The 114476-nt window shown below is 54.3% G+C and carries 110 protein-coding genes, 7 pseudogenes and 1 other annotated feature (2 of these 118 only partly in view); of the genes and pseudogenes, 65 read left to right on the top strand and 52 right to left on the bottom strand.

Features of this window, described 5'->3' with window-relative positions:
- A protein-coding gene (gene leuE, locus SK62_RS09240) for a leucine efflux protein LeuE (protein ID WP_047719495.1) crosses the window boundary here: on the top strand, positions 1-415 show its 3' portion. Its footprint begins 221 nt before the window's first position; the window shows 415 of its 636 coding nt (coding positions 222-636); its start codon lies off the left edge, out of view; the stop codon is at positions 413-415.
- A gap of 33 nt (positions 416-448) precedes the next feature.
- On the opposite strand, the gene SK62_RS09245 is transcribed toward leuE, so the two are convergent.
- Positions 449-745, bottom strand: a complete 297-nt coding sequence (locus tag SK62_RS09245; protein ID WP_003856755.1) for a YciI family protein — start codon at positions 743-745, stop codon at positions 449-451.
- Between the two features lie 221 nt (positions 746-966).
- Between SK62_RS09245 and tonB the strand changes: the two genes are divergently transcribed.
- The gene (tonB, locus tag SK62_RS09250) at positions 967-1695 is read left to right on the top strand and encodes a TonB system transport protein TonB (RefSeq protein WP_017384230.1); all 729 of its coding nucleotides are present in this window, start codon (positions 967-969) and stop codon (positions 1693-1695) included.
- Between the two features lie 37 nt (positions 1696-1732).
- Here tonB and yciA read toward each other — a convergent pair whose 3' ends face one another.
- From yciA to SK62_RS09275, 5 genes and pseudogenes are all read right to left on the bottom strand, one after another.
- The gene (yciA, locus tag SK62_RS09255) at positions 1733-2128 is read right to left on the bottom strand and encodes an acyl-CoA thioester hydrolase YciA (protein ID WP_003856759.1); all 396 of its coding nucleotides are present in this window, start codon (positions 2126-2128) and stop codon (positions 1733-1735) included.
- Between the two features lie 98 nt (positions 2129-2226).
- Positions 2227-4413 carry a TonB-dependent siderophore receptor gene (locus SK62_RS09260; protein WP_047719496.1) on the bottom strand — a complete coding sequence of 729 codons (2187 nt, stop codon included), beginning with the start codon at positions 4411-4413 and terminating at the stop codon, positions 2227-2229.
- A gap of 180 nt (positions 4414-4593) precedes the next feature.
- Positions 4594-5133 (bottom strand): septation protein A, encoded by a 540-nt coding sequence (locus SK62_RS09265; protein WP_003856762.1) that lies wholly within the window; start codon positions 5131-5133, stop codon positions 4594-4596.
- 13 nt (positions 5134-5146) lie between these two features.
- A complete protein-coding gene (locus tag SK62_RS09270) occupies positions 5147-5890 on the bottom strand; it encodes a YciC family protein (RefSeq protein ID WP_045347760.1) in 744 nt (247 codons plus the stop codon).
- A 25-nt stretch (positions 5891-5915) separates the two neighbouring features.
- Positions 5916-6319, bottom strand: a pseudogene (locus SK62_RS09275) (YkgJ family cysteine cluster protein).
- Positions 6320-6601: 282 nt separating this feature from the next.
- Between SK62_RS09275 and ompW the strand changes: the two are divergent.
- Positions 6602-7234 carry an outer membrane protein OmpW gene (gene ompW, locus SK62_RS09280; RefSeq protein ID WP_045345089.1) on the top strand — a complete coding sequence of 211 codons (633 nt, stop codon included), beginning with the start codon at positions 6602-6604 and terminating at the stop codon, positions 7232-7234.
- 286 nt (positions 7235-7520) lie between these two features.
- Here ompW and yedF read toward each other — a convergent pair whose 3' ends face one another.
- The 8 genes from yedF to trpL all read right to left on the bottom strand — a co-directional run bounded on the left by yedF (position 7521) and on the right by trpL (position 15808).
- Positions 7521-7754, bottom strand: coding sequence for a sulfurtransferase-like selenium metabolism protein YedF (yedF, locus tag SK62_RS09285; protein WP_003856774.1), 234 nt, complete (start codon positions 7752-7754; stop codon positions 7521-7523).
- The gene (yedE, locus tag SK62_RS09290; protein WP_023296721.1) at positions 7751-8962 is read right to left on the bottom strand and encodes a selenium metabolism membrane protein YedE/FdhT; all 1212 of its coding nucleotides are present in this window, start codon (positions 8960-8962) and stop codon (positions 7751-7753) included. The genes yedF and yedE overlap by 4 nt, the downstream gene beginning before the upstream one ends.
- A gap of 174 nt (positions 8963-9136) precedes the next feature.
- On the bottom strand, positions 9137-9946 hold the full coding sequence (gene trpA, locus SK62_RS09295; protein WP_015570379.1) for a tryptophan synthase subunit alpha: 810 nt from the start codon (positions 9944-9946) through the stop codon (positions 9137-9139).
- A complete protein-coding gene (trpB, locus tag SK62_RS09300) occupies positions 9946-11139 on the bottom strand; it encodes a tryptophan synthase subunit beta (RefSeq protein ID WP_003856780.1) in 1194 nt (397 codons plus the stop codon). Before trpB ends, trpA begins: the two co-directional genes overlap by 1 nt.
- Before the next feature lie 10 nt (positions 11140-11149).
- Positions 11150-12508: a bifunctional indole-3-glycerol-phosphate synthase TrpC/phosphoribosylanthranilate isomerase TrpF gene (gene trpCF, locus SK62_RS09305; RefSeq protein ID WP_023296720.1), complete on the bottom strand. Its 1359-nt coding sequence runs from the start codon at positions 12506-12508 to the stop codon at positions 11150-11152.
- 3 nt (positions 12509-12511) lie between these two features.
- Positions 12512-14107 carry a bifunctional anthranilate synthase glutamate amidotransferase component TrpG/anthranilate phosphoribosyltransferase TrpD gene (gene trpD / locus SK62_RS09310; RefSeq protein WP_017384223.1) on the bottom strand — a complete coding sequence of 532 codons (1596 nt, stop codon included), beginning with the start codon at positions 14105-14107 and terminating at the stop codon, positions 12512-12514.
- Complete coding sequence (locus SK62_RS22660; RefSeq protein WP_015570383.1) at positions 14107-15669, bottom strand: anthranilate synthase component 1; 1563 nt, start codon at positions 15667-15669, stop codon at positions 14107-14109. Before SK62_RS22660 ends, trpD begins: the two co-directional genes overlap by 1 nt.
- A gap of 23 nt (positions 15670-15692) precedes the next feature.
- Positions 15693-15787: a sequence feature (Trp leader region), on the bottom strand.
- Complete coding sequence (gene trpL / locus SK62_RS22865) at positions 15764-15808, bottom strand: trp operon leader peptide (protein WP_071524153.1); 45 nt, start codon at positions 15806-15808, stop codon at positions 15764-15766. (Overlaps the previous feature by 24 nt.)
- Positions 15809-15947: 139 nt before the next feature.
- On the opposite strand from trpL, the gene rnm reads away from it, so the two are divergent.
- The 3 genes from rnm to rluB all read left to right on the top strand — a co-directional run bounded on the left by rnm (position 15948) and on the right by rluB (position 18419).
- Positions 15948-16829, top strand: a complete 882-nt coding sequence (rnm, locus tag SK62_RS09320; RefSeq protein ID WP_047719497.1) for an RNase RNM — start codon at positions 15948-15950, stop codon at positions 16827-16829.
- The gene (locus SK62_RS09325) at positions 16826-17446 is read left to right on the top strand and encodes an L-threonylcarbamoyladenylate synthase (RefSeq protein ID WP_003856793.1); all 621 of its coding nucleotides are present in this window, start codon (positions 16826-16828) and stop codon (positions 17444-17446) included. The genes rnm and SK62_RS09325 overlap by 4 nt, the downstream gene beginning before the upstream one ends.
- Before the next feature lie 97 nt (positions 17447-17543).
- On the top strand, positions 17544-18419 hold the full coding sequence (gene rluB, locus SK62_RS09330) for a 23S rRNA pseudouridine(2605) synthase RluB (protein ID WP_003856794.1): 876 nt from the start codon (positions 17544-17546) through the stop codon (positions 18417-18419).
- A 34-nt stretch (positions 18420-18453) separates the two neighbouring features.
- On the opposite strand, the gene cobO is transcribed toward rluB, so the two are convergent.
- Entirely contained in the window at positions 18454-19044 is a 591-nt protein-coding gene (gene cobO, locus SK62_RS09335; RefSeq protein ID WP_015570385.1) for a cob(I)yrinic acid a,c-diamide adenosyltransferase, read from the bottom strand.
- Positions 19041-19802 (bottom strand): YciK family oxidoreductase, encoded by a 762-nt coding sequence (locus tag SK62_RS09340; protein ID WP_017384219.1) that lies wholly within the window; start codon positions 19800-19802, stop codon positions 19041-19043. Before SK62_RS09340 ends, cobO begins: the two co-directional genes overlap by 4 nt.
- 252 nt (positions 19803-20054) lie before the next feature.
- On the opposite strand from SK62_RS09340, the gene sohB reads away from it, so the two are divergent.
- Entirely contained in the window at positions 20055-21101 is a 1047-nt protein-coding gene (sohB, locus tag SK62_RS09345) for a protease SohB (RefSeq protein ID WP_023296716.1), read from the top strand.
- A 35-nt stretch (positions 21102-21136) separates the two neighbouring features.
- On the opposite strand, the gene SK62_RS09350 is transcribed toward sohB, so the two are convergent.
- Positions 21137-21388, bottom strand: a complete 252-nt coding sequence (locus SK62_RS09350; RefSeq protein WP_003856804.1) for a YciN family protein — start codon at positions 21386-21388, stop codon at positions 21137-21139.
- A 398-nt stretch (positions 21389-21786) separates the two neighbouring features.
- On the opposite strand from SK62_RS09350, the gene topA reads away from it, so the two are divergent.
- From topA to acnA, 6 genes are all read left to right on the top strand, one after another.
- Positions 21787-24384: a type I DNA topoisomerase gene (topA, locus tag SK62_RS09355; RefSeq protein ID WP_017384217.1), complete on the top strand. Its 2598-nt coding sequence runs from the start codon at positions 21787-21789 to the stop codon at positions 24382-24384.
- Positions 24385-24570: 186 nt separating this feature from the next.
- Complete coding sequence (gene cysB, locus SK62_RS09360) at positions 24571-25545, top strand: HTH-type transcriptional regulator CysB (protein WP_006810844.1); 975 nt, start codon at positions 24571-24573, stop codon at positions 25543-25545.
- 336 nt (positions 25546-25881) lie between these two features.
- Positions 25882-26022, top strand: a complete 141-nt coding sequence (locus SK62_RS09365; protein WP_213083754.1) for a YmiA family putative membrane protein — start codon at positions 25882-25884, stop codon at positions 26020-26022.
- A gap of 8 nt (positions 26023-26030) precedes the next feature.
- Complete coding sequence (locus SK62_RS23050; RefSeq protein WP_162183706.1) at positions 26031-26195, top strand: hypothetical protein; 165 nt, start codon at positions 26031-26033, stop codon at positions 26193-26195.
- A gap of 137 nt (positions 26196-26332) precedes the next feature.
- Complete coding sequence (ymiC, locus tag SK62_RS23170; RefSeq protein ID WP_032103392.1) at positions 26333-26431, top strand: small membrane protein YmiC; 99 nt, start codon at positions 26333-26335, stop codon at positions 26429-26431.
- 165 nt (positions 26432-26596) lie between these two features.
- Positions 26597-29272 carry an aconitate hydratase AcnA gene (acnA, locus tag SK62_RS09380; RefSeq protein ID WP_017693321.1) on the top strand — a complete coding sequence of 892 codons (2676 nt, stop codon included), beginning with the start codon at positions 26597-26599 and terminating at the stop codon, positions 29270-29272.
- 37 nt (positions 29273-29309) lie between these two features.
- On the opposite strand, the gene ribA is transcribed toward acnA, so the two are convergent.
- Positions 29310-29900 (bottom strand): GTP cyclohydrolase II, encoded by a 591-nt coding sequence (gene ribA / locus SK62_RS09385; RefSeq protein WP_003856813.1) that lies wholly within the window; start codon positions 29898-29900, stop codon positions 29310-29312.
- A 197-nt stretch (positions 29901-30097) separates the two neighbouring features.
- Here ribA and pgpB point away from each other — a divergent pair.
- The 5 genes and pseudogenes from pgpB to yciH all read left to right on the top strand — a co-directional run bounded on the left by pgpB (position 30098) and on the right by yciH (position 33746).
- Positions 30098-30865: pseudogene (gene pgpB / locus SK62_RS09390) on the top strand (phosphatidylglycerophosphatase B).
- Between the two features lie 148 nt (positions 30866-31013).
- Positions 31014-31322, top strand: a complete 309-nt coding sequence (locus SK62_RS09395; RefSeq protein ID WP_003856817.1) for a LapA family protein — start codon at positions 31014-31016, stop codon at positions 31320-31322.
- A 6-nt stretch (positions 31323-31328) separates the two neighbouring features.
- Positions 31329-32498 (top strand): lipopolysaccharide assembly protein LapB, encoded by a 1170-nt coding sequence (gene lapB / locus SK62_RS09400; protein WP_003856819.1) that lies wholly within the window; start codon positions 31329-31331, stop codon positions 32496-32498.
- Between the two features lie 184 nt (positions 32499-32682).
- On the top strand, positions 32683-33420 hold the full coding sequence (gene pyrF / locus SK62_RS09405) for an orotidine-5'-phosphate decarboxylase (protein WP_047719498.1): 738 nt from the start codon (positions 32683-32685) through the stop codon (positions 33418-33420).
- Entirely contained in the window at positions 33420-33746 is a 327-nt protein-coding gene (gene yciH, locus SK62_RS09410) for a stress response translation initiation inhibitor YciH (RefSeq protein WP_003856822.1), read from the top strand. Before pyrF ends, yciH begins: the two co-directional genes overlap by 1 nt.
- A gap of 103 nt (positions 33747-33849) precedes the next feature.
- Here yciH and osmB read toward each other — a convergent pair whose 3' ends face one another.
- The 3 genes from osmB to SK62_RS09425 form a co-directional block, all read right to left on the bottom strand.
- Entirely contained in the window at positions 33850-34068 is a 219-nt protein-coding gene (osmB, locus tag SK62_RS09415) for an osmotically-inducible lipoprotein OsmB (RefSeq protein WP_017384212.1), read from the bottom strand.
- Between the two features lie 262 nt (positions 34069-34330).
- Positions 34331-35083, bottom strand: a complete 753-nt coding sequence (locus SK62_RS09420; protein ID WP_017384211.1) for a DNA-binding transcriptional regulator YciT — start codon at positions 35081-35083, stop codon at positions 34331-34333.
- Between the two features lie 37 nt (positions 35084-35120).
- Positions 35121-35303: a YciZ family protein gene (locus tag SK62_RS09425; protein ID WP_047719605.1), complete on the bottom strand. Its 183-nt coding sequence runs from the start codon at positions 35301-35303 to the stop codon at positions 35121-35123.
- A 191-nt stretch (positions 35304-35494) separates the two neighbouring features.
- On the opposite strand from SK62_RS09425, the gene SK62_RS09430 reads away from it, so the two are divergent.
- Complete coding sequence (locus tag SK62_RS09430; RefSeq protein ID WP_047719499.1) at positions 35495-36364, top strand: crotonase/enoyl-CoA hydratase family protein; 870 nt, start codon at positions 35495-35497, stop codon at positions 36362-36364.
- Here SK62_RS09430 and pdeR read toward each other — a convergent pair.
- The 4 genes from pdeR to fabI form a co-directional block, all read right to left on the bottom strand.
- Positions 36361-38352, bottom strand: a complete 1992-nt coding sequence (gene pdeR / locus SK62_RS09435) for a cyclic di-GMP phosphodiesterase (protein ID WP_032103394.1) — start codon at positions 38350-38352, stop codon at positions 36361-36363. The two genes, SK62_RS09430 and pdeR, sit on opposite strands and share 4 nt — an antisense overlap.
- A gap of 204 nt (positions 38353-38556) precedes the next feature.
- Complete coding sequence (locus SK62_RS09440) at positions 38557-40491, bottom strand: exoribonuclease II (RefSeq protein ID WP_048249494.1); 1935 nt, start codon at positions 40489-40491, stop codon at positions 38557-38559.
- Between the two features lie 88 nt (positions 40492-40579).
- Positions 40580-41566 (bottom strand): CMD domain-containing protein, encoded by a 987-nt coding sequence (locus SK62_RS09445; RefSeq protein WP_047719501.1) that lies wholly within the window; start codon positions 41564-41566, stop codon positions 40580-40582.
- A gap of 152 nt (positions 41567-41718) precedes the next feature.
- The gene (fabI, locus tag SK62_RS09450) at positions 41719-42507 is read right to left on the bottom strand and encodes an enoyl-ACP reductase FabI (protein WP_003856831.1); all 789 of its coding nucleotides are present in this window, start codon (positions 42505-42507) and stop codon (positions 41719-41721) included.
- Between the two features lie 393 nt (positions 42508-42900).
- Here fabI and SK62_RS09455 point away from each other — a divergent pair, with 393 nt between their 5' ends.
- A complete protein-coding gene (locus tag SK62_RS09455) occupies positions 42901-44247 on the top strand; it encodes a sensor domain-containing diguanylate cyclase (protein WP_045339886.1) in 1347 nt (448 codons plus the stop codon).
- Between the two features lie 2 nt (positions 44248-44249).
- Here SK62_RS09455 and SK62_RS09460 read toward each other — a convergent pair whose 3' ends face one another.
- Both SK62_RS09460 and SK62_RS09465 read right to left on the bottom strand, forming a co-directional pair.
- Positions 44250-45071 (bottom strand): helix-turn-helix transcriptional regulator, encoded by an 822-nt coding sequence (locus tag SK62_RS09460; RefSeq protein WP_045339885.1) that lies wholly within the window; start codon positions 45069-45071, stop codon positions 44250-44252.
- A 47-nt stretch (positions 45072-45118) separates the two neighbouring features.
- Positions 45119-45520: a RidA family protein gene (locus tag SK62_RS09465; protein WP_045339884.1), complete on the bottom strand. Its 402-nt coding sequence runs from the start codon at positions 45518-45520 to the stop codon at positions 45119-45121.
- 132 nt (positions 45521-45652) lie between these two features.
- Between SK62_RS09465 and SK62_RS09470 the strand changes: the two genes are divergently transcribed.
- Positions 45653-46243, top strand: coding sequence for a TetR/AcrR family transcriptional regulator (locus SK62_RS09470; protein WP_045339882.1), 591 nt, complete (start codon positions 45653-45655; stop codon positions 46241-46243).
- Here SK62_RS09470 and sapF read toward each other — a convergent pair.
- From sapF to pspF, 6 genes are all read right to left on the bottom strand, one after another.
- On the bottom strand, positions 46240-47046 hold the full coding sequence (gene sapF / locus SK62_RS09475) for a putrescine export ABC transporter ATP-binding protein SapF (protein WP_047719502.1): 807 nt from the start codon (positions 47044-47046) through the stop codon (positions 46240-46242). The two genes, SK62_RS09470 and sapF, sit on opposite strands and share 4 nt — an antisense overlap.
- Before the next feature lies 1 nt (position 47047).
- Entirely contained in the window at positions 47048-48040 is a 993-nt protein-coding gene (sapD, locus tag SK62_RS09480; protein WP_003856840.1) for a putrescine export ABC transporter ATP-binding protein SapD, read from the bottom strand.
- Positions 48040-48930: a putrescine export ABC transporter permease SapC gene (gene sapC / locus SK62_RS09485; protein WP_003856843.1), complete on the bottom strand. Its 891-nt coding sequence runs from the start codon at positions 48928-48930 to the stop codon at positions 48040-48042. Before sapC ends, sapD begins: the two co-directional genes overlap by 1 nt.
- Positions 48917-49882, bottom strand: a complete 966-nt coding sequence (gene sapB / locus SK62_RS09490) for a putrescine export ABC transporter permease SapB (RefSeq protein WP_017383081.1) — start codon at positions 49880-49882, stop codon at positions 48917-48919. The genes sapC and sapB overlap by 14 nt, the downstream gene beginning before the upstream one ends.
- The gene (sapA, locus tag SK62_RS09495; protein ID WP_047719503.1) at positions 49879-51519 is read right to left on the bottom strand and encodes an ABC transporter substrate-binding protein SapA; all 1641 of its coding nucleotides are present in this window, start codon (positions 51517-51519) and stop codon (positions 49879-49881) included. The genes sapB and sapA overlap by 4 nt, the downstream gene beginning before the upstream one ends.
- A gap of 88 nt (positions 51520-51607) precedes the next feature.
- Positions 51608-52600, bottom strand: a complete 993-nt coding sequence (gene pspF / locus SK62_RS09500) for a phage shock protein operon transcriptional activator (RefSeq protein ID WP_163358567.1) — start codon at positions 52598-52600, stop codon at positions 51608-51610.
- A 151-nt stretch (positions 52601-52751) separates the two neighbouring features.
- Here pspF and pspA point away from each other — a divergent pair, with 151 nt between their 5' ends.
- The 15 genes and pseudogenes from pspA to SK62_RS09575 all read left to right on the top strand — a co-directional run bounded on the left by pspA (position 52752) and on the right by SK62_RS09575 (position 67181).
- Complete coding sequence (gene pspA, locus SK62_RS09505; protein ID WP_015570399.1) at positions 52752-53420, top strand: phage shock protein PspA; 669 nt, start codon at positions 52752-52754, stop codon at positions 53418-53420.
- A gap of 49 nt (positions 53421-53469) precedes the next feature.
- The gene (pspB, locus tag SK62_RS09510) at positions 53470-53694 is read left to right on the top strand and encodes an envelope stress response membrane protein PspB (RefSeq protein WP_003856853.1); all 225 of its coding nucleotides are present in this window, start codon (positions 53470-53472) and stop codon (positions 53692-53694) included.
- Positions 53694-54053, top strand: coding sequence for an envelope stress response membrane protein PspC (gene pspC, locus SK62_RS09515; protein WP_047719504.1), 360 nt, complete (start codon positions 53694-53696; stop codon positions 54051-54053). The genes pspB and pspC overlap by 1 nt, the downstream gene beginning before the upstream one ends.
- A 12-nt stretch (positions 54054-54065) precedes the next feature.
- On the top strand, positions 54066-54290 hold the full coding sequence (gene pspD, locus SK62_RS09520) for a phage shock protein PspD (protein WP_003856857.1): 225 nt from the start codon (positions 54066-54068) through the stop codon (positions 54288-54290).
- A gap of 195 nt (positions 54291-54485) precedes the next feature.
- The gene (locus tag SK62_RS09525) at positions 54486-56183 is read left to right on the top strand and encodes a sugar phosphorylase (protein ID WP_047719505.1); all 1698 of its coding nucleotides are present in this window, start codon (positions 54486-54488) and stop codon (positions 56181-56183) included.
- Between the two features lie 13 nt (positions 56184-56196).
- Positions 56197-57488, top strand: a pseudogene (locus tag SK62_RS09530) (ABC transporter substrate-binding protein).
- 21 nt (positions 57489-57509) lie between these two features.
- Complete coding sequence (locus SK62_RS09535; RefSeq protein ID WP_048249497.1) at positions 57510-58391, top strand: carbohydrate ABC transporter permease; 882 nt, start codon at positions 57510-57512, stop codon at positions 58389-58391.
- Complete coding sequence (locus tag SK62_RS09540) at positions 58378-59220, top strand: carbohydrate ABC transporter permease (protein ID WP_047719506.1); 843 nt, start codon at positions 58378-58380, stop codon at positions 59218-59220. The genes SK62_RS09535 and SK62_RS09540 overlap by 14 nt, the downstream gene beginning before the upstream one ends.
- A gap of 28 nt (positions 59221-59248) precedes the next feature.
- The gene (locus SK62_RS09545; RefSeq protein WP_047719507.1) at positions 59249-60301 is read left to right on the top strand and encodes a zinc-dependent alcohol dehydrogenase; all 1053 of its coding nucleotides are present in this window, start codon (positions 59249-59251) and stop codon (positions 60299-60301) included.
- A gap of 17 nt (positions 60302-60318) precedes the next feature.
- Positions 60319-61107 carry a sugar phosphate isomerase/epimerase family protein gene (locus SK62_RS09550; RefSeq protein ID WP_032103388.1) on the top strand — a complete coding sequence of 263 codons (789 nt, stop codon included), beginning with the start codon at positions 60319-60321 and terminating at the stop codon, positions 61105-61107.
- An 11-nt stretch (positions 61108-61118) separates the two neighbouring features.
- Positions 61119-62177 (top strand): Gfo/Idh/MocA family protein, encoded by a 1059-nt coding sequence (locus tag SK62_RS09555; RefSeq protein ID WP_026080594.1) that lies wholly within the window; start codon positions 61119-61121, stop codon positions 62175-62177.
- Positions 62171-64450 carry a glycoside hydrolase family 65 protein gene (locus tag SK62_RS09560; RefSeq protein WP_047719508.1) on the top strand — a complete coding sequence of 760 codons (2280 nt, stop codon included), beginning with the start codon at positions 62171-62173 and terminating at the stop codon, positions 64448-64450. Before SK62_RS09555 ends, SK62_RS09560 begins: the two co-directional genes overlap by 7 nt.
- A complete protein-coding gene (gene pgmB / locus SK62_RS09565; protein WP_047719509.1) occupies positions 64440-65105 on the top strand; it encodes a beta-phosphoglucomutase in 666 nt (221 codons plus the stop codon). The genes SK62_RS09560 and pgmB overlap by 11 nt, the downstream gene beginning before the upstream one ends.
- Before the next feature lie 13 nt (positions 65106-65118).
- Positions 65119-66201: an ABC transporter ATP-binding protein gene (locus SK62_RS09570; RefSeq protein WP_045329947.1), complete on the top strand. Its 1083-nt coding sequence runs from the start codon at positions 65119-65121 to the stop codon at positions 66199-66201.
- Between the two features lie 65 nt (positions 66202-66266).
- Positions 66267-67181 (top strand): OmpG family monomeric porin, encoded by a 915-nt coding sequence (locus SK62_RS09575; protein ID WP_023303821.1) that lies wholly within the window; start codon positions 66267-66269, stop codon positions 67179-67181.
- A 33-nt stretch (positions 67182-67214) separates the two neighbouring features.
- On the opposite strand, the gene SK62_RS09580 is transcribed toward SK62_RS09575, so the two are convergent.
- The gene (locus SK62_RS09580; RefSeq protein ID WP_023303820.1) at positions 67215-68225 is read right to left on the bottom strand and encodes a LacI family DNA-binding transcriptional regulator; all 1011 of its coding nucleotides are present in this window, start codon (positions 68223-68225) and stop codon (positions 67215-67217) included.
- Positions 68226-68380: 155 nt separating this feature from the next.
- Between SK62_RS09580 and SK62_RS09585 the strand changes: the two genes are divergently transcribed.
- From SK62_RS09585 to tyrR, 3 genes are all read left to right on the top strand, one after another.
- A complete protein-coding gene (locus SK62_RS09585) occupies positions 68381-69778 on the top strand; it encodes a YcjX family GTP-binding protein (protein ID WP_047719510.1) in 1398 nt (465 codons plus the stop codon).
- Entirely contained in the window at positions 69775-70827 is a 1053-nt protein-coding gene (locus SK62_RS09590; protein ID WP_032669702.1) for a YcjF family protein, read from the top strand. Before SK62_RS09585 ends, SK62_RS09590 begins: the two co-directional genes overlap by 4 nt.
- Before the next feature lie 111 nt (positions 70828-70938).
- Positions 70939-72480 (top strand): transcriptional regulator TyrR, encoded by a 1542-nt coding sequence (gene tyrR / locus SK62_RS09595; RefSeq protein WP_047731562.1) that lies wholly within the window; start codon positions 70939-70941, stop codon positions 72478-72480.
- A 34-nt stretch (positions 72481-72514) separates the two neighbouring features.
- On the opposite strand, the gene tpx is transcribed toward tyrR, so the two are convergent.
- On the bottom strand, positions 72515-73021 hold the full coding sequence (tpx, locus tag SK62_RS09600; RefSeq protein ID WP_047719512.1) for a thiol peroxidase: 507 nt from the start codon (positions 73019-73021) through the stop codon (positions 72515-72517).
- A 106-nt stretch (positions 73022-73127) separates the two neighbouring features.
- On the opposite strand from tpx, the gene ycjG reads away from it, so the two are divergent.
- A complete protein-coding gene (gene ycjG, locus SK62_RS09605; RefSeq protein ID WP_047719513.1) occupies positions 73128-74093 on the top strand; it encodes an L-Ala-D/L-Glu epimerase in 966 nt (321 codons plus the stop codon).
- Here ycjG and mpaA read toward each other — a convergent pair.
- The gene (mpaA, locus tag SK62_RS09610) at positions 74084-74797 is read right to left on the bottom strand and encodes a murein tripeptide amidase MpaA (RefSeq protein ID WP_023303816.1); all 714 of its coding nucleotides are present in this window, start codon (positions 74795-74797) and stop codon (positions 74084-74086) included. The two genes, ycjG and mpaA, sit on opposite strands and share 10 nt — an antisense overlap.
- Before the next feature lie 183 nt (positions 74798-74980).
- Between mpaA and SK62_RS09615 the strand changes: the two genes are divergently transcribed.
- From SK62_RS09615 to dbpA, 11 genes and pseudogenes are all read left to right on the top strand, one after another.
- Complete coding sequence (locus tag SK62_RS09615; protein ID WP_033486876.1) at positions 74981-76597, top strand: peptide ABC transporter substrate-binding protein; 1617 nt, start codon at positions 74981-74983, stop codon at positions 76595-76597.
- Between the two features lie 614 nt (positions 76598-77211).
- Positions 77212-77703 (top strand): type VI secretion system contractile sheath small subunit, encoded by a 492-nt coding sequence (tssB, locus tag SK62_RS09620; RefSeq protein ID WP_003856899.1) that lies wholly within the window; start codon positions 77212-77214, stop codon positions 77701-77703.
- Between the two features lie 34 nt (positions 77704-77737).
- Positions 77738-78439 (top strand): annotated as a pseudogene (locus SK62_RS09625) (type VI secretion system contractile sheath domain-containing protein); the annotation flags it as partial.
- Positions 78436-78981, top strand: a pseudogene (locus SK62_RS22665) (AAA family ATPase); the annotation flags it as partial. The pseudogenes SK62_RS09625 and SK62_RS22665, both read left to right, overlap by 4 nt.
- A pseudogene (locus tag SK62_RS09630) lies at positions 78978-79763 on the top strand (type VI secretion system Vgr family protein); the annotation flags it as partial. The pseudogenes SK62_RS22665 and SK62_RS09630, both read left to right, overlap by 4 nt.
- A gap of 181 nt (positions 79764-79944) precedes the next feature.
- Positions 79945-80523 carry a VasL domain-containing protein gene (locus SK62_RS09635; RefSeq protein WP_181008178.1) on the top strand — a complete coding sequence of 193 codons (579 nt, stop codon included), beginning with the start codon at positions 79945-79947 and terminating at the stop codon, positions 80521-80523.
- 28 nt (positions 80524-80551) lie between these two features.
- Entirely contained in the window at positions 80552-81040 is a 489-nt protein-coding gene (locus SK62_RS09640; protein WP_039270655.1) for a hypothetical protein, read from the top strand.
- Positions 81041-81336: 296 nt separating this feature from the next.
- On the top strand, positions 81337-82467 hold the full coding sequence (locus tag SK62_RS09645) for a methyl-accepting chemotaxis protein (protein ID WP_080338043.1): 1131 nt from the start codon (positions 81337-81339) through the stop codon (positions 82465-82467).
- A 90-nt stretch (positions 82468-82557) separates the two neighbouring features.
- Positions 82558-83541 (top strand): zinc transporter ZntB, encoded by a 984-nt coding sequence (gene zntB / locus SK62_RS09650; protein ID WP_017382256.1) that lies wholly within the window; start codon positions 82558-82560, stop codon positions 83539-83541.
- A gap of 280 nt (positions 83542-83821) precedes the next feature.
- Positions 83822-83968, top strand: coding sequence for a proline-rich small protein YnaL (locus tag SK62_RS22870; RefSeq protein WP_275427718.1), 147 nt, complete (start codon positions 83822-83824; stop codon positions 83966-83968).
- 57 nt (positions 83969-84025) lie between these two features.
- A complete protein-coding gene (gene dbpA / locus SK62_RS09655) occupies positions 84026-85399 on the top strand; it encodes an ATP-dependent RNA helicase DbpA (RefSeq protein WP_017382257.1) in 1374 nt (457 codons plus the stop codon).
- Positions 85400-85442: 43 nt separating this feature from the next.
- On the opposite strand, the gene ttcA is transcribed toward dbpA, so the two are convergent.
- Entirely contained in the window at positions 85443-86378 is a 936-nt protein-coding gene (gene ttcA, locus SK62_RS09660) for a tRNA 2-thiocytidine(32) synthetase TtcA (RefSeq protein ID WP_001186974.1), read from the bottom strand.
- Positions 86379-86427: 49 nt separating this feature from the next.
- Positions 86428-86625, bottom strand: a pseudogene (locus SK62_RS22225) (tyrosine-type recombinase/integrase); the annotation flags it as partial.
- A 70-nt stretch (positions 86626-86695) separates the two neighbouring features.
- Between SK62_RS22225 and SK62_RS23175 the strand changes: the two are divergent.
- The 3 genes from SK62_RS23175 to SK62_RS09675 all read left to right on the top strand — a co-directional run bounded on the left by SK62_RS23175 (position 86696) and on the right by SK62_RS09675 (position 87669).
- Positions 86696-86827 (top strand): hypothetical protein, encoded by a 132-nt coding sequence (locus SK62_RS23175; protein ID WP_255248861.1) that lies wholly within the window; start codon positions 86696-86698, stop codon positions 86825-86827.
- 219 nt (positions 86828-87046) lie between these two features.
- Entirely contained in the window at positions 87047-87244 is a 198-nt protein-coding gene (locus SK62_RS09670) for a hypothetical protein (protein ID WP_000790642.1), read from the top strand.
- A gap of 2 nt (positions 87245-87246) precedes the next feature.
- Complete coding sequence (locus SK62_RS09675; RefSeq protein WP_032648425.1) at positions 87247-87669, top strand: GFA family protein; 423 nt, start codon at positions 87247-87249, stop codon at positions 87667-87669.
- 34 nt (positions 87670-87703) lie between these two features.
- Here the strand turns inward: SK62_RS09675 and ompC are convergent, their stop codons facing one another.
- Positions 87704-88819: a porin OmpC gene (gene ompC / locus SK62_RS09680; RefSeq protein WP_045339863.1), complete on the bottom strand. Its 1116-nt coding sequence runs from the start codon at positions 88817-88819 to the stop codon at positions 87704-87706.
- A gap of 385 nt (positions 88820-89204) precedes the next feature.
- Positions 89205-92729: a pyruvate:ferredoxin (flavodoxin) oxidoreductase gene (gene nifJ / locus SK62_RS09690; RefSeq protein WP_045339861.1), complete on the bottom strand. Its 3525-nt coding sequence runs from the start codon at positions 92727-92729 to the stop codon at positions 89205-89207.
- 270 nt (positions 92730-92999) lie between these two features.
- Here nifJ and SK62_RS09695 point away from each other — a divergent pair, with 270 nt between their 5' ends.
- On the top strand, positions 93000-93266 hold the full coding sequence (locus SK62_RS09695) for a putative hemolysin (protein WP_003856935.1): 267 nt from the start codon (positions 93000-93002) through the stop codon (positions 93264-93266).
- Between the two features lies 1 nt (position 93267).
- On the opposite strand, the gene hslJ is transcribed toward SK62_RS09695, so the two are convergent.
- From hslJ to SK62_RS09715, 4 genes are all read right to left on the bottom strand, one after another.
- Positions 93268-93705, bottom strand: coding sequence for a heat shock protein HslJ (gene hslJ / locus SK62_RS09700; RefSeq protein ID WP_045329918.1), 438 nt, complete (start codon positions 93703-93705; stop codon positions 93268-93270).
- A gap of 123 nt (positions 93706-93828) precedes the next feature.
- Positions 93829-93957, bottom strand: coding sequence for a DUF2474 domain-containing protein (locus SK62_RS09705; protein WP_017382264.1), 129 nt, complete (start codon positions 93955-93957; stop codon positions 93829-93831).
- Entirely contained in the window at positions 93957-94967 is a 1011-nt protein-coding gene (gene cydB, locus SK62_RS09710; RefSeq protein WP_045329916.1) for a cytochrome d ubiquinol oxidase subunit II, read from the bottom strand. The genes SK62_RS09705 and cydB overlap by 1 nt, the downstream gene beginning before the upstream one ends.
- A gap of 5 nt (positions 94968-94972) precedes the next feature.
- The gene (locus SK62_RS09715) at positions 94973-96367 is read right to left on the bottom strand and encodes a cytochrome ubiquinol oxidase subunit I (RefSeq protein WP_032103603.1); all 1395 of its coding nucleotides are present in this window, start codon (positions 96365-96367) and stop codon (positions 94973-94975) included.
- Positions 96368-96760: 393 nt separating this feature from the next.
- On the opposite strand from SK62_RS09715, the gene SK62_RS09720 reads away from it, so the two are divergent.
- From SK62_RS09720 to patD, 3 genes are all read left to right on the top strand, one after another.
- A complete protein-coding gene (locus SK62_RS09720) occupies positions 96761-96949 on the top strand; it encodes a cold shock small protein YmcF (RefSeq protein ID WP_017693360.1) in 189 nt (62 codons plus the stop codon).
- A gap of 82 nt (positions 96950-97031) precedes the next feature.
- Positions 97032-98456: an aminotransferase-like domain-containing protein gene (locus tag SK62_RS09725; protein ID WP_047719514.1), complete on the top strand. Its 1425-nt coding sequence runs from the start codon at positions 97032-97034 to the stop codon at positions 98454-98456.
- Positions 98457-98595: 139 nt separating this feature from the next.
- Positions 98596-100020, top strand: coding sequence for an aminobutyraldehyde dehydrogenase (patD, locus tag SK62_RS09730; RefSeq protein WP_047719515.1), 1425 nt, complete (start codon positions 98596-98598; stop codon positions 100018-100020).
- A 35-nt stretch (positions 100021-100055) separates the two neighbouring features.
- On the opposite strand, the gene SK62_RS09735 is transcribed toward patD, so the two are convergent.
- From SK62_RS09735 to SK62_RS09745, 3 genes are read right to left on the bottom strand one after another with little or no spacing between them, the layout of a single operon-like run.
- Positions 100056-100238, bottom strand: a complete 183-nt coding sequence (locus SK62_RS09735; RefSeq protein WP_003856955.1) for a DUF1869 domain-containing protein — start codon at positions 100236-100238, stop codon at positions 100056-100058.
- A 3-nt stretch (positions 100239-100241) separates the two neighbouring features.
- Positions 100242-100595, bottom strand: a complete 354-nt coding sequence (locus SK62_RS09740) for a TehB family protein (RefSeq protein WP_003856958.1) — start codon at positions 100593-100595, stop codon at positions 100242-100244.
- Between the two features lie 27 nt (positions 100596-100622).
- On the bottom strand, positions 100623-100949 hold the full coding sequence (locus tag SK62_RS09745; RefSeq protein WP_015570441.1) for a TehB family protein: 327 nt from the start codon (positions 100947-100949) through the stop codon (positions 100623-100625).
- A 243-nt stretch (positions 100950-101192) separates the two neighbouring features.
- On the opposite strand from SK62_RS09745, the gene SK62_RS09750 reads away from it, so the two are divergent.
- Positions 101193-101366: a GhoT/OrtT family toxin gene (locus tag SK62_RS09750; RefSeq protein WP_003856960.1), complete on the top strand. Its 174-nt coding sequence runs from the start codon at positions 101193-101195 to the stop codon at positions 101364-101366.
- A gap of 86 nt (positions 101367-101452) precedes the next feature.
- Positions 101453-102211, top strand: coding sequence for an alpha/beta fold hydrolase (locus SK62_RS09755; RefSeq protein ID WP_039270671.1), 759 nt, complete (start codon positions 101453-101455; stop codon positions 102209-102211).
- 33 nt (positions 102212-102244) lie between these two features.
- Here SK62_RS09755 and SK62_RS09760 read toward each other — a convergent pair whose 3' ends face one another.
- Genes SK62_RS09760 through SK62_RS09770 form a run of 3 tightly spaced genes read right to left on the bottom strand, consistent with a single transcriptional unit; the run spans position 102245 to position 108739 of the window.
- Complete coding sequence (locus SK62_RS09760; RefSeq protein WP_047719516.1) at positions 102245-104419, bottom strand: virulence factor SrfC family protein; 2175 nt, start codon at positions 104417-104419, stop codon at positions 102245-102247.
- Positions 104416-107397, bottom strand: a complete 2982-nt coding sequence (locus SK62_RS09765) for a virulence factor SrfB (protein WP_047719517.1) — start codon at positions 107395-107397, stop codon at positions 104416-104418. Before SK62_RS09765 ends, SK62_RS09760 begins: the two co-directional genes overlap by 4 nt.
- Before the next feature lie 4 nt (positions 107398-107401).
- Entirely contained in the window at positions 107402-108739 is a 1338-nt protein-coding gene (locus tag SK62_RS09770; protein WP_045911775.1) for an SrfA family protein, read from the bottom strand.
- A 282-nt stretch (positions 108740-109021) separates the two neighbouring features.
- Here SK62_RS09770 and SK62_RS09775 point away from each other — a divergent pair, with 282 nt between their 5' ends.
- Together SK62_RS09775 and SK62_RS09780 are read left to right on the top strand one after the other, a co-directional pair.
- Positions 109022-110620: an ABC transporter substrate-binding protein gene (locus SK62_RS09775; protein ID WP_017382274.1), complete on the top strand. Its 1599-nt coding sequence runs from the start codon at positions 109022-109024 to the stop codon at positions 110618-110620.
- Positions 110621-110721: 101 nt separating this feature from the next.
- Positions 110722-110955 (top strand): YdcY family protein, encoded by a 234-nt coding sequence (locus tag SK62_RS09780; protein WP_032669817.1) that lies wholly within the window; start codon positions 110722-110724, stop codon positions 110953-110955.
- Positions 110956-110958: 3 nt separating this feature from the next.
- On the opposite strand, the gene SK62_RS09785 is transcribed toward SK62_RS09780, so the two are convergent.
- Both SK62_RS09785 and SK62_RS09790 read right to left on the bottom strand, forming a co-directional pair.
- Positions 110959-111408 carry a DMT family transporter gene (locus tag SK62_RS09785; RefSeq protein WP_047717466.1) on the bottom strand — a complete coding sequence of 150 codons (450 nt, stop codon included), beginning with the start codon at positions 111406-111408 and terminating at the stop codon, positions 110959-110961.
- Complete coding sequence (locus tag SK62_RS09790; RefSeq protein WP_047719518.1) at positions 111405-111923, bottom strand: GNAT family N-acetyltransferase; 519 nt, start codon at positions 111921-111923, stop codon at positions 111405-111407. Before SK62_RS09790 ends, SK62_RS09785 begins: the two co-directional genes overlap by 4 nt.
- A 148-nt stretch (positions 111924-112071) precedes the next feature.
- Between SK62_RS09790 and SK62_RS09795 the strand changes: the two genes are divergently transcribed.
- The 3 genes from SK62_RS09795 to SK62_RS09805 form a co-directional block, all read left to right on the top strand.
- A complete protein-coding gene (locus tag SK62_RS09795) occupies positions 112072-112647 on the top strand; it encodes a helix-turn-helix domain-containing protein (protein ID WP_047719519.1) in 576 nt (191 codons plus the stop codon).
- A gap of 66 nt (positions 112648-112713) precedes the next feature.
- Positions 112714-113748, top strand: coding sequence for an NADP-dependent oxidoreductase (locus tag SK62_RS09800; RefSeq protein WP_032103593.1), 1035 nt, complete (start codon positions 112714-112716; stop codon positions 113746-113748).
- A 259-nt stretch (positions 113749-114007) separates the two neighbouring features.
- Positions 114008-114476, top strand: the 5' portion of a protein-coding gene (locus SK62_RS09805) for a GntR family transcriptional regulator (RefSeq protein WP_003856981.1). The gene runs 200 nt beyond the window's last position; the window shows 469 of its 669 coding nt (coding positions 1-469); it begins with the start codon at positions 114008-114010; the stop codon falls past the right edge of the window.

Genomic DNA, 114476 nt, shown 5'->3' on the forward strand with positions numbered 1-114476 from the left:
TTTATTTAATATTGTCCGCTATCTGGGCGCGTTTTATCTGCTGTGGCTGGGCGGAAAAATGCTCTGGTCCGTTATAACGCGTCACAAAAATGCGCACGAAAGTAGCGCCGAACCGGCAAGCGCAATCCTTAAGCGTTCGCTGGTGCTGAGCCTGACGAACCCGAAAGCGATTCTCTTTTACGTGTCGTTCTTCGTGCAGTTTATTGATGTCAATGCGAAGAATACCGGCACGTCGTTCCTGATCCTCGCCACAACGCTTGAGCTGATCAGCTTCATGTACATGAGCTTCCTGATTTTCTCAGGCGCGTTTGTCACGCGTTACCTCAAAACCAAAAAGAAACTGGCGAAGCTGGGGAACGGGCTGATAGGTCTGCTGTTTGTCGGATTTGCGGCGAGGCTGGCGTCGCTGCACTGAATGAAGAAAAGGCTCCCGAGGGAGCCTTTCGTTTCAGAATACTTTTTTATACGGACGAACCGTGACTTTTTCGTACACGCCGGCTGCGACGTACGGGTCTGCTTCTGCCCAGGCCTGCGCGGCTTCCAGAGATTCAAACTCGGCAATCACCGTGGAGCCGGTAAAACCCGCCGCGCCCGGATCGTTGCTGTCAACGGCAGGCATCGGGCCTGCGGTCAGCAACCGACCTTCATCCTGTAGCAACTGTAAACGCGCCAGATGAGCAGGGCGAACGGAAAGACGTTTTTCCAGAGAATCAGGTACATCTTCAGCGTAAATCACGTAAAGCACGGCAAAGCTCCTTAACCGGTAAAAGTGACAATTACGTTATGTGAAAGCACAAATGACTGCAATGTAAAGATAATAACAATGTTAAAACCCTGATCTGGATGCCCCTTTTTTGCCCTCATGTACGCTTAAATTGCGCCAGGACAAAGTGTCTTATTGAATATGATTGCTATTTGCATTTAAAATCGAGGTTCGGTTTTTTAACGTTGATGATTATGACTTCGATGACCCTTGATTTACCTCGCCGCTTTCCATGGCCGACGCTGCTTTCCGTCGTTATTCACGGTGCTGTCGTGGCGGGTCTGCTCTATACCTCGGTTCATCAGGTTATTGAAATGCCGGCGCCAGCGCAGCCAATTTCTGTGACCATGGTATCGCCTGCGGATCTTGAGCCGCCGCAGGTTGCGCCGCCGCCGCCACAGCCCGTTGTTGAACCCGAGCCGGAGCCAGAGCCCGAGCCGGTTCCTGAACCGCCGAAAGAAGCGCCGGTAGTGATCCATAAGCCGGAGCCGAAACCTAAGCCGAAGCCAAAACCCAAGCCGGTCAAAAAGGTGGAAGAGCGTCCGAAACGCGAAGTGCGTCCGGTTGAGCCACGCGCCACGCAGCCGGTTGAAAATGCCGCCCCATCACGTCCGCTGATGAATAACACCACGACCGCGACAAAACCGACGGTAACGGCGCCAGCAGGCCCGCGCGCGCTGAGCCGTAACCAGCCGCAGTACCCGGCACGTGCCCAGGCGTTACGTATTGAAGGGCGTGTACGGGTGAAATTCGACGTTACGGCCGATGGACGTGTCGATAACGTGGAAATCCTGTCCGCACAGCCGGCGAATATGTTTGAACGCGAAGTTAAATCGGCCATGCGCAGGTGGCGCTATGAAGCCGGTAAACCCGGCAATGGGTTGATTGTGAACATTGTCTTCCGCCTGAACGGCGGGGCACAGATGGAATAAAAGAAGCCTCCGCAAGGAGGCTTTTTTTACCTGAGGATCAGCTCCGTGGGAGCTGGCGGGGCTTACCGTCGCTATCCACCGCCACATAGATGAATAATGCCTCCGTCGCCTTATAGCGCTGACCAATCGGCTCAGAAGAGACTTTTTTCACCCATACTTCAATGTTGATGGAGACAGACGTATTGCCGCGTTTTACGCAGCGTGCGTAACAGCACACCACGTCCCCCACCGCGACAGGGCGCAGGAAGGTCATGCCATCGACCCGGACTGTCACCACGCGCCCGTGTGCAATCTCTTTTGCCAGGATTGCACCGCCCATATCCATCTGCGACATCAACCAGCCGCCAAAAATATCGCCATTGGCATTCGTATCCGCAGGCATTGCCAGTGTGCGTAAAACCAGTTCGCCCTGTGGGGCGTCATTTGTTGTCATTGTTTTTAAACTCTTAACTGAAGACTTCAGGCGGGATGCTACTATGATTTCTGGCTGGAGAGAATAGGGTTAGCGCCCGCAGAGCAGGCGCCAGCGGGTCAGAAGGACAGGGTCACGCCGGCGTAATACGCACGGCCTGGTTCGTTATAGGTCGATGCACCGTCATTTTCTCGGTAAATTTGCTTATCAAAGAGGTTGCTGATCCCGGCATTCAGGCGGAGATCTTTTGTCAGTTGATAGTTACTACCGATCCCAACGATGGAATAGGCGCCAATCTCTTTATCTGACATCGCATTCTGCTCTTTGCGGATTTCAGCATTTTCTCTTGGCTTCTGGCGGCCATACATCGTCCAGCTAAGGTTCGCTGAAAGTTTGCTGTTAACCTGCCAGTCGAGCATCGTGTTGACGGTATATTTTGGGATAATCGACAGAGGGTTGCCGGTGTCCTTACTTTCAGACTGAATCATATACGTCGCATTGGTACGCCAGGTTAGCGTGTCGCGAATAACCGGGACGGTGAGGTTGCCTTCCAGCCCCTCAACAACAGCCTTTCCTCCGTTCTGCCACTGAAGGATATTTGCGCCGCTGCTTGTCTGGCCCAGCACATCCGTTCCTGAAACAATCTTGTTTTTGTAATCGTTGCGGAACCAGGTTATGCCAGCCTCGTAGCCTTCCAGCGCGAAGGCCAGGCCAATCTCTTTGTTCACGCTGATTTCAGGATCCAGATCCGGATTACCTAACAGGTAACAGCTTCCTTCGGAAACGTTGTTCGGGCAGCCATTGCCGCGGGTGGAAAGCAGATAGCCTTCGCTGGATTGATACAGGTTTGGCGCTTTAAATACCCGAGCGATACCCGCTTTAACCTTGAACATGTCACCCAAATCCTGAGAGAGGTTCAGGCTAGGACTCCAGTTGCTGCCAAACTGATTGTGATAATCAAAGCGGAGCCCTGGGATCAGGTTGGTGCCCTGGCGCGCTTCAATATTGTCCTCAAGATAGATGCCAGTGAGGTCAGCGCTGTTTTTGCTGTTGCGCTCAGAAGCTGTACCGGGAACGCCGTTAATCACTTCTCCCGACACATTTGTCGCCTGCATTGAGGCCGGATCGTTCAGTTCATCACGGTTCCATTCTGCACCCACGGTTAGCGTCTGTTCGACCAGCCAGAAGAAAGGCATGTTCAGTTCACCCGTTGAACGGTATGACTCCAGCCGGCTGGTATCGTATTTATCGCTATTGATCATCCCCTCAACTTTGCCCGTAGAGCCTTCTTCCAGGCGGGTGTTGTTGGTCTTTTCATAATAAACACCGAACTTTGACTGACCCCAGTCCCAGATGCCGTTGTGCGTAATGCCATAAGACTGGCGGTACATTCGGTTCGTTTCGTGTCCATACAGGGACGACACCAGACCGTCAGGGCTGACGTTGCAGTTGCTGTATTGAGTATCACCCGCGTAGATATTGCCCTGGCGGCTGTAGCTGTAGTCGAAATCGATAATCTGCTGTGGCGTGAGTTTCCAGGAGAGCAGGGCATTAATGTCCTTGTTGCGCACGCCTTCACGTCCGGCGGCGTAAGAGCCGTTTTGCGCGGTGTTGATGTCCTGAGCATCTGCGTCAGTTTTGTTGATATTCCCGTACAGGCGCATCGTTAACGCATCGCCCGCAAGGGGGCCGCTCAGATCAAAATTAGCGCGTTTCGTCGCTCCCTCTTTATCATTTTCAGGCTGGTTAGTGTACAGGGAGAGCGAGCCGTGCCAGTCGTTAGTCGGGCGTTTGGTAATGATGTTGACGACGCCGCCGGCCGCCCCCGAACCATAGCGGGCGGCAGCAGGTCCCCGGAGCACTTCAATGCGCTCAACCATCTCTGGCGGAACCCAGTTGGTATCCCCGCGGGTGTCGCGCTCCCCGCGCCAGCTGTAGCGCACCGAGTTACGTGACGTCACCGGCACACCGTCAATCAGAATCAGCGTGTTCTCCGGCCCCATACCGCGGATGTCGATCTGGCGGTTGTTACCGCGGCTGCCTGTCGCGCTGTTTCCGGTGAGGTTAACCCCGGGCATTTTGCGAATAATTTCAGAAAGATCGTTAACCGGTGGATCCTTTTCTATGTCCTTTGCCGTGATGATGGAAACCCCCGGCTGTTGCTTCAGCGCCTCTTCAGCGGTGGCCTGAACAACCATTGTTTCACCATCGGCGAGAGGATCTTCCGCTGCGTGTGCGCTCTGGTATAACGTTGAAAGAATGGCGAGCGTAAGTGTAGCCGGGGCAAATCTTATTATGTTATTCATCAACTCATTTCCATTTGTTAAAAATGCGATGACGAATATTAATGATAGTCATTCTCATTACAATAAAGTGACAGCAATCTCCATAAAATCTTCATGATTCAGACATTTTCGCAGGGAGGATGTAGAGAAAAGAGAAGGCGGGATAAGAGGCCAGACCGCGTGGCGATCTGGCCAGAAGGATCAGTGCTTGTCATCCTGCGGCATGTGGCGATAAATATAAACGCCGCTGAGCAGGGTGAAGATAAGAGTCAGCGCCGTCAGACCAAACACCTTGAAGTTGACCCAGATATTCTGCGGCAGCCAGAATGCGATATAGATATTCGCCAGACCACACAGAATAAAAAATAGTGCCCAGGCGATATTCAGACGCCCCCACACAGCCTGCGGCAGGGTCAGTTCTTTCCCCAGCATGCGCTGGATCAGCGGCTTCTTCATCACCCACTGGCTGATGAGGAGTGCGCCCGCAAACAGGCCGTAAATCACCGTGACCTTCCATTTGATAAATTCATCATTGTGGAAGAACAACGTCAGACCTCCAAACACCGCCACCATCAGGAAGGTGATGAGCGCCATCTTTTCAACTTTGCGATAGCGAACCCAGCTGTAAATCAGCACCACAGCCGTTGCCACAATCAGCGCCAGCGTGCCGGCATAAATGTCGTACAGCTTATAAAAAGCGAAAAATACGATCAGCGGTAAAAAATCAAGAAACTGCTTCATTCTGCGATCCCAGTTACTGACGAATTAACATGTACAGGCGGAACAAATAGACCAGCAGCACGGCTGAAATCAGATTGCTCAGCGTATTGGCGACAACCGCTCCGACGTTTGGCGTTAACACCGCAAAATTCGGCGCAAACAGCAACAGCAGAGTTTTGGCCAGCAGCCAGCTGATAACGGCCGGGGCGACCAGTCGCATATTGGCCCATGCGAGCCTGATGCTGCTGCGCATGGCGGTGAAAATGCCCATTTTGTCCTGCACAACCATTACTGGCGCGAATGAAAGCACGATAGCCAGCAGCACGCCCGGAACGACAACCAACATTATCCCCATCTGGACCAGCAGCGTGGTAAGGAAGATGAGGATAAACAGTTTTGGCAGCACCGGAGCGCTGGCCCCGATTGCACGTAACGCGCTGACGCGTTGGCCGGCAGACACCAGCTGGATCATCAGCAACACGCCACCCGCCAGAATGGCGTTGCCAATCAGGCCCGAGAAGGTAGATGCCGCAGATGCGCGCAGCAAGATTTGCTGTTGCTCTGGCGTCATATTCTGTACAAGGTCAAACAACCCTGCGCTGCCTGCAAGATGATCCCCCTGGCTCAGCGTGGCAATCTGTTCATCACTGGGTGAGAACGCATGACCCAGCACCACCGTAATAAAGGCGCACAACAACGCGATCAGTAAAAAGGTAATGAACTGATTGCGGAAAAAATTTCCCGTGTCACGGTAGACAGACTTCGCCGTGATAGACATGCACTCTCCTTGAGTATTGCAGGTGTTAATTAGCCGGCAATTGTACACCGGATAACACGCTGGTGGCAGCATCAAGGCTTGTATGGAAAAGCATATCTTTGTAAAGCGGCGGTAATCCATAGCGGGCGCGGGCGCGATTGCATGCCTCATTGACCTGCCATCCTTTCCCGACATCGCGAAAGTGCGACACGGGCTGGGGCGATCCGCGTAAATGGAACAGCGGGTGGATACCCCAGGCTCACCTTGCAGTGCCACACAGCGGCTCTGTTTTTGGTTGGTGCCGCGCATACAGCGCAGAAAAGGGGTTAAGGGTTCCGTGAGATCAACCGGAACGGTGCCGCCGCCATCGCTGGCTTCAGCCCAGTAGAAAGAGACTCGAAAATACGCACAACAGGCTCCGCACGTCATGCACGGGTTATGATCACTCATGGCACACCTGCAAAAGTAGAACGCATCAAATCACATTGTGAGAGCGATAAATTATCCAGCCGCTACAGGAAGCGCAAGAGAGGGAAGACAGAAAATTTTGTAACCATGAAATGCCAAAAATTGACGCGGTAACAACTTATTGCTTTATGAGGCGTCACCAAAAATTAACCTAGATCAATGAATGTTAACTTACTGGTTTTAATGTGATCTGTGTTAGATCACTTATTACTCATTTGTGAGTATATTCTCCTCCGCAATTAAAACCACAACGATGGAGCGGATATGAAAAAATTAGCGGTGGCAGCCCTTATCTTAAGCAGTCTCTCTGGCGGCGCGTACGCGCATGAAGCAGGCGAATTCTTTATTCGTGCCGGTTCGGCAACGGTACGTCCAACGGAAGGGTCCGATAATGTACTGGGTATGGGCGGGTTTAACGTCAGCAATAACACCCAGTTAGGCCTGACGTTTACGTATATGGCAACGGATAACGTTGGCGTCGAGCTTTTAGCCGCCACGCCATTCCGTCACCGCGTCGGTTTAGGACCGACCGGGGACATTGCCACGGTTCACCATTTGCCACCAACGCTGATGGCGCAGTGGTACTTCGGCGATTCCAGCAGCAAGGTGCGCCCTTATATTGGTGCAGGCGTTAACTACACCACCTTCTTTGATGAGAAATTTAACGATACCGGTAAAGAGGCCGGGCTCTCCGATCTCAGCCTGAAAGACTCGTGGGGCATGGCGGGGCAGGTTGGTCTGGATTATCTGATTAACCGTGACTGGCTGATCAACGCCTCGGTCTGGTATATGGACATTGATACGGACGTGCGCTTTAAAGCTGACGGGCAGCAGCAAAGTATCAATACCCATCTGGATCCGTGGGTATTTATGTTCTCAGCAGGCTATCGTTTCTGACAGAAGATATATCCCCTGTCAGCCGGTGATTGCTGTAAGGTGGTTGTTCCATACACCTGGCTGGAGGGGATATCCCCAACATCAAATTTGAGTGTCCGGTTTGTGCAGGTAAACAGTTTCAGTTCACGACGTTCAGCCCAGCACATAGCCTACCTCACGGTGCTATCTGTTCCGTTTGCGGAACACGTCTCACCATTCATTCATGCCTGCCGAAGCTCAGACGACGACGGTGGCCAAAGCCAGTAAACTAGAAAAGGCCTCTGAGAGGCCTTTTTAGATCGTGAAGTCACTTCTGAATTAAATAACGAATGGTTGGTCCGTCCTGCTGGATATCCAGCACGGTATAGCCGTGATTTTTGGCATCAAGAGGAATGTTATTGATCGACTGGGGGCAATCGCTCACCACTTCCAGAATTTCACCTTTCTTTAGCTGCGGTAGCGCTTCAAGCGTGGCGACGGCCGGGTAAGGGCAAGGTTCACCCACCATATCGAGACGATAATCAGGCACGATCTCTTTCATGCGGCATTCTCCTGAGTTTCAGTTTTGGCGGTGGCGCGTCGGAAGAAGCGCTTCTCTTGTGCAACAACCAGTAAGAAGGCGATAAGCAGCAGGGCGTAGGTCACCAGGAGCCCCCCGAGTGGACCAAAGGTATTCAGCAGGTTGACCTTGTCCCAGTTTGTTGCCAGTACCGGAGAGACGTCATCCCAGTAGTAGGCCAGAATGGTAGAGCCAATCACGTTACCCAGACCCACCCACCAGTAATGCACCTGGCCTTCCACAGCGCGATACATCCAGCCGGTTTCACACCCGCCCGCCAGCACGATGCCAAAACCAAACAGCAGCCCGCCAATGACGGCATTTGGGCCCGCCCACATGATTTTCGGTTCCACGCCGAGCTGAACGTAGCTGAAGATGCCGATCGCGCTCACGGCCATACCGGCAATGATCGCCTTCGCCATCATGGTGCGTCCGGTGATCCACATATCGCGAAACGCGGAGGTAAAGCAGATCTGCGCGCGTTCAATCAGCAGACCAAAACCGACGCCGAACAGCATGGCCAGGCCAAGTTTTGGCTGATTCATCGCCGTGCAAATCGCCCAGGCAACCATGGCAAAAAAGACCAGCATACCGAGGCGGAAGCGACGACGCGCCTGATCGGGTTTTTGCGTTAACGGAGAGGCAGCGCTAACTTTCGTCATTTTCACCGGAATGCGGAACAGCGGCAGCAGGGTGAATTTAGCACCGAAGTAGGAGCCGATGGCGGTGGCGACGGCAAAGAACCAGGCATGCAGCGAGAACTGCGGAATACCGGTAAAGAACGCGGCCAGATTACAGCCCATCGCCAGGCGGGCGCCAAACCCGGCAATGATGCCGCCGACCACGGCCTGCATAATGCGGATGCGGCTTTTCGGCATGCGCAACTTAACGTTGTTGGCCCACAGCGCGGCCGCAAAACAACCGCCGAACATGCCAATGATCATCATCCCGTCGATGCGGGTCAGCGGTGTGCCCTCAAGATGGATCAGTTTGAAGTAGCCCCACTCTTCGGCATGGACGCCTGCCAGCTGTAATAGCTGCCCACCCCAGCGGGTAAACTCGCCCGTAACAGCCCAGAAGGTGCCGGTAATACCGAAATAATAAGTAGAGAGAATGCCTGCCGCGATAACGGCCGGAACAGGTGACCAGAACTTAACCAGGTAAGTCTGTTTGAAGGAATGCCATGACATGAATAACCTCTGAACTCAGAAGGGTAACGCTAAAAAGAGCCCAGATCATACGCTTACGCGAAAGTTTGGAAAGTCATTCACACCGAAAATATCGACAGGATCAATTTTGACCTGCTTCTTTCAGGAAGAGAGAAGGGAAAACCGCCTGACGCCGGGGCCAGACGGTGTTAACGGTTACGCCTTGCGCGTGGCCGCTTTCATGGATGTGACGAATGCGTGTAACTCAGCCAGCATCTGCTCTGGCTTATCCACGTTCTTCTCGATAATTTTCACGATAGCCGAACCGGAAATGGCTCCGGCGGCTTTCGCGTCAATTGCCGCAGTAACCTGATCCGGTGAGGAAATGCCAAAGCCCTGAAGCGGCGGTGCAGCATGGTATTCTGCCAGCTTCTCCACCAGATGATGCAGCGGCAGCGCGGCTTTGTTTTCCGCACCGGTGACGCCCGCACGGGAGAGCAGGTAGGTGTAACCTCGTCCGTAAGAGGCAATCTGGCGCAACAGATCGTCATCGGCATTCGGTGGACAGATGAAAATCGGCGCGACGTTGTGGCGCATTGCCGCCTGACGGAATGGCGCAGACTCTTCAACGGGCACGTCAGCCACCAGCACGGAGTCAACGCCCACGCGGGCGCACTCTGCGTAAAACGCATCAATACCGCGGCTGAACACCAGGTTGGCGTACATCAGCAGGCCGATCGGAATGGTCGGGTGCTTCTGACGGATCGCCGCCAGCATTTCAAAGCACTGGCTCGGCGTCACGCCCGCGGCAAACGCGCGTAGCGTTGCGTTCTGAATGGTCGGGCCATCCGCCAGCGGATCGGAGAACGGAATACCGAGCTCCAGCGCGTCGGCACCGGCATCAATCAGGGTGTCGATAATCTTCAGCGACTGCTCCGGGCCGGGGTCGCCCAGCGTCACGAAGGGAACGAAGGCGCCTTCCTGGCGAGCTTTCAGTTGTGCAAATGCGTTGTCGTAGCGTTCCATCAGATTTCCCCTCGTGCTTTCAGAATATCGTGAACGGTGAAGATATCTTTGTCACCGCGACCGGAAAGGTTTACCACCAGCAGCTGCTCTTTTTCCGGGTTTTCCTTCATCATTTTCAGCGCGTGCGCCAGCGCGTGGGAAGACTCCAGCGCCGGGATGATCCCTTCATTGCGGCACAGCGTTTTGAAGGCCTCCAGCGCTTCGTCATCGGTGATGGAGACATAATCCGCGCGGCCGGTGCTGTTCAGGAACGCGTGCTGCGGCCCTACGGACGGGAAATCCAGCCCGGCAGAGATTGAGTAAGACTCTTCAATCTGCCCTTCATCGGTCTGCATCATCGGGGCCTTCATGCCGAAGTAGATCCCCACGCGGCCATGCTTCAGCGGCGCACCATGCTCGCCCGTTTCAATACCGTGGCCGGCAGGCTCAACGCCAATCAGCCCAACGCTGGTTTCGTCGATAAAATCGGCAAACATGCCGATGGCGTTAGATCCGCCGCCAACGCAGGCGATCACCGCATCCGGCAGGCGACCCTCTTTTTCGAGGATCTGCGCTTTAGTCTCTTCGCCGATCATGCGCTGGAATTCCCGCACGATGGTCGGGAACGGGTGCGGGCCCGCGGCGGTACCGAGCATGTAATGGGCGGTTTCGTAGCTGCCAGACCAGTCGCGCAGCGCTTCATTACAGGCATCTTTCAGCGTGGCAGAACCGCTGTGCACCGGGATCACTTCCGCCCCCATCAGACGCATACGGAACACGTTTGGCGACTGGCGCTCAACGTCCTTCGCCCCCATGTAGATGCGGCATTTCAGGCCGAGCAGGGCGCTGGCGAGGGCGGATGCCACACCGTGCTGCCCCGCGCCGGTTTCGGCGATGATTTCGGTTTTACCCATCCGCTTCGCGAGCAGCGCCTGGCCAAGCACCTGGTTAGTTTTATGCGCGCCACCGTGCAGCAGATCTTCACGCTTAAGATACAGCGTAGTTTTAGTGCCTTCGGTCAGGTTGCGGCACTTTGTCAGCGCCGTCGGACGACCGGCGTAGTTTTTCAGCAGGTCGGTAAACTCCGCCTGAAACGCCGGATCTTTCTGTGCGCTCACGAACGCTTCTTCCAGCTGGCGCAGCGCGGGCATCAGGATTTGTGGGACATACATCCCACCGAACTCACCAAAATACGGGTTAAGTAATGTCGTCATCTTCTCTTCCTTAATATGCACGCAGAGTTTTAAATACCGATGCCAGCTTGCTGGCGTCTTTAATGCCCGGTTGGGACTCTACGCCTGAATTGAAATCGAGGCCTGCGCAGCCGGTTTTGGCCGCTTCCACACAGTTATCGGGGCTTAATCCCCCCGCCAGCAGGACATTGTCCAGCACTTCGCCACGCAGCAGTGACCAGTCAAAACGCTGCCCCGTGCCGCCCTGGCCGTTGTCGAGCACGTATTTATCAACATGCTTCAGGTTACGCGCGGGCAGGGTGGCGCCAACGCTTTGCGCTTTCCAGATCTGAACCTGAGGCGCCAGAACATGTCGCAGAGCATCGATGTACGCCTGATCTTCATCGCCGTGCAGCTGGACCGCGCTCAGGGATAACGCGTCCGCTTTTGCCGCAACGTCGTTAATATCCGCATTGCGGAACACGCCCACGTAGCTCAGAGGCGCAGCCGCCATCACCTTGTGCGCCTGTTCCTCATTAACGGCGCGAGGAGAGGACTCAACAAAGATCAGACCACCATAGATCGCGCCCGCTTCATATGCGGCCTGCGCATCCTGTTCACGGGTCAGGCCGCAGACTTTGTTCTCACCCAACAGCACGCGGCGCACGGCCGCATTAAGATCGTCGTGTTCCATCATCGCGGAGCCGATCAGGAAACCGTTGGCAAAGTGGCTGAGTTCGCGCACCTGAGCGTAGCTGTTAATCCCGGATTCGCTGATCACCGTGACGCCCGCGCCCAGACGCGGCGCAAGCTGGCGCGTACGGTTGAGGTCAATCGACAGGTCGCGCAGGTCGCGGTTGTTAATGCCGACCACTTTGGCTTCCAGCGCGATGGCGCGCTCCAGCTCCTCTTCGTTGCTCACTTCGGTCAGCACGCCCATATTCAGGCTGTGCGCGACGGCCGAGAGCTGGCGATACTGCTCGTCATTCAGCACGGAGAGCATCAGCAGGCAGGCATCTGCCTGGTAAAAGCGCGCCAGCCAGATCTGATACGGGTCGATAATAAAGTCTTTGCACAGTATCGGCTGCGGCGCGATGCCGCTGACTACGGGCAGAAAATCGAAGCTGCCCTGGAAATATTTCTCATCCGTCAGCACAGAAATGGCAGACGCATGATGCTTGTAGATACCGGCAATACGCGCCGGGTCGAAATCGTCGCGGATCACGCCTTTGGACGGAGACGCTTTTTTACACTCCAGAATAAACGCGGTACGCGCGCCCTGGAGCGCATCATAAAAACGACGGCTGCTCGGAACGACGTCATTCTGAAAACTGGCGAGCGGCTGCTGTTGCTTACGGGCTTCCACCCAGATGGCCTTATCGGCGACGATTTTCGCTAAAACGGTCTGCATTATTTACCCTCTTGCCGCAAGTGCGGTAACGCGATCGTAAGCTGCACCGGAGCGCAGTACGTCCAGAACTTTTTGGGCGTTGGCTTTCAGATCTTCCTCGCCATGTAAACGCATCAGCATGGCTACGTTGGCCGCCACGGCGGCCTCATGGGCGGCCTCACCTTTACCTTGTAATAAGCGCGTGAGAATGTCACGGTTTTCTTCCGGCGTGCCGCCCGCCAGGGCGTCCTGATGGTACGGGGTCAACCCGAAGTCAGCGGCCTCAAGCTGATAGTTCAGCACTTCGCCGTTATTCAGTTCCGCCACCAGCGTGGGCGCATGCAGGGAAACTTCATCCATCCCGCCGCTGTGTACCACGGCGGCGCGTTGGTAACCGAGGACGCGCAGCGTCTCCGCAATCGGCAGGACCAGTTCCGGGCTGTAAACGCCAATCAGCGCAAGCGGCGGGTGCGCCGGGTTAATGAGTGGACCGAGCACGTTAAACAGCGTGCGGGTTTTGAGCTGCTGGCGAACCGGCATCGCGTGGCGGAAACCGGTGTGATACTTCGGCGCGAACAGGAAACAGACGCCCAGGTCATCCAGCGCTTCACGGGAACGCTCGGCGTTCATGTCCAGGTTGATACCGAAAGCCGCCAGCAGGTCGGACGATCCTGAACGGCTGGACACGCTGCGGTTGCCGTGTTTCGCCACCTTCAGACCGCATGCCGCGGCCACAAAGGCGCTGGCGGTGGAAATATTGATACTGTTACTGCCGTCGCCACCGGTCCCGACAATATCGGCAAACGGATAGTCCGGGCGCGGGAACGGGGCGGCATTTTCCAGCAGCGCGGTTGCCGCGCCGGCGATCTCCTGCGGGCTTTCGCCACGTACCTTCATGCTCACCAGCGCAGCGGCCAGCTGCTCAGGCTTCAGCTCGCCGCGCACGACGGCGGAGAACAGCTGATGGCTCTCCTGCTGGCTCAGGGTCTGAGCCTGATACAGTTTTTCCAGAATCGGTTGCAGGGTGTTGGTCTGCTCCAGCTTTTGTAGCGCCCAGTCGAGCGTTTGCTCCAGCAGACGCGCGCCGTTGGACGTCAGGATAGATTCCGGGTGGAACTGCATCCCGCAGACGCGATCCGCATCGTGACGCACCGCCATCACCATCCCTTCAAACGAGGCGTTAATGGTCAGCCCGGCCGGAATATTGCTGCCGACCAGCGAGTGGTAACGGGCTACCGGAAGCGGGTTTGGCAGACCGGCAAACATCGCCTGACCGTCATGTTCAATACTTGACGCTTTGCCATGCAGGATCTCCCCCGCCTGACCCACGTAACCGCCGTAGGCTTCGACAATCGCCTGGTGGCCGAGGCAGATGCCGATAATCGGCAGCTTGCCGCGCATTCGGGTCAACAGCTCAGGCATACAGCCTGCTTCGCTCGGTGCGCCTGGGCCCGGGGAGAGCATCAGCACCGGGTTTTGCATGGTCGCCAGACGGTCAATCAGCGTCTGGGCCGGAACGTGGTTGCGATAGATAACGACGTTGTGACCATTCGCACGCAGCTGATCTGCCAGGTTGTAGGTAAAGGAGTCGATATTATCGAGCAGCAGAATGTCAGCCATCAGAAAATCTCCTGTGCATGGTGTGCGGTAGCAATGGCGCGCAGTACCGCGCGCGCTTTACTGCGGGTTTCGTCGGCTTCCGACTGCGGAACAGAATCCAGCACAATCCCGGCCCCGGCCTGGACGGTGGCAATGCCGTCCTCAACGTAGGCGGAGCGGATCACGATGCAGGTATCAAGGTCACCGTGAGCGGTGAAATAGCCCACGGCACCACCGTAGCTGCCGCGACGGCGTCCTTCCGCTTCGGCGATCAACTGCATAGCGCGGACTTTCGGCGCGCCGCTCAGGGTGCCCATGTTCATGCAGGCGCGGTAGGCGTGCAGAACGTCGAGGTCGTGGCGCAGTTCACCCACCACCCGGGAGACCAGGTGCATGACGAAGGAGTAGCGGTCGACTTTGGTCAGGTCCGCCACGTAGCGGCTGCCAGGCGTACAAATGCGTGCCAGATCGTTACGCGCCAGGTCAACCAGCATCAGGTGTTCGGAGAGCTCTTTATGGTCGGTACGCATTTCCAGTTCGATGCGGCTGTCGAGATCGCGGTCCAGGGAGCCATCGGCACGACGGCCGCGTGGACGGGTTCCCGCTATCGGGTAGATCTCAATCTGGCGGCTGGTGGCGTCGTACTTGAGGGAGCTTTCCGGCGACGCGCCAAACAGGGTGAAATCATTGTCCTGCATAAAGAACATGTACGGGCTTGGGTTGCTCTTTTTCAGCACATCGTAAGCCGCCAGCGGCGACGGGCAGGGCAGTGAAAAGCGACGGGACGGCACCACCTGGAAAATCTCCCCGGCACGAATCGCTTTTTGCATCTGACGCACCACCGCGCCGTACTGGTCGTCGGTCTGACTCACCTCGCAGGTCATCTTTTCAACACGCTGCACCGGGAGCGCGGGCGGTGCTTCTGACATCTGCTGTTGCAGTTGGGCGATGCGCTGCGCGAGGCGATTTTTCTCAGACTCAGACGGCGTGAAAAGGCTGGCCTGGATGCGGGTATATTTTTTCTGATGGTCGATCACCAGCAGGGTTTCGGCCAGGTAGAAACAGTAGTCCGGGCAGCGGTTTCCCTGCTCGGTTTCCGGTAAATCTTCAAAGCCAGCAACCAGGTCGTAAGCAAACAGCCCGCCAAAAAACATTGCTTCGCGCTCAACTTCCGGCACGGCCACCAGATTTTGCAGCAGGCGAAAGGCGTCAAAAACGGAGAGCGAGCAGAGGCGGGCATCCTCATCCAGCAGCTGGCTCACCGGCGGGAAATGCAGAATACGCAGGTCCGGGTGGCGTTCATTTTCAATGCCTGAAGGCAGCGCCGCATCCAGCAGCGGCAGGAGCGACGCGCCATTGTCAGACAACGCCCTGATAGTGACGGTGTCACCTAACGCGGTAATGCGCAGCGCGCTGTCAACCAGCAGCAGGCTTTTGAGGTCGTCCTTACTGTCGATATCAGCTGACTCCAGCAGCAGCGTCGCGGGACGTGCGCCGCACACCTGATGAAACAGCGCGGTAGGGTTATGGCGATAGGCCGCCTCGCAGGTCAGCAGTTCGAGATGAGGTTTGGCTGTTTGCATGTTGTTGTTCTCATATTCTGTTCAAAAAAAAGCCCGCTGGGTAGCGGGCCGGGTATCTGTTTGCATTTCGCAGACGCGTGACACTGCCCGAAGATCAGGAAGTACGCCACCAACCGTGCAGAGCGAAATGTGCTGTCATTTTCAGATACCTTTCTCGTGTGAACTTGCGTACTAGTTAACTAGTTCGATGGCGTGTTGTCAACCCCTGATTTCAGTATTTCACGGTTAGTCGGTATCATAGGGGCTTCGGATGTCTCCAACCTGTTATGGGAAGTGCTTTGAGCGATACCACCTACGCCGTAATTTATGATTTACATAGCCATACGCAGGCTTCAGATGGCCTGCTGACACCCGAAGCTCTGGTCCATCGCGCCGTTGAAATGCGTGTCGGCACGCTGGCAATAACCGATCACGATACCACTGACGGCATTCCCGCCGCGCGCGCCGAGATTGCCCGCAGCGGACTGGCGCTGGATCTGGTGGCCGGGGTTGAGATCTCGACGGTCTGGGAAAACCACGAAATTCATATCGTTGGCCTGAATATCGATACAGAACATCCGGCCATGCGTGCTTTTTTGCAAGAACAAAAAACACGCCGCAATCAACGCGCGGAGATGATTGGCGAACGTCTGGAAAAAGCACATATTCCCGGTGCGCTGGAAGGCGCGCGAAAGCTGGCGAACGGTGGGGCGGTGACGCGCGGCCATTTCGCCCGTTTTCTGGTGGACGCCGGTAAAGCGACGACCATGGCGAATGTCTTTAAAAAGTATCTGGCGCGCGGGAAAACCGGATACGTTCCCCCACAGTGGTGTACAATAAAACAAGCTATTGATGTGATTCATCATTCTGGCGGTAAGGCCGTGCTGGCCCATCCGGGGCGGTATAATCTTTCTGCTAAATGGCTGAAAAGACTGCTGGCACACTTTGCCGAATGCGGCGGTGAGGCGATGGAAGTTGCCCAGTGTCAGCAGGCACCCAATGAGCGTTCGCAGCTCGCGGCCTACGCCCGTCAGTTTGGTCTGCTTGGGTCACAGGGTTCAGATTTCCATCAGCCCTGCGCGTGGATTGAACTGGGGCGCAAGCTCTGGTTACCCGCGGGCGTTGAGCCTGTCTGGCAGCTCTGGGAACAGCCACAGCAAATTGAAGAGAGGGAAGTATGAGTCAGTTTTTCTATATCCATCCGGATAACCCCCAGCCACGTCTGATTAATCAGGCCGTGGAGATCGTCCGCAAAGGCGGCGTTATTGTCTACCCAACCGATTCTGGCTACGCGCTGGGCTGTAAAATTGAAGATAAAGGGGCGATGGAGCGCATCTGTCGCATCCGCCAGCTGCCGGATGGCCACAACTTCACCCTGATGTGTCGCGATCTCTCTGAGCTGTCGACCTATGCTTATGTTGATAACGTGGCCTTTCGTCTGATTAAAAACAACACGCCGGGTAACTACACCTTCATTCTGAAGGGGACAAAAGAGGTGCCGCGTCGTCTGTTGCAGGAAAAACGTAAAACCATCGGCATGCGCGTGCCGTCGAACCCGATTGCCCAGGCGCTACTGGAAACCCTCGGCGAGCCGATGCTCTCCACATCGCTGATGCTGCCGGGCAGTGAGTTTACCGAGTCCGACCCGGAAGAGATCAAAGATCGTCTGGAGAAGGTGGTGGAGCTGATTATTCATGGCGGTTATCTTGGTCAGCAGCCGACCACCGTGGTGGATCTCACCGAAGACGCGCCAGAAGTGATTCGTGAAGGCGTGGGCGATGTTAAGCCTTTCTTGTAAGGGTGTAAGCAGATATACTACGCGGCCATCAAAGCAGGGCGCCGCCCTGTTTTTGACCTGATTCGACGCCTGTGAAGGCGACACCTGAGGAAGCTCAATGAGCGAGAAGTTACAGAAAGTGCTGGCGCGCGCCGGCCACGGTTCGCGCCGTGAAATCGAAGCCATTATTGAAGCAGGCCGCGTGAGTGTGGACGGTAAAATCGCCACGCTCGGTGACCGCGTTGAAATCGTACCGGGGCTGAAGATCCGCATTGACGGCCATCTTATCTCCGTGAAAGAGTCTGCTGAACAGATCTGCCGCGTACTGGCTTACTACAAGCCGGAAGGCGAACTGTGTACCCGCAACGACCCGGAAGGTCGCCCGACGGTGTTTGACCGTCTGCCAAAATTGCGTGGCGCCCGCTGGATTGCCGTAGGGCGTCTGGACGTGAACACCTGCGGCCTGCTGCTGTTCACCACCGATGGTGAACTGGCAAACCGTCTGATGCACCCGAGTCGTGAAGTGGAACGTGAATACGCCGTTCGTGTTTTCGGCCAGGTTGATGAGAACAAACTGCGCGACCTGTCGCGTGGTGTTCAGCTGGAGGACGGCCCTGCGGCGTTCAAAACCATCAAGTTTACCGGTGGTGAAGGCATTAACCAGTGGTACAACGTTACCCTGACAGAGGGACGTAACCGCGAGGTGCGTCGACTGTGGGAAGCGGTCGGTGTCCAGGTGAGTCGCTTGATTCGCGTCCGCTATGGCGACATTCTGCTGCCGAAAGGCCTGCCACGTGGCGGCTATACCGAACTGGATCTGACGCAAACCAACTACCTGCGCGATCTGGTTGGCCTGACGCCAGAAACCACGTCGAAAGTGGCGGTAGAGAAAGATCGTCGTCGCATGAAGGCGAATCAAATCCGCCGTGCGGTGAAACGTCATAGCCAGGTCAGCAGCAATCGCCGCTCTGGCAGCCGTAATAACAACGGTTAATTGAAAAGCCCGGTGAATATACCGGGCTTTTTTTTCAGTAATCAATCCCAATTTGCGCTTTGATACCCGCATCGAACGCATGCTTAACCGGACGCAGCTCGCTGACGGTATCGGCCAGCTCCAGAATGTCCCGATGACACCCGCGCCCCGTGACGATCGCCGTCTGGTGTGCAGGGCGGTTCCTGAGGGCCTCCAGCACGGCTTCCAGCGGCAGGTAGTCATACGCCACCATATAGGTGATCTCATCCAGCAACACCATGTTCAGCGACGGGTCTGAAAGCATTCTTTTGGCATGCTCCCAGACGGCGAGGCAGGCTGCGGTATCGGTTTCCCGGTTCTGGGTATCCCAGGTAAAACCGGTTGCCATTACCTGAAACTCAACGCCATGCGGCTCGAGCAGATTACGCTCGCCGTTGGGCCATTCACCCTTGATAAACTGGATCACGCCCACTTTCTGCCCATGCCCGACTGCGCGGGTGGCGGTCCCAAATGCGGCGGTGGTTTTGCCTTTGCCGTTGCCGGTGAACACGATTAGGATACCGCGCTCGTCCTGAGCGGCCGCCACGCGTGCATCAACCTGTTCTTTCAGACGCTGCTGGCGCTGCTGATGACGATCATCACTCATTGCGATATCCCCGGTTTGCGGCCTGGCTGGGCATCGAAGGTCATTCCGGTTTTGCGACGGCTGTCGTCACCCATCAGCCACAGGTAAAGGGGCATGATATCGGCCGGGGTTTTAAGCTTCTGCGGATCTTCTGTCGGGAAGGCGCTGGCGCGCATTTTGGTGCGCGTACCGCCTGGATTAATACAGTTAACCCGCAGGTGGCGGCTTTGATACTCTTCGGCCAGCACCTGCATCATTCCTTCGGTGGCAAATTTTGAGACGGCGTAAGCCCCCCAGTTCGCACGCCCCTGACGCCCCACGCTGGAGGAGGTAAATACCAGCGAGCCGGAATCGGAGTTGAGTAATAAAGGAAGCAAGGCCTGGGTCAGGAAAAACGTCCCGTTGACGTTAACCTGCATCACCTGCTGCCAAATTTCCGGATCCTGTTCATCCATCGGGCGCACTTCGCCCAGTAACCCCGCGTTGTGCAGTACGCCGTCCAGACGCGGATAATGTGTGCTGATCCGCTGGGCAAGGGCCTGACATGACGCTGGCGTGCAGGTCAGCAGATCGAGCGTATACCAGGGCGTGGGGGTACCGCCGGCGTTTTCGATTTCACGGGCGACGGCCTTGAGCTTTTCTTCATTACGTCCCAGCAGAATAAGGCTCGCACCGTATTCAGAATAGGTCAGCGCCGCTTCGCGACCAATCCCGTCGCTGGCACCGGTAACCAGAATGATGCGGTTCTGTAGAAGGTTTTTTTGTGGCTGATAATGCACGGTGGCTCCTCAGGCGCATTGGGCGTGACTTGCACCTTTATTTATGACTTTTCGGCTTTATGCCCGAAACAGCGTCAGAATTCAATCAGTCTACAGGACAGAACGCTGGGAAATTAACAATTTGCAAAGATTTAAACCAGAAGCGGGGGATTCCTGAAGCCGCCTCGCAGAGGTAATGTCCAGAGCGAGACGCCTGCGCAGGGCTGTTGTACACTGGCGTGAAAGATTCGTGGTTAAATCAAGGTGGAACGCGTGGAATTACTTTCTCAGTATGGGTTGTTTTTGGCCAAAATCGCGACGGTGGTTATTGCTGTCGCGGTGATTGCCGTCCTGATTGTCAACCTGACGCAGCGTAAGCGTCAGCGTGGTGAGTTACGCATTACCCGCCTGAGCGAGCAGTATAAAGAGATGCAGGAGGAGATGTCTCTGGCGCTGCTTGACGATCATCAACAGAAGCTGTGGCTAAAAGCCCAGAAGAAAAAACATAAGCAGGACGCCAAAGCCGCGAAGGCGAAAGCTAAGCTCGCCACGCCACAGGCTGACGCAAAACCGCGCGTCTATGTGCTCGATTTTAAAGGTAGCATGGATGCGCATGAAGTCTCCTCTCTGCGTGAAGAAGTGACGGCGGTGCTGGCCGTGGCGACAGCCCAGGATCAGGTGGTGGTACGCCTTGAAAGCCCGGGCGGCGTAGTGCATGGGTATGGACTGGCGGCTTCGCAGTTACAACGTCTGCGGGATAAACAGATCCCACTCACCGTTGCGGTAGATAAGGTCGCGGCGAGTGGCGGCTATATGATGGCGTGCGTGGCGGATAAAATCGTCGCGGCACCGTTCTCCATTATCGGCTCGATTGGGGTGGTCGCGCAGATCCCTAACTTCAATCGTTTCCTGAAAAATAAAGAGATCGACATCGAACTGCATACGGCGGGTCAGTACAAACGTACGCTGACGCTGCTCGGCGAAAATACCGAAGAGGGACGGCAGAAATTCCGGGAAGATCTGAACGAAACCCACCATCTGTTCAAAGATTTCGTGCACCGCATGCGCCCAACGCTGGACATTGAGCAGGTGGCTACGGGCGAGCACTGGTACGGCACGCAGGCGCAGGAGAAAGGGCTGGTGGATGAAGTGGGTACCAGCGACGACCTCCTGCTCAACCTGATGGAAGGCCGTGAGCTGGTGGGGGTGCGCTTCACCCGACGCAAGCGCCTGCTCGACCGTTTTACCAATAGCGCGGCAGAAAGCGCGGATCGTCTGCTGCTACGCTGGTTGCAGCGCGGCCAAAAGCCGCTGCTGTAAAGAAAAACGCGAGGCAGATGCCTCGCGTTATCGTTTTAATCGACCAGGTGGTACTTCTCTGAGAGGGTATGCGCCAGGTATTTAAACATGTTAAACACGGCGGTGCTTTTCGGGGTGGGTAGCCCTTGTTCATCAAGGAAGTATTCACCGCTGAACACCAGCACGCCATTACGTTGTTCCACGCCAGTCGCTTCAATTCCCGCCAGGGTGTCTTCATGGTCGCGAATGAGTTTGTTTGCTTCGATAAGCAATGAAGCTCGGTCAATGGGTTGGGTCGTATTCTGCATATTCCACTCCTTAAACAGTGACAATAGTCTACGCCTGGGTCGCTTCGGGGGCAAATTTTCCCTGTTATCCGAGGGGATAAGAAACAGGGGCTGGCTGGCGGGATTTGCTTTTGCATGCTAATAAAGTTGCGTAACGAATTTTATCAGGTACAGTGTGCGCTTTCGTCATTCTGGCAACAGAATTGCTTGACATTCGACCGGGAATTCGTCACGAATGAACTTTGATGTGAGAAAAATACCCGAAAACTCAATGACCTGGATGTCGCCATTCTGACGTTCGGTAACACATAGGGGTTGATATCCCCTGACGATGTCGCAATATCAATGGCTCGTCGTCAGCGGAAGGGAAATCAACGTGCGGCGTATTCCTGGAAGAATTAAATTAGGTAAAGGTGAATATGGGTAAAGCTCTCGTCATCGTTGAGTCCCCGGCAAAAGCCAAAACGATCAATAAATATCTGGGCAATGACTACGTGGTTAAGTCCAGCGTTGGTCACATTCGCGATTTGCCGACCAGTGGCTCAGCCAGCAAAAAGAGCGCAGACTCTACCTCCACCAAAGGGGCTAAAAAGCCTAAAAAGGATGAACGTAGCGCGCTTGTCAACCGCATGGGTGTTAACCCATGGCACAACTGGGATGCACATTACGAAGTGCTGCCAGGCAAAGAAAAAGTCGTTAACGAGCTGAAACAGCTTGCTGAAAAAGCAGACCACATTTATCTCGCAACCGACCTTGACCGCGAAGGGGAGGCCATTGCATGGCACCTGCGGGAAGTGATCGGGGGTGATGACAAACGCTACAGCCGTGTAGTGTTCAACGAAATTACAAAGAATGCGATTCGTCAGGCGTTTGAAAAGCCGGGTGAACTGAATATCGACCGTGTTAACGCTCAGCAGGCGCGTCGCTTTATGGACCGCGTTGTAGGCTACATGGTCTCGCCGTTGCTGTGGAAAAAGGTCGCTCGCGGCCTGTCTGCGGGGCGTGTGCAGTCTGTGGCTGTTCGTCTTGTTGTTGAGCGTGAACGCGAGATCAAAGCGTTCGTCCCGGAAGAGTTCTGGGAAGTGGATGCGAATGTCACCACGCCGGGCGGCGATGCGCTGCCGTTGCAGGTGAGCCATCACAACGACAAACCGTTCCGTCCTGAAAATCGCGATCAGACCATGGCCGCCGTGGCGCTGCTGGAAAAAGCGCGTTATCAGGTTCTGGATCGTGAAGATAAACCAACCAGCAGTAAGCCTGGCGCACCGTTTATCACGTCAACTCTCCAGCAGGCGGCAAGTACCCGTCTGGGTTACGGCGTGAAGAAAACCATGATGATGGCCCAGCGCTTGTATGAAGCGGGTTACATCACCTACATGCGTACTGACTCCACCAACCTGAGTCAGGACGCTGTCAACATGGTGCGTGGCTATATCGAGGACAACTTCGGTAAGAAATACCTGCCGGACGGGCCTAATCAGTACGCCAGCAAAGAGAATTCTCAGGAAGCGCACGAAGCGATTCGTCCTTCTGACGTTTCTGTTCTGGCTGAATCGCTGAAAGATATGGAAGCGGACGCCCAGAAGCTGTATCAGCTGATCTGGCGCCAGTTCGTAGCCTGCCAGATGACGCCAGCGAAATACGACTCCACCACGCTGACGGTCGGCGCGGGTGATTTCCGCCTGAAAGCGCGCGGCCGCATTCTGCGCTTCGACGGCTGGACAAAAGTGATGCCAGCGTTACGTAAAGGTGATGAAGACAGAACGCTGCCTTCAGTCAACAAAGGTGACGAGCTGTCGCTGGTTGATCTGGTCCCGGCTCAGCACTTCACCAAGCCACCTGCGCGCTTCAGCGAAGCATCGCTGGTGAAAGAGCTGGAAAAACGCGGCATCGGTCGCCCGTCCACCTATGCGTCAATCATTTCGACCATTCAGGATCGTGGATACGTTCGCGTCGAGAACCGTCGTTTCTATGCTGAAAAAATGGGTGAGATTGTCACCGACCGTCTGGAAGCGAACTTCCGTGAGTTGATGAACTATGACTTCACCGCGCAGATGGAAGACAGCCTCGATGAGGTTGCCAGCCATAAGGCAGAATGGAAGAAAGTTCTCGACAGCTTCTTCAGCGATTTTACCAATCAGCTTGAGAAAGCCGAGAAAGATCCTGAAGAGGGCGGCATGCTGCCTAACCAGATGGTACTGACGAGCATCGACTGCCCAACCTGCGGCCGTAAAATGGGGATCCGTACCGCGACCACGGGCGTGTTCCTCGGTTGCTCTGGCTATGCACTGTCGCCGAAAGAGCGTTGCAAAACCACCATCAACCTCGTGCCGGAGAACGAAGTTCTCAACGTGCTGGAAGGTGACGATGCGGAGACCAACGCACTGCGCGCTAAACGCCGCTGTAAGAAATGCGGCACGGCGATGGACAGCTACCTGATCGATCCCAAACGCAAACTGCACGTTTGTGGCAATAACCCGACCTGCGATGGTTATGAGATCGAAGAAGGTGAGTTCCGTATTAAGGGCTATGACGGTCCAATCGTTGAGTGTGAGAAATGTGGTTCCGAAATGCACCTGAAAATGGGACGCTTCGGTAAGTACATGGCATGCACCAACGACGACTGTAAAAACACGCGTAAGATCCTGCGTAACGGTGAAGTTGCGCCGCCAAAGGAAGATCCGGTTCCGCTTCCTGAGCTGCCGTGCGAGAAGTCAGACGCGTATTTCGTGCTGCGTGACGGTGCTGCTGGGGTATTCCTGGCGGCCAACACCTTCCCGAAATCGCGCGAAACCCGTGCGCCGCTGGTAGAAGAGCTGTACCGCTTCCGCGACCGTCTGCCGGAGAAACTGCGTTACCTGGCCGATGCGCCACAGCAGGATCCGGAAGGCAACAAAACCGTGGTGCGCTTCAGCCGTAAAACGAAGCAGCAGTACGTGGCGGCAGAGAAAGAGGGCAAAGCGACCGGATGGTCAGCCTTCTTTGTCGACGGGAAATGGGTTGAAGGCAAGAAATAATCTTCCCTTACCGTAACTTACCTGTAAAAGGGCCGGACTTCCGGCCCTTTTTTATTACGTAGTTATTATTTTTTGTTCCGTACTATACAGCCTGGCTATAAATGATATAGTGGTTATAGTTAACCCGTTTCTTATTATCAAATCGTCTTAAGCGATTGACGCATGCGCTAAATCGGATGGTCTGGCATGAAATTACAGCAGCTTCGCTATATCGTTGAGGTCGTCAATCATAACCTCAATGTCTCTTCCACCGCAGAAGGTCTTTATACCTCTCAGCCCGGCATCAGTAAGCAGGTGCGTATGCTGGAGGATGAGTTAGGTATTCAGATATTTGCCCGCAGCGGTAAGCACCTGACTCAGGTCACCCCGGCAGGACAGGAAATCATACGCATCGCACGGGAAGTGCTCTCCAAAGTCGACGCCATTAAATCCGTCGCCGGGGAACATACCTGGCCGGATAAAGGCTCTCTGTATATTGCCACCACGCATACACAGGCGCGTTATGCGCTTCCCGGGGTGATCAAAGGCTTCATAGAACGCTATCCCCGCGTTTCCCTGCATATGCATCAGGGCTCACCGACGCAAATCGCAGAGGCCGTGTCTAAAGGCAATGCAGACTTCGCTATCGCGACGGAAGCGCTCCATCTGTACGATGATCTGGTCATGCTCCCGTGCTACCACTGGAACCGCTCTATTGTCGTGACCCCGGATCACCCGCTGGCGGGGAAGGGCGAAGTGACAATCGAAGAACTGGCGCAATACCCGCTGGTGACCTATACGTTCGGCTTTACGGGCCGGTCTGAACTGGACACCGCGTTTAACCGCGCCGGATTAACGCCACGGATTGTCTTTACGGCGACGGATGCGGACGTCATAAAAACGTATGTGCGTCTGGGCCTGGGCGTTGGGGTTATTGCCAGCATGGCGGTGGATCCTGTCTCAGACCCGGATCTGGTGCGTCTGGATGCGCATGATATTTTCAGTCACAGCACCACCAAGATAGGTTTTCGTCGCAGCACGTTCCTGCGCAGCTATATGTATGATTTTATTCAACGCTTTGCGCCACATTTAACGCGCGATGTGGTGGATACAGCTGTGGCGTTACGCTCCAATGAAGACATCGAAGAGATGTTTAAAGACATTAAACTTCCCGCCAAATAATCACTCCCGGTATCTTTCTCCTGCGGAAAGATACCGTCATTCCGCTTTAAACCTGAATTAGAATTATCATCATCTACGCCCACTGACATATATCGTCATAACCCATTTGATGACTATGGTTTTACTGTCGCAAATTTGCGACAAAAGTAGAAACTAATTTACAGCTGTGCAAATTATTCTTTTCAATTATTTATTTCGGGTCAAAAGATTGAATTTTCCCGGGCTCGGATACGTAAATTCACTGGCTTTTCGGCTAAAGTTTCTTTAGGATTTATCTCATCAGATGATTACTTGTGCCAATTGTTTGGTCTCTAAATGATAAGCGATATCGATTGTATGAGGTTAGCAATGCCGTCAGGAAGTGAAGAACCGCAAAGGGATCCCGCGCTTAAGCGTAAAGCCTGGCTGGCGGTCTTTCTTGGCTCTGCCCTGTTCTGGGTGGTGGTTGCTCTTCTTGTCTGGAATTACTGGGGTTGATTATGGTCATGACGGTGCGTACAGAAGCGAGAAAAGAGATGTGTCAGCTTCGTGACAATGCTCACAAAGCCCGTAAGGCGCCAGCAACCAGCGTGCCAGCTTCCTGGAAACTGACGCCGCAGCAGCAGGCCTTTATTGATGTGTTCGCGGAAGACGAACCCAAAAAACAATAATTTTGATTTTTGCGTAATGATGCAAATAGTCTGAATATAGACCGTGCACTTTTGTACTCCTTAATAAATACACATCAGCAATATAGAACGAGGGCAGACCTCGCAACCTTAAATAATTAAAGTCTGGTGTCCCTATGATGAATAACATGACAACCGTAAAATACTGGTCATGGCTCGGCGTATTCTCAGCGTCGATCCTCTTCTGGTGTCAGCTCCTCTGGCTGGCCTTGCACTAAATCGTAAAACCTCGCCACGGCGGGGCTTTTTGTTTTATCCCTCGCGTTAGACCATTCCTAAATTTATCAATTTGGGTTGTTATCAAAACGTTACGACATCTTTGTGTTATCTTTAATTACAGCCCTGATGATTGTCAGGACATCCCTGTTTTTAAGGAGGAGCTTATGTCGTTAACCCTACGCGAAGCCAGTAAGGACACATTACAGGCGGAAAATAAAACCTGGCGCTACTACAGCTTACCGCTGGCTGCCAGAACGCTTGGGGACATTTCGCGGTTACCCAAGTCGTTGAAAGTTTTACTGGAAAACCTCTTGCGCTGGCAGGATGGCGACTCGGTTACCGAGGAGGATATCCAGGCTCTGGCAGGGTGGCTGAAAAATGCTCATGCAGACAGAGAAATTGCCTATCGCCCGGCCAGGGTGCTGATGCAGGATTTCACCGGCGTGCCAGCGGTGGTGGATTTGGCAGCTATGCGTGAAGCCGTTAAGCGTCTCGGGGGCGATACAGCTAAGGTTAACCCCTTGTCCCCGGTAGACCTCGTCATTGACCACTCCGTCACCGTCGATCACTTTGGTGACGACGATGCTTTCGGCGAAAACGTCCGTCTGGAGATGGAACGTAACCATGAACGCTACGTATTTCTGAAATGGGGTCAGCAGGCTTTCAGCCGCTTCAGCGTTGTTCCACCGGGCACTGGCATTTGTCACCAGGTCAACCTGGAATATCTTGGCAAAGCCGTCTGGAGTGAATTGCAGGATAAAGAGTGGGTGGCTTACCCTGATACGCTGGTGGGCACCGATTCACACACCACCATGATTAACGGCCTTGGCGTTCTGGGCTGGGGCGTCGGTGGTATTGAAGCGGAAGCGGCCATGCTCGGCCAGCCGGTATCAATGCTCATTCCCGATGTGGTGGGCTTTAAGCTGACCGGTAAATTGTCCGAAGGCATTACCGCCACGGATCTGGTTCTGACGGTCACCCAGATGCTGCGTAAGCATGGCGTGGTGGGCAAATTCGTTGAATTTTATGGCGATGGTCTGGATTCACTGCCGCTGGCGGACCGGGCCACCATCGCCAACATGGCGCCGGAATATGGCGCGACCTGCGGCTTTTTCCCGATTGATAGCGTTACGCTGGAGTATATGCGCCTCAGTGGTCGCAGCGAGGAGCAGGTGGCTCTCGTTGAGGCCTACACCAAAGCGCAGGGCATGTGGCGTAACCCGGGTGACGAGCCGGTATTTACCAGTACGCTGGAGCTGGATATGGGCACCGTTGAGGCAAGCCTCGCAGGGCCAAAACGTCCGCAGGACCGCGTCGCCCTGAGCAACGTTCCGAAAGCCTTTGCCGCCAGCAATGAGCTGGAAGTTAACGCCGCACAAAAAGATCACCGTCCGGTGGACTATGTTCTGAACGGGCATCAGTATCAGCTCCCTGACGGCGCCGTGGTGATCGCCGCTATCACTTCCTGTACCAACACATCCAACCCGAGTGTGTTAATGGCTGCCGGGCTGCTGGCAAAAAAAGCGGTAGAGCTGGGGCTCAAGCCACAGCCTTGGGTTAAAGCCTCCCTGGCGCCTGGTTCGAAAGTGGTATCCGATTACCTGGCACAGGCCAGACTCACGCCTTACCTCGACGAGCTGGGCTTTAACCTGGTGGGCTACGGCTGTACGACCTGCATCGGTAACTCTGGTCCACTGCCTGAACCTATTGAAATGGCGATCAAGCAGGGGGATTTGACCGTTGGCGCGGTACTTTCCGGTAACCGAAACTTTGAAGGGCGTATTCATCCGCTGGTGAAAACCAACTGGCTGGCCTCGCCGCCGCTGGTTGTAGCCTATGCGCTGGCCGGAAACATGAACATTAACCTGGCGACCGATCCGATTGGTCACGATCGCAAAAATGAACCGGTCTATCTGAAAGACATCTGGCCATCATCGCGCGAAATTGCGCGCGCGGTAGAGAAAGTTTCCACCGAGATGTTCCGCAAAGAGTATGCGGAAGTGTTCGAAGGCACAGCGGAATGGAAAGCGATCGACGTGGTGGGTTCCGATACCTATGACTGGCAGGATGATTCCACCTATATTCGCCTGTCGCCATTCTTCGACGAAATGCTGGCGGAGCCTGCACCGCTGAAAGATATTCACGGCGCGCGCATTCTGGCGATGCTGGGCGATTCCGTCACCACCGACCATATCTCCCCTGCGGGTAGCATCAAGGCGGACAGTCCGGCAGGTCGGTATCTGCAAAGTCGTGGCGTGGAACGTCGCGATTTCAACTCCTACGGTTCGCGCCGCGGTAACCACGAAGTGATGATGCGCGGGACCTTTGCCAACATCCGCATTCGCAATGAAATGGTCCCAGGCGTGGAAGGGGGTATGACGCGCCACCTGCCGGATACAGAGGTCATTTCAATTTATGACGCAGCCATGAAGTATCAGCAGCAGGGTACGCCGCTGGCCGTTATTGCCGGTAAAGAGTACGGCTCCGGTTCCAGTCGCGACTGGGCGGCAAAAGGTCCGCGTCTGCTCGGGGTTCGCGTGGTGATTGCCGAATCCTTTGAACGTATCCACCGCTCAAACCTGATCGGGATGGGGATCCTGCCGCTGGAGTTCCCGCAGGGCGTAACGCGTAAAACGCTGGGTTTGACCGGGGAAGAGCAGATTGATATCAGCGGTCTGCAAAATCTGCAACCGGGTAAAACCGTTCCGGTGAAGTTAACGCGCGCAGATGGAACGACAGAAGTGCTGGATTGCCGGTGTCGTATTGATACGGCAACAGAGCTGACCTATTACCAGAACGACGGCATTTTACATTATGTGATTCGTAAGATGCTGGACTGATAAAACTCGCCCGGCACATGTGCCGGGCGTTTTGCGTTTACTCGCTCAGCAGATGCCCCATTTTGGCAGCTTTGGTATCGAGGTAGTGCGCGTTTTTCGGGTTGCGGCCGACAATCAGCGGTACGCGTTCCACAATATTGATGCCCGCTTCAGTGAGGATTTCCACTTTTTTCGGGTTATTGGTCAACAGACGCACCTCGTCCACGCCCAGCAGCTTGAACATATCCGCGCACAGGGTGAAATCGCGCTCGTCAGCAGCAAAGCCGAGCTGATGGTTCGCTTCGACGGTATCGTAGCCCTGATCCTGCAACGCGTAGGCGCGGATTTTATTCAGCAGGCCAATATTGCGACCTTCCTGACGGTGATACAGCAGAACGCCACGTCCTTCCTCTGCGATATGAGAAAGGGCGGCTTCAAGCTGAAAACCGCAGTCGCAGCGCAGGCTGAACAGCGCGTCACCGGTCAGACACTCTGAATGAACGCGGGACAGCACCGGCGTTTGCCCCGAAATGTCGCCGAACACCAGGGCGACGTGATCTTGCCCGGTTGCCAGTTCTTCAAAACCCACCATCAGGAAATCGCCCCATGGGGTTGGCAGTTTGGCTTCTGCCACACGTTTAAGCTGCATGTGATTCTCCAGACCAGGCTGACACGTTTCGTGCCTTTGCCCCATTATGCTTTCTGTATCGGACTATTTTGCCACAAGCCCGGCAACTTCACCTAATCACCACCACGCTTTACAAACGTTAAACGCACAATCCGACATATCCACCAGAATGATGAAATTCAGTTATGATTGTGGTGCTTAGTGAAAAAGGAGAGGACATGCTTTCAATTGCCAGACGAACGGCCGCAGGAGCCGCCGTATTGCTCGTTATACCACTGGTCGTTTGGTTCTCCGGCTGGATGTGGCAGCCCGGACAAAACGAGACGTGGCTGAAAGCCTTATACTGGATAACCGAGACGGTCACCCAGCCGTGGGGGATTATTACGCACGTGCTGCTCTGTGGCTGGTTCCTGTGGTGCCTGCGCTTTCGCCTTCGCGCGGCGCTGGTACTGTTCGCTATTCTCGGCGGCGCCATACTTATCGGGCAGGGGGTGAAGTCGTGGGTCAAGGATCGCGTGCAGGAACCCCGTCCTTTCGTCGTCTGGCTGGAAAAAACGCATCATGTTCCGGTGGATGAGTTCTACAATTTAAAGCGTAAAGATCGCGGTGCGTTGGTAAAGGAGCAGCTTGCAGAATAGCAGAATATCCCGACCTTTTTACGCAAACACTGGCAAAAAGAGACCGGCTTTGCGTTTCCTTCCGGGCATACGATGTTTGCTGCCAGCTGGGCGCTACTTGGCGTGGGACTGCTGTGGCCGCGTCGGCGTACCCTCACGATTGCGATTTTGCTGGTCTGGGCGACAGGCGTAATGGGCAGCCGGATGCTGCTGGGGATGCACTGGCCGCGTGATTTGGTGGTGGCAACGCTGATCTCGTGGGTACTGGTGACGCTGGCGACCTGGCTTGCACAACGTTTTTGTGGACCATTGACGCCGCCGCCGGAAGAGAAGGAAGAAATAGCCGAAAGGGAGTCTGGCGGAACCTGAAGGTTGATATTCCGCATTTTGACCATAAATCCATGTAGGGCGCGTTACTTTTTCCATTTCGCGCCCGCCACTAAAATGGTAGCTTATAAGGCTGATTGCAGTGAGTTGAACACGCTTTATACGCTCGAACCACATAACGGGAAGTCATGTGAAATATTTACTCATTTTCTTACTGGTGTTGGCGATTTTTGTCATTTCAGTCACATTGGGCGCGCAAAACGATCAACAGGTAAGTTTTAACTATCTGCTGGCGCAGGGCGAGTACCGGGTGTCGAGCCTGCTGGCGGTGTTATTCGCGGCGGGTTTTGTCATCGGCTGGCTTGTATGCGGCCTGTTCTGGCTTAAGGTTCGTGTTTCTCTTGTTCGCGCTGAACGTAAAATTAAACGACTTGAACATCAACTTACGCCTGCGTCTGACATTCCGGCGAGCTCTGGTGTGCCGGTAGTCAAGGAATAATCGAATATGCTGGAGTTGTTGTTTCTGCTTTTGCCTGTCGCCGCAGCCTATGGCTGGTATATGGGCCGCAGAAGCGCGCAACAAACAAAACAGGATGAAGCAAACCGACTCTCCCGTGACTACGTAGCGGGGGTGAACTTCCTGCTGAGCAATCAGCAGGATAAAGCGGTGGATCTGTTCCTCGACATGCTTAAAGAGGATACCGGCACCGTTGAGGCGCATCTCACCCTGGGAAACCTGTTCCGCTCGCGCGGAGAGGTTGACCGTGCCATTCGTATCCACCAGACCCTGATGGAAAGCGCTTCGTTGACCTATGAGCAACGGTTGCTGGCCGTGCAGCAACTTGGGCGGGATTACATGGCCGCGGGGCTTTACGATCGCGCCGAGGATATGTTCTCTCAGCTGGTGGATGAGACGGACTTCCGTATCGGTGCGCTTCAGCAGCTTCTGCAAATCTACCAGGCCACCAGCGACTGGCAAAAAGCGATTGATACCGCCGAACGGCTGGTCAAACTCGGTAAAGACAAACAACGCGTCGAAATTGCCCACTTCTATTGCGAGCTGGCTCTCCAGCAGATGGGTAGCGATGACATGGATAAAGCCATGGCATTGTTAAAGAAAGGCGCTGCGGCCGATCGCAACAGCGCGCGCATCTCGATCATGATGGGGCGGGTCTTTATGGCTAACGGTGATTACGCCAAAGCCGTGGAGAGCCTGCTTCGCGTTATCGATCAGGACAAAGAGCTGGTCAGCGAAACGCTGGAAATGCTGCAAACCTGCTATCAGCAGTTAGGTAAGCAGGACGAGTGGGTTGCGTTTCTGCGTCGCTGCGTTGAAGAAAACACCGGTGCCACAGCCGAACTGATGCTGTCAGATGTCGTCGAAGAGCACGAAGGGAGTGATACTGCCCAGGTATACATTACCCGTCAGTTGCAGCGTCATCCTACCATGCGGGTATTCCATAAGCTGATGGATTACCACCTTAATGACGCAGAAGAAGGGCGCGCTAAAGAGAGCCTGATGGTGCTGCGAGACATGGTGGGTGAACAGGTGCGGAGCAAACCGCGCTATCGCTGCCAGAAATGCGGTTTCACCGCCTATTCGCTTTACTGGCATTGCCCTTCCTGCCGGGCGTGGTCCACCATTAAGCCAATCCGAGGTCTGGACGGGCAGTGATTTTTTAAAACGCCTCATTTTAGTTACAACATACTAATGGTTGTAGTAATTTCATCAGCACCGAGCGGTCTGGGGTTCGGCAGGAAAAGCATTCGATTCTGTTCATTTACCCCGAGGGCAGGTAGAATGCACGCCGTTTATCTGTTCCGCGCCGCTGCGCGCCCATAGACGAAAAGGGCTGGTCATGACGTCTGTTACATCCTCCACTTCCCGCGTAGTTACCGATTCTCCCGTAGTTGTTGCTCTGGATTACAATAACCGTGACGCCGCACTGGCCTTTGTTGATGGCATTGATCCCCGCGATTGCCGTCTGAAAGTAGGCAAAGAGATGTTTACGCTGTTCGGCCCGTCAATCGTCCGCGATCTGCACCAGCGTGGCTTCGACGTTTTCCTCGACCTGAAATTCCATGATATTCCAAATACCACTGCGCACGCCGTAGCTGCGGCGGCTGAACTGGGCGTGTGGATGGTTAACGTTCATGCATCCGGCGGGGCACGCATGATGACGGCTGCGCGCGAAGCGCTGGTGCCGTTTGGCAATGACGCTCCGCTTCTGATCGCCGTCACCGTGCTGACCAGTATGGATAAATCCGACCTGCGCGATCTGGGTGTGACGTTGTCACCTGCCGAACACGCGGAGCGTCTGGCGCGCCTCACGCAACAGTGTGGTCTCGATGGCGTGGTCTGTTCGGCTCAGGAGGCGGTTCGCTTCAAATCTGTGCTAGGCCGCGACTTTAAACTGGTAACGCCGGGCATCCGTCCGGCAGGCACCGAGTCTGGGGATCAGCGACGCATCATGACGCCAGAGCAGGCGCTGAGCGCGGGTGTAGACTATATGGTGATTGGTCGCCCGGTGACGCAATCCGCTCATCCGGCAGAGACCCTGAAAGCGATTAATGCATCACTGAAAAAGGGGGCATAATGCGTGACGCCAACAGTCGTCTGGTCTATTCAACGGATACCGGGCGCATTGAAGAGCCAAAAGAGAAAGCTGAACGTCCGAAAGGCGATGGTATCGTGCGAATTCAGCGCCAGACCAGCGGCAGGAAAGGTAAAGGGGTTTGCCTTGTCACTGGCATTGATCTGGATGATGCAGACCTGGTAAAGCTCGCCGCTGAACTTAAAAAGAAGTGCGGATGCGGTGGGGCAGTAAAAGACGGCATTATTGAGATTCAGGGTGATAAACGGGATTTAATTAAAACGCTGCTGGAAGCCAAAGGAATGAAAGTTAAACTGGCGGGCGGCTAAAATAAATGAGCCACGGACATTGCCGTGGCTCTTTTTTTACGTGCGTAAGTCAGACCTGAAAATACAAAATATATTATTATACCGGTGAGAGCCGTTATGGTGATTATTTGCCCACCTGGTGACCGATAACACCACCTACGGCAGCACCACCTAATGTACCCAGCGTACTACCATCCGTTAATACTGCACCACCAAGCGCACCAGCACCGGCACCAATCGCGGTGTTACGGTCACGTTTAGACCAGTTAGAGCAAGCGCTCAGGGACATTGCTACAGTGATTGCCAGAACAGCGGCGGCTAATTTTTTGCTGGTAAAGGTCATAATACTTTCTCCTGAATTATCGATTCACGGAAAGGAATGCACTTTAAGTATAGACAATATCCATACTTAAATTCTGTTCCCGTGAAAGCTGGTCGCGCAGGCGTTTCATCATCACGCAGGTGATAGTCACTTCCTGTTATATCGCTAATATTAATTTTACGTGTTTAGAACGGTTTCAACAGGTAAAAACTCTTAAAGGCAGGGTCGGAATACTCTCAGAGAAAGGTTTAAGTGCGCCCATTATTCGGGCGCAGCAGGATAATCAGGCCGTTTTTTTCACAATATCGACAGTCAGGCCGTCTTGTTCTAATTGCTGGCGATATTCATCGCGCAAACGCTCATCCGTAATCACACGGCTGAAGCGTGAAGCCGGACCCATCGTATAAGGGTGTACGGCGCCAAACTTAGAGCTGTCGGTCAGCACTATCGCTTCACACTCTTTGGCGAGCACTGCGTTAACCACGTCTGAACGCATCATGTCGCGACCGGTAAAGCCGGTGTCGGGCTGCCAGCCGTCAATACCAATGAATGCTTTACTGAAGTGAACCTGCTGAACATATTGACGCGTTAATGGCCCCACCATGCTTTCGCTTTTCTTCTGATAAATGCCGCCCAGCAGTATCACCTCGCACTGAGTTTCCTTCAACAGATGGGCGATATAGCTGCTTACGGTGATGATGGTAACGTCTTTTTGATCGGCGAGCGTGCGCGCCAGAAGAGCGTTACTGCTGCCATTTTCAATAAAGACGGTCTCACCGTTATTCACTAAGGATGCAGCAAACTCCGCCAGCTCCCGCTTGAGCGCATAATTGTTCATCATGCGGGTTTCGACGTCGTCGCTGTCCAGTGGAACGGCATATCCGTGCGCACGCCGCAGGTAGCTCTGTTTTTCCAGCAGATTCAGATCCTGACGAATGGTGACTTCAGAAACGCCGGTGGCTTTAGCGAGATCGACCACGCTTACGCGTCCCTGATCGATCACCATCTGCAAAATGATTTGTTGTCGGGAATTCATAGCATCCATTTAAAAGGCAAGGGCGGAAACGACGTGGCTACACTTCCCACGGGGCTTTAGGTTGAGTGGATTCTGGAGCGTTATCAGCGCCGTTATCAGCCAGCAGTTCAGACTTGAGGATTTCAAGGTTACGGATAGCAGAGTGATAATCGCCTGCGACAAGAATATCCAGCACAGTATCAATACGCTGTGCCACGGCTGTTGCATCAATGTTAGACATAAGCTCACCCTGAAGCGAAAAGTTAATATTATCAATGATGCAGAAAATTGATTCAAAAGAGAAGGTAAAAAATGCAATAACCAAAGTTCATAAATGAAAGTGATAAATTTGGCCCCCGTATGCTGCGGGTTGTAGGGGTGGATTAGTCTAAAACTGCGCGCAACGCGCTTTTTTATAAGAGGAATTCGACTATGACAGTTATCAACCAGACAACCTGCACATTGTTTACTGATGCTGAACGATTCACTCAACTGGCGGCTTATTATGAGGCCGAACGGCGTACGGTGTGGATGATGTTACGTGCCACGCCACGGCCTTGCTTCAATCATGCGCTGATCGAGGAGATCATGAATCTCTCCTGGCTGGTTCGACAGTCCGGATTTGTCGTTGATTTTTGGGTCACCGGATCGCTGGTCCCCGACATCTACAATACCGGCGGTGATTTACAGTTCTTCGTTGAGTGCATCAAAAACAACCGACGCGAAGCGTTACGCGCCTATGCCCGGGCCTGTGTGGACTGCGTTCATGCCGCCTCGCGAGGGTTTGATACCGGAGCTGTCACGCTGGCTATGGTGGAAGGAAGCGCGTTAGGGGGCGGGTTTGAAGCCGCGCTGGCGCATCATTTCATTCTGGCCCAGCGCGATGCCCGATTAGGCTTTCCGGAAATCGCGTTCAATCTGTTCCCGGGCATGGGCGGCTATTCACTGGTGGCGCGTCGTGCCGGCATGAAAATGGCGGAGGCGCTGATCTACAAAGGTGAGACGCATACGGCGGAATGGTATGAGCAGCATGGTCTTGTGGATCTCTTATTCGAGCCGTTACAGAGCTATGTTTCGGTGCGGACGTTTATCGACACGCTACAGCCGAAGCTCAACGGCGTAAGGGCCATGCTGCGTGCGCGTACGCGCGTGCTGCCACTTCCGCGAAGCGAGCTGATGGACATTACCGAGGATTGGGTTGATACCGCCTTCTGCCTTGAACCGAAGGATATCGCCTACATGGAGCGGCTGGTTATGCTGCAAAATCGCCATCAGGCGACGGGCTTACGCAAAGCCAGCTAACGGACATTTCTGGCCTGATAGCGCTTTAGCCATCGCTCGAATGCGGCAGCGGGCATGGGCTTAGCAAAAAGATAACCCTGCCGTTCGTTGACGCCATTCTTCGTCAGAAAGGCGTCTTCTTTTGCACTTTCCACCCCTTCAGCAATGACCTGCAAATTTAACGCCTGCGCCACGGCGACTATCGCACGCACCAGCGACTGTGAAATGGACTGCTTATGGATGTCCCGCACGAAAGCCTGGTCAAGCTTAATGGCATCGATAGGGAAGCGCGCCAGCTGCGACAGGGAAGAGTACCCCGTACCAAAGTCATCCAGGTGAATTTGCGCTCCCAGGCGGCTAAACTGCTGGATCACTGACAGGGCCAGCTCTTCATTTTCAATGAGACAGCTTTCGGTCAATTCCACGTCAATCGGGCAGTATTCAAAACTCAGGTCTTTCAGCGCCTGCTTCAGGTCGCTGAAGATGGTCTGGTCCGCCAGCTGACGGGCGGAGACGTTGACCGCGACGCGAAGGTTGATCCCCTTGTCGCGCCATTTCGCCACCTGGCGCACCACATCAAGCATAACCCAGCGGCCCAGGGGCACAATCAGCCCTGACTCCTCAGCATAGGAGATAAATTCCATCGGCGGGATCAGGCCACGCTCTGGCGACTGCCAGCGCACCAGCGCCTCCAGACTTCTGACTTCGCCGCGCCAGGTTATTTTGGGTTGGTAGTGGATTAACAGCTGATCGTTATCCAGCGCTTTACGCAGGTTGGTATCCAGCCACAGGTATTCAAATACGCGCTGGTTCATCTCTGGCGAGAAGACGCAGAATTTGCCCCGGCCATTTTCTTTGGCGGTGTACATGGCGGTGTCGGCATTACGAATGACGCTTTCGCGATCGTTACCGTGCTGGGGCGCAAGCGCGATGCCCAGCGAGCAGCCGGTGTAAACCTCTATCAGCCCGATGCGGAAAGGCTGACGAAGTCGGGTCAGTATGCGCGATGCCATGGCTTCCAGCGCGCCCTGCGAGGTATCGGTGGCCAGCACGATAAACTCATCCCCACCCAGGCGCGCCAGGGTTTGTCCTTCGTCCAGGCAGCTCAGGATCGCCAGCGCAACGGCCTGTAGCAGCTGGTCGCCAAACATATGCCCATAGGCATCGTTCACTTTTTTAAAGTTATCCAGATCGAGATAAACCACGCCTACCTGGGTGTCACCCCGAGCGGTGATGGCATCAGAGATCAGCTCATGGATGGCGTTTCGGTTAGGCAAACCGGTAATCGTATCCGTATTGGCGAGTACGCGCAGGCGCTCCTGGGCCCGACGCTCTTCGGTTATGTCGGTACCTGAACAGATGAGGAAAATTTCATTTTTCCCGCTGCCGCTGTGAACAAATTTATTTCTGAAGAGAAACAGGCGCTGCCCTTTGCGGGTCTTGATCCAGCGTTCAACTTCGTACGAGCTGCCGTTACGAAAAAAACCGGTGATGTTGCGTTTGGAGGCTGCGGCTTCGCTACGACTCATAAACAGTTTGAACACGTTTTGCCCGATAACTTCCTGTTCCTTCAGGCCCGTATATTCTTCACTTAAACGGTTGAAGCGCTGAATATTCCCGTTCTGGTCGAGGATCACAATCACGGAGTTAGCCTCGGACACTACCTGTTCGGCGAAGGAGAGCCCCTGCGCCAGGTCCCGCGCCACGGAAGGGGTATCGTTCCAGGCTGATGCCGTTCCTGCCCACTCATTTTTGTTAATTTTACGGCCGACAAGATGAACGGGAACGTCCACACCGTACAAGGGCAGGGTCATGGCAATGCTGGAGGTTATCACGGTGAGCTGGCGGATCAGCGCGGCCTGCTCATCATCCAGCGCCACCACCTGAATGATGTCAGCGCTTTCACTGGCAGCAAGATGCAGAGCATTGCTGTCTGCTGTCAGTCGCCACCAAGGGCTATGCGTACCCATGTAACGAAACAGCAAATTCTGCTCCAGATCGTCCATCACGTTTTCTCCCGCGGCTGCTGAGTAGCGCACAAATTATTCATTTGCAGTCGACAATGACGGCTCTCTTTTACTGTAGATAATTCTGGCGAAATGTGGCGATGGGAAACAGAAAAGTGTGAGAATAAACGATGATTTTGCGGGAGATAATACAGAAGAGAACTCCCGGCCATCCCTTAACGGAACGGCCGGAAGTTTACGCGGTTATCAGGCGACAGGGCGCGCGATAATACTGCGGGTTTCCATGCGCACTTCAGCGATGGTGACATCAATCACGTCAGTGACCTTGTAAACCGTTTCGCCTTTAATTTGCACGGTCCCGTTTTCCTGGCTACAAACCAGTTCGTCGCGAACGGCATGCAGGAACGGGGCAGGAATAAAGGCAACGGCGCCATTATCCACCAGACGAACGCGCATACCGCCGCGGCTGATGTCAATGATTTCAGCCGGGAAACGGGTGTCAGTCCCTGCCTTATCATTCAGGAAGCGCGCGTATAACCAGTCGCCGACATCACGCTCCGCCATACGGTTGAGACGGCGACGTTCTGCCATCTGCAACGTCGTATCATCCTGTGGGCGGGCAACAGATTCCCCTTTGATGATCGCTTTCAGCAGACGATGGTTAACCATATCGCCGTACTTACGGATCGGGGAGGTCCAGGTCGCGTAAGCCTCAAGGCCAAGGCCGAAGTGCGGGCCTGGCTCGGTGCTGATTTCCGCAAAGGACTGGAAGCGGCGAATACGGCTGTCAAGGAACCCTGAAGGCTGCGCGTCCAGCTCGCGGCGCAGTTTGCAGAAACCTTGCAGGGTCAGCACTTCCTCAGGATCGACGTGTACGTCATGGGTTTTCAGCAGGGCAGCCAGCGCTTCGGTGTTCGCCGGATCAAACCCGGTGTGCACGTTGTAAATGCCAAAGCCTAATTTGTCGCGCAGCACGCGGGCGGCACAAATGTTGGCGGAAATCATCGCTTCTTCAACGATGCGGTTGGCAATACGGCGCGGCTCAGCGATGATATTCAGCACTTCACCTTTTTCACCCAGCACAAAACGGTAGTCCGGACGATCTTTGAAGACCAGCGCGTGAGTTTGACGCCATTCGCTGCGGCTCAGGCAGACGCGGTGCAGCAGACGAATTTGTGCGGCAATGTTGTCGGACTCGGGTTTCCAGCTGCCCGTGTTCTCCAGCCAGTTGGACACGTCGTCATAGGCCAGCTTGGCTTTGGATTCGATGGTGGCGGCGAAGAATTCAATATCTTCTTCAATGGTACCATCAGCCGCAATGGTCATCCGACAGGCCAGCACCGGACGTACTTCGTGCGCACGCAGCGAGCAAAGATCGTCGGAGAGTTCACGCGGCAGCATCGGAATGTTAAAGCCCGGCAGGTAGTTGGTGAACGAGCGCACTTTGGCCATCTCGTCCAGCTTGCTGCCTTCGACAATCCATGCGGTAGGGTCGGCAATGGCGACGGTCAGATGCAGTTTGCCATCGGCTGTCTCTTCGGCATACAACGCATCGTCCATATCCTCGGTGCTGGCGCTGTCGATGGTGACAAAGTCCGGCGCCGTCAGATCGCGACGTTCCAGACCTTCGTCCTGCATTTCAGTCGCCACGCCCTCAGGCGCTTCTTTTTCGAGGTTGTGGCGCGCCAGCGTCACCCACCATGGGACGAAATGGTCGTCGCCGAAGGTAATGTATTGGGTAAGCTCGGCGTAAAAACCGCGATCGCCTTTTAAAGGATGACGGCGCATCTCAGCAACCGCCCAGTCACCCTCAACAAAATCATGCTCAACGCCACGCGCGGCGCGGCACGGAATAGCATCTTTCAGGAGAGGATGATCCGGCACGACAGAAAGACGATCGTCTTTTTTATGCACTTTCCCGACAAAGCGGGTCAGGAAAGGTTCGATCAGTGCTTCCGGCTCGGCAGACTCTCGTTCCTTTTCGGTATGAATAACGGCCGAAATGCGGTCGCCATGCATCACTTTCTTCATCTGAGGAGGCGGAATGAAGTAGCTCTTCTGCCCGTCAACTTCAAGAAAGCCAAAGCCCTTTTCCGTGGCTTTTACGACCCCTTCTGCACGCGGCGTCTGGGAATGCAGTTGCTGTTTAAGCTGCGCTAGCAGCGGGTTGTCCTGAAACATAATGTTCTATTTTCGTAGCCATTGAGCGGCTGACAGTTTTACGCGAATCTCACTGCTACAGCAAGCGCTCTTTAGGTAAAGGGTATGGTTATTCCTCTTTGCCGAGCGCCACGCGCAGACGGTCCAGCCAGCCATAAAATGCATCTCGGGTAAGCAGGTTGATGGCCTTCTCTGGCGAGAGACCTGACCCGGTCAGGGGCGTTAACTGGGCGGCGCTAAAGCGATCCGGAGAGGCGACAAGCAGCGCACGAGCGGCCGAGATCATCGAAGACGCGGGACCTTCACTTCGCGGATGGTTAAGCAGAATTTCGCCCGTCAGATCAAGCAGCATCGGCTCATGACACAGCACAGGAGTAAGCGCTTCAAGCGCCGGTTCCGCCTGCCAGCGTGAGAGCGCCTCAAGCTGAAGCGCACTGGCATATTTTAGCTCAACCGGGGGTAGCGTGGCGGTCCATCTGCTGAAGCTGACCGGCAGCGTATGGGGCTGAATGTGATGCCCGGGCAGCCAGCGTACCGGATGGCCAAGCAATGCCTGAAATACCGCGACCACTCGCGCCTGAAAACCGACAAAGCCGATGATCTGGTTGATGAGCACAATGTCATACGTTGTGAGTCCAACCTCATCAAGCTGGTTTTGGGCTTTATCATCGATGACATCGGGTGAGCTGGCTAACTGGCGGGCATACTGGGTAATTTCTGCAAGGCGTCGATTGCTTTCCCGGGAGGAGTCCGGCCCCGGAAGAGGGGCGAGCAGAGCAGCGTAGTGGTTACAGAGCCGCTGAACGCCACACGCCTGGGCAACCGTTAATGCCGTGCTCAGCCTGTCGTAGGCGCTGAGCGTATGCAGACGGTTCACGGGAGTATCAAGTGGGAACAAAAGATGACAGAGGGTTCGGGCATGCGTAAGCCAACCAGCACAGCTTGCGAGAATGTCATCGGGCAGGGCTAGATCGAGCAAAAAACGGTCGTCGACGTTAGCGGCTTCGGGCACCAGCGGCAGAACGTCCGTCTGCGAATGATTCGACTGGGTTTCATGATACCAGTGGCCTTTGCCGGAAAAACGGCGTTGTTCCATGGGCGTTCCTTGATCTCAAAATGGCGATCAATATCCTGGCGTAAGGCGGATGAGGGGAAAAATATTGTTAGGTGATAACAAATAGCTGAACGGAATAACGAGGGGCGGGGCGGAAGGAAACTCTCTTCCCTGGCGGGAAGAGAGTGACAAGCTTATTTGATTTCCAGCTCGTTCATTGCAGCGATGTTGAAGCCGCCGTCAACGTGAACCACTTCGCCGGAGATGCCCGCGGAAAGGTCAGAGCACAGGAATGCCGCAGAGTTACCCACATCTTCGATGGTAACGGTACGACGAATCGGGGTAACCGCTTCGCAGTGTGCCAGCATTTTACGGAAATCTTTGATACCGGAAGCGGCCAGGGTACGGATTGGACCCGCAGAAATAGCGTTAACACGCACGCCTTCAGGACCCATCGCGTTCGCCATGTAGCGCACGTTGGCTTCCAGAGACGCTTTCGCCAGACCCATAACGTTGTAGTTAGGGATAGCACGTTCTGCCCCGAGGTAGGACAGAGTCAGCAGGGCTGCGCCCGGATTCAGCATCGCGCGGCAGGATTTTGCCATTGCAACGAAGCTGTAGGAGCTGATGTCGTGGGCGATTTTGAAGCCATCACGGGTAACCGCGTTCACGTAGTCGCCGTCCAGCTGGTCGCCAGGAGCGAAGCCGATGGAGTGAACAAAACCGTCGAATTTCGGCCATGCTTTTGCCAGTTCAGCAAACATGCCATCAATGCTTTCGTCTTGTGCAACGTCACATTCCAGAACAATGCTGGAACCCAGCTGCGCGGCAAATTCTTCAACACGGCCTTTCAGCTTGTCGTTCTGGTAGGTGAACGCCAGCTCAGCGCCTTCGCGATGCATTGCCTGTGCGATGCCGTATGCGATGGACAGTTTGCTGGCAACGCCAGTCACCAGAATGCGCTTACCGGAAAGAAAACCCATAGCTTTAATCCTTATATTCATTGCTTATTTTGCCTTGTAATTCATAGCGTTACAGGCAGTATTTCAAAATCATTCGAAATTAGCTCGAAATTATAGCCCACTCACAGCCCCTTGTGTCACGATATTTCTCGCTCCTGCACCGTGAATGGGCTCACGGAAGAGGTCGAACTGTCTCTTCATCAGGCTGTTTCGTGTGTATCCCAGCAGTATATCACCGCACGCGGGGTTCGCCTCATCCAACCAGCGGGCACCGTGACGCCGCCCTCATGCTGATGTGTCCAGCGCCTTTTGCGCAAAATGATCCGTTTAGCCCTTTAAACGCTTTAAAATTGCGCGAGGGTTGATAACGGCTATGCCATTTTGCGTCTTTATCTGTGTGCGGTAAGAAGGAAGATGAAAAATATTACGTTGGCCGAAAAACTGATCATGCTGTCAGGTGCGGTGCTTTTCGCACTAATGATCGCGGTGAACTCCTTTTGCGTGAATGATAATCCTGGTTTCAGGGTGCCTATGACCACCTATTTGATCGTCATGATTGCGCTGTTCTTTCTGGATACCATTATCTTTATTTTTATCCAGATGCTGTATGCCTCCGACCGAACGCGTTTTTCATTATTCATTCTGAGCCTGGCATTTCTTAGTGGGCTGGTTTATTTTATTGAGACGATCATTGTTATTCAGCTTCCGGAGCATGCTGGTTTTACCCAGGCGGCAAAAACCAACGATACGGCGGTATTCTATTTTTTCCGGCAGCTGAGCTTTATCGTATTACTGGCGCTGGCGGTCCGTGTGGAGAAAATCACGAGACGATCGGCGCTCAGATTCCGAAATAAGATCAGCATGACGTTAGCATTAATGATGTCATTGGTTATATTTCCGATGCTGGCCCATTATCTCAGCAGCTACCATCCGGCCTGGACATTAACGATTGCAGCATACGAAGATGAACATCATCATCCTGTCTGGGATATCAGGTACGTAAACGTTCTGATCCTGCTCTGGTCGGTTTTACTTTGTTATATGATTTCAGTGACACGCCTGGCGTCCGGGATCTGGAACAGTATTATTGTGGTCTGCCTTTCCGCCATCGTTTACAATTTTTTCCTCTTACTGCTTGATACCTACAATCTGTCGCTCTGGTATATCAGCCGGGCAGTAGAGGTCCTCAGTAAATTATTTGTAATTTGTACCTTAATGTTCCATGTCTTTAACCTGTTGAAAATTTTTGGCGATCGGGTTGATCGCGATCCGCTTACTCAGATCTACAACCGTAAATATTTTTATGAGGCACTTCCGCGGGTCCGCTCGCTCAGGACAGAAAAGGGGGCCAGCATTATGATGCTGGACATCGACAACTTTAAGTCGATAAACGATAACTGGGGGCATCTTGTGGGGGATCGCGTGATTCTGGCGGTCGTGGATATTATCAAAGACAGCATTCGCGATAACGACATCTTTGCCCGACTGGGAGGTGAGGAATTTGGTCTTCTGCTGCCGGATACCGACGGTAAGCAGGCTATTGCCGTCGCGGAGCGTATTCGCCAGAACGTTCAACAGCGCACCGGGCCGGGCTATCATTATGCTCTCCCGGTAAAGGTCACATTAAGTATCGGCGTGTGCTCAGCCATTCAGAATAACGTCAACAGCTATGATATTATGCGTGACGCGGACGAGGCGTTGTATGAGGCTAAGCACAACGGTAAAAACAGAATCGTTACCAGACAGGCTGAATGCAGCTGAGGTTACTGGATGGGGATGAACACATCAAAATCGACACGCTCATCGCTGTACGCATTAATTTTCATCAGGTAATTACCGTCGCGCAACATCAGGCGTTTATTTACCATCGCCTTAACGAAGCCAATCTTGTTAAACGCGCTGTAGCTTTCCCAGCTTCCGCTAAAGGGCATTCTTGCGTATCTCCCCCGCACAATGCAGGATTTTTTATTTGTCACGGTGTCGCTTTGTAAAGCGTACGATATTAATACCTCTACCAGATACGATCGGCTTTTGCCTAACTCGGGGCGGCGGGGCATCAGAATAATTTTATCGATATCATGGCGGTTTTCTGTCAGGAGCTTTTTGATTTTTTTAGTAATATCATGTACCGAGGAATCAAAAAGATGATCGTGCTCGATAATTTCATGCGTATAGACAAACGTTTCATCCAGAAAGCAGACCTCAAGCTCAGGCGTTTCCAGTTCGCTTAATAAAAAAGAGGGCTGTAAGATGTCAAAATTCCACCCTCTGGCACATCTGTACTCAGAGGGTGTCAGCCCCATCATTTTTTTAAAGGCTCTGGAAAATCCCTGGCTGCTCTGGTAATGGAATAAATACGCAATATCCGTCACCGGAATCGACGTCATTCTCAGCATAATGGCGGCACGGCTTAACCTCCTTCGGAGAATATACTGACCTAAAGAGAGCCGATACTTCTCTTTAAACCATGTTTCGATGGTTCTTCTGCTGTATCCAATATCTGCAACCAAATCATCAATGTGTAAAATAGTAAAGTTATTTTCTTCTACCCAGGAGAGAATATAGTTACTGATGCTGTCTTTCATTTGTGCGTCAGTGATAGCTTAACGGTAAATCAGTTTGCTGCCTTATGTTAATTCGCGGGCGTAGGGATCCTGGCGATAACCTTAATTTCGAAATCAAAACCCGCAAGCCAGTTAACGCCTATTGCTGTCCAGTTTGGGTAAGGAGCGTGCGGAAATGCCAGTTTTTTCGCCTCCATGATGACGGGAAACTGGTTTTCAGGATCGGTATGAAACGTCGTGACATCGATCAGATCGTCAAAAGTACATCCTGCGGCTGCCAGCGTCGCCCGTAAATTATCGAACGCCAACTGCACCTGAGCGGGGAAGTCGGGTTCAGGTGTGCCATCGCTGCGGCTGCCAACCTGACCGGAAACAAATAACAGATCGCCAGAGCGGATTGCAGCTGAATAGCCATGCTCTTCATAGAGGGCATGGCGATTAGCCGGAAAGACGGGGTCACGTGGATGCATGGTTTTTCCTTTTCTGTCAGGGGTATTGTTGTGGTTGCGCAGTAGAAGTAACATACGCGATGTATGTCAAAAATGTAATCCACATACGCCGCGTATGTCAAATTATAATTACCGCTTAATGAAGGAAGTCCCATGGCTACAAAACGTCGCGCTGAAACGGCCCAGGAAAATCGCGAGAAAATGATTCAGGCGGCGCGGAAGGCGTTTGCTGAAAAAGGCTATGCCGCAGCGTCAATGGATGAACTCACGGCAAGCGTGGGGTTAACACGCGGCGCGCTATATCATAATTTCAACGACAAGAAGGGATTACTGGCAGCTGTGGTCGCGCAGATAGACAGCGAAATGGCAGCAAACGCAAAAGCGATTGCCGCCGCCGCCGAAGATGACTGGGAGCGACTGCTGGCGGAGGGCATCGCCTATATCAAAATGGCGCTCGTTCCGGAAGTTCAGCGTATCGTCCTTCTTGACGGTCCGGCTGTTCTGGGCGACCCGGCGCAATGGCCCAGCCAGAACAGCTGCCTTGAGTCGACCCGTCAGACCATCGAAAAAATGATGGAGTGCAACGTAATCAAAAAGATGGATGCCCGAGTCGCAGCCCATCTGCTGAATGGCGCTGCGCTGAATGCGGCTCTGCTGATTGCCGCGAGCGATGAACCGCAGAAGACACTTCCGCATGCCATAGAGGTGTTTACTCTGCTGGCAAGCGGGTTACGCAACGGCTAACGATCTTTACGCCACGCGTCCGCCGTCAATGCTTCACCAAAGTGTCCGGCAATCAGGCGTTTTGTCAGGTCGTGGAGCGGGGAGGCCAGTACGTCAGCGGTACTGCCGCGCTCAACCACTTCTCCCTGGTGCATCACCAGCACCTGATCGCTGATGTGCTTCATCATGCCCAGGTGCTGAGTCACGTAAATATACGAGATCCCCTGCTTTTCCTGTAATTCCAGCATCAGGTTAATGAGCTGCGAACGCATCGACATATCCAGCGACGCCAGCGCTTCGTCGGCGATGATGACCTTCGGGCGCAGGATCAGCGCGCGGGCCAGACCGAGACGCTGTTTTTGGCCAGGGGCCAGCATGTGCGGGTAATAGCTGACATGGTCGGGCAGGAGGCCTACCAGACGCAGGGTTTCGACAATCCGTTTGCGACGCGCTTCCGGCTCCAGGTCGGTATTCAACCGCAGCGGGAAATCCAGGATCTGGGAAATACGCTGACGCGGGTTCAGGGACGTCGACGGATCCTGAAAAATCATCCGGATGCGCTGACTGCGAAAAGAGTAGTCCCCAAATTCCAGAGGATGATCGTCAATCAGTATTTCACCGCCGCTCGGCTCGACCATACCCGCGAGCATTTTTGCCAGGGTCGATTTGCCCGAGCCGTTTTCACCGATAATCGCCAGCGTCTGCTTTTCGCGCAGCGTAAAGCTCAGCGGTTTAACAGCCTCGACGGTCTGACGGTAAAACAGGCCGGTGCGATAGCGAAAGGTCTTACTCAGGTTACGTACTTCCAGTAAGGTTTCGACCATTTCACTCTCTCTCCATGTTCAGCGGGAAATGACAGGCAAACAGATGGTTTTTCGGCCCTGTCAGGCGCGGTGTTTCAATGCATTTGCGCTGAGCATACGGGCAACGCGGACCCAGACGGCAGCCAATGGGCAGCGATTCCAGCAGCGGTATCGCGCCAGGCAGTGTATTCAGCCGGCTTTTGTGCGGCATCGCGCTGCCAAAGTCCGGGATCGCCCTGATCAGCGCCTGCGTGTAGGGATGATGCGGCGTCGTCACCAGGTCTTCGCTTGGCGCGGTTTCTACCGTCTGGCCGCAATACATTACATCAATTTTATCCGCCCATTTGCTCAGCATTTGCAGGTCGTGGCTGATCAACAAAATGGTGGTGTTGTTATTCTGGTTCAGACGCGTGAGCAGGCGGAAAATCTGGGCCTGGGTGGTTGGCTCCATCGCGTTCGTTGGTTCGTCCGCAATCAGCAGACGCGGCTGATTCGCCAGGGCGATGGCAATCATCACTTTCTGGCATTCACCGTCGGTCAGTTCGTAGGGGAAACTGCGCATCGCGTCTTTATGGTCTTTGATCCCGACACGGTGCAACAGCTCAATGGCACGGCGTTTACGCCAGCCGAAACGCTGCCACCAGCGGCCTTTATAGGTCCACCCGGGGATGTTCTGCATCAGCTGTTTCCCGACGCGCTCGGACGGGTCGAGACAGGATTGCGGCTCCTGGAAAATCATCGAGACGTTATGGCCCACCAGTTTACGGCGTTCGCGCGGGGAGAGACGCAACAGATCGATGTCGTCGAAGCGCATACGATCGGCGGTCACCCGCCAGTTGTCCTTCGCCACGCCGCAAATGGCCTTGGCGATCAGACTTTTCCCCGAACCCGATTCGCCCACCAGCCCGCGGATTTCGCCCTCTGCGAGCGTAATACTGATGCGATCCACGGCCTTGACCCAGCCTTCGCCCGTTTTAATTTCGATCGTGAGGTTGCGGATATCGAGTAACGGCATTATTGCACCCCCGCATTGATTGCGCGGCGGATCCCGTCGCCCAGCAGGTTAACGAGCAGCACGCTCACCATGATGGCCGCGCCCGGCAGCATGACCGTCCACGGCGCAACGTAAATCAGCTCCAGCGCATCGCCAAGCATAGCGCCCCATTCCGGGGAGGGGAGCTGCGCGCCCAGGTCCAGGAAGCCCAGCGCTGCGATATCCAGAATCGCCATCGACAGGGCGCGGGTGATCTCCGTCACCAGCCCGGCGGCAATGTTAGGCAGCACGGCAAACCACAAAATATTAAACGTGGTGGCGCCATCCAGACGGGCGGCGACGACATACTCTTTCTCCAGCTCGTCGTGAACCAGGCTGTAAACCGAGCGCACCATGCGCGGCAGAATGGCCAGCCAGACGGCGAACATCGCATGGGTGAGGTGCGGCCCCGCGAAGGCCACGACGATAATCGCCAGCAGCAGCGAAGGAATAGAGAGCAGGGTATCCAGAATATGGTTAAGCACGGCCGACCGCAGCCCGTGGGTTGAGCCGGCAAAAATGCCCAGCGCCAGGCCGCAAATCGCAGCGGCCAGGGTGACCACGAACGCGCCGCCTACCGTCGGTGCGGCGCCGCTCAGTAAACGACTTAGCACGTCGCGTCCGAGATCGTCAGTCCCCAGGAAGAACGAAACCTCCCCGTAACGCGACCACGACGGCGGTAAAAGCTGATAACCCAGGAACTGCTGATCGATGCCATACGGTGCAAACCACGAACCCAAAACGCACAGCAACACGAGGCCAATGCAGCCGTAAAAGCCGATCATCGCCGTGGTGTCGCCGTAAAAATTACGCCACACGGTGCGTAGCGCACCGGGCGTGCGCTTTTCGCTGTAGACGTTATCGTAAGGCATACCATTCCTTATGCTTCAATGGGTTGGCCATGGCACCCAAAATATCGGAAATAACGTTAACAATAATGACCAGCGAGCCAATCACCATTACGCCGGCGGAGATCGCCGCGTAATCCTGCTGGCGAATGGCGTTGATCATCCAGCGCCCAAGGCCCGGCCAGCTGAAAACCATCTCGGTGATCATTGCCAGCGTCAGCATGGTTGAGAATTGCAGCCCAAGACGTGGGATTACGGGGGGCAACGCATTGTGCAGCACATGGCGACGTAAAATCGTCAGGCGAGACAGTCCGCGCGTGGCGGCGGCTTTCACATAGTTTTGATCGAAGACGTCGATAGTGCTGATGCGCATCAGGCGGATCACTTCGGTCGTCGGCGCGACGGCCAGCGTAAGCACCGGCAGCACCATGTGGCGCAGCGCGCTCACGATCATTTCGTCGCGCCAGACTGAATCAGAAAGCCAGGCGTCAACGATCGCGAAGCCGCTCACCGTTTGCACGTTATACAGCAGGTCAAAACGGCCAGATACCGGCAGCCAGCCTAACGTCAGTGAGAAGAAGAGGGTAAGCAGCAGCGCCAACCAGAAAACAGGGATGGAAAAGCCAATTAAGGCAAGCGCGCTAATAAATTTATCCTGCCATTTATTACGATAAATTCCCGCCAGCATTCCCACCGGGATCCCCACCATGAGGGCAAAGCCAAAGGCGAGTATACACAGCTCCATGGTGGCCGGGAAAACCACTTTCAGCTGTTCGGAGATGAGCTGTCCGTTGATGCTGGACACGCCAAAATCCCAGTGCAGCAGGCCATTAAACCAGAACAGCCAGGCGTCCCAGAGAGATGAGCCCTGAAGCGGGGCGTGCGGCGTAAAGTAGCTCAGGCTAAAGCCGACAAAGGTCAGGAAGAACAGGGTCACCAGCAGTAACAGTAGCCGACGCAAGGTAAATATAATCATGGTTTCTTCACCTCTTGTTCTTTCTCACGGGTCACGCCCGCGAAGGAGGCGTTACCAAACGGGCTGAGTACCAGCCCTTTAATATCGTAACGGTAGGCCTGGAGGCGCAGGGAAGAGGCAAGCGGCAACACGGGAAGTTCTCTGGCCAGAATATTTTGCGCTTCATCGTAGGCCTCAATGCGTGAGGCAAGCTGTTGAGACGCCAGCGCTTTTTGCAGCACGGCATCAAATTCCCGGTTACACCAGTGGGCGTAGTTGGTCTGGGAGTTGATTGCCGCACAGCTCAGCAGCGGACGGAAGAAGCTGTCCGGGTCGTTACTGTCGGTGGACCAGCCAGCCAGCGTTAAGTCGTGATTCATGTCCATCAGACGCGCCTCCTGGAAACGGCCTTCGACAGGCACGATGATCACCTTAATGCCCACCTGCGCCATATCAGCCTGCAACAGCTCCGCCGTTTTCAGCGGGCTGGGGTTCCACGCCTGAGAGCTGGTGGGCACCCACAGCTGTAGCGTCAGGTTTTCTGCCCCCAGCGCTTTAAGCTGTTCGCGCGCTTTCGCCGGATTATATTCCGTAATCTTCGCCTCGCCGTCATAGGCCCAGGAGGCGCGCGGAAGAATAGAGGCGGCGGTTTCCGCGGTACCGTAGTAAATCGACTGCATCAGACGCTGGTTGTTGATCGCTAACGCCAGCGCATGGCGCACGGCCGGATTATTCAGCGGCGGCTTATCGGTGTTAAACGCCAGATAAGCGATGTTCATGCCCGGGCGCAGGGTCAGGCGCAGGCGTGGGTCGTCGCGCAAAATGGTCAACTGGCTGGCCGCAGGCCAGGCAAGCACGTCGCACTCGCCGGTCAGCAGTTTGGAGAGTCGGCCTGTTCCACCTGAACCCAGATCAACAATAACCTGCGGCATCAGCGGCTTGCCGCGCCAGAAACGATCGTGGCGTTGCAGGCGAATGTATTGTCCGGCGCGGTACTCTGCTAACTGGAACGGACCGGTGCCTACAGGCTCACGATCGAGACGTTCCTGACGATCCTTTTTCGTCAGCTGATCCGCGTATTCGGCTGACATGACCGAGGCGTAGTGCGTCGCCAGATGCCAGAGGAAGGAGGCATCCGGGCGATTCAGACGAAACTCAACCGTACGGTTATCCAGTTTGCGAACGCTTTTGACCGAGTCCGCGAATTGCAGACTGTCGAAATAGGGGAAGTTCCCGCCATTAACGTTATGCCACGGATGATTGCGGTTGAATATGCGCTGGAAGGTGAAAACCACGTCATCCGCGTTGAGCTTACGGGTTGGGGTAAACCACGGGGTGTGCTGAAAAGCGACGTCATCGCGTAAACGGAAGCGGTATGTGGCGCCGTTATCCATCACTTCCCAGCTCTCGGCAAGTTCCGGGACCAGCCGATAGGTGTAAGGATCGACATCAAGCAGGCGATCGTAAAGCTGCGCGGCCAGCGTATCAACAATCAGGCCGCTCCCCGCCTTTTGCGGATTAAAGGTATCAACTTGCCCGCTGACGCAGTAGACGAAACCACTATCACGGATATCAGGGGGCACAGCGCGATCGGGCGCAGCAAAGGCCAGATTGCTGAACAGACCGAGTGCAAACAGGGACGATAAAACCAGGCGCATAGTTTTTAAGGTTTTTAGATTCGATCTGCAAAGTGTATCGCACTTACGCCTGCTTCGTAAAAATGTCTGGGGGTAAGTGCTGATAATGTCAGCGCATTTGATGTTTTTTGAGCAATGCCCTTAACTGATGGTAGGTCAGACCCAGCAGTTCAGCTGCCCGTTTCTGGTTATATTTCGCCTCTTTCAGGCTCTGCTCAAGCAGCTGTTGCTCCTGCTGATGCTGGAACTGGCGTAAATCGAGCGGCAACGCCGGAGCCTGCTGGCGCGTCGCCGGAGCAGGGAGCTGTTTATCCTCGCGCCGAAACGGATCGAGAATAATGTTGTCCAGTTCGGTCTCGCTGCTGCCATGCCGGTAAACGGACCGTTCCACCACGTTTTTCAGTTCACGAATATTGCCCGGCCAGTGGTAACCGAGCAGGGTCCCGGTGGCCCGTTCGCTGAAGCCCGGAAAGAGAGGCAGACCCAGTTCCCGGCACATCTGAATGGCAAATTGATCGGCCAGCAGCATGATATCGCTGCGCCGCTCCCGCAGCGGCGGCAGCTGTACAACATCGAAAGCCAGCCTGTCCAGCAGGTCGGCGCGGAATTTGTCCTCAGCCACCATCGCGGGCAGGTCGGCGTTGGTGGCGCACACCAGGCGAACGTTGACCTGGAGGGGCTGACTGCCGCCAACGCGTTCCAGTTCACCGTACTCAATGACGCGCAGCAGTTTTTCCTGCACCAGCATCGGCGCGGTCGCCAGCTCGTCGAGAAAGAGCGTTCCGCCATCGGCGCGCTCAAAGCGTCCGGGATGGCGTTTTTGTGCGCCGGTGAAGGCGCCAGCTTCATGACCAAACAGCTCGGTGTCGAGCAGGTTTTCATTCAGCGCCGCGCAGTTAAGCGAAATAAAAGGGCCGTCCCAGCGGCCAGACAGAAAGTGCAGGCGGTTAGCGATAAGTTCTTTACCTGTTCCGCGCTCACCAATAATCAGCACCGGTTTATTCAGTGGCGCGAGGCGCGATACCTGTTCAAGCACTTCCAGGAAGCTGTTGGCCTCGCCAAGCAAATTATCTTTATATTCAGCCATGATGAAATTAACCACTCCTTAGTGATATTCACCAGGTGAGAATAGCCGCTGGCTGGATAAATATCAATCACACTCAGTAAAATCAATAAGATAAAAAGTTGGCATGGGATTTGTATTAACTACTCAGCAGGGCATCGCCCGATAACAGAACTATGAGGATTGAATTATGGGTATTTTTTCTCGTTTTGCCGACATCGTGAACGCCAACATCAACTCGCTGCTGGAGAAAGCGGAAGATCCGCAGAAGCTGGTGCGCCTGATGATTCAGGAGATGGAAGACACGCTGGTTGAAGTACGCTCCACCTCCGCCCGCGCGCTGGCAGAGAAAAAGCAGTTAACGCGTCGTATCGAGCAGGCAACTGCCCAGCTTAACGAATGGCAGGAAAAAGCGGAACTGGCGCTGCGTAAAGATAAAGAAGATCTGGCTCGCGCTGCGCTGATTGAGAAGCAGAAGCTGACCGACATGGTTGCCACGCTGGAACACGAAGTGACGCTGGTGGATGATACTCTGGCGCGTATGAAGAAAGAGATTGGTGAGCTTGAAAACAAACTCAGCGAAACCCGTGCACGTCAACAGGCGCTGGCGCTGCGCCACCAGGCTGCAAGCTCGTCTCGCGACGTGCGTCGCCAGCTGGACAGCGGCAAGCTGGATGAAGCGATGGCCCGTTTCGAATCGTTTGAACGTCGTATCGACCACATGGAAGCTGAAGCCGAGAGCCACAGCATCGGTAAACAGAAAACCCTCGATCAGCAGTTTGCTGACCTGAAGGCCGATGATGAAATTAGCGAGCAACTGGCTGCGCTGAAAGCCAAAATGAAACAAGACAACCAATAATAATTCCTGCGGCACCTGAGCGTGCCGCATCGTAAGACAAGGAGTACACATGAGCGCGCTTTTTCTGGCTATACCCCTGACCATTTTCGTGCTGTTTGTTCTGCCCATCTGGTTATGGCTGCACTACAGCAACCGCTCTTCACGCGGTGAGCTGTCGCAGAGTGAACAACAGCGGCTGGCGCAGCTCTCTGCCGAGGCAAATAAAATGCGCGAACGTATTCAGGCGCTGGAAGCGATCCTGGACGCGGAACACCCGAACTGGAGGGAACGGTAATGGCTGGACTGAATCTGAATAAAAAACTGTGGCGGATCCCACAGCAGGGCATGGTTCGGGGCGTTTGCGCCGGGCTGGCGCACTATCTGGATGTTCCGGTAAAACTGGTGCGTGTGGTCACCGTATTGTCGATTTTCTTCGGCCTGGCCTTTATTACACTGGTGGCATACATCATCCTGTCGTTTGTACTCGATCCTATGCCGGAAGGTGAGCTGGATGCGGAGAACACGCCAACCAGCAGCGAGCTCCTGAACGCGGTGGATGAACAGCTGAGCGCAGGGGAGAAGCGATTGCGCGAGATGGAACGTTATGTCACCTCCGATACCTTTACGCTGAGAAGTCGTTTTCGTCAGCTTTAAGAGAGAACTTACATGAAACAAAACTGGCAACAGGCCGGTCAGAAGGTAAAACCCGGCCTGAAAATCGCAGGTAAACTGGTTCTGATGACGGCGTTACGTTATGGCCCGGCCGGTGTGGCGGGTTGGGCGATCAAGTCTGTTGCCCGCAAGCCGGTCAGAATGATGCTGGCGGTCGCTCTGGAGCCGCTGTTACAGAAGCTGGCAAAACGCGTTTCCCGGCGCTACCTGTCACGCTAGTTCCTCCCGCATAAGCCCTTTCTCGCCCAGAGAAGGGGCATGACTTTCCCTTCTGCGTTTCTTCTGCTTTTCTGCTTTCTTTGCGGCAGCTCACAATAATGCGTTGCGCTGCGCTGAGATTGCTGCTTTCTGCCCCCGGGTCCGTTGACAGATATTTTACATGGGAGTAGATTGCCAATCCGTGGGACCGCTACCATGGAAAATAATGTGAACGCAAAAATTAAAAAACTTATCAATCATATTTACGGTGAATCATTTTCAGATGCACACCTTAACGTGTTATTAACTAAGCTTGAAAAGGCGGCGGTTAATATTACGGAAAAGCGTAAGTCAGGCTGGGATGAAAAAGACGTTGTGCTGATTACCTATGCCGATCAGTTTTCCGCGAAAGGGGAGAAAGCGTTGCCGGTATTTACCCGTTTCTATAATGAATGGCTTTCTCGCACGTTTTCTCATGTCCATCTGTTACCGTTTTATCCGTGGTCGTCGGATGATGGATTTTCCGTTATTGATTATCACGAAGTTGCACCTGAAACCGGAACCTGGCGAGATGTCGCGGAATTAAAACAGTCTGCCAGCTTAATGTTTGACTTCGTTTGCAACCATATGTCAGCGAAAAGCGAATGGTTTGCTAATTATCTGGCGCAGAAGCCGGGCTACGAAGATTTCTTTATTTCTGTCGATCCCGAAACCGATTTATCGGCGGTGACGCGTCCCCGCGCATTACCGCTGCTGACGCCGTTTACGCTTAATGATGGCAGCGTTCGTCATCTGTGGACCACATTCAGCGATGACCAGATCGATCTCAATTTCGCCTCGCCGCAGGTGCTGATTGCCATGGTTGACGTTCTGCTCCATTACCTCATGGAAGGGGCGCGTTATATCCGTCTGGATGCGGTCGGGTTTATGTGGAAGATCCCGGGAACCACCTGTATCCATCTGGAACAAACCCATTGCCTTATCCAGCTGTTCCGCGCCATTATGGACGCCGTGGCGCCTGGAACGGTGATCATCACTGAGACAAATGTTCCCCACAAAGACAATATCTCTTACTTCGGTGATGGTGAAAATGAAGCCCAGATGGTCTATCAGTTTTCCTTACCGCCGCTGGTGCTGCACGCCGTTCATCGTCAGGATGTTAAAGCCTTGTGCCAGTGGGCGGGCTCGCTGGCGCTGCCTTCAACTTACACCACTTGGTTTAATTTCCTGGCTTCACATGATGGTATCGGATTGAACCCGTTACGCGGCATCCTTCCGGAATCAGAGATCCTCTCGCTGGTCGAAAAGCTTCAGCAGGAAGGCGCGCTGGTCAACTGGAAAAATAATCCTGACGGAACGCGAAGCCCCTATGAAATTAATGTCACCTATCTTGATGCGTTGAGTTTGCGAGACAGCTCAGATGATGAGCGCATTGCGCGGTTCATCCTGGCGCATGCTGTGTTGTTAAGTTTTCCTGGCGTACCGGCTGTATATATTCAAAGCATTCTTGGTTCGCGTAACGATTATGAAGGTGTCGAACGTCTCGGATATAATCGCGCGATAAACAGGAAGAAATACACCGCAGGTCAGGTTGATCGGGAGCTTAATAATAATAAGAGTATACGTTATCAGATTTATTCTCGTTTGAGTGAGCTTATTGCTATTCGTCGCGGCGAGCGTGCGTTCCATCCGGATAGTCAGGCTATTTTTGACGCAATCGGTGAACATATTCTTAAAATTGTTCGTGTTGCTGAAAATGGCGAGCGAATGACAGCATTATTTAATTTTAGCAATAAAATGCAGACCGTTTATGGACAAACGCTCTTTGGTAGGGAATTACTCTCAGGACAAGATATTAGCGGTACGGAACTGACCCTCAATCCATGGCAGGTAATGTGGATTAAAGAAAACTAAAAAGGACCCTAAAATGAAAATGCCCAAAATTGTGCTGTTATCAGCACTGGTTTCGTGCGCCCTGTTATCAGGCTGTAAGGACGATAAAGCATCTCAGGTCACCATTGAGTTTATGCACTCGTCGGTAGAACAGGAGCGTCAGGCAGTTATTACGAAACTGATCGAAAAATTCGAGAAAGAAAACCCGACTATTACGGTGAAACAGGTCCCCGTTGAGGAAGATGCCTATAACACCAAGGTCATTACGTTGGCCCGTACCGGCGCGCTGCCGGAAGTGATTGAAGTCAGCCATGACTACGCCAAAGTCATGGATAAAGAGCAACTGCTGGACCGTGACGCGATCGGCAACGCGATTAAAGCCGTCGGTGAAGATACCTTTTACGACGGTATTTTACGCGTTGTTCGCACCGAAGACGGCAAGGCATGGACGGGGGTGCCGGTTAGCGCGTGGCTGTCCGGCGTCTGGTATCACAAAGATGCGCTCGCGGCAGCGGGAATCGAAGAACCGCACAACTGGGAGCAACTGCTGAAAGCCAGTCAGGCGCTCAACGAACCGGCGAAAAAACATTACGGTATCGCGCTTCCAACCGCAGAAAGCGTCATGACGGAGCAGGCCTTCTCGCAGTTTGCGTTGTCAGGCGGAGCCAACGTCTTTGATGCAAACGGCAACGTGAAAATCGATACCCCTGAAATGTCGAAAGCGCTGGCGTTTATCGGGCAATGGCCGCGAACACCATGCCGGGCTCCAATGATGTCATGGAGATCAAAGACGCCTTCATGAACGGCTCTGCGCCTATGGCCGTTTACTCCACCTATATCCTGCCCGCGGTCTACAAAGATGGCAATCCGGCCAACCTGGGGTTCGTGGTCCCGACGGAAAAATCATCAGCCGTGTACGGCATGATCACCTCGTTGACGATCACGACCGGCCAGACCGAAGAGGAAACGCAGGCGGCAGAAAAGTTTGTGACCTGGATGGAGCAGGCTCAAAACGCGTCTGACTGGGTGATGATGTCCCCTGGTGCGGCGCTGCCGGTGAACAAACTCGTGGTGGGCACTGAGAGCTGGAAAAACAACGACGTGATCAAAGCCTTTGGTCAGCTGCCTTACGAGCTGATTGCGCAGTTCCCGAACGTCCAGGTATTTGGCGCCGTAGGCGACAAAAACTTTACCCGCATGGGAGATGTTACCGGGTCCGGCATTATCAGTTCCATGGTGCATAACGTGACGGTGGGACAAAAAGATCTCAGTGCGACGTTAAGCAACAGCCAGAAGAAACTGACTGACCTGATATCACAACGATAGGAGCGCTTTGCGAAGGGAATTATGAAGACGTTGTTTTCTGGTCGTTCAGATATGCCTTTCGCCATGCTGCTGTTGGCCCCCAGCCTGATTTTGCTGGGGGGCCTGGTGGCCTGGCCAATGATTTCCAACATTGAAATCAGTTTTTTACGTTTACCGCTGAACCCGAGTATTGATGCGGTGTTTGTCGGCCTTGATAACTACATTCGCATTCTGGGCGATGCTGCGTTCTGGCACTCCCTGTGGATGACGTTCTGGTATACGGCGCTGGTCGTGCTCGGCAGCACCGGGCTGGGACTGGCCGTAGCGATCTTCTTTAACCGTGAATTCCGCATGCGGAAAACGGCTCGTTCACTGGTGATCCTGTCCTACGTGACGCCGTCTATTTCACTGGTATTTGCCTGGAAATACATGTTCAACAACGGCTACGGGATTGTGAACTATCTGGGCGTTGATCTGCTGCATCTCTACGATCAGGCGCCGCTGTGGTTCGATAATCCTGGCAGCAGTTTTGTGCTGGTTGTGCTGTTCGCCATCTGGCGTTACTTCCCGTACGCCTTTATCTCGTTCCTCGCGATTTTACAGACCATTGATAAATCATTGTACGAAGCGGCAGAGATGGACGGAGCAAATGCCTGGCAGCGTTTTCGTATCGTGACGTTGCCCGCCATCATGCCGGTGCTGGCCACGGTGGTCACGTTGCGAACCATCTGGATGTTCTACATGTTTGCGGATGTGTATCTGCTCACCACCAAGGTCGACATTCTGGGCGTATATCTCTACAAAACCGCCTTTGCGTTCAATGACCTGGGTAAAGCAGCCGCCATTTCCGTTGTGCTGTTTGTGATCATCTTCGCGGTCATTCTGCTGACCAGAAAAAGGGTAAACCTCAATGGCAACAAATAAACGCGCTCTGGGCCGTATCGGTTTTTATCTGGGACTGGCGCTATTTCTGATTATCACGCTGTTTCCGTTTTTCGTGATGTTGATGACGTCGTTCAAAAGCGCGAAAGAGGCGATCTCGCTGCACCCGACCATTCTGCCGCAGGAGTGGACGCTACAGCACTACATCGACATTTTTAACCCGCTGATTTTCCCGTTTGTGGATTACTTCCGTAACAGCATGGTGGTGTCGCTGACCTCCTCGGTCATTGCGGTGTTTCTCGGCACGCTGGGCGCGTATGCGTTATCCAAACTGCGCTTTAAAGGGCGCACGACGATCAATGCAAGCTTCTACACCGTCTATATGTTCTCCGGGATCCTGCTGGTGGTGCCGCTGTTCAAAATCATCACCGCGCTCGGCATTTATGACACCGAACTGGCGCTGATCATCACCATGGTGACGCAGACGTTGCCTACCGCGGTCTTTATGCTGCGCAGCTATTTCGACACCATCCCGGACGAAATCGAAAAAGCCGCGATGATGGACGGCCTGAACCGCCTGCAAATCATCTTTCGCATCACCGTGCCGCTGGCGATCTCGGGTCTGGTGTCGGTCTTTGTCTACTGCTTCATGGTGGCGTGGAATGACTATCTGTTCGCCTCCATTTTCCTGTCCAGCGCCAGCAACTTCACGTTGCCGGTCGGGCTGAACACGCTCTTCAGTACGCCAGATTACATCTGGGGTCGCATGATGGCTGCATCGCTGGTAACGGCACTTCCGGTCGTCATTATGTATGCCCTGTCTGAACGTTTCATTAAAAGTGGTTTGACCGCCGGCGGCGTGAAGGGCTGAGGCGGCCGATTTTAACAAGGAGTCAGTCATGAAAAAATTAGTTGCAACAGCGCCTCGTGTAGCGGCGCTGGTGGAATACGAAGATCGTCCTGTTGCAGCACACGAGGTGAAGATTCGTGCCCGTTATGGCGCCCCGAAACACGGCACCGAAGTCGTGGATTTCCGCGCGGCAAGCCCGTTCATCGATGAAGAGTTCAACGCTGAGTGGCAAATGTTTACCCCGCGTGAAGAAAGTGCAGCGCGCGGCATCGAATTTGGAAAATTCCAGCTGGGGAACATGATCGTCGGCGACATCATCGAATGTGGTGCGGACGTGACGGAATACCACATCGGCGACAGCGTCTGCTGCTACGGCCCGTTGCAGGAAACGGTCATCGTTAACGCGGTGAACAACTATAAGCTGCGCAAAATGCCGCAGGGCGCATCCTGGAAAAACGCCGTTTGTTACGATCCGGCGCAATTCGCCATGAGCGGCGTGCGTGATGCTAACGTCCGCGTAGGGGATTTCGTCGTGGTTGTGGGGCTGGGCGCGATTGGTCAGATTGCGATTCAGCTGGCGAAAAAAGCCGGCGCGTCAGTGGTTATTGGTGTCGATCCTATCGAACATCGCTGTGAGATCGCCCGCCGTCACGGTGCAGACCACTGCCTGAACCCAATCGGTACCGATGTCGGTCTGGAAATTAAGAAACTGACCGGTAAGCAGGGCGCAGATGTGATCATCGAAACCAGCGGATTCGCAGATGCGCTGCAATCTGCGCTGCGCGGTCTCGCCTACGGCGGCACCATCTCCTATGTGGCTTTCGCCAAGCCGTTCGCGGCGGGCTTCAACCTTGGTCGCGAAGCACACTTCAATAACGCCAAAATTGTCTTCTCCCGCGCATGCAGTGAACCCAACCCGGATTATCCGCGCTGGAGCCGCAAGCGTATTGAAGAGACCTGCTGGGAATTGCTGATGAACGGTTATCTCAGTTGCGAAGATCTGATCGACCCGGTCGTCACCTTCACCACCAGCCCGGAAAGCTATATGAAGTATGTCGATCAGCACCCGGAACTCAGTATCAAAATGGGCGTCACTTTTTAAGCTAAGGACAGCAAATCATGAATATCGCAACACAAAACCAGGCCTTTTTCCCGACCGCTATCATGGAAAAATTCGAATACATCAAAGCGATGGGATTTGATGGCTACGAAATCGATGGCCGACTGCTGGTGGAAAACCTCGACGAAGTAAAAGCGGCTATCAAAGCCACCGGCCTGCCAGTCACGACGGCCTGTGGCGGTTACGATGGCTGGATCGGGGATTTCATCGAAGAACGCCGCCTGAACGGTCTACAGCAGATTGAACGCATCCTGGAAGCGCTGGCAGAAGTGGGCGGTAAGGGGATTATCGTCCCGGCTGCCTGGGGGATGTTTACCTTCCGTCTGCCGCCAATGACTTCGCCACGTAGTCTGGACGGCGATCGCAAAGCGGTCAGCGCTTCTCTGCGCTGGCTGGATGAGGTTGCAGCGCGCACCGGTACTACCGTCTACCTGGAGCCGCTGAACCGCTATCAGGATCATATGATCAACACTCTGGCCGACGCGCGTCGTTATATCGAAGAGAATGGCCTGAAGCACGTGCAGATCATCGGTGATTTCTACCACATGAATATTGAAGAAGACTCCCTGACGGAAGCGCTGCATCAGAACCGCGACCTGCTGGGTCATGTGCACATTGCTGATAACCACCGCTATCAGCCGGGCAGCGGCAGCCTCGATTTCGCCAGCCTGTTCGATCAGCTGCGTGCCGATAACTATCAGGGTTACGTCGTGTACGAGTGCCGGGTGCGTGCCGACGATCCGGCTCAGGCCTATAAGGACTCTCTCACTTACTTGCGTGAATGCTAAGGATGACTAGCGTGATGAGTGCTTCTACACCTTTGCCTCTGCGCGTCGCCATCATTGGCGCCGGGCAGGTTGCGGACAAAGTGCATGCCTCGTATTACGCCACGCGCAGTGATGTTCAAATGGTGGCTGTCATGGACAGCCGCCTTGAGCAGGCACAGGCGTTCGCGGAACGTTATGCTATTCCATCGGCATGGCAGGACGCTCACGAGATGTTGCAGGAAGTAAAACCGGATGTGGTGAGCGTCTGTTCGCCTAACCGGTTCCATTTTGAACATGTGATGGCGGCTCTCGAAGCAGGCTGTCATGTGATGTGTGAAAAGCCGCCGGCGATGACGCCGCACCAGGCGGATGAGATGCGTCTCGCGGCGCGCAAGGCTGGAAAAGTCCTCGCGTACGATTTTCACCATCGCTTTGCCCTGGATACCCAGCTCCTGCGCGATGCGGTTATGAACGGAACGCTCGGTGAAATTTACTTCACCTCCGCGCAGGCGCTGCGTCGTTGCGGTGTGCCGGGGTGGGGCGTGTTCACCAATAAATCGCTTCAGGGCGGCGGGCCGCTGATCGATATCGGCATTCATATGCTGGATGCCGCGATGTATGTGCTGGGCTTCCCGGCCGTGAAGCGGGTAACCGCGCACAGCTTCCAGAGACTGGGGAACCGGAAACACACCGGCCAGTTTGGCGAATGGGATCCTGCGCAGTTTACCGTGGAAGATGCCCTGTTTGGCACGATTGAGTTCTGCAACGGTGGCATTCTGCGTCTGGACACCTCTTTTGCGCTTAATATCTGCGAGCAGTCGATCATGAACGTCTCTTTCTGCGGTGAGAAGGCGGGTGCAACGCTGTTCCCGGCACACATTTATAACGACGAAGCCGGTGTTTTGCAGACGCTGACCCAGCGTGAAGAAGCTGACGATCGGAGACATCTGCGCAGTATGGACGCGTTTGTTCGCCACGTAATGGGCGAGCCGGTCATGATTGCCGATGCGGAGCAGGGGCTGGTGATCCAGCAATTAGTCGCGGCGTTATATGAAGCCGCGGAAACAGGGGAAAGCGTGACGTTATGCTGAACCAGTCTGTATTAACCGATCCGGGCTTTTGCCCGCATAGCCTGAATAAGTACGCGTCCATTATGGCCTGCGGCAATGGCTACATGGGCATGCGCGCCACGCATGAAGAAGATTACACCCAGCAGACCAGAGGCATGTACCTTGCGGGGCTGTATCATCGCGCGGGACGCAACGAAACCACTGAGCTGATCAATCTGCCGGATGTCACCGGGATTGATATTGAGCTGGACGGCGTCAATTTCACGCTCCTTTCAGGCGAAATTCTTGAGTGGCAACGCGAGCTGGCCTTTGCTAACGGCGAACTGCATCGTAACGTTGTCTGGCGTTCGCCGGACGGAAAACGCTATCACCTCGAGAGCCGTCGTTTTGTTTCGCTGGACCAGTTGCCCTTAGTGGCTATGCAGCTCTCGATCACACCGCTTGATGGCGCCGCTCAGGTCGTGCTGAAAACCGGCATAGATGCGACACAAACAAACAGCGGCAGGCAGCATCTGGATGAAATCTCGGTAAGGGTCTTTGACCAGCACTACATGCAGGGTGTGTATGAAACGCAGGACCGGGCGTCTGAAGTTGTTGTTTCGGCGTTTTGTCAGCTCTCCGCTAAGAGCGATAGCTGTTTCACTGCCAAAAATCGTCGCCTCAGCGTTCATCATTCTCTGACTATCTTGCAAGGTGACACTGTCACGCTTGAAAAAATCGTCTGGCTGACGCATCGCTGCGATAAATCGCTCTCGCAGGAGTCTTTCGCCCGCAACGCGCTGGCCGATCTCAAAGTCTGCGCGGCAAGAGGCTACGATGCGTTGCTTGAAAGCTCAGCGTACGCCTGGGAAGCGGTCTGGCGTGATGCTCGGGTGGAAGTGACGTGTGCAGAACAGCAGGATCAGCTGGCGCTGGATTACGCCGTCTGGCATCTGACGACAATGACGCCTGCTCATGATGAGCGAAGCAGTATTGCGGCGAAAGGGCTGACGGGTGAGGGGTATAAGGGACACGTCTTCTGGGATACCGAAATTTTCCTGCTGCCGTTCCATCTGTTTACCCGTCCACAGATTGCCCGCAGTCTGCTGCGCTATCGCTGGCTCAATCTTTCGGGCGCGCGTGAAAAAGCACGCCGTAACGGTTGGCCGGGCGCGTTGTTCCCGTGGGAAAGCGCCGCCAGCGGACAGGAAGAGACGCCAGAATTCGCGGCCATTAACATCCGCACCGGGGTTCGCCAGAAGATCGCCTCCGCACTCGCTGAACACCACATCGTGGCAGATATTGCCTGGGCCGTTGTCGCTTACTGGCAGGCAACACACGACGATGCCTTTATGCGCAATGAGGGCCTGACGCTGCTGATGGAAACCGCTTCGTTCTGGATGGGACGCGCGACGGAAATTAATGGTCGTCTTGAGATCCATGACGTGATCGGACCGGATGAATACACCGAGCATGTCAACAACAACGCCTACACCAACTATCTGGCCTGGCACAACGTTGCCTGCGCGCGTCAGTTTATGGCGATGTTTGGGCGTGAAGATGCGCGTTTTACGGAGAATGCCGGGACGTTTCTGGCGCGCCTGTGGCTGCCAGAGGCCGACGCAGAGGGTGTGATCCCGCAGGATGATACCTTCATGGCAAAACCTGCCATCGATCTGAGCCGCTATAAAGCCAAAGCGGGTAAGCAAACCATTCTGCTTGATTACTCTCGCGCGGAAGTGAACGAGATGCAGATCCTGAAGCAGGCCGACGTGGTGATGCTTAACTACCTGCTGCCGGAACGGTTTACGCCGCAGCAATGTGCCGCCAATCTGGCGTTCTACGAGCCACGCACGATCCATGATTCATCCCTGAGTAAAGCCATTCACGGCATTGTGCTCGCACGCTGCGGTGACACTGACGGGGCGTATGCCTTCTGGCGCGATGGTATCGCCATTGACCTGGGAGACGACCCGCACAGCAGTGATGATGGTATTCATGCCGCCGCCACCGGTGCGATCTGGTTGGGCGCCATTCAGGGATTTGCTGGCCTGCACATTAGCGAAGGGGAGCTGCATCTTGCGCCGAAGCTGCCTGCTCACTGGCAGAAACTCGCCTTCCCGCTGCGGTGGCGGAACGCAACGATGCACATTACCTGTGAAGATGACCAGTTAACCATTGAAACTACCGCACCTGTCACGTTGACGCTGTGGGGTAAAGCGCTGCACGTATCAGGGCGAAAGGTCTGTGCGCGTAAGGACTTTCTTGCATCTGTTAATGGGACCGCTACCACGGAGGGGCGCCATGACGCTTAACGCTGTTGTATTCGATCTGGACGGGGTGATCACCGATACCGCGCATCTTCACTTTCTGGCCTGGCGCGCCGTGGCGGAGGAGATTGGTATCACCTTCGACGAAGTATTTAACGAACAGCTGAAGGGAATAAGCCGTATGGACTCCCTACAGCGCATTCTGATACATGGCGGGAAAGAGGGGATGTTCAGTGACGAGCAGCGCCTGGCGCTGGCGACGAAAAAAAACGCGCTTTACGTCCAGTCGCTGGCATCACTGACGCAGGATTCGCTGCTGCCGGGTATTCGCGACGTGCTGGCGGATATTCGCGCCGCGAAGGTCAAAATTGGCCTGGCATCCGTATCGCTTAATGCTCCTGGGATTTTGCACGCGTTGGGTATTCATCAGGCTTTCGATTTTTGCGCCGATGCTTCGCGCATTTGCCGCTCAAAGCCGGACCCGGAAATCTTCCTTGCGGCCTGTAAAGGACTGAACGTGCGTCCTGAAGAGGCCATTGGTATCGAAGATGCCGCCGCAGGAGTAGATGCGATTAACGCCGCAGGAATGCTGTCGGTCGGGATTGGGCCTGGCCTGAACCATGCGGGATTACAACTTCATTCAACGCAGGAACTGACCTGGGAACACCTGACGGCGTTCTGGGCATCCCGGGCGTATTGATAAGGAATTAATAATGGCTCAACTGTCTCTGAAACACATTCAGAAAATCTATGATAACCAAGTCCACGTGGTGAAGGATTTCAACCTCGAAATTGAAGACAAAGAATTTATTGTCTTCGTCGGTCCATCGGGCTGTGGGAAATCCACGACGCTGCGAATGATTGCCGGCCTTGAGGAGATCAGCGCGGGTGAACTGATTATTGACGGGGTTTGCATGAATGATGTTCCCGCAAAGTCCCGTGATATCGCGATGGTCTTCCAGAACTATGCGCTCTATCCGCATATGACGGTCTACGACAACATGGCGTTTGGCCTGAAAATGCAAAAAATTGCGCCCTCCGTCATTGAAGAACGCGTTAGCTGGGCGGCACAGATCCTGGGCTTGCGCGACTATCTCCAGCGTAAACCTGGCGCGTTGTCCGGCGGTCAGCGCCAGCGCGTGGCGTTAGGCAGGGCGATAGTGCGCGAAGCGGGGGTCTTCCTGATGGATGAGCCTTTATCCAACCTCGATGCCAAACTTCGTGTGCAGATGCGCGCTGAAATCAGCAAGCTGCACCAGAAGCTTAACACCACCATGATTTACGTGACGCACGATCAGACGGAAGCCATGACGATGGCGACCCGCATCGTGATTTTAAAGGACGGCATCATTCAGCAGGTGGGCGCGCCGAAGCAGGTCTACAACGAGCCGGCGAATATGTTCGTTGCAGGGTTTATTGGTTCGCCTGCGATGAACTTCATTCGTGGCGCGATCGACGACCGCTACTTTGTGACGGAAACGCTGCGCCTGGAGATCCCGGAGGACAAGCTGGCCGTACTGAATGCGCAAGGTTACCAGCGTAAAGCGGTTGTCTTTGGGATCCGTCCGGAAGACATTCTCACCGCACAGCGAAGCGGTGAAAACATCACGGCGAAGATCAGCGTTGCTGAGCTGACCGGGGCTGAATTTATGCTTTATGCCACCGTGGGTGGGCATGAACTGGTTGTCCGTGCGGGAGCGGCGGATGATTATGTTGCCGGAGAGAATATCGGCATCCAGTTCGATATGAATAAGTGCCATTTCTTCGACGCTGATACTGAAACAGCTATTAGATAAGAAAGGTGTTCGCCGGAAATGAAAGTTTCCGGTTTTTTGTGTGTTAATTATAAAGGAATATTTTAATGAGTACTCTACTAAGAAGTGCTGCGCTCGTTCTGTGCGCAGGGGTGAGCTGCGCGCAAGCAACAGAATCAGCCAAACAGTGGGAATTTAATATTGGCGCCATGTATGAAATTGAAAACGTCGAAGGTCAGGCTGACGATAAAGATGGATTATATGAACCCTCCGTGTGGTTTAATGCCACATGGGATGCCTGGACCATTTCGCTGGCTATGTATCAGGAAGGGCCGGTCGATTACAGTAGCATGACGCGCGGCACCTATTTCGATCGTCCTGAAGTAGAATTACGCTATCGTTTTATCGGCACCGATGATTTTACGTTCGGCCTGACCGGTGGCTTCCGTAATTATGGCTATCACTTTAAGGATGAGCATGGTGCTAAAGACGGTAGTGCTAATATGCAGCGCTATAAAGTTCAGCCTGACTGGGATATTAAACTAACCGACGACTGGCGTTTTGGCGGCTGGTTTGCCATGTATCAGTTTGCCAACGATCTGGAAAAAACCGGCTATTCTGACAGCCGCGTCGAGACCGAAACCGGTTTTACCTGGACAATTAACGAAACGGTCTCGGCAAAAGTTAATTACTATTTAGAGCGCGGTTTTAATATGGACGGCTCACGAAATAACGGTGAATTCTCCACTCAGGAAATTCGCGCCTATCTGCCGATTTCATTGGGTCAGACGACGCTAACGCCTTATACCCGTCTGGGACTCGATCGCTGGTCAAACTGGGACTGGCAAGACGATCCTGAGCGTGAAGGACATGATTTCAACCGTTTGGGTATGCTGTACGCCTATGATTTTAACAATGGTTTATCCATGACGCTGGAATATGCCTACGAATGGGAAAACCATGACGAAGGGGAAAGTGACCGCTTCCACTATGCCGGTATCGGCGTGAATTACGCGTTTTGATAACACTTCACCAGGGGCGTTTGCCCCTGGTTTTTAGCGTAATGAAGCCGCATCTGAAAAATGCGTTTCAACCAATATCTTATGCGGGGCAGGTTTACCCGCTATGCACCTGAACAACACATCGCAGCTCTCTTCGCCCAGCTTTCTGGTGGGGATATCAAAGCCGCCAGGCGCAGGGGTTAAAATGAGAGATAGCATTGGGTCGCTGTATCCTGCCATTGCGACCTGTTCCGGGATCGTCAGGTTTAGCGCATCCGCGGCACGATAAAGACTCAGCAATTTCATACTGTCTGTCGCAAAAACCGCATCGGGCGGGTTGTCTGAAGAGAGTAGCTGACAGGCCGCCTGAAGCGCGCTTTCATGGGTGTATCCGCCATCAATAACCCAGTCCGGGTTAATTGCAATACCCTGCTTCTCAAGGCTCGATTTATAGCCCGCCAGGCGATCGATAGAAACGTGATAATCGAGCGGGGCATGCAGGCAGGCAATTTTAGTGCGACCATGATTGATAAATGAGTCGGTTAATATGGCGCTGTCACGGAAATTATCCGTGTCGACAGAATAGATATTCTGGTAATTACCTTCCACTTTACCAATAACAACCACGGGCACGCCATATTCGTCCAGCGTCGCGAAAAAAGACTCGTTCGCCGGCGAGCTTAGCATGATGATCCCCTTGATCATCTTCTGCTTTATTTTACCCACGCATTTTTGCAGATCATCTTCGCTGCTTTTGGACGTTTGTAAAATAACATCAAAACCTTCTTCTTCTGCTTTTGCCGTTATGGCATGCAGTACATCAGAGAAAAACGGATTTCCTGCGGTGGTTTTGGTTGAACGGGTCGAAATAACCATAATGGCGTCGAAGCCAGAAGAGGTGAGTGCGCGGGCAAGTTTATTCGGTTGATAATTTAATTCTTCTATCGCCTTCAACACCTTTTCGCGCGCTTCAGGAGAAATATTCGTTTGTTTATTCAGAACGCGCGACACGGTTGATTTCGAAACGCCAGCAACGCGGGCAATATCATAGATGGTGGGTGACATACACCTTACTCACTCCAGACGGACAGCAATTGCGCCCATCTTACTGGAGAGAAAACGGCAATAGCAATAATTAAGAATTGATAATCAACGATCTGCCCCAATTTACTGTATTCTGAAGTGACTTTTTTCAGGGTTCCAGGCAATGAAGGACTGCGATGAAGCGACTTAAAAACGAATTCAATTCTCTGGTGAACCGTGGCGTTGATCGCCATCTGCGTCTTGCCGTGACGGGGCTGAGCCGCAGCGGTAAGACAGCATTCATTACGGCGATGGTCAATCAGCTGTTGAACCTGCATGCAGGGGCGCGCCTGCCACTGCTTAGCGCGGTGCGCGAGGAGCGGTTGCTGGGGGTAAAACGCGTACCGCAACGTGATTTTGGCATCCCCCGTTTCACCTATGATGAAGGTCTGGCGCAGTTATACGGGGAGCCTCCCGCCTGGCCCACCCCGACGCGTGGCGTGAGCGAAATCCGGCTTGCGCTTCGTTTCCGCTCGAATGAATCCCTGATGCGTCACTTCAAAGAAACGTCCACGCTCTATCTCGAAATTGTGGATTATCCGGGCGAATGGTTGCTCGATTTACCGATGCTGGCGCAGGATTACCTGAGCTGGTCCCGACAGATGACCGGTCTGTTGCAGGGGCAGCGGGCAGCGTGGTCGACCAAATGGCGCCAGCTTTGCGAAGGGCTGGACCCGCTGGCACCGGCGGATGAAAACCGTCTGGCCGTCATAGCTGAAGCCTGGACGGATTACCTGCATCAATGCAAGCAGGAGGGGTTGCATTTTATTCAGCCGGGCCGTTTTGTTCTGCCGGGCGATTTAGCCGGCGCTCCCGCGCTTCAGTTTTTCCCGTGGCCGGACGTTGACAGCATCGGCGAATCGAAACTGGCGCAGGCGGACAAGACCACCAACGCCGGTATGCTCCGCGAGCGATACAATTATTACTGTGAAAAGGTGGTTAAGGGCTTTTATAAAAATCACTTTTTACGCTTTGACCGCCAGATCGTGCTGGTGGACTGCCTGCAACCGCTTAACAGCGGGCCGCAGGCGTTTAATGATATGCGGCTGGCGCTTACGCAGCTGATGCAAAGCTTTCATTATGGCCAGCGTACGCTGTTTCGCCGTTTGTTCTCGCCGGTCATCGACAAGCTGCTGTTTGCCGCCACAAAAGCTGACCATGTGACGGTCGATCAGCACGCCAACATGGTATCCCTGCTGCAACAGCTGGTGCAGGATGCCTGGCAGAATGCGGCCTTCGAAGGGATCAGCATGGACTGTCTGGGGCTGGCGTCCGTACAGGCAACGCAGAGTGGGTTGATTGACCTGAATGGCGAGAAAATTCCGGCCCTGCGGGGCAACCGTCTCAGCGACGGGGAGCCGCTCACGGTCTATCCGGGGGAAGTTCCGGCGCGTCTGCCGGGCCAGGCTTTCTGGCAAAGCCAGGGTTTTCAGTTCGAAGCCTTCCGTCCGCAGAGCATGAACGTTGACCAGCCATTGCCGCATATCCGTCTGGATGCCGCGCTGGAGTTTTTAATTGGAGATAAATTGCGATGACGGAACCGTTAAAACCACGCATTGATTTTACCGGCCAGCTTGAGCAGTCCCCGCATGAGGCGTTTAAAACGGCGCAAACCTTCAGCGGGCCGCAGGCCGACAACTTTGCTCCCGTGCTGGCAGACGAACCGATGGTTGAAGAGGGGCAGGCGGAAGCGGTTGTTGATGCGGCACTGCGCCCGAAACGCAGCCTGTGGCGCAAGATGGTGACCGCCGGGTTAGCCCTTTTTGGTGTGAGCGTAATCGGTCAGGGCGTGCAGTGGGGCGTCAATGCCTGGCAAACGCAGGACTGGGTGGCGCTGGGGGGATGCGCCGCCGGGGCGTTGATTGTTGGTGCGGGCGTTGGCTCAGTCGTCACCGAGTGGCGTCGCCTATGGCGTTTGCGTCAGCGTGCCCACGAACGCGATGAAGCGCGGGATCTGCTGCACAGTCACGGCACAGGAAAAGGGCGTGCTTTTTGTGAAAAGCTTGCGGCTCAGGCCGGGATTGATCACTCTCACCCGGCGCTTCAGCGCTGGTATGCGGCGATCCACGAAACCCAGAATGACCAGGAAGTGGTCACGCTCTATGCCCACATTGTTCAGCCGGTGCTGGATGCGCAGGCTCGTCGTGAGATCAGCCGCTCGGCGGCGGAATCTACCCTGATGATCGCCGTCAGTCCGCTGGCGATGGTGGACATGGCCTTTATCGCCTGGCGCAACCTGCGCCTGATCAACCGCATCGCCAGACTGTATGGCATTGAGCTTGGCTATTACAGTCGGCTGCGCCTGTTCAAACTGGTATTGCTGAATATCGCCTTCGCCGGGGCAAGCGAACTGGTACGGGAGGTCGGGATGGACTGGATGTCGCAGGATCTTGCGGCCCGTCTCTCTGCCCGGGCGGCGCAGGGGATTGGTGCCGGTCTGCTGACGGCACGCCTGGGCATCAAAGCGATGGAAGTTTGTCGTCCACTCCCCTGGATCGATGGCGATAAGCCGCGGCTGGGGGATTTCCGTCGCGAATTGATTGGCCAGCTTAAAGAGACGCTCAATAAAAAACCTGCTCAGTGAGGTTTTGTTTACTAATCGTGCGGGCTGTCAATATTTGTTGACAGCCACCTTCCCGAATACCGTTATCTGACATATCATTTTATTGTTATTGGCTTAAACGGTGAATTTCCCATGCGTCTGGAAGTCTTTTGTGAGGACCGTCTCGGTCTGACCCGCGAGTTACTCGATCTTCTTGTTTTACGTAGCATTGATTTACGTGGCATAGAGATCGACCCTGTCGGGCGAATTTACCTCAATTTTGCCGAAATTGAATTTAATACCTTCAGTAGCCTGATGGCGGAAATCCGCCGTATCGCTGGCGTTACGGATGTACGCACCATCCCCTGGATGCCGTCCGAGCGGGAACATCTTGCGCTGAGCGCGCTGCTGGAAGCAATGCCGGAGCCGTTTCTCTCTCTCGATCTGAAAAATAAAGTCGAGCGCGTTAACCAGGCCAGCTGCCAGCTGTTTGCGCAGACTCAGGAAAAACTTATCGGGCACCACGCCACGCAACTGATTACCGGTTTTAATTTCCAGCGCTGGCTGGACAGCAACCCGCAAAATACCCATAGCGAGCATGTCGTTATCAACGGACAGAATTTCCTGATGGAGATCACGCCGGTCTACCTGAAAGGGGAAAATGCCGCGCGGGTGCTCACCGGCGCGGTGATCATGCTGCGCTCCACGGTGCGCATGGGACGCCAGTTACAGAATCTTTCCAGCCAGGACGTCGGCGCATTCAGCCAGATTATTGCGGTGAGCCCGAAGATGCGTCATGTAATCGACCAGGCGCGCAAGCTGGCAAATCTTACGGCGCCGCTGCTGATTACCGGGGATACCGGTACGGGGAAAGATCTGCTGGCGCATGCTGTGCACATGGCCAGCCCGCGTGCGGCAAAACCGTATCTGGCGCTGAACTGCGCGTCTATTCCTGAAGATGCGGTGGAAAGTGAACTGTTCGGGCATGCGCCGGAAGGCAAAAAAGGCTTCTTTGAACAGGCGAATGGCGGCTCGGTGCTGCTGGACGAGATTGGCGAAATGTCGCCACGCATGCAGGCGAAACTGCTGCGTTTTCTCAATGACGGCACGTTCCGCCGTGTGGGGGAAGATCATGAAGTACACGTGGATGTGCGCGTCATCTGCGCCACCCAGAAAAACCTGGTGGAGCTGGTGCAGAAAGGGGTATTCCGCGAAGATCTCTACTATCGTCTCAACGTTCTGACGCTCAATATTCCGCCGCTGCGCGATTGTCCGCAGGACATCATGCCGTTGACAGAACTGTTCGTGGCCCGTTTTGCCGACGAGCAGGGCGTGCCGCGTCCGAAGCTCTCTGCCGACCTGGGCACCGTGCTGACGCGTTACGGCTGGCCGGGCAATATTCGTCAGCTTAAAAATGCGGTCTATCGCGCATTAACTCAGCATGAAGGGTATGAACTGCGTCCTCAGGATATTCTGTTGCCGGATTACGATGCCGGGACGGTCTCGGTAGGGGAAGAGGCAATGGAAGGCTCGCTGGATGACATCACCAGCCGTTTCGAGCGTTCGGTGTTAACGCAGCTTTATCGCAGCTATCCGAGCACGCGCAAGCTGGCTAAACGTCTTGGAGTGTCTCATACCGCGATTGCGAATAAGCTGCGCGAGTATGGGTTAAATCAGAAGAAGGGTGACGAATAAATAAAAAAGCCTCTTTGCAGAGGCTTTTTTACGTTTAGGCTTTAAGCGCCTCAAGTGCAGCGGTGTAATCCGGTTCAGTAGTGATTTCGTTAACCAGCTCACTGAAAACAACGTTGTCGTTTTCGTCGATCACCAGCACCGCACGAGCAGCCAGACCTTTCAGCGCGCCTTCGGAAATGGCAACACCGTATTTTTCCAGGAAATCCGGGCTGCGCAGAGTGGAAAGGGTGATGACATTGCTCAGGCCTTCAGCGCCGCAGAAGCGGGACTGGGCAAACGGCAGGTCAGCAGAAATGCACAGCACTACGGTGTTGTCCATTTCGGTCGCCAGCTGGTTGAATTTACGCACTGATGCAGCACAAACGCCAGTATCGATGCTTGGGAAAATGTTCAGGACTTTACGTTTGCCAGCAAACTGGCTCAGCGTGACGTCAGACAGATCTTTAGCCACCAGAGTAAAAGTCTGTGCTTTGCTGCCAGACTGTGGGATGGAACCTGCAACAGCAACCGGGTTGCCCTGGAAATGAACGAGTTGTGACATAGATATCTTCCTGTTTACAAATAGTTAACGTCGTGGCTAGTGTATGTCATCCGCAGTTAGCACGGCAAACCAATTTTCTGCCTTTCCGGCCTGCAAGGAGTCAGTGATGAGAAGCGTTAAGGTCTATGAAGAAGCCTGGCCATTGCACACCCCGTTTGTGATCTCGCGCGGCAGCCGTAATGAGGTCTGTGTGGTCGTGGTTGAATGTGAAGAGGACGGCGTAAAAGGCGTGGGGGAATGTACCCCTTATCCTCGCTACGGAGAAAGCCTGGCGTCAGTCATGGCGCAAATTATGACGGTGGTGCCCGAGTTGCAGGCGGGTCTGACGCGCGAGGCTCTTCAGCTTCGGTTGCCGGCCGGCGCGGCACGCAACGCGATTGACTGCGCACTCTGGAGTCTGGAAGCGGCGAAACAACAAAAACCGCTGCCTGCGCTGCTGGACGTTACGCTGCCGCAATCGATCGTCACCGCGCAAACGGTGGTCATCGGTGAACCAGAGCAAATGGCCGCCAGCGCTCAGGCGTTGTATGCCACCGGTGCAACATTATTAAAGGTGAAGCTCGACGATCGTCTGATTAGCGAACGCATGGTCGCCATTCGTGCGGCGGTGCCTGATGCCACTCTTATCGTCGATGCGAACGAATCATGGCATAGCGAAGGGCTGGCAGCCCGTTGTCAGCTGCTTGCCGATCTGGGCGTCGCCATGCTGGAGCAACCCCTCCCGGCAGAAGACGATGCCGCCCTGGCGAATTTTATTCATCCGCTTCCCGTCTGTGCAGATGAAAGCTGTCATACCCTTGAGAGCCTGTCAGCTCTCAAGGGACGCTACGAAATGGTGAACATTAAGCTGGATAAAACAGGTGGATTAACCGAAGCCCTGGCACTGGCACAAGATGCCCAGGCGCAAGGCTTTGTTCTGATGCTGGGCTGCATGTTGTGCACGTCAAGAGCGATCGGCGCTGCGCTCCCGCTGGTGAACAGCGTGCGTTTTGCCGATCTTGACGGCCCAACCTGGCTGGCGGTTGACGTATCACCCGCCCTGAATTTTACCTCCGGTGTACTTCATCTTTGAGGCTGCCAGCGCAGGAGATCTGTCATCGCCCGCAGGTATTTTTCGCTCGCTTCATCCGAGGAGATGGGCGGAAACTCAGCGGTGATACAGTGAAGGCTGAGGTCCGCGCACCAGCTGCCAAACGACCCGGGTGTTTCATAGCCAACGCTGCTCACCAGAGGTAGAGCAAACGCATCCGCCAGCCACTGTCCGAGCGCCGTATGACGAGGATCTTCAATACAGGCGAGGGGATCGTGGAAAGAGATAACCCAGGCCGGGTGGATCTTATGAATAAGCTGGCACAATGCCTGAGTCTCCGGTTCGGAACCGGGTTTGTCTCCCGTGAGCAGGACAACATCTCGCTCCTGCGCCGAACTGTTCCAGCGATACACCGTTTCACCGGCGCGCCAGTTTGCCGCCGGGAAGTTCCTGTTCAGGTCAACGCCGCGTGCATTCGCCCGTAATCCAAGCTGACAACCGTCCGGATTGACGGTCAAAATCACATGATGACGTCGTAAATCGGGGGCCAGCGTACGTAGCGCGCACGAGAGCGTCACGACAGACGAGTTTTCATCGCCATGCGTGCCCGCAATGATTAAGCCGCTATTGCGATCGGCCTCGGGTGCCGGAAACCAGATCAGCGGCGCGCCTAAAAACGAGCGTCCATAATGTTCAGTCCCGGGCGGGAAGGCGCCGCGTTCCGTTCTTGGTCGGGTAGTTGCCATAGTAAACCCTGATCATAAAGTCACTTCTGGCAGTGTTGTGCAAAAGCCGCGCTTAATCAAATAGTTTCCGTGTGTGTGGAAAATTGCCTGACATCAACTTTCCGGAGGAAGCATTTGCATTTCTCCGTTTCGAAACAAATAATTACGCATCTGCCTGTTACCTGACATCATTAAGGGGATCGTATGAAGCATCCTGTTTCGCTTCTTTGTACTGCGCTGTGGCTGTGCGGGCTTTCTTCACTTTCATATGCCGCGGAGGTTCCCGAAGGAACGGTTCTGGCGCAAAAGCAGGAGCTGGTTCGACATATTAAAGATGAGCCCGCTTCGCTCGATCCGGCAAAAGCGGTGGGGTTGCCCGAGATACAGGTGATCCGCGACCTCTATGAAGGGCTGGTAAATCAGAACGAAAAAGGGGAGTTAGTTCCCGGCGTGGCGACGCGCTGGCAGAGCAATGACAACCGCGTCTGGACGTTCACGTTGCGGGATAACGCTAAGTGGTCTGACGGAACCCCGGTGACGGCACAAGATTTTGTCTATAGCTGGCGTCGTCTGGTTGATCCTAAAACAACGTCACCTTTCGCCTGGTTTGCGGCGCTGGCGGGCATTAACAATGCCCAGGCCATTATCGACGGCAAAGCTGCTCCGGATACCCTCGGCGTGACGGCGGTGGATGCTAAAACGCTGCGCGTGCAGCTGGACAAACCGCTGCCCTGGTTCAGCAATCTGACGGCTAATTTCGCGTTTTATCCTGTTCAAAAGGCCAATGTGGAAAGCGGTAAGGAATGGACGCGCCCTGGCGCGCTCATTGGCAACGGTGCGTATGTGCTGAAAGATCGCGTGGTGAATGAAAAACTGGTGGTTGAGCCGAACTCTCATTACTGGGATAACGCCAGGACGGTGCTTAAAAAAGTCACCTTTGTGCCGATCAACCAGGAGTCCTCAGCGACCAAACGCTATCTGGCGGGCGATATCGATATTACAGAATCGTTTCCGAAAAACATGTACCAGAAGCTGCTTAAAGATATTCCGGGTCAGGTATATACACCGCCACAGCTTGGGACCTATTACTACGCGTTTAACACGCAAAAAGGCCCAACCGCGGATGCCCGCGTACGTCTCGCGCTCAGCATGACTATCGACAGACGTATTATGGCGGAAAAAGTCCTGGGGACCGGCGAGAAACCGGCCTGGCATTTTACTCCCGATGTCACTGCGGGTTTTACGCCGGAAGCCTCGCCATTTGAGCAGATGACGCAGCAGGAGCTGAATGCGCAGGCGAAAACGTTGTTGCAGGCGGCAGGCTATGGCCCTCAGCGGCCGCTAAAATTAACGCTGCTGTACAACACGTCTGAAAACCATCAGAAAATTGCGATTGCCGTCGCATCCATGTGGAAGAAAAATCTGGGTGTTGACGTTAAGTTGCAGAATCAGGAGTGGAAAACCTACATCGACAGCCGCAATACCGGGAATTTTGACGTCATCCGTGCATCGTGGGTAGGGGACTACAATGAGCCGTCGACATTCCTGTCGCTGCTGACCTCCTCCCACAGCGGGAATATCTCACGATTCAACGATCCTGCTTACGATAAGATTATTCATCAGGCGACGCTCGAAACTACTGAAAAAGCGCGTAATGCCGACTACAACATGGCCGAGAAGATCCTCACCGAGAAAGCACCGATTGCCCCTATTTATCAGTACACCAATGGCCGTCTCATCAAGCCATGGGTTAAAGGTTATCCGATAAATAACCCAGAGGATGTTGCGTACAGCCGTACAATGTATATTGAAAAGCACTAAAAAGAGCTCAGGGCGCTACGTGATTATGGTTAACATCCATTAACCGCATAAGCGCCCGCTCTCAGGGTTGATAGTTTTACAGCCTGGTTATTTCCGAATATCCCCTTCATATCAGCCCATCACTCATTGTCATGATGAATATCTTCAGAGAGATTCTTCCTCCCGTTTATCGAAAAACGCGTAGTCATTTATTCGCCATTCCTGTAGCAGTGTAGTCATTACTGTTTTTAAGATTAAATTTGTCCGATACAGGATTTTTTCATATTCAGGCCATTTATTGAATTAAAACCTTATTTCTCTGCACTGTTACGGGACGCGTTAATAAATGCATTGATGTAAATCAATTATTCAACCTCATGGAACAATAAGTTCAATATTTCCAATCAAAGCAGTCATTTCTGCCAAATTAATGTGAATAAATAGTTAATTTTTACTGTGTATCATGTATCTATGGCATTTATGAGTACAATGATTTAGTGGAATATTCTTAAGAAAAGTCTAATTGTAGATCTTTGATCTGGAAAGTTGATTTTAAATGGGCTTTTGCTCTAATATGGTTTTGTAAAGAAACGTCACTCACTTAACATTTATTTCTTTTAAAGAAAGGGACTGCTATTGCCGATTCATTCCAGAATGAGGTGCCCAAGGCACGCATAAACTTAAAGCTGGCTCTGCATACAGGTGGCGCGCAGAAGAAAATCGAACTGCCGCTTAAACTCCTCACCGTCGGTGATTTCAGTAATGGAAAAGAGAATCGCCCATTATCGGAAAGGGAGAAAATTAACGTCAATAAAAATAACTTCAACAGCGTACTTTCGGAATTTAACCCGGAAGTGAATCTGACGGTTCCTAACACAATGGCCGGGGATGGTTCGGAAGAAAGCATAAAACTGAATTTCTCCGATATTAAGGATTTCGAACCTGAACAGGTTGCCCGCCAGATCCCCCAGCTCCGCGCCATGCTGGCCATGCGTAATTTATTACGCGACCTCAAATCCAATCTCCTTGATAACGCCACTTTCAGAAAAGAACTCGAGAAAATTCTTAAAGACCCGGCGCTGTCTCAGGAATTACGCGACGAAATGAGTGCACTGGCCCCGAAATAAGCGGCATGTGTAATTTAATGGATTAACCGGGAATATGCTGATGTCTGTGAATACTGAAACCGCCTCCGCGCAGGGGCAGACCACCGTACTGGAAAAAGAGGGCGTTTACGCCTCCCTGTTTGAAAAAATCAACCTGACCCCGGCCTCCAGCCTGGGGGATATCAATGCGTTTCTGGATGACGCCGCGCTTTCTGACGCTCCGGCGGGTGAACGCCTGACGGCGGCGATGCAGGTGTTTATGGACTGCATCCGCAAATCCGGTCAGCCGGTGGAGAAGCTCGACAAAACGCTGATTGACCACCATATCGCTGAGCTGGATTTCCAGATCAGCCGTCAGCTGGATGCCGTAATGCATCACCAGGAGTTCCAGAAGGTGGAGTCCCTGTGGCGCGGCCTGAAGCAGCTGGTGGACAGCACCGACTACCGCCAGAATGTGAAAACCGAAATTCTGGATGTGTCGAAAGAAGATCTGCGTCAGGACTTTGAAGACGCGCCGGAACTTATCCAGAGCGGCCTCTACTGGCACACCTATACCGCCGAATACGACACCCCGGGCGGCGAGCCGATTGGCTCCGTGATTTCATCCTATGAATTTGACGCCAGCCCGCAGGATGTGGCGCTGCTGCGCAACATCTCTAAAGTGTCAGCTGCCGCACATATGCCGTTTATTGGCTCTGTCGGTCCGAAATTCTTCCTGAAAGATTCGATGGAAGAGGTCGCTGCAATTAAGGATATCAGGTGTTTGACCGAGGCTTCATGCGCGACGGCGAGGGGCGGGAAATTGACTTCCGTAACACGGTGATTCTGATGACCTCCAACCTCGGCAGCGACCTCATCATGCAGATGCTGGAGGAGCAGCCGGAGGCGACAGAGCCGGACCTGCATGAACTGCTGCGTCCTGTCCTGCGGGACCACTTCCAGCCCGCGCTGCTGGCGCGCTTCCAGACGGTGATTTACCGTCCGTTGGCAAAGGCAGCGATGCGTACCATTGTGGAGATGAAGCTGAATCAGGTGAGCAGACGCCTCAACCGTCACTACGGTATGACTACCCATATCAGCGAAAGCCTGTACGACGCACTGACTGCCGCCTGCCTGCTGCCGGATACCGGTGCGCGCAATATCGACAGCCTGCTGAACCAGCAGATTCTGCCTGTGCTGAGCCAGCAGCTGCTGATGCATATGGCAGCGAGGCAGAAGCCGCATACCCTGACGCTGGGCTGGGATGAGGAAGAGGGCATAGTGCTCGAGTTTGACCGGACAGAAGGTGAGCATGCATGAGCAGTAATCTTCCCTTACGATTCAGCCACAGCCATCACCTGCTGTCGGTGAAGGGCTGCGATGCAGAGCTTGATGTACTGGCGTTTGAGGGTGATGAAGCCCTGAGCACACCGTTCAGCTACCGTACTGAATTCACCAGCGCGGACCATGCCATCAGCAAAGAGATGATGCTGATGAAAGCGGCTTCCCTGACGCTTCAGGCCCCGGTTGACCAGGGTTACGGCATCAAAATACAGCAGCCGGTGCGGGTGATTCAGGGCGTGGTCACGGGTTTTGAACGTCTGGGTACCTCAAAGGATGAAACCCGTTACGCAGTGACGCTTGAGCCGCGTCTGGCCCTGCTCAGCCGCTCGCACCAGAACGCCGTCTACCAGGATATGTCCGTCCCGCAGATTGTGGAGAAAATCCTGCGCGAGCGCCACGGCATGCGCGGCCAGGACTTCCTGTTCTCACTGAGTAAAGAGTATCCGCGCCGTGAGCAGGTGATGCAGTACGCTGAGGACGACCTGCACTTTATCACCCGCCTGCTGGGCGAGGTCGGTATCTGGTTCCGCTTCACCACCGACACGCGACTGAACATCGACGTGGTGGAGTTTTACGACAGCCAGCAGGGGTATGAGAAAGGCCTGACTCTGCCGTCGGTGCCGCCGTCAGGGCAGCACTCACAGGGGGTGGACTCGGTGTGGGATATGGAGTGCCACCATAACGTGGTACAGAAGGAGGTCAGCACCTGCGACTACAACTACCGTCAGGCCTCGGAGGATATGAACACGGCACAGGACGAGCTGACACTGATATGCGGAGGCGGCTATATCAAAATCAACGGCGGAAATGTTGAGATTGGTGGTCCGGGTAAACTGCTGATTAAGAACACGGGTACCCGCGAAGCAGTGGAAGCCATTTGCTGCGGGTATGTTGTTCATGCTGGTGGCTGCCAGCATCGTCGCAGTGGGATGGCAGACGATGCATGCGCCAGATTCAGTACAAACTCAGCTGGCCGCGTCCCTGACTCCTTTACCTGAAGGACTCTCTACAGCACAGTTGCAGGCGCTGCAACAAACGTCACCGCCACCTGAACCGGGGATCAGCAAGACACAGCAGCTGTTAGCGCAGCTTTTATACCTGAAACCAGACTGGGCAGTAAGCTACGGCGACCATCTGGTGCAGCAGGCGCTGACGCTGTGGCCTGAAGAGGCCAAACCCCTGGCGCAACAGTGGCACAAGCAGATTAGCGTTGCCGGACTTGCAGAGTCAGAGCTGAATGGCTGGCATCAGGGAATGACGCAGTTACAGCAGTTGACGAACAGGCTAAACGCGCTGGATGAACAGAAGGGGAAGTACATGACGGTCAGCGAACTGAAATCAGCCGTGTTTGCCATGTCGCAGTCCTTCAGCCATACCGTTCCGCTTGAGGAGCAGCTTCGTCTGCTTTCCATTTTACCTGCCGGGCAACCCCTGTCAGCAGCGCAGCTAAACCAGACCGAACAGCATCTTCAGCAGTTGATTGCCAGCTATGCCCTGCTGAAGCACCAAAAAGAATAATGAGACTGGCGAAAAACACGGAGTTGTCATGTCAGCAAGAGAGCGTTTTTTTAAGAAAGTGCAACAGAATATCGGGGACAAACCAATCTATGTTAATACGGCTGAGGCCGAAGTCAGGGCGTTTTGTGAGAGGATGGAGGATCTTGCGCAGCAAATCATTACATGGTTTGAAGGTTCTGGTATTGAAATATTTTTATCTAAAAAACATATCACCGATTTAAGTACGGTTGGCTACAGCCTCAGTAGCGGTATATGTCGTTATGCCATTACGACGATCATTTTGCAAAATGGGGATCGCAGCGTCACCATTATGCCAGAACAGGTGATCAGGGGGCCGGAGAAGGGGTGTGTGACGATGAGTATTAATGTCCCCGATAGTCTGTCGGGGGCGAGTATATTCCATTTAAGCATGGCGCCTGATACAGGCTGGTATATTCGTCGCGGGCATCAAAGTGCAAAAGAGAATATTCTCATGAATGAGGACTGTTTTTTCCAGACTATCGACTGTCTGGCCTGAACGTAAGCCACTCTAACGGGAGGGCGCGTATTAACTACGTTAATTTATTAAGCACCACTAAACAACGGCGCCCTACAGTACCCCTCCTTAAATATATAATTGCCATTTTTGAAGGGGTATCAGCAACCAAACGACAAGCCAGACATTTAGCGTAAAACATGCTTTTTGTCCGCCTTAAGTAAAACTGCGCAAATCAAACTGCAAAACAACAAACCAGCGACGAACGTGAGGACAAATTCGTATGGCAATGCTATAACCCTTAATGCCAACCAAAATATAATGTCCCAGGAAAACGTATGCTAAGAAATATTAGTGTCAGAACGTTCATTGTCTATTTCCTTTTATGTGTATTTTTGGTAAGTGATGGAGTTATAGCGCTATTTTCACGGAATTCTTCGCTTTTTATTGCAGTCATAATTGTACAATTCATCGCCTTATTTTTACTCTGGGCGTACATGACCAAATATCTTGTGATGCCGATCAATACGGTGAAAAAAAGCATTGAAGAAGTGACGTCAGGCAAACTTGGCGTGTCGATACCTGAATTTGGCAACAACTGTGCGGGACGACTGATCCCGGGGATTAACAGTCTCTCCAGCAACATTGCAACGCTGGTTCGTGAGATCCGCGCCTCCTCGCAAACCGCGATGACCCTGTCAGATCAACTCTCTTCACGCAGCGCGCAGCTTTCCGTCAAAACAGAACAGCAGTCAGCTTCGCTGGTGCAAACGGCAGCAAGCATGGAAGAGATGGCTGCAAGTACAAAAAATAATGCCGACAATACCCGTTTAGCCAGCGAGCAGGCGAATATCGCGACGTTACAGGCGCGTAAAGGCGGAGAATTAATGGGGCAGGTCGCGAACAATATGCAGTCGATTACCGACTGCGCCCAGCAAATGACAGAGATTATCTCGCTGATTGACGGTATCGCTTTTCAGACCAATATTCTGGCGCTTAACGCCGCCGTTGAAGCGGCAAGAGCGGGCGACCATGGTAAAGGGTTTTCTGTGGTCGCGGGTGAGGTGAGAAGCCTGGCGCATCGTAGCGCCGAAGCGGCAAAAAATATTAAGTCACTGATTGAAGTTACCAGCCATAACGTGACGCAGGGCGTTAACGTGGTCTCTGAAGCCGAAAAAAACATGCATGACATTGTTACCGGTTCGGGCAATGTGAGCAGACTGATGGATGAAATATCCGCCTCAACATCAGAACAGGAAAAAGGTATTTCACAAATTACGCAGGCATTGTCAGAGCTTGAACGCGTAACGCAGAGCAACGTGTCGATGGTTGAGGAACTCAATGGGTCGTCAGATGTGCTGCGCAATCAGGTGATTGAGCTCCAGACACGAACACGTAATTTCCGTCTGGAAAATGAGTTCCAGACTGATAATGCATTAAAAAGCCGCGAATGGGCGGTGAATTCCTGAACGTATTCAGGACGATGCCTCACATAATTATTGCTTAACCCTCGGCGAAAGCTAGACTGACACCGAAAGAGATAAAACGGTGGAGGCGCTGTGGAGAGCATTAAAGGGTCTGAGGTTAACGTACCTGACGCAGTTTTTGCATGGGTGTTTGATGGACAAGGCGGCGCAAGGCCGCTTGAAGATCAGGATCACATCGACAGCGAACATCCATGCTGGCTGCACCTCAACTACACGCACCCGGACAGCGCAGAGTGGCTCGCGTCCACGCCGCTACTGCCCAACAACGTTCGGGATGCGCTGGCGGGAGAAAGTCTCAGACCCCGCGTCAGCCGGATGGGTGAGGGGACGTTAATTACGCTGCGTTGTATAAACGGCAGTACGGATGAGCGTCCGGATCAGTTGGTGGCAATGCGTGTTTATATGGATGAACGGCTGATTGTTTCCACCCGCCAGAGAAAAGTGCTGGCGCTGGATGACGTCATTAACGATCTGAAAGAGGGCACCGGACCTACGGATTGCGGCAGCTGGCTGGTGGATGTGTGTGATGCGCTGACCGATCATGCCAGCGAGTTTATAGAAGAACTTCACGATAAAATCATCGATCTGGAAGATAACCTGCTCGATCAGCAAATCCCCCCACGTGGTTTTCTGGCGCTGCTGCGTAAGCAGCTCATCGTGATGCGCCGCTATATGACCCCTCAGCGCGACGTTTATGCGCGGCTGGCCAGCGAACGCATGAGCTGGATGAACGATGATCAGCGCCGCAGAATGCAGGATATCGCTGACCGGCTCGGACGTGGACTGGACGAGATTGACTCATGTATTGCCAGAACGGCAGTCATGGCGGATGAGATAGCCCAGGTGATGCAGGAGTCGTTAGCCAGGAGAACGTACACCATGTCGCTGATGGCGATGGTCTTTTTACCGAGTACCTTCCTGACGGGGTTGTTTGGCGTAAACCTCGGAGGGATCCCCGGCGGTGAATATCACTATGGCTTCACCACGTTTTGCGTCATGTTAGTGGTTTTGATTGGGGGTGTTGCATGGTGGTTGCATCGTAGTAAATGGCTGTAAATTTACGCTTTTCTGAGGCAGAGTCGGCTTCAAAACGACATTTTAATTGAGCGAAGTCAATAAACTCCGACCATGTTAGGTGCAATATTACTCCCGCAGGTGAATGCAACGTCAAGCGATGGGCGTTGCGCTCCATATTGTCTTACTTCCTTTTTTTGAATTACTGCATAGCACAATTGATTCGTACGACGCCGACTTCATAGTCGGCTTTTTTTTGCCTCCTGTTTATCTGCGTCTACCCTTTAGGAGTAAGCACCCTAATCTGGAGGAAAAGATGAGTATGCTACTTGCCCTGCAACGCCTCAACACCTGGCAGTCCGATCCGGTGCCCACCGATCCGACGCCGATACCCGATCCTGTCCCACGTCCGCAGCCGATGCCGGATCCGCCGCCCGATGAAGAACCGATTAAATTGTCGCATCGTTAGCGCAGATCTGCGAGGATACGCGCCATCTGACTGCAATCATTACCACGAGAGTATATTGTGACCGCTTTTTCCACGCTGAACGTTCTGCCTGAAGCCCAACTGACTAACCTGAATGAGTTGGGCTACCTCACTATGACCCCTGTCCAGGCCGCCGCGCTGCCGGCTATCCTTGAAGGCCGTGACGTGCGCGTGCAGGCGAAAACCGGCAGTGGAAAAACGGCTGCATTCGGGCTAGGCCTGTTACAACACATTGATGCAACCCTGTTTCAGACCCAGTCCCTGATACTCTGCCCGACGCGCGAGCTGGCCGACCAGGTCGCGGGTGAGCTGCGTCGTCTGGCGCGTTTTTTGCCTAACACTAAAATTTTAACGCTCTGCGGCGGGCAACCGTTCGGTGCGCAGCGCGATTCCCTTCAGCACGCGCCGCATATCATTGTGGCAACGCCGGGCCGTCTGCTCGATCACCTGCAAAAAGGCACCGTTTCACTCGATGCACTGCAAACGCTGGTGATGGATGAAGCTGACCGCATGCTGGATATGGGCTTCAGCGATGCGATTGACGAAGTGATCCGCTTTGCCCCAGCCACACGCCAGACGCTGCTCTTTTCTGCCACCTGGCCAGAGGCGATAGCGGCGATCAGCGGGCGCGTGCAGAAGAACCCGCTGACCATTGAAATCGATACTGTCGATGCGTTACCGGCGATTGAGCAGCAGTTCTTCGAGACATCGCAGCACGGCAAAATTCCACTGCTACAAAAATTGCTGAGCCAACACCAGCCAGCGTCCTGCGTGGTGTTCTGTAATACCAAAAAAGATTGTCAGGCGGTGTGCGATGCCCTGAATGATGCGGGACAGAGCGCATTATCGCTGCATGGCGATCTGGAACAGCGCGATCGCGATCAGACGCTGGTGCGTTTCGCTAACGGCAGCGCACGCGTGCTGGTTGCAACGGATGTGGCGGCCCGTGGCCTGGATATTAAATCGCTTGAGCTGGTGGTGAATTTCGAACTGGCATGGGATCCGGAAGTGCATGTCCACCGCATCGGGCGTACCGCGCGCGCAGGTAACAGTGGTCTCGCCATCAGCTTCTGCGCACCTGAAGAGGCGCAGCGCGCCAATATTCTTGCGGAAATGCTGCAACTGAAACTCAACTGGGTGAATACCCCTGGTAATATCAGCATCGCTCCGCTGGCGGCGGAAATGGCCACCCTGTGCATCGACGGCGGTAAAAAGGCCAAAATGCGTCCCGGTGACGTTCTGGGGGCGTTAACTGGGGATATCGGTCTCGACGGGGCAGATATTGGCAAGATCACGGTCCATCCTGCGCATGTCTACGTAGCGGTACGCCAGTCGGTTGCGCATAAGGCCTGGAAACAGTTGCAGGGCGGGAAGATTAAAGGGAAGACCTGCCGCGTTCGACTGCTGAAATAAGCTTAAAACGCGTCTCAGAAATGATATCTGAGACGCTCCCAGGTTACTTGACTTCTACCACGTTCAGGCGCAGTTCATCGAATTGCGCATCCTCTTCCTCTGGCTGCCACCCAGCAGGCTGCATCGGGATCTCTTCGCGGTCAAACGCCAGATCCCCGCCATTCACCACCTCTGAACCGTGGTTAATCCCTTTGAAATCGAACAGTTCAACGTCGGCCAGGTGCGAAGGCACCACGTTCTGCATGGCGCTGAACATGGTTTCGATGCGGCCCGGATAGCGTTTATCCCAGTCACGCAGCATGTCGCCAATGACCTGACGTTGCAGGTTCGGCTGTGAGCCGCACAGATTGCACGGAATGATAGGGAAGGCTTTGGCCTGGGAGAAACGCTCAATGTCTTTCTCGCGGCAGTAGGCGAGTGGGCGGATCACGATGTGTTTGCCGTCGTCGCTCATCAGCTTCGGTGGCATTCCCTTCATTTTGCCGCCATAGAACATATTCAGAAACAGCGTTTGCAGAATGTCGTCCCGGTGATGACCAAGCGCAATCTTGGTGGCGCCCAGTTCGGTTGCGGTGCGGTACAGAATGCCGCGACGCAAACGTGAGCAGAGCGAGCAGGTCGTTTTGCCCTCTGGGATCTTCTCTTTAACAATGCCGTAGGTATTCTCTTCTACGATTTTGTACTCAACGCCCAGGTTCTCAAGGTACTCCGGCAGGATATGTTCCGGGAAGCCGGGCTGTTTCTGATCGAGGTTAACCGCGACCAGGGAAAAGTTCACCGGTGCGCTTTGCTGTAGATTGCGCAGGATCTCCAGCATGGTGTAGCTGTCTTTACCGCCCGACAGGCAGACCATGATGCGATCGCCTTCTTCAATCATGTTGAAGTCTGCAATGGCTTCGCCCACGTTACGGCGCAGTCGCTTTTGCAGTTTATTCAGGTTGTACTGTTCTTTCTTGTTAATTTCTTGATTTTGTTGCATCTATTCGTTACTCAGATCTCAAATGGGGCACAGGGTGAGGAAAACGATTTCAAAGCGTCAGCTTCGTGTTCATCTCTTCTATCCATGTAGCATAGATTTCATACACCATCTGCGCATTTACGTGCCCCATCTGGTTAGCGATAAAAGACGGGTTTGCGGCTACCGGTAAAAACCAGCATGCGAAAGTGTGTCGTGTATGGTACGGATTGCAGCGCCGAATGCCAGCACGATTTACAAATGAGCTCCACAGGAGAAGTTTGGTTAAGACTGAAGGGTTGTCTACACTTACAGCTTACGCAGTAAAAACGGAGGTGAAAATGACTGACCGTCCCGTTAATGGTGACCATCCTGATTATAATCCCAGCCCGGATAACCCGGAAAAGGATGGAAGAAAAGCGAAAGATGATCCTGGCTCAGCGCCTGAATCAGGCGATAAAGATCCAGAGTAATGACCTGCCGCCTTTTCGAAGGCGGTTTTAACACCCATTCGGCCTCTCTACGCGCACCGCTATTCATGTTGTCCTCATCAACGTTGTCTGATAACCGCTCAGCACCCCTCCTGTTTTGCCTGGCGAACAGCTGAGATAAAGCACGGATCTCATTCCCGCGTACCAGCGCGTTTTACATTTCTCCTGCTACGCTTTTGAGGGGGACAAGGGAGCGCTTCTATGAAAAATAAAGACGAGCAGACAGGATTAGTTGGGCTGGCGATTGGTGCCGCCGTTATCGGGCTGGTTTCATCCCAGAAGATCATCAACCGTGAAAGTATTGTCGCTGAGCTGGTAAGGCTCGGCAGGCAGAAGGGGGATGGTGTCGAAGATGAGGTCTTTTTAAAAGCGGCTGAGTTAGTGAGAAAAGGAGTATAACAATGGCTGATATTCGTCATGCACAGTGTCATTGTGGGGCGGTGAAATTTACGGTTGAGCTGACGGACGGCCTGAATACCGCACGTCGATGTAGCTGCTCGTTTTGCAGGATGCGTGGGGCGGTAGTGGTTTCAGCGCCTTTGACGGGCATTAAGGTGACGCAGGGCGCGGACACGCTCACAGAGTACCGTTTCAACACCGGCACGGCGCGCCATTTCTTCTGTTCGATTTGCGGTATTTACACGTTCCATCAACGACGTTCCAATCCCAATGAATATGGTGTGAATGTTGCCTGTCTGGAAAATGTCACGCCATTCGACTTCCCGGAAGTGGTGGTAATGGATGGAGTTAATCACCCTATGGATGGCGACAGCGGAGTATTTGGCTATCTCTCTTTCCGCAAAGAACAGGCGAAACAGCGATAAAAATTAGCCCGCAGATCGCTGCGGGCTAACGGGATTAGAACTGGTAAACCAGACCTAACGCTACAATGTCATCCGTACCGATGCCATTGTTTTTGTAGAACGAATCATCTTCATCCAGCAGGTTGATTTTATAATCAACATAGGTGGACATGTTTTTGTTGAAATAGTAGGTAGCACCGACGTCAGCGTATTTCACCAGATCTTTATCGTCCTGGCCATTGCCCAGGTCTTTACCTTTGGACTGTAAATAGGAAATAGCCGGACGCAGACCGAAATCGAACTGATATTGTGCGGTGACTTCGAAGTTCTGGGTTTTGTTTGCCACGGTGTTTTCGTCATGAGCATCACCGTAAGGCGTCATATTACGTGTTTCGGAATACATCGCCGCCAGATAGATGTTGTTTGCATCGTATTTCAGACCAGCAGTCCATGCATCCGCTTTATCACCACCCGCAGTGGTATGCATTTCCTGATCGTTGGTACGGTCAGATGACGCATATGCCGCGCCCGCGCTGAAGCCCATGCCAAAATCATAAGTCGCGGACAGACCATAACCGTCGCCATTCTCATGACGTACATCGCGGCCGTTATTGGTGCCTTCCTGATTGTTGCTGGCATCTTCATTATTACCCTGATACTGCACCGCGAAGTTCAGACCCTGCACCAGACCAAAGAAGTCGGTGTTACGGTAGGTAGCCACGCCGTTTGCACGACCGGTCATAAAGTTATCGGCATAAGTATAAGAGTCGCCACCAAATTCTGGCAGCATATCGGTCCAGCCTTCAACGTCGTACAGGACGCCATAGTTACGGCCGTAATCGAAGGAGCCGTAATCGCCCACCTTCACACCCGCGAAGGCCAGACGCGTCCAGGACTGATTGTCAGAACCTTCGGTGTTGTTTGCCTGAATGTTGTATTCCCATTGTGCGAAGCCGGTCATCATGTCGTTGATTTGGGTTTCACCTTTGAAGCCCAGTCGCATATAGGTTTGATCGCCATCTTTAGACGCGTCGTCAGAGAAATAATGCAGACCATCTACTTTGCCATACAGATCCAGTTTATTGCCGTCTTTATTATAAATTTCAGCTGCGTGAGCGGCGCCAGCCATTAACAAAGCGGGGATCATCAGTGCCAGTACTTTTCTTTGCATTTTGATTATTCCTTTGCAGTTATTTTTTTATTACTTCGTGAACTTTCCGGGCTGGAAAGCTGTCCCATGCTAAATCACTCTGACGGCGGATGAATAAAATATAATTGTTACGGGTTAAGTAAAATCCAAACTAAATGATGCGGTAGAAATAACGATTGATGCCATGAATGAATTATTATAATCAATACAAAATAAAAATTATTAATTACGTGGAAAACAAGGTAACCTCCACGCCGTTATATGCCTTTAAGATTTTTTCATCCATAATTCCCGTGAATATTGTTCAGAACATTGAGGCAATTTTCACCGATCTTCTGGATTCGCCCGGTGCACGTGCATCGGGCTTTTTTTGGCAAAAAAATGCCCGGACAAGCCGGGCATAAAGTTATTCACTGGTCGATTTTTCGGCTTTCCCCGCCAGTTGCGCCAGGAAGTCATAACGCTTCTGTAGATCCGCTGCCGCATCCTTCCATAGCTGCTCTGCCACTTCTGGCTGTTGAGCGTTCAGCCTGCGGAAACGCTGCTCCTGAAGTAAGGTTTCGGCAAGGGCGTCTGACGGCGGACGCGAATCCAGCGCCAGCGGCAATTTCCCTTCATCGGCACGGCGCGGGTCGAAGCGGTACAGTGGCCAGAAGCCGGTTGCGGTGAGCTGACGCATCTGGTCGTGGCTGAGCGCCAGATCGTAGCCATGTTCCTCACACGGACTGTAGGCGATAATCAGCGACGGCCCTGGATACGCTTCCGCTTCCTGAATGGCTTTCACCGTCTGGTTGAGCTGCGCCCCCAGCGAAATCTGCGCGACGTAGACGTGTCCATACATCATCATGCTGACGCCCAAATCTTTACGCGCCTTGCGCTTGCCGTGCTCACCAAATTTCGTGACCGCCCCCAATGGCGTTGCTTTCGAGGCCTGTCCGCCGGTGTTGGAATAGCACTGAGTATCAAGCACCAGAATATTGACGTTTTCGGTCAGGCTCAGGACATGATCAAGACCGCCGAAACCAATATCGTAGGCCCACCCGTCGCCGCCGATCAGCCAGACAGATTTTTCAACCAGCGCGTCAGCATCAGTCAGGAGTTGTTCAGCCCCTTCAACACCCTTAAGCGCGTTGCGCAGTTCAGCAACCTGCGCGCGACGAACGTCAGGTGTGGCCTCCGCATGCAGGGCATCATTCAGTTCTGCCGGGATCTTATCGGCAAACTGTGCCAGCAGACGCATTACGCGGGCGCGGTGCTGATCGACCGTCAGACGGAATCCCAGACCAAATTCTGCATTGTCCTCGAAAAGCGAGTTTGCCCACGCCGGGCCGCGACCGTTCGCGTCGGTGGTGTATGGCGTAGACGGCAGGTTACCCCCATAGATTGACGAGCAGCCCGTCGCGTTGGCAATCAGCATTCGGTCACCGTAAAGCTGAGTGAGCAGTTTGATATACGGTGTTTCGCCGCAGCCGGAGCACGCCCCGGAGTACTCGAAGAGCGGGGTGATGAGCTGCGAGGTACGAATGTCAATGCGTTCCAGCTTGTTGCGATCGATTTCAGGCAGGTCGAGGAAGAAATCATAATTCACTTTCTCTTCTTCAACATGTTCAAGACGCGACATCATATTGATGGCTTTGATTGACGGGTCCTGACGATCTTTCGCCGGGCACACCTCGACGCACAGGTTACAGCCGGTACAGTCTTCCGGCGCCACCTGTAGGACATATTTCTGACCACGCATATCGCGGGATTTTACATCCAGCGAGTGCAAACTTTCCGGTGCGCCATCTAACGCTTCTGGCGACACCACTTTGGCGCGAATGGCGGAGTGCGGGCAGGCCGCCACGCAGTGGTTGCACTGGGTGCACAGCTCTTCTTTCCAGATAGGGATCGCTTCGGCAATGTTGCGTTTTTCCCAGCGGGTCGTACCCATCGGCCAGGTGCCGTCAGGCGGAAGCGCAGAGACGGGAAGGGTGTCGCCCAGTCCGGCAAGCATCGCCGCCGTGACGGTTTTGACGAAATCCGGGGCGGCGTCAGACACCACTGGCGGCCGGTTCGGACTGCTGGCATTGACCGGCTGCAACGGCACCGCGAACAGCGATTCGCGGGCCAGCGCCAGCGCCTGCCAGTTGCGCTCAACCAGTTCCTGACCTTTGCTGCTGTAGCTTTTGGCGATTGCACCCTGAAGCTCCATCAGCGCGCTGTCGCCCGGCAGAATATTGGTCAGGTGGAAGAACGCCATCTGCATAACCGTATTGATGCGCGCCGCCAGGCCGCATTCGCGGGCGATCTTCGCGGCGTTAATGACATACAGGCGCGCCTGTTTCTGGTTAAGCACCGCCTGCACTTCCTGGGGCAGGCGTGCCCAGACCTCGTCGGCGCTGTAAGGGGTGTTGATCAGGAAAATACCGCCGGGCTTCAGGCGCTCGGCCATCTGATATTTATCAATGAACTGGAGCTGGTGACAGCCAACAAAATCCGCCTGAGAAATCAGGTATGCCGAGCGGATCGGGTGTTCGCTGACGCGCAGATGGGAAACGGTCAGTCCGCCCGCTTTTTTGGAGTCGTAGACGAAATACCCTTGCGCATACCACGGCGTAGAGTTGCCGATAATTTTGATGTTGTTCTTGGTTGCCGAGACGCTGCCGTCGCTACCCAGACCGTAGAACAGCGCTTCCAGTTTCGCAATCGAGGGCAGGGTGTTTTCCGGCAAGGGCAGAGAAAGGTTAGTCACGTCATCATAAATGCCGACCGTAAAGCGCGGCTTCGGTTTTGCCTCGCGGAGTTCAGCAAATACCGCCAGGACGCACTCCGGTCCGAACTCTTTGGAAGACAATCCATAACGCCCGCCAATGACGCGCGGCAGCGTTTCGCGCTCACCGCGGTTAAACGCCTCAGCCAGAGCGGTCATCACATCCAGATAAAGTGGCTCAGCCTGTGCGCCAGGCTCTTTGGTGCGGTCCAGTACCGCCACTGCACGCGCGCTATCCGGCAGGGCTGCGAGCAGGTGTTTCGCTGAGAAGGGACGGTAGAGGCGAACTTTGAGCACGCCAACTTTTTCACCACGCGTCAATAGCTCATCAACCACCTCTTCACAGGTGCCAATGGCGGAGCCCATCAGGACGATCACGCGCTCGGCCTGCGGATGCCCGTAATATTCAAACGGCTTATATTCGCGGCCCGTCGCAGCGGCAAAATCGTCCATCGCCTGTTCAACGTGCTCATAGACCGCGTTGTACCACGGGTTTGTCGCCTCGCGGGACTGGAAATAGGTATCCGGGTTCGCAGAGGTACCCCGGATCACCGGATGTTCCGGATTGAGGGCGCGAGCGCGATGCGCATCGATGTCAGCCTGCGGCAGCAGATTCAGAAGGGTGTCGTCCGGCAGCGGAACGATTTTATTGATCTCGTGGGACGTGCGAAAACCATCGAAGAAATGAATAAATGGCACTCGGCTTTTCAGCGTGGCGATATGCGAAATCAGTGCGAAGTCCTGCGCTTCCTGCACGCTGCTGGCGCAGAGCATAGCGCAGCCGGTCTGACGCACGGCCATCACGTCTGAGTGGTCGCCAAAAATAGAGAGCGCGTGAGTGGCTACGGTGCGTGCGGCAACGTGCAACACAAACGGCGTTAATTGCCCTGCCAGCTTGTAAAGCGTGGGGATCATCAACAGCAGCCCCTGAGACGACGTGAACGAGGTCGACAGGGCACCGGTCTGCAACGCACCATGCACGGTGGCAATGGCACCGGCTTCGGACTGCATCTCTACAACCCGCGGGACATCGCCCCAGACGTTTTTTATCCCATTACCAGCCCAGGCGTCAGCCTGTTCAGCCATCGTGGAGCTGGGAGTGATGGGGTAGATGGCGATCACTTCGCTGGTACGAAACGCAACAGACGCGACTGCACCATTGCCGTCAATAGTTTGCATAGGACAACACCCTTACATTGCGCAAAAAGAGGGGCCTGAAAAACGACGACAGACCCTGAATATTATCTGTGTATTTTAGCAAAGCTCAGGTTTTACGATTTTCGCTTTTGTGTTTTTGGTATGCGCTGTATCAATGACTCGATGGCTACTCGCGTTAAAAAATTGCGAGAAATTGTTACTAGGGCGCATAAATACGCACATCCGCTCTCGACGATGCGGCGCGTGATGCCTATTATGCATAGGTTTCGCTTTATTTATGGGGAGGAAGGTATGCGTTCAGCATTTTGGGTCGGATGTGCCGCGTTACTGTTGTCGGCATGCAGCAATGAACCTGTACAGCAGGCGACAGCGGCACACGTTACGCCGGGTATGCGAGCGGCGATGTCCAGTTCAGGTCAGGCCAACTGCGCAATGATCGGCGGTTCACTCTCCGTTGCCCGTCAGCTCGACGGCTCCGCCATCGGCATGTGCGCATTGCCAAATGGCAAACGCTGTAGTGAGCAGTCGCTTGCCGTAGGTTCGTGCGGAAGCTACTGAGTTATTCAACTCGCTTAAACATCAATGACTTATTGGCTGTCGCCAGGGTTAACTGGTCTTCGGTCAGGTCTACCTGTGCGCCTGTGCGTAGCATATCAGCGATGGTCTGATCCAGTTCATTTAGCTGCGGCTCGGTGCAGAGTTTCCGCGTCATTGCCAGCGTTTTGACCGTCAACTCTCCTTCGGACAGTTTCCCCTGGCCATTGAAGCCGTTGCACATTGTGCCGGAGACGACAATGTTGTTAATCAGGCTGATATTGGGTTGCGCACTGAAGCGAATTTCAGGCTGCGTTTTCCCGCCTTTAACCGCTTTGCCATCCACATTTTCCAGAACGAAACGATGATTCTCTAGCTGTTCGGTCTGAACGGAGGCTTTACCAGGATTAACGCATCCAGCCAGTGCGAGGCTGATTAAACTTACTGCCGCGAGCTTTTTCATTTTTTTTCTCAAACTATCAATACCGTAAATATTTTTTCAGTGTAACCATACCCTCCTGGGTGTTAATGGGGTTTATCTGAAAGTGCGGGAAGGGACTGGGCGGCGGCGCACCCGGTCAGTGAGTTAGTGCGATTTAAATCCGGCTGCGGTCATCAGCATTTTAAAGAGCATACTTACGCAGGCCAGCGCCAGAACGCTGCCGCCCCAGATGATGGCAAGCCACATCAAACGTTTCCATACAGGTTGTTGCATCAGTGATAACCCTCCCCATGCTGTACTTTTCCGCGAAAAACGTAATAACTCCAGAAGGTGTAGACCAGAATCACGGGAATGATCAACAGTGCACCCACTAACATAAAGCCCTGGCTTTGGGCTGGCGCAGCGGCCTGCCAGAGGGTAATGTCCGGCGGGATGATATGCGGCCAGATGCTGATCCCAAGCCCGCTAAACCCAAGAAAAACCAGCCCTAACGTCATGATAAACGGCAGAGTATGGCTCGCAGGATCGTTCAGGCAGCGCCACTGGCACAGACTCAGGATCGCAACCAGCGCAGGAACGGGCAGCAGATAAAACAGATTCGGCAGCGTAAACCAGCGCGCAGCAATAGCTGGTTGGGCGAGAGGGGTCCAGATACTGATTACTGCAATGAATACCAGAAGCAGGAGCAGAAGCACTTTCGATACCTGACGCATCCGCTGTTGCAGGGCATTTTCGCTTTTCATTACCAGCCACGTTGAACCTAACAGCGCGTAAGCCACCACAAGACCCGCACCGCAGAAAAAATTGAACGCGGTAAACCAGTCAAACGGACCACCGCTGTAAGCGCGACCAGTGACGCTGAACCCATGGATGACCGCGCCGACGGTGATGCCCTGGCTAAAGGTCGCCACAATTGATCCGCCAATAAAGGCCTTATCCCAGAACGGGCGGTGCGCCGGAGTGGCCTTGAAGCGAAATTCGAAGGCGACGCCACGAAATATAAGCCCGATCAGCATTATTGTCAGTGGAATGGTTAGCGCGTCGATGATAACCGCATAGGCGAGAGGAAAGGCGCCAAACAGGGCCGCACCGCCAAGCACCAGCCAGGTTTCGTTGCCATCCCAGACGGGAGCCACGCTATTGACCATCACGTCGCGGTCGTCCGCATTCGGCGTTGCCGGAAACAGGATCCCTATCCCCAGATCAAAACCGTCCATCACGATATACATCAACGTGGCGAAAACGATAATCACGAACCAGATAATGGAAAGATCGATACCCATTACGGTTACTCCTTAAATTCAGTGGTGACGGCAGAAAGCGGACGAGCAGGGCGGCCATCGGATTCAGTCGCGAAGGATTCATGGGGCTGCGGCCCTTTTTTAATCAGACGCACCATATAGCTGTAACCCACGCCGAATACCGCGGTATAAACCACGAAGAAGGCCAGCAAACTGACGCTCATGTGCAGATCGCCATGCGCGGAAACCGCATCCTTTGTACGCTGTAGACCATAGACGACCCAGGGCTGGCGGCCGACCTCCGTTGTTACCCATCCGGCGAGGATCGCGATCAGCCCGGACGGCCCCATCAGCAGGGCAAACCACAGGAAGGAACGTGAGGTATAAAGGCGCTGTTTATAACGCAGCCAGATTGCCGTCACGCCCAGGAGCAGCATCAACATTCCCAGGCCGGCCATGATGCGGAAAGACCAGAAGACAATGGTGGCGTTCGGGCGATCTTCTTTTGGGAACTCCTTCAATGCCGGAACCTGTTTATCGAGACTGTGGGTCAGGATCAGGCTGCCGAGAGCGGGAATTTCCAGGCCAAAACGGGTCCGTTCCTGCTCCATATCCGGCCAGCCAAATAGCAGCAGTGGGGTAGGCTCACCCGGCGGATTCTCCCAGTGGCCTTCTATGGCGGCTATTTTCGCTGGCTGGTGTTTTAAGGTGTTAAGCCCGTGCATATCCCCCACCAGCGCCTGGACTGGGGCCACGATCAACGTCATCCACAACGCCATGGAAAACATGGTGCGAATAGCGGGCGTATTGTTTCCGCGCAGCAAATGCCAGGCCGCGGAAGCACCGACAAACAGCGCGCTGCTGAGAAATGCCGCTATCGACATGTGCAGCAGGCGGTAAGGGAAGGAGGGGTTAAACACCACGGCAAACCAGTCCACCGGAACGACCTGACCGTTGATGATTTCATACCCTTGCGGTGTCTGCATCCAGCTGTTTGACGAGAGGATCCAGAACGTAGACATGAGGGTCCCCAGTGCGACCATGCAGGTCGAAAAGAAGTGCAGCCCTGGCCCGACCTTATTCCAGCCAAACAACATTACCCCGAGGAACCCCGCCTCAAGGAAGAACGCGGTAAGCACTTCATAGGTCAGCAGGGGGCCGGTAATACTGCCCGCGAACTGCGAAAACCCGCTCCAGTTAGTGCCAAACTGATAAGCCATCACCAGGCCGGAGACCACGCCCATCCCAAAATTGACGGCGAAGATCTTCGACCAGAAATGGTACAGCGAGCGCCAGACGGGATTTTTTGTTTTCAACCACAGCCCTTCCAGCACGGCGAGATAGCTCGCCAGGCCAATGGTTATCGCCGGAAAAATTATATGAAAGGATACGGTAAAGGCGAACTGTATTCGCGCAAGATGAAACGCATCTGGACCAAACATGCACTGCCTCAATGTTAAACGGTGTACTGTTATGATAGAGAGGCGGCAAGTGAGATATCAGAAGCAGAAATCGATAATTTATTTATAACAGTTGTGGGAACACCTGAACTTTATCTGGCTGATATAGGTAACAAGGAAGAATAAAAAATTTCTTTTTATGATTTTTACGCATTAAACAGCTTGCTTTGTCGCCAGCAACATGCGTTAATGGATTTCTGGTTTTGAATCCAAATAAATATCTGACGTAGTTTTATAAAGCAGTTCTCATCACGTTGTGCCTCTCCGCAGCCTCTCTTGGGTCTTTATCTACATTCCGATTAGTTTTGTATCGAACCATTTATTGCCTGATCGGCTCATGAGTAATTTACGTTTTTACGTTTACAGGAGAATCCTATGACTTCTTATATCCATTTCCGCTGCCCATGCTGTCATGGCTCGCAGTACCGCACCTCAGCGTTTGATGTGTCTGACAAAAATCCCTTCGGCGCGAAATGCATTTTCTGCAAATCGTCGATGATCACGCTCGACCACCTGGCCGCAGCGCGTTCTGCTCAGAATCACATTACTGAGTACCGCAAGTAATCTGCCGCGTTTCCTATAACAGTTAGCAAAATCTTCTCTTTTTCTCCTGCTGATATACACTGTCAGCAATAAGGAGAATCTGATGAAAAAATACCAGCGTCTGGCGCAACAAATTATCTCGCAGATTGAGCTTGGCGTATGGTTGCCGGGCGATAAGCTGCCTTCTCTGCGAGAGCAGGTGGCAAGCAGCAGCATGAGTTTTATGACCGTGGGCCACGCGTATCAGATGCTGGAAAGTCAGGGGCGTATTGTTGCCAGACCGCAGTCAGGCTATTACGTTGCCGCCCGCCCGACCACACACCAGCCTGCACCGCCCGCGCAGGTGATGCGCGATGAAGTGGTCGACATCAACACCTATATTTTCGACGTGCTACAGGCCAGCCGCGACCCCTCCGTTGTCCCTTTTGCCTCGGCGTTTCCCGATCCGCGCCTTTTCCCGCTTCAGCAACTCAACCGATCGCTGGCTAACGTCAGCAAAACGGCTACCGCCATGAGCGTGATTGAAAACCTGCCGCCGGGTAACGTCGACTTACGTCATGCCATTGCCCGTCGCTACGCTCAGCAGGGAATGAATATCTCCCCGGATGAAATTGTGATCACCGCGGGCGCGCTTGAGGCGCTCAACCTCAGTTTGCAGGCTGTGACTGAACCAGGGGACTGGGTTATCGTTGAAAACCCCTGTTTTTATGGCGCACTCCAGGCGCTTGAACGTCTGAAACTGAAAGCGCTGTCGGTTGCCACTGACGTGCGTGAGGGCATCGATCTCAGTGCCCTTGAGCAGGCGTTAAATGATTATCCGGTGAAAGCCTGCTGGCTGATGACCAACAGTCAGAACCCGCTCGGCTTCACGCTGAGTGCAGAGAAGAAAGCTCAGCTGGTGGCCTTACTCACCCGGCATAACGTCACGCTGATTGAAGACGATGTTTATAGCGAACTCTACTTTGGCCGCGAAAAGCCGCTTCCGGCAAAGGCCTGGGATAAGCAGGATATGACGTTGCACTGCTCCTCATTCTCCAAGTGTCTGGTGGCTGGTTTCCGTATTGGCTGGGTGGCGGCGGGAAAACATGCGCGACGTATTCAGCAGTTGCAGCTGATGAGTACGTTGTCCACCAGCTCTCCCATGCAGCTGGCGCTGGTGGATTACCTGGCGACCAAACGTTACGACGCCCACCTTCGCCGTCTGCGACGCACGCTTGCTGAACGCAAACAGCAGGCCTGGCAATCGCTTTTGCGTCATATGCCTGCCGGCGTCAAAATCCATCATAACGACAGCGGCTATTTTTTATGGCTTGAACTGCCTGAACAGCTGGATGCGGGGCGGTTGAGTGAGAAGGCGTTAACCCATCAAATCAGCATTGCGCCCGGCAAGATGTTTTCCACCTCCAATATCTGGACACCGTTTTTCCGTTTCAATACCTCATGGGGCTGGGGCGAGCGGGAGGAGCAGGCGGTCGTCCAGCTGGCGGGGTTAATCCGCGAAATGATGCTGCACCCAGTCACACCTTGATGAAAATTCCTGAAGCGACATGACGCGCGGTCTACCTTTAGTAAGGGAGCGCGGATTGGTAACGTGACGTTGTCACGTTTCTGCCCGCCAGAACGTGTGCTGACAGCGAAAACAATGTCGATTTCAACAGGACGATGCTATGCAAAATCAATTGCTGATTAATGGTGAACTGGTGACCGGCGAAGGTGAGAAGCAGGCGGTTTATAATCCTGCCACGGGTGAAGTGCTGCTGGAGATTGCTGAAGCGTCGGCAGCACAGGTGGACGCTGCCGTCCAGGCTGCCGATCGCGCGTTCACAGAGTGGGGACAAACGACGCCGAAAACGCGCGCCGAATGTCTGTTGAAACTGGCTGATGTGATAGAAGCCAACGCTGACGCGTTCGCAAAAGTGGAGTCCCTTAACTGCGGGAAACCGCTGCACTGTGTTCAGGGAGATGAGATCCCGGCCGTGGTCGATGTGTTTCGCTTCTTTGCCGGGGCCGCCCGCTGCCTGAACGGGCTGGCTGCCGGAGAATACCTCGAAGGACATACCTCGATGATCCGCCGCGACCCGGTTGGCGTTGTCGCCTCTATTGCGCCCTGGAACTACCCTCTGATGATGGCGGCGTGGAAGCTGGCGCCCGCGCTGGCGGCGGGAAACTGTGTCGTCATCAAGCCGTCTGAAATTACCCCGTTGACGGCGCTGAAGCTGGCGGAACTGGCGAAAGATATCTTCCCGCCAGGCGTGCTGAACGTGCTGTTTGGTCGCGGAAAAACCGTAGGAGATCCGCTGACCGGCCACGAAAAAGTCCGTATGGTTTCTCTCACCGGCTCTATTGCTACCGGAGAACATATTATCGGGCATACCGCATCTTCAGTTAAACGTACCCATATGGAATTGGGCGGAAAAGCCCCGGTCATTGTCTTTGACGATGCAGATTTGGATGCCGTGGTTGAAGGCGTGCGTACGTTTGGTTTCTACAATGCTGGTCAGGATTGTACCGCAGCCTGTCGTATCTATGCCCAGAAGGGGATTTACCCCGCGCTGGTCGAAAAGCTGGGCGCAGCCGTTGCCAGCCTGAAAATGGGCGCGCCGGACGATGCGTCAACCGAGCTGGGCCCGCTCAGCTCCGCAGCGCATCTTTCCCGCGTTTGTGCTGCCGTGGACGAAGCCAAAGCCCTAGGACATATCCGCGTCGTCACCGGTGGCAGTAAAAAAGAGGGAGACGGATATTACTTCCAGCCAACGCTGCTGGCCGGGGCGAAGCAGGAAGATGCGATCGTCCAGCGAGAAGTGTTTGGCCCGGTGGTCAGCGTGACAGAATTTGAGGATGAAGCGCAGGTGCTGAGCTGGGCTAACGATTCGCAATACGGCCTGGCCTCGTCCGTCTGGACAAAAGACGTCGGACGCGCCCACCGACTCAGCGCGCGGTTGCAGTATGGCTGCACCTGGGTCAATACCCATTTTATGCTGGTGAGCGAAATGCCGCACGGCGGGATGAAGTTATCCGGTTATGGCAAAGATATGTCGGTCTACGGACTTGAGGATTACACGGTAGTCCGGCATGTCATGATCAAACACTAAACCCTCATGCCCGGCGCAGTGCCGGGCGATTCAGCTTACCAGCCACAGACCTCGTGTTCATTTTCCGTATCGTAGGCACGAACGGTGTTCACCAGATCCTTCACGACATCTGCCGCGACGTCCGGGATCAACAGCTCCATTGGCGCTTCTGTTTCATAATCCACCGACACGCCGTTGCTGTTGTTGGTGACGGTCACGGTATAGGTAGCCTTACCCATTATTTACTCCTTATGCGTGTTGACCACTTTACCGATGCCCGCACCGCTGAGCGTGACGGCAGGATCCGCAAAAAAGTCGATATTAAAATAGGTGTCGTCGGTCAGTAGCTCAATGCGGTGCCATTTTTGCGGTGGGGAGATGCCAAAAGAACCGGCCTCAATGACCACTTCCAGATCGGGTTCGGTGGCGTCGCCATCGGCAAAGCCAAAGTAACGCACCGCACCCTGCATGACGGACAACCGACCGTACACGCCGGCTTTGGTGTTGTGATGAGTAAAAAGCGCTTTTGGGGCGGTCTCTTTATTCCAGAACGGCGTCGAGCGGGTATGAACAAAGTTTTCAGGAATACGTAACATAATAGTTTCCTTCATGTTGGCGGGCGCTTAAAGGGACTTAAGCACCTCAGGTTCAACAAAGAATTCAATATTGAACAGGGTGTCGTCGGTCATCACCTCAATGTGGTGCCATCTCTCTGGCGGGAAAACGCCGAAACGACCCGCTTCAATGACGAGCTCGCTGTCAGGCTCAGGTGTAAATTCATCAGCATAGCCCAGATAACGCACTGCGCCACGCATCACCGACAGGCGAGGGTAAACGCCCGGACGCGTGCCCGTATCCAGGTGGCGTTTAAAAATGCCGGCGGGGGCCGTTTCTTTGTTCCAGAAAGGCGTGGAACGGGTGTGAATGCAACTCTGCGGAATGCGTAGCATGTTTCCTCCCTTAAAAGCCTGCTGGTATTAAACTGCTTTCTGAGGGGATGGATTTATCAAAAAGTGCATTAAATATGCATCTTATCAATAATAACCGTTTTTCTTTACCCGGCGTTGTTACACAAGGTACTCAGTTGTTATTATCCTTAGTATTTAAGTGGTTATGATGTAACGAAAAAACTTGATCTGTGTCAACATATGACGCATATTGCGTGCGGTTATTTTTCGGCTCAGGTAAACAGAATGACGTTGTATCAAAAGATGTTGGTGTTCTACGCAATTATGGCCTCCATCTGCGCATTAATCACCTGGTTCCTGTCTAAAGATCGTAAACGTATTCGCCTGTTGAGCGCATTCCTGGTGGGTTCCACCTGGCCGATGAGCTTTCCTGTTGCCCTGTTGATCTCTCTTTTCTGAAGCACGCTTCCAGAATCGGCATCCAGACATAGCATTCCATACATTGAGGCTGTATAAATATACAGTCCGTCATACATGGAGTGCTTATGAACAGTTTCTATTCGCAGCAAGCAGGCTGCACTGTGCGCTGGCAGGATCTTCCCGGTTTCGGTGACCCGGTTGTGTTTATCCACGGGTTGGGCTGTGCATCGTCGTATGAATATCCTCGTATTGTCTGTGATACCCGTTTCGGGGGGCGCAGAGCCATTCTGATCGATCTTCCCGGTAGCGGTTACAGTGACAAACCTGACAACTACCGTTATCGCACGAGCGAACAGGCGCAGGTGGTGGTTGAACTGTTAAACCATCTCGCCCTGGATAGTCTCTGGCTGTATGGTCATAGCATGGGGGGGAGTATCGCGATCGAAACGGCAGCACTGTTAACGTCGCGCGTTAAGGGCCTGATAGTATCTGAACCCAATTTTCATGCGGGTGGCGGGATGTTCAGCCGAGCAATTGCGGCCCAAACGGAACAACATTTTCTGGAACAGGGCTATGATGACATGCTGCGGGCGGAAACGTCGCCGTGGGCTGGAAGCCTTCAAAGCAATGCCCCCTGGGCCGTCTGGCGCGGCGCAACAAGCCTGGTCGAGGGCGTTAAACCTGACTGGGCACACCTGTTCTTGTCATTGAGCTGCCCGGTAATGTTAGTTTTTGGTGAGCGATCCCTGCCTGATGACGATTTTAATCGCCTGCAACAAAACGGCGTTGCTGTAAAAATTATCCCTGATGCGGGCCATTCAATGTCCTGGGAAAACCCGTCAGCGTTGGCTCAGGCTTTATCTGGCTTCATAAACGGCTCATGAAGGGGTAGCCCGCATTGCTGCGGGCTGCAATGATTAAGACAGCAGGGCAGACAAGGCTTTCCGCGCAGCAGGCTGAACGTCATACGGGCACTGATAATCCACGTTTTCAATCGCGCGGGTGTAGAGCGCAACCAGCCAGTCATAAACATAGGCTGTCGCCGCATGGACAGGCTGCTCGCCAAGTCGGGTAAGACGGGGTGAAGCGCTGCTCACAACTGGCGTCACAAAAATTGGCTGACCTTTGCGGATCCGGCTTGCAGGCCGTTCAGAAACGGGCGTCATTTCATAGCCAAGCCAGCTAATGAAATTGCCTGTCGCGGCATGCAGCTGCGCGGCGCTGCTTTTATTTTTTTCTGCAATGCGTTGCAGTTGCAGCGGCAGATCCAGCCGGTAGCTGGTAACGATCAGCACATCCGCAATCTGCTGTAATACCTCTGCGTCCAGGCCCAGACGGGCAGCCGCCGCGTCGTTGCGACTCCACTGACGAAGATGGTTAACCCACACGTTATGGGCCAGCCGCGCCTTATCCTTGGTCTGCAACGCGCCTGGATTTTCCTGCGTCTCTTCCGCAAACAGATCGATAACATCGTTAAACAGGCCGTTGACCTGTTCCTCACGAGGCTGGTGAACGGTCAGCAGCGTCTCAAACGCGTTTAACGGCGGCAGAAGCCCCTCAAGCAATTCACCATGACGAGCGGCACTGCCTTGCAGCGTTCGGACCATTTTTTCGGCCTGTGCCCGCCCTGCGCCTGGTTCCTGGGTGAGAGGGGCGACATATGGGCGCATCAGCGTCGACAGTGACTCTTGTAACAGCCTTTTCAGCGCGCGGAGACGCTTCTGGCGCTGTGCCGGCAGGGTAGCCTGCGACAGCCACTCAATCACCCGCTGCATGCTGTGGGTATCGAGCGCCTGAAGCGTGCCCCAGCGCAGACCCGGCTGGCCCAGCAATTGCTGCACCGCTTCGTCCAGATTCTGCTTTGTGGTAAACCGCGCATCATGAGGGGTAATGGCCCAGACCAGCCCCGGCAATGCGGATTCTTCAACCGGCTGAGTCTCTTTGATCCAGTTTTGCAGGAGCCTGGCCGTTTTTGCGGTCTGCTGGTGGTGCGCCGTCGCATTACAGATAACCAGGACATCCGGCTGAATGTGCTGCCGATAATGCTCCAGCAACCACAGACATTTTGCCTGCATCATCAGCGGCGTGTTTTCCTCAGAAATGGCAGGAATATCAATGACGTCAACGTTATCCAGCACGCAGTTCTCAACGGGCAGCACCACTTCGCGGGTCAGAGATGCCAGTACATCGACGGGCAGGCTAATGGCGTTAAGCAGCTCGCCGTTTTTTACCGGATGAAGCAGTGTTTCCTGTGCTTCCGGCACGGTAAACGCCCCGTGAGTAAGGAAGCCTTCGCAGGGCAGACCAAAGCTGTCCACCAGCAGACTCAACGGCGCCGCAAGCGCGCTGGCATGGCTGGTTTGATGCAGCACCTGGGCGAATTTAAGCCACTGCTGGGTTAACTCCTGCTGCTCACCCCACAGCAGAGACCAGACGCTGGCGCGGGTGCTGAGATCAAGCGACGGAACCAGCAGGGCAAACTGGTGCCACAGGGCATCATCAATATGCTGCTTAGCGCCGGGTACTACGCTTTGCCAGAACCGGGCAATGGTCGCGACTTCCCGCGCCGTCATTCCCGGCACGCTCTGCGGTTGACGCAGCGCCCGCCACTTTTCAAGCCGGGCTTCAATCACCGATTTATCCACCGCGCGGATCTGCGGATCCAGCGTGGTGCGCGCAATAAACAGCTGCACCAGCTCGGCCTCCGTTACCAGGCGCAGGCGCAGGGGAAACGCGTCGTCTGCGACCTCGCGGGACGCTCTGCTGAAACGCACGGCCATGTTGGTCGGCGCATGCCCGGGGTTAATATGCGAGAAGTAATCAAACGTGCGTTGACCCGGCGTAACGTTCAGCCGTTCGTCGCCGCTGCCGCACAGGGCAGCCAGCAGGTGCGCTTTTGCGGCCTGCGAGTGGCCGTATAAGCCGATGCTGCCCTGGCTGACAAGGGCGCGATCGAGCGCCTCTTCACGTGCCCTTGCTGCGTTAAGGCGGGCAAGCAGGGCGTCGGCTTCGTTATCCAGCATCGGGGCGTGCTGTCGCGTCTCGTTGATCCACCCGATTAAGGCCTGAGTGGTGGCAGTCGTCGCAGTCATTTAAGGTATACGCTCCCGCTGTCGATCCAGTAGTGGCTGCCGCTGTGTCGGCGATCGGCCAGAGTATTCAGTTTAAAGGTCAGGGCGTCCGGCGGCACGGGCGTGCCGTCCTGTAGCCAGGCATCACTCAGCTCGAAAGATTCCGGGCCTTCCTGCTTAGTGCCGCCACGCAGCTTCAGGCGCACGTTCAGTACGCCGTCGCCCGCAATGGCTTTCGCCAGTTCGGCTGAGTTGATGCTCAGGGTATAGAGCGGCGTCGCGGGCCAGCGGGCATTGGCCAGCTGCCGGAAGCCGAGCGTAACGTTGCCGCGCAGCGGGAAGTGCAGACGGGCGTCCAGTTTCGCGCCGGGTTTATCGAGGTCGATATCGTGATACCAGACGTTCTCGTCCCGCAGGGTATTGATCGTGTTATCCAGCACGCCCAGATAGCGCACCGTAGAGTACGCGCCGATATCCGCTGCTTTAAAGTTAAAGCGCGGCAGACGAAGATCCAGCGCCAGGCTACAGAGCATCGCTCCCACCGCAGCGGTGGATTTCGGGTTGCCGATCCGTCCCTGCTGGCTGAACGGATACCATTCATGAACCTGGTATTTATCCAGCCAGACGATGCGGTTGACGGGCACCGGTTGCAGGTGGCGAATCAAGGCCTGAACGCCCGGCAGACAGCCCGGCCGTCCCGTGATCAGCAGGATATCGCAACTGTAATGAGAGATCGCCTCACATACCGCATGAAGCGGGGCGGCAAGCGTGAACTGACCCGCCAGCATGGCGTCCCGCATCTCCCGGAAGCTGACGTGCAGCGGTACGCTGAACAGATCAAAGTGTTCTGAGCCGGCAGGCAACGCATGGTCGATCGCCTGCTGGAGATAATTCATCACGTTGCGCGTCGGTTTTTGCGCAAGCAGATCGCCAAAGGTGGCATGCAGCCCGACCAGCGGATCGTCAACATCGCTCGATTCCCACGCCGCCAGGATCGCGTGACCGATCGGCATAAAGAGCTGAAGCGCCGTCTGCTGGCGCAGGACCGCCTGGGTATCGATCCGCCCGGAGTCACCGAACAGGGATGCCATCAGCTGGGAGGCATCGGCTATGCCGGATTTCTGAAGCTGGGTTTGCAGGGCGGGCAGAACGTAGCGCTGGATCACGTCCAGCAGCGTGTCGTCGCCAGCGACCTTGAACCCTTCGCGGAACAGCAGCTGCGGGGTGATTTTGACGTTATTCCCGGAACCATCATCTAACTGATAGTGCGTGATGGCCATATCCGTCGTGCCGCCGCCGATATCAATCGAGGCCACGCGTAGCGCACGCCCCGGCTGGACGCCAGGCTCAGGCGCGCGATCCGGACGGGCGAGGGAGGCGAAAAAGGCCTCGGTCTGGCCACCAAAATGGGAAATGGCTTCGTTATACAGCCACACCAGCTGGCCGCAGCTGGCCTCGTCCCACTCCATCTGGATCTCAGGGACCGGCACCACGCTTTTTTCCTGCTGCTTGCGGCTGGCAAAATCTTCATCCTGCGGGTGCCAGCCCATCGCCTTCCAGACGATGGCGATGGCTTCGAACATGCGGCGACGGAAAATCTCGCGCTCCTGTTTCGGCATTGCCGAAGGCAGGGTGAGGATCAGCGTCCGCAGCTGGCGGGGAGAGGCCGGGAAGCCGAGCCGCAGGCGGGTGGCCACGCTGTTAATCTGGCCAAGCGCCTGAGCCAGCAGCTCGCAGAGCATGTGCGTCATCAGGGTGCTGCGGCTGTACTGCGGAGAGAACACCGGCAGGCGCTCATCCTGCGGCAGCGTAAAGAGCGGTTCCCCGTCGTCGTTCATCAGGTTCATCAGCGGAAACGCAGTTGCCAGCGGTTCGCGCTGGGTTTTGCTGTTCATCTGGCTAAAGCGCCAGTCCTGCACCACCGGCGTCTCGTCCCACAGATAGCGACGCGGGCTGGAGATGCCGCTGTTGCCTTCCGTGCCCAGACGCTGCATCGCCAGCTTACGCGCTTCATCACCCACGCGGACAATCGACGGCCAGACGAACGCATCCTCCCGGCCGCTTTCCACGGAGAAGTGCTGTTTGCCAAAACGCGCTTCAGAAAACTCAAGTCGGCTGGTAAACAGCGGCTCATTCAGGAACTGCGGCTCACTCAGAGATCGTACCTGAAGTTCAGCCGTCTGGCGCAGGCCGTCGTTGGCATCACCATGATCTTCAATAATCACGCCGCAGGTATGGGTGTTGCCTACGTCAAGGATCAAATCGACAGGAATAGCAGGGGTGCTCAGGGTATGGGTGACAAACTTCACTTCCGGCACGGTGAGTTGTTCACCGAGCATGGAGAGCAGGTTGAGCCAGTGCGCCTGATATTCAAAGCTGCGCATGGCCTGATGCAGCTCGCGCTCGGAGCGTTTTTCAACCCCGTCGGCAAACTGCGTGAAGGCTTCGCGCAGCCAGCCGTCAATCCAGGTCTGGTCGAGGAAACTCTCAACCTCACTGTCGCGCCAGGCGAGCGCGAAACGCGTGCCGTTCAGGATATCGTTTTCAACCGGCGACAGGGCAGACGTCGCATGCTCTGCAATCTGGCTGTCGAGCGCGACGGTGACCCGGTGCGTATTGCCAGCTGCGTCGGGCGTGGAAAGCTTTCGTACCTGGACGCGCGCCCAGTTATCCGGGCCTTCAACAAACGTCCGCGGCGGGTTAAAGCGCAGGAAAGGGAGTGGCAGCCAGACGCCGTCCAGCACGGTCAGGGAGTCATGCAGTGGAATGGTGCTTTCAGGCTTGACCACTTCCGGCTGCCCGCCATCGGTGGCAGGGAGCGTGTACCGGCCGTTAACCAGGTCAAAATCCAGACGCAGCAGCGGGCCATTTGCCGTTTTACGCACGAAACGCCCGTTGCTGGCGGTGTCCTGCGGAGTCAGGCCAAAATCGAGAAACTGCACGCCGCTGTTAGCAATCAGCGTCACGCTCTGTTTATAGTCGCAAAGATTAACCAGCATAGGATCAAACACCTGCTTTCTTGAACGTCAAAGGAACGACGGTGTTGGCATCGTAACGTGCGGTGCATTCCGCCACATCGCTGGCACCTGCCTTACAGGTCACTTCCGGCATCGGATAGCGTGAACCGTCGGTGCAACGCGCGTTTCCGCGCGTTTTGATCAACAGCTCGCCGTTGCTGTGTAATCCGGAAAAGACGTCTACCCGGCAGACAATGTTGTCGCCATGCACGACCCGGGCGAAACCTTTATTGTTCTGGATCTGGTAGCGCAGCGACGGCGGTTTGCCGGTGAGCGGATCCTGCACATCGAGAAACGCGCGCCAGGTGCCGTTCAGGAAGCGCGTTAACCCCGCTTTGACCTGGTTTGCCTCCATCACCATCGCATCTTTCGGTATCGCGGTAATGACCACCGGTTCGGCTGCCGGGGCAGGCGTTTTCACCTTCGGCTCTACCACTTCGGCCTGGTGCAGCGGGAGTTTCAGTTCAAGCGGCTCAACCGTCTTTATGGGGGCCGGAGCAATGGCGACGGGTACTGGCGCTGGTGTGGCAACAGGCGCTGCGATCGGGGCCTGTTTTGGCCAGAGCAGCGGGGTGGCGATGGCTGCAATAATGACGGCGGCAACCGGCAGCAACCACAGGGGGGAGCGACGTTTTTTCTGTATGGCCGCCGGTGCGGGCTCTGGCGGCGCGGCGTTCATGCGCACCGGCTCTGGCGTATACAGTTCATCGTCGGTGATACGGACTGTAGTCACAGGCGTGATAAGCGGCGCGTCGGCCTGCTCAAAGGTCACCACCGGGGCCGGTTCTGGCTCCGGTTCAGGTTCAGGCTCGTTAATCACCACTGGCTCAGGTTCAGGGACCAACGATTCGCGCAGGCAGTCCAGCACGTCATCGCGCGCGTTTTCGTTAAGGTTGACGAAACCCCAGAAGCAGATCACCGGTTTGCCATCCACCAGGAAAACAAAGTTTTCACCGGGAAACTGAAAGGCTTTTGAGAGCAGAGAGCCAAACAGTTGCTGCGCCGTTTTCGGTGACTGAAGGCATTTTTTACTCAGCGACTCCACGCTGGTGAGCGTGTTTTCCAGATAGCGCAGGGCGCGATAACGATCATCTTCATCCGCCGCCTTCCAGCTGGAGACGGTTCCCTCAACCGGGGAGTACCAGTCAACGCGATCGCCGCCGTCGTTGACCTGGGGGATGGCCAGGCAATCAACGATAGCCTGTTGTTTGCGCAACCGAAGCGCTTCGCGGATTTGCAGCGCTGATTCAAAAACGGCCTGTCCGCCGCCGCCAACGGCCTGAAAATCATCCAGATTACCGCTGCGTAAAAGTGTTTTTGCCACGATTTGGTCCTGTAGACTTTTTCACGCCATTACTTTAGCGAATCAGGTAAGCAAGCAAACGGCTGAGGAGACGGCAAAAGGGACGATTTCTTGCGGCATTGATCGTGACGGTTGTGCTTGACGAATAATGGACCTTAAGGCAAATCGGTTTCTGCGGGCTGATGCTAAAACCAGCGAAATGTACGGCTTTAGAATAACCTGATAGTGATTCGTTATTTGTCAGGCCAAAACGTCTGTGCTGTTATTACTGTTCACTATAATAAAACCGAAAGGGTAATAACCATGTCTACAGGGAAAACCGTGCTCGCCCTCGCGCTGAGCGCGCTGCTACCGGCAAGCGCCGCATGGGCGGCAAACAAAGACACCATTATCTACTGCTCCGAGGCGTCGCCGGAGTCGTTTAACCCGCAGATCGCCAGCTCTGGGCCCTCATTTGTCGCCAGCTCGCAAACGCTGTATAACCGTCTGATTAACTTCGACCCGGTAAAAAACACGCCGGTGCCTTCTCTGGCCGAGTCGTGGACCATTTCGCCAGACGGCAAAACATACACGTTTACCCTGCGTAAAGGGGTAAAGTTCAACAGCAATAAATACTTCAAACCGACCCGTGATTTTAACGCTGATGACGTTATTTTCTCCGTTATGCGTCAGAAAGACCCTAAGCATCCCTATCACAATGTTTCCCAGGGTAATTACGAATACTTCAATGACGTGGGCCTCGACAAGCTCATTCAGGATGTGAAAAAGATCGACGATTATCACGTTCAGTTCACGCTGAGTGAACCCAACGCGGCGTTCCTGGCCGACTGGGGAATGGACTTCGCCTCGATCCTCTCTGCCGAGTACGCGGACGCGATGCTGAAAAAGGGTACGCCTGAAAATGTGGATACCTGGCCAATCGGCACCGGCCCGTATGTGCTTCAGCAGTACAAGGTGGATTCGCTGATCCGCTACGTCGCCAATCCGAACTACTGGGAGGGAGAGGTGCCGACCAAACACCTGATCTTCTCCATCACGCCAAACGTTGAGACGCGTCTGGCTAAGCTGCAAACGAACGAGTGTCAGATCATTCCTGCGCCGTCGCCGGTGCAGTTTGAAGCGATCAAGAAAAACAAAGACCTGACCCTGCACTCGGTGGATGCGCTGAACGTGGGGTACCTGGCGTTCAACACGGAGAAAAAACCGTTTGATAACGTGCTGGTGCGCCAGGCTCTGAATTACGCAACGGACAAAAAGGCCATTGTTAACGCGGTCTTTATGGGGTCTGGTACGGTCGCTAAATCACCGATCCCGCCGAACATGCTCGGCTTTAACAAAGACCTGAAGGATTACGGCTACGATCCGGAAAAAGCGAAAGCGCTGCTGAAGCAGGCGGGTCTGGATAAGGGCGCGGAAGTGACCCTCTGGTCCATGCCGGTTCAGCGTCCGTACAACCCGAACTCGCGACGCATTGCGGAGATGATCCAGGCTGACTGGGCGAAAGTGGGCGTGAAGGCGAAAATCGTCTCATACGAGTGGGGGGAATATCTCTCCGGCATGCGTAAAGGCGAGCATGATTCCGCGCTGTTCGGCTGGATGTCTGATAACGGCGATCCGGACAACTTCGCCGATGTGCTGCTGGGTTGTAACAGCATCAAAACCGGATCTAACGCCGCGCGCTGGTGTGATAAGGGGTATGATGAGCTGGTGCAAAAGGCCAAACTGACCAGCAACCCGGACGAACGTGCGAAGCTGTATGGCCAGGCACAGGAGATTTTCTACCAGCAGGCACCGTGGATTGCGTTAGCTAACGGCAAAACGTTCTACGCGACCCGCAGCAATGTGACCGGGTACAGCGTGAGCCTGATGGGCAGTGACTTCTCGAAAGCGAAGCTGAACTGATCGTATTCTTGCCGGGTGGCGGCTACGCCTTACCGGGCCTACAGTTAGCACCCGTAGGCCCGGTAAGCGTAGCGCCACCGGGCACGTGAAAAGGAGTGACAATGTCACATTTAACCGATGTTATCGCCCGCGTCGACGCCGCCATCGAAGAGAGCGTAATTACCCACATGAACGAACTGCTGATCGAATTAAGCGATGATGCAGAGCTCAGCCGTGAAGATCGCTATACCCAGCAGCAGCGCCTGCGTACCGCGATTGCGCATCATGGTAAGCAGCATAAAGAAGAGGCGGAGGCGCGCCATGCCCACCTCACGCAGGGTGGGACTATCCTGTAAGGGTTAAAACTGGCGCCGTGCCACCAGCCAGGCGCCGACCACCAGCATCACTGCGCCGCAGACCGGGCCTACCAGCGCCCGCAGGGGGACACCGTTGCTCTTGAGGATGTCCATCACCAGGCCGCCAATCAGCTGGCTTGCCACCAGCACGGCAATGGTCGTTGCCGCGCCCACATTCTGATACCCGCTAATACTGGCAAAGACAAAAAATGACCCCAGCAGGCCGGGGACTAACGTCCACCAGCGCACCGTTGACGCCAGTTCGCTAAACCCCGCCAGGCCATTTTTCATAAGCAAAATGCTGACAAACAGCACAATTCCCACCAGCGAGTTCAGCAACATGGCGATAAGAATAGTGGAAGAGGATTGCGTAATGCGCACCATCAGGGTGTTTTGTACCACCAGCCCAATCCCGGCGGCCACCAGAAACGCTAACGTCAACGATTGATTCATGGCAGAGCATCCGGATCGTTGCGCTCATCGAGCTGGAGTTGCATAAAGGTTAAATCCAGCCAGCGACCGAATTTGGTTCCCACCTGCGGCATATTACCGGTGGTAACAAAGCCCAGGGTTTCGTGCAGATGAATCGACGCATGGTTCTGCGCCTCGATACCGGCAACCATCACATGTTTACCAATCTGGCGGGCTTCCTTGATTAATTCCGTCATCAGCAGCCGACCGATGCCTTTGCCCTGATGATCGGGATGAACGTAAACCGAGTGCTCCACCGTATGGCGAAAACCGTCGAACGCTCGCCAGTCGCCAAATGAGGCGTATCCCGTCACAACACCTTCTTCTTCACTGACCAGCACCGGATAACCCAACAGCGTGCGCGCCTCAAACCATGCAATACGGTTATCGGTGTCGACAGTTGTATCGTTCCAGATGGCGGCGGTGTGCAGCACCGCATGGTTATAAATTTCACCGATAGCGGCACAATCTTCTTTGCAGGCATGACGAACGATCATGGTAAACCTCTGGCTGTGTTGTTTACTATAGTAGTACGATTCACTCACAATATTACACAGTTCTTGTGTTGCATCGCTACGACAAAATCCCTATTTTTTTGTCACCAAACTGCCCCGAAAAACCATCCGTACACTATAGTATGACGTCATGAACACAATGACAGACAATATGAATCAACGCATTAGCGCCCGCATACGCCTTGAACGCGAGTCGCGGGGCTGGTCATTAAGCGAACTGGCCGAACGGGCAGGTATTTCACGCGCCATGATCCATAAGATTGAACGGGGGGACAGTAGCCCAACGGCGACGCTGCTTGCCCGGTTATCCGGTGCCTTCGGTATTAGCATGTCTACGCTCATTGCGCGCGCGGAAATGCAGGAGGGCAAACTGTTACGTCTGGCGAACCAGCCCGTCTGGCGCGATCCGCAAACCCACTATTTACGTCGTCATGTGTCGCCGCGCAGCGATATGCCTATTGACCTCGTCCAGGTGGAACTGCCCGCGGGCAGCGATGTGCCGATGCCCGCCTCCTCTTATGCGCTGGCGCGACAGCTGATTTGGTTGCAGGCAGGTGAACTGGTCTTTCTGGAGGGGGACACCCGCCATGAAATGAAGGCCGGAGATTGTCTGGAACTCGGGCCGCCGAACGACTGCCGGTTTATTAACAAAACGGATGAATCGTGCCTTTATCTGGTCGTGCGGCTTAATCAGTCCGGCTCATAATGCAAAGGCGATCCGCTGGATAACGTGCCAGACTTGAATGACATTTTCAGCTGTAAGGAGCGATGAATGAGTCAATCAACTACGCAAAACCGACGCTGGGTACTGGCTTCCCGTCCACACGGCGCACCGGTTGCCGAAAATTTCCGCCTGGAAGAGCAGCCGATCCCCACGCCCGCAGAGGGGCAGGTGTTATTACGCACCGTATGGCTCTCGCTTGATCCGTACATGCGGGGCCGTATGAGCGATGCCCCATCCTATTCACCTCCTGTCGAGATTGGCGCGGTGATGGTGGGCGGCACGGTAAGCCGCGTCGAGACCTCCCGCCATCCGGATTATAAAGAGGGCGAGTGGGTTCTGGGCTACAGCGGCTGGCAGGAGTATGAACTTTCCGACGGGAAAGGACTGGTCAGGCTGGGCGAAAACCCGTCGCACCCTTCATGGGCACTCGGCGTGCTGGGAATGCCGGGCTTCACCGCGTATATGGGGCTGCTTGATATCGGCCAGCCTCAGGCGGGGGAAACGCTTGTCGTGGCGGCAGCCACGGGGCCGGTCGGCGCAACGGTGGGGCAGATCGGTAAAATCAAGGGGTGCCGGGTTATCGGCGTGGCCGGCGGGGAGGAGAAATGCCGCCATGCGGTCGACGTGCTCGGTTTCGACGCCTGTCTGGATCACCATGCGGATGATTTTTCCGAACAGCTGGCGAAAGCCTGCCCGCAGGGCATTGACGTGTATTATGAAAACGTCGGCGGTAAAGTCTTTGACGCCGTACTGCCGCTCCTGAATACCTCCGCGCGCGTACCTGTTTGCGGACTGGTCAGCGGCTACAACGCGACCAACCTGCCGGATGGTCCGGATCGCTTGCCGCTGCTGATGGGGACCATCCTCAAAAAACGCATCCGCATGCAGGGCTTTATCATCGCTCAGGACTATGGTCATCGTATCGACGAGTTCCAGCAGGAAATGGGACGTTGGGTGAAGGAAGGCAAAATTCACTATCGCGAGCAGGTCACCGAAGGGCTGGACGCGGCGCCGGAGGCGCTGATTGGGCTGCTGGAAGGGAAAAACTTCGGCAAGGTCGTGATCCGCGTGGCGGCGGACTAAACAGAGCATCGGTTATGGCGGGCAAAGTCCGCCATAATTATTTGTGAAGATACGATATATTGTCTTTAATTAATCCATAAGCATTGCGCGCCATCGGCCCAGCTGAGCCAGAAGTGGTAAACGTAATATTAATTGAACAATTTTTATTTTAACGCGCGCCCTTCATACCAGGCATGACGATACAGGATATATCAAACCGGCGATGTTTTTTTAAACAGTCGCTGAAAATGGCATTTTGTTTTGGCTACGGGAATTAAACATGCTTGATTTGGAAAACCTGGAAAAAGCACAAAGAATCAGTCTGACGATGCAAGTTGAGAACAGTTTAAAGGGAGCGTTAATTACGGGCTCATTAAAACCTGGGGCTCGACTCATCACGAAAGAGATTGCGGATAAATTAGGCACCAGCATCACACCGGTGCGCGAAGCCCTGCTGCGCCTGGTGTCGGCAGGCGCATTACAGGCCACGCCTGCTCAGGCGTTTTTGGTGCCAGAGGTTACGCTGGAGCGTTATAACGAAATTAACGCCATTCGAAAACAGCTTGAGCCGATGGCCGTTGCGGCGGCGTGTCAGAATATGACCGAGACCAAACTGGATGCATTACGCGCGCTGTCAGATAACTTCAGCACCGCCATGCATCAGGGCGACGTGCAGAAGGCGATCCATGCCAACCGCGTGTTCCGGTTTACGCTTTATCAGTATGCCGAAATGCCGACCCTGAACTCGC

It is taken from the genome of Enterobacter sp. BIDMC109 (assembly GCF_001037885.1).
GTDB lineage: Bacteria > Pseudomonadota > Gammaproteobacteria > Enterobacterales > Enterobacteriaceae > Enterobacter > Enterobacter hormaechei_C.

Excerpts from the sequence above, each read along its gene's own strand:
- SK62_RS09325 (WP_003856793.1), top strand. The coding sequence starts at position 16,826 with ATGAGTCAGTTTTTCTATATCCATCCGGATAACCCCCAGCCACGTCTG.
- SK62_RS09550 (WP_032103388.1), top strand. The coding sequence starts at position 60,319 with ATGAATATCGCAACACAAAACCAGGCCTTTTTCCCGACCGCTATCATG.
- SK62_RS09585 (WP_047719510.1), top strand. The coding sequence starts at position 68,381 with ATGAAGCGACTTAAAAACGAATTCAATTCTCTGGTGAACCGTGGCGTT.
- SK62_RS09695 (WP_003856935.1), top strand. The coding sequence starts at position 93,000 with ATGCGTTCAGCATTTTGGGTCGGATGTGCCGCGTTACTGTTGTCGGCA.
- SK62_RS09775 (WP_017382274.1), top strand. The coding sequence starts at position 109,022 with ATGTCTACAGGGAAAACCGTGCTCGCCCTCGCGCTGAGCGCGCTGCTA.
- cobO (WP_015570385.1), bottom strand. The coding sequence starts at position 19,044 with ATGAGTGATGATCGTCATCAGCAGCGCCAGCAGCGTCTGAAAGAACAG.
- sapA (WP_047719503.1), bottom strand. The coding sequence starts at position 51,519 with ATGCGCCTGGTTTTATCGTCCCTGTTTGCACTCGGTCTGTTCAGCAAT.
- SK62_RS09760 (WP_047719516.1), bottom strand. The coding sequence starts at position 104,419 with ATGACTGCGACGACTGCCACCACTCAGGCCTTAATCGGGTGGATCAAC.
- sapF (WP_047719502.1), bottom strand. The coding sequence starts at position 47,046 with ATGGTCGAAACCTTACTGGAAGTACGTAACCTGAGTAAGACCTTTCGC.
- tpx (WP_047719512.1), bottom strand. The coding sequence starts at position 73,021 with ATGTCACAACTCGTTCATTTCCAGGGCAACCCGGTTGCTGTTGCAGGT.
- SK62_RS09675 (WP_032648425.1), top strand. The coding sequence starts at position 87,247 with ATGGCTGATATTCGTCATGCACAGTGTCATTGTGGGGCGGTGAAATTT.
- SK62_RS22660 (WP_015570383.1), bottom strand. The coding sequence starts at position 15,669 with ATGCAAACAGCCAAACCTCATCTCGAACTGCTGACCTGCGAGGCGGCC.
- ribA (WP_003856813.1), bottom strand. The coding sequence starts at position 29,900 with ATGCAGCTTAAACGTGTGGCAGAAGCCAAACTGCCAACCCCATGGGGC.
- pgmB (WP_047719509.1), top strand. The coding sequence starts at position 64,440 with ATGACGCTTAACGCTGTTGTATTCGATCTGGACGGGGTGATCACCGAT.
- ymiC (WP_032103392.1), top strand. The coding sequence starts at position 26,333 with ATGAATAACATGACAACCGTAAAATACTGGTCATGGCTCGGCGTATTC.
- SK62_RS09705 (WP_017382264.1), bottom strand. The coding sequence starts at position 93,957 with ATGCAACAACCTGTATGGAAACGTTTGATGTGGCTTGCCATCATCTGG.
- mpaA (WP_023303816.1), bottom strand. The coding sequence starts at position 74,797 with ATGGCAACTACCCGACCAAGAACGGAACGCGGCGCCTTCCCGCCCGGG.
- fabI (WP_003856831.1), bottom strand. The coding sequence starts at position 42,507 with ATGGGTTTTCTTTCCGGTAAGCGCATTCTGGTGACTGGCGTTGCCAGC.
- tonB (WP_017384230.1), top strand. The coding sequence starts at position 967 with ATGACCCTTGATTTACCTCGCCGCTTTCCATGGCCGACGCTGCTTTCC.
- SK62_RS22870 (WP_275427718.1), top strand. The coding sequence starts at position 83,822 with ATGCTACTTGCCCTGCAACGCCTCAACACCTGGCAGTCCGATCCGGTG.
- trpB (WP_003856780.1), bottom strand. The coding sequence starts at position 11,139 with ATGACGACATTACTTAACCCGTATTTTGGTGAGTTCGGTGGGATGTAT.
- pspC (WP_047719504.1), top strand. The coding sequence starts at position 53,694 with ATGGCTGGACTGAATCTGAATAAAAAACTGTGGCGGATCCCACAGCAG.
- SK62_RS09570 (WP_045329947.1), top strand. The coding sequence starts at position 65,119 with ATGGCTCAACTGTCTCTGAAACACATTCAGAAAATCTATGATAACCAA.
- SK62_RS09525 (WP_047719505.1), top strand. The coding sequence starts at position 54,486 with ATGGAAAATAATGTGAACGCAAAAATTAAAAAACTTATCAATCATATT.
- SK62_RS09645 (WP_080338043.1), top strand. The coding sequence starts at position 81,337 with ATGCTAAGAAATATTAGTGTCAGAACGTTCATTGTCTATTTCCTTTTA.
- SK62_RS09420 (WP_017384211.1), bottom strand. The coding sequence starts at position 35,083 with ATGAATTCCCGACAACAAATCATTTTGCAGATGGTGATCGATCAGGGA.
- ycjG (WP_047719513.1), top strand. The coding sequence starts at position 73,128 with ATGAGAAGCGTTAAGGTCTATGAAGAAGCCTGGCCATTGCACACCCCG.
- cysB (WP_006810844.1), top strand. The coding sequence starts at position 24,571 with ATGAAATTACAGCAGCTTCGCTATATCGTTGAGGTCGTCAATCATAAC.
- osmB (WP_017384212.1), bottom strand. The coding sequence starts at position 34,068 with ATGACCTTTACCAGCAAAAAATTAGCCGCCGCTGTTCTGGCAATCACT.
- SK62_RS09470 (WP_045339882.1), top strand. The coding sequence starts at position 45,653 with ATGGCTACAAAACGTCGCGCTGAAACGGCCCAGGAAAATCGCGAGAAA.
- SK62_RS09545 (WP_047719507.1), top strand. The coding sequence starts at position 59,249 with ATGAAAAAATTAGTTGCAACAGCGCCTCGTGTAGCGGCGCTGGTGGAA.
- yedF (WP_003856774.1), bottom strand. The coding sequence starts at position 7,754 with ATGAAAGAGATCGTGCCTGATTATCGTCTCGATATGGTGGGTGAACCT.
- SK62_RS09350 (WP_003856804.1), bottom strand. The coding sequence starts at position 21,388 with ATGCAGAATACGACCCAACCCATTGACCGAGCTTCATTGCTTATCGAA.
- SK62_RS09455 (WP_045339886.1), top strand. The coding sequence starts at position 42,901 with ATGAAAAATATTACGTTGGCCGAAAAACTGATCATGCTGTCAGGTGCG.
- SK62_RS09430 (WP_047719499.1), top strand. The coding sequence starts at position 35,495 with ATGACAGTTATCAACCAGACAACCTGCACATTGTTTACTGATGCTGAA.
- SK62_RS09535 (WP_048249497.1), top strand. The coding sequence starts at position 57,510 with ATGAAGACGTTGTTTTCTGGTCGTTCAGATATGCCTTTCGCCATGCTG.
- SK62_RS09265 (WP_003856762.1), bottom strand. The coding sequence starts at position 5,133 with ATGAAGCAGTTTCTTGATTTTTTACCGCTGATCGTATTTTTCGCTTTT.
- SK62_RS09750 (WP_003856960.1), top strand. The coding sequence starts at position 101,193 with ATGACGTTGTATCAAAAGATGTTGGTGTTCTACGCAATTATGGCCTCC.
- SK62_RS09445 (WP_047719501.1), bottom strand. The coding sequence starts at position 41,566 with ATGGAACAACGCCGTTTTTCCGGCAAAGGCCACTGGTATCATGAAACC.
- pspA (WP_015570399.1), top strand. The coding sequence starts at position 52,752 with ATGGGTATTTTTTCTCGTTTTGCCGACATCGTGAACGCCAACATCAAC.
- trpCF (WP_023296720.1), bottom strand. The coding sequence starts at position 12,508 with ATGCAGACCGTTTTAGCGAAAATCGTCGCCGATAAGGCCATCTGGGTG.
- SK62_RS09460 (WP_045339885.1), bottom strand. The coding sequence starts at position 45,071 with ATGAAAGACAGCATCAGTAACTATATTCTCTCCTGGGTAGAAGAAAAT.
- acnA (WP_017693321.1), top strand. The coding sequence starts at position 26,597 with ATGTCGTTAACCCTACGCGAAGCCAGTAAGGACACATTACAGGCGGAA.
- trpA (WP_015570379.1), bottom strand. The coding sequence starts at position 9,946 with ATGGAACGCTACGACAACGCATTTGCACAACTGAAAGCTCGCCAGGAA.
- SK62_RS09765 (WP_047719517.1), bottom strand. The coding sequence starts at position 107,397 with ATGCTGGTTAATCTTTGCGACTATAAACAGAGCGTGACGCTGATTGCT.
- SK62_RS09540 (WP_047719506.1), top strand. The coding sequence starts at position 58,378 with ATGGCAACAAATAAACGCGCTCTGGGCCGTATCGGTTTTTATCTGGGA.
- SK62_RS09740 (WP_003856958.1), bottom strand. The coding sequence starts at position 100,595 with ATGTTACGTATTCCTGAAAACTTTGTTCATACCCGCTCGACGCCGTTC.
- SK62_RS09590 (WP_032669702.1), top strand. The coding sequence starts at position 69,775 with ATGACGGAACCGTTAAAACCACGCATTGATTTTACCGGCCAGCTTGAG.
- ttcA (WP_001186974.1), bottom strand. The coding sequence starts at position 86,378 with ATGCAACAAAATCAAGAAATTAACAAGAAAGAACAGTACAACCTGAAT.
- rluB (WP_003856794.1), top strand. The coding sequence starts at position 17,544 with ATGAGCGAGAAGTTACAGAAAGTGCTGGCGCGCGCCGGCCACGGTTCG.
- SK62_RS09365 (WP_213083754.1), top strand. The coding sequence starts at position 25,882 with ATGAGGTTAGCAATGCCGTCAGGAAGTGAAGAACCGCAAAGGGATCCC.
- patD (WP_047719515.1), top strand. The coding sequence starts at position 98,596 with ATGCAAAATCAATTGCTGATTAATGGTGAACTGGTGACCGGCGAAGGT.
- SK62_RS23050 (WP_162183706.1), top strand. The coding sequence starts at position 26,031 with ATGACGGTGCGTACAGAAGCGAGAAAAGAGATGTGTCAGCTTCGTGAC.
- pspD (WP_003856857.1), top strand. The coding sequence starts at position 54,066 with ATGAAACAAAACTGGCAACAGGCCGGTCAGAAGGTAAAACCCGGCCTG.
- SK62_RS09640 (WP_039270655.1), top strand. The coding sequence starts at position 80,552 with ATGTCAGCAAGAGAGCGTTTTTTTAAGAAAGTGCAACAGAATATCGGG.
- SK62_RS09715 (WP_032103603.1), bottom strand. The coding sequence starts at position 96,367 with ATGTTTGGTCCAGATGCGTTTCATCTTGCGCGAATACAGTTCGCCTTT.
- hslJ (WP_045329918.1), bottom strand. The coding sequence starts at position 93,705 with ATGAAAAAGCTCGCGGCAGTAAGTTTAATCAGCCTCGCACTGGCTGGA.
- SK62_RS09720 (WP_017693360.1), top strand. The coding sequence starts at position 96,761 with ATGACTTCTTATATCCATTTCCGCTGCCCATGCTGTCATGGCTCGCAG.
- cydB (WP_045329916.1), bottom strand. The coding sequence starts at position 94,967 with ATGGGTATCGATCTTTCCATTATCTGGTTCGTGATTATCGTTTTCGCC.
- ompW (WP_045345089.1), top strand. The coding sequence starts at position 6,602 with ATGAAAAAATTAGCGGTGGCAGCCCTTATCTTAAGCAGTCTCTCTGGC.
- SK62_RS09580 (WP_023303820.1), bottom strand. The coding sequence starts at position 68,225 with ATGTCACCCACCATCTATGATATTGCCCGCGTTGCTGGCGTTTCGAAA.
- SK62_RS09755 (WP_039270671.1), top strand. The coding sequence starts at position 101,453 with ATGAACAGTTTCTATTCGCAGCAAGCAGGCTGCACTGTGCGCTGGCAG.
- SK62_RS09425 (WP_047719605.1), bottom strand. The coding sequence starts at position 35,303 with ATGTCTAACATTGATGCAACAGCCGTGGCACAGCGTATTGATACTGTG.
- SK62_RS09575 (WP_023303821.1), top strand. The coding sequence starts at position 66,267 with ATGAGTACTCTACTAAGAAGTGCTGCGCTCGTTCTGTGCGCAGGGGTG.
- ompC (WP_045339863.1), bottom strand. The coding sequence starts at position 88,819 with ATGCAAAGAAAAGTACTGGCACTGATGATCCCCGCTTTGTTAATGGCT.
- SK62_RS09260 (WP_047719496.1), bottom strand. The coding sequence starts at position 4,413 with ATGAATAACATAATAAGATTTGCCCCGGCTACACTTACGCTCGCCATT.
- SK62_RS09785 (WP_047717466.1), bottom strand. The coding sequence starts at position 111,408 with ATGAATCAATCGTTGACGTTAGCGTTTCTGGTGGCCGCCGGGATTGGG.
- sapC (WP_003856843.1), bottom strand. The coding sequence starts at position 48,930 with ATGCCTTACGATAACGTCTACAGCGAAAAGCGCACGCCCGGTGCGCTA.
- sapB (WP_017383081.1), bottom strand. The coding sequence starts at position 49,882 with ATGATTATATTTACCTTGCGTCGGCTACTGTTACTGCTGGTGACCCTG.
- SK62_RS09800 (WP_032103593.1), top strand. The coding sequence starts at position 112,714 with ATGAGTCAATCAACTACGCAAAACCGACGCTGGGTACTGGCTTCCCGT.
- lapB (WP_003856819.1), top strand. The coding sequence starts at position 31,329 with ATGCTGGAGTTGTTGTTTCTGCTTTTGCCTGTCGCCGCAGCCTATGGC.
- SK62_RS09615 (WP_033486876.1), top strand. The coding sequence starts at position 74,981 with ATGAAGCATCCTGTTTCGCTTCTTTGTACTGCGCTGTGGCTGTGCGGG.
- tyrR (WP_047731562.1), top strand. The coding sequence starts at position 70,939 with ATGCGTCTGGAAGTCTTTTGTGAGGACCGTCTCGGTCTGACCCGCGAG.
- sapD (WP_003856840.1), bottom strand. The coding sequence starts at position 48,040 with ATGCCGTTACTCGATATCCGCAACCTCACGATCGAAATTAAAACGGGC.
- yedE (WP_023296721.1), bottom strand. The coding sequence starts at position 8,962 with ATGTCATGGCATTCCTTCAAACAGACTTACCTGGTTAAGTTCTGGTCA.
- SK62_RS09725 (WP_047719514.1), top strand. The coding sequence starts at position 97,032 with ATGAAAAAATACCAGCGTCTGGCGCAACAAATTATCTCGCAGATTGAG.
- trpD (WP_017384223.1), bottom strand. The coding sequence starts at position 14,107 with ATGGCTGACATTCTGCTGCTCGATAATATCGACTCCTTTACCTACAAC.
- pspB (WP_003856853.1), top strand. The coding sequence starts at position 53,470 with ATGAGCGCGCTTTTTCTGGCTATACCCCTGACCATTTTCGTGCTGTTT.
- yciH (WP_003856822.1), top strand. The coding sequence starts at position 33,420 with ATGCGTGACGCCAACAGTCGTCTGGTCTATTCAACGGATACCGGGCGC.
- nifJ (WP_045339861.1), bottom strand. The coding sequence starts at position 92,729 with ATGCAAACTATTGACGGCAATGGTGCAGTCGCGTCTGTTGCGTTTCGT.
- SK62_RS09735 (WP_003856955.1), bottom strand. The coding sequence starts at position 100,238 with ATGGGTAAGGCTACCTATACCGTGACCGTCACCAACAACAGCAACGGC.
- SK62_RS09780 (WP_032669817.1), top strand. The coding sequence starts at position 110,722 with ATGTCACATTTAACCGATGTTATCGCCCGCGTCGACGCCGCCATCGAA.
- SK62_RS23175 (WP_255248861.1), top strand. The coding sequence starts at position 86,696 with ATGACTGACCGTCCCGTTAATGGTGACCATCCTGATTATAATCCCAGC.
- SK62_RS09465 (WP_045339884.1), bottom strand. The coding sequence starts at position 45,520 with ATGCATCCACGTGACCCCGTCTTTCCGGCTAATCGCCATGCCCTCTAT.
- SK62_RS09670 (WP_000790642.1), top strand. The coding sequence starts at position 87,047 with ATGAAAAATAAAGACGAGCAGACAGGATTAGTTGGGCTGGCGATTGGT.
- pyrF (WP_047719498.1), top strand. The coding sequence starts at position 32,683 with ATGACGTCTGTTACATCCTCCACTTCCCGCGTAGTTACCGATTCTCCC.
- SK62_RS09560 (WP_047719508.1), top strand. The coding sequence starts at position 62,171 with ATGCTGAACCAGTCTGTATTAACCGATCCGGGCTTTTGCCCGCATAGC.
- yciA (WP_003856759.1), bottom strand. The coding sequence starts at position 2,128 with ATGACAACAAATGACGCCCCACAGGGCGAACTGGTTTTACGCACACTG.
- SK62_RS09745 (WP_015570441.1), bottom strand. The coding sequence starts at position 100,949 with ATGCTACGCATTCCGCAGAGTTGCATTCACACCCGTTCCACGCCTTTC.
- SK62_RS09635 (WP_181008178.1), top strand. The coding sequence starts at position 79,945 with ATGCATGCGCCAGATTCAGTACAAACTCAGCTGGCCGCGTCCCTGACT.
- SK62_RS09270 (WP_045347760.1), bottom strand. The coding sequence starts at position 5,890 with ATGTCTATCACGGCGAAGTCTGTCTACCGTGACACGGGAAATTTTTTC.
- SK62_RS09790 (WP_047719518.1), bottom strand. The coding sequence starts at position 111,923 with ATGATCGTTCGTCATGCCTGCAAAGAAGATTGTGCCGCTATCGGTGAA.
- SK62_RS09795 (WP_047719519.1), top strand. The coding sequence starts at position 112,072 with ATGAACACAATGACAGACAATATGAATCAACGCATTAGCGCCCGCATA.
- topA (WP_017384217.1), top strand. The coding sequence starts at position 21,787 with ATGGGTAAAGCTCTCGTCATCGTTGAGTCCCCGGCAAAAGCCAAAACG.
- SK62_RS09440 (WP_048249494.1), bottom strand. The coding sequence starts at position 40,491 with ATGTTTCAGGACAACCCGCTGCTAGCGCAGCTTAAACAGCAACTGCAT.